The sequence below is a fragment of the Streptomyces sp. NPDC018031 genome (assembly GCF_044327625.1).
In the GTDB taxonomy this organism is placed as follows: domain Bacteria; phylum Actinomycetota; class Actinomycetes; order Streptomycetales; family Streptomycetaceae; genus Streptomyces.
This window is the reverse complement of the sequence record NZ_JBIRFT010000002.1, coordinates 449,555-560,956: the sequence shown is the minus strand read 5'-3', so window position 1 is coordinate 560,956 and position 111,402 is coordinate 449,555. Positions and strand designations below refer to the sequence as shown.

96 protein-coding genes and 1 tRNA gene (2 of these 97 only partly in view) are annotated in these 111,402 nt (G+C 74.3%); 48 read left to right on the top strand and 49 right to left on the bottom strand.

Features of this window, described 5'->3' with window-relative positions; all coding sequences use genetic code 11:
- The 3 genes in view from ACH4B3_RS08750 to acpS are tightly spaced (each overlapping or abutting the next) and all read right to left on the bottom strand, a layout consistent with a single transcriptional unit that may run on beyond the window.
- Positions 1-821, bottom strand: the 5' portion of a protein-coding gene (locus tag ACH4B3_RS08750) for a beta-ketoacyl-[acyl-carrier-protein] synthase family protein (protein ID WP_398462032.1). The gene continues 448 nt to the left of window position 1, outside the view; 821 of the gene's 1,269 nt are visible here — the first part of the coding sequence; the start codon lies at positions 819-821; its stop codon lies off the left edge, out of view.
- Positions 818-1,285 carry a hotdog domain-containing protein gene (locus tag ACH4B3_RS08745; protein ID WP_398462031.1) on the bottom strand — a complete coding sequence of 156 codons (468 nt, stop codon included), beginning with the start codon at positions 1,283-1,285 and terminating at the stop codon, positions 818-820. Before ACH4B3_RS08745 ends, ACH4B3_RS08750 begins: the two co-directional genes overlap by 4 nt.
- Positions 1,270-1,743 (bottom strand): holo-ACP synthase, encoded by a 474-nt coding sequence (gene acpS, locus ACH4B3_RS08740; protein ID WP_398462030.1) that lies wholly within the window; start codon positions 1,741-1,743, stop codon positions 1,270-1,272. The genes ACH4B3_RS08745 and acpS overlap by 16 nt, the downstream gene beginning before the upstream one ends.
- Positions 1,744-2,022: 279 nt before the next feature.
- Here acpS and ACH4B3_RS08735 point away from each other — a divergent pair, with 279 nt between their 5' ends.
- The 8 genes from ACH4B3_RS08735 (at position 2,023) to ACH4B3_RS08700 (ending at position 11,240) form a co-directional block, all read left to right on the top strand.
- Complete coding sequence (locus tag ACH4B3_RS08735) at positions 2,023-3,633, top strand: MFS transporter (protein ID WP_398462029.1); 1,611 nt, start codon at positions 2,023-2,025, stop codon at positions 3,631-3,633.
- 190 nt (positions 3,634-3,823) lie between these two features.
- Complete coding sequence (locus ACH4B3_RS08730; RefSeq protein ID WP_398462028.1) at positions 3,824-4,936, top strand: FAD-dependent oxidoreductase; 1,113 nt, start codon at positions 3,824-3,826, stop codon at positions 4,934-4,936.
- 13 nt (positions 4,937-4,949) lie between these two features.
- On the top strand, positions 4,950-5,504 hold the full coding sequence (locus ACH4B3_RS08725; protein WP_398462027.1) for an ester cyclase: 555 nt from the start codon (positions 4,950-4,952) through the stop codon (positions 5,502-5,504).
- Complete coding sequence (locus ACH4B3_RS08720; RefSeq protein WP_398462026.1) at positions 5,501-6,025, top strand: ester cyclase; 525 nt, start codon at positions 5,501-5,503, stop codon at positions 6,023-6,025. The genes ACH4B3_RS08725 and ACH4B3_RS08720 overlap by 4 nt, the downstream gene beginning before the upstream one ends.
- Positions 6,026-6,041: 16 nt before the next feature.
- Positions 6,042-6,581 (top strand): ester cyclase, encoded by a 540-nt coding sequence (locus tag ACH4B3_RS08715; protein ID WP_398462025.1) that lies wholly within the window; start codon positions 6,042-6,044, stop codon positions 6,579-6,581.
- 110 nt (positions 6,582-6,691) lie between these two features.
- A complete protein-coding gene (locus ACH4B3_RS08710) occupies positions 6,692-8,197 on the top strand; it encodes a phytoene desaturase family protein (RefSeq protein ID WP_398462024.1) in 1,506 nt (501 codons plus the stop codon).
- Entirely contained in the window at positions 8,194-9,606 is a 1,413-nt protein-coding gene (locus ACH4B3_RS08705; protein WP_398462023.1) for a cytochrome P450, read from the top strand. Before ACH4B3_RS08710 ends, ACH4B3_RS08705 begins: the two co-directional genes overlap by 4 nt.
- Entirely contained in the window at positions 9,603-11,240 is a 1,638-nt protein-coding gene (locus ACH4B3_RS08700; RefSeq protein ID WP_398462022.1) for a cytochrome P450, read from the top strand. Before ACH4B3_RS08705 ends, ACH4B3_RS08700 begins: the two co-directional genes overlap by 4 nt.
- A 22-nt stretch (positions 11,241-11,262) precedes the next feature.
- On the opposite strand, the gene ACH4B3_RS08695 is transcribed toward ACH4B3_RS08700, so the two are convergent.
- The 7 genes from ACH4B3_RS08695 to ACH4B3_RS08665 form a co-directional block, all read right to left on the bottom strand.
- Positions 11,263-12,831 (bottom strand): cytochrome P450, encoded by a 1,569-nt coding sequence (locus tag ACH4B3_RS08695; protein WP_398462021.1) that lies wholly within the window; start codon positions 12,829-12,831, stop codon positions 11,263-11,265.
- On the bottom strand, positions 12,828-13,715 hold the full coding sequence (locus ACH4B3_RS08690; protein WP_398462020.1) for an SDR family NAD(P)-dependent oxidoreductase: 888 nt from the start codon (positions 13,713-13,715) through the stop codon (positions 12,828-12,830). The genes ACH4B3_RS08695 and ACH4B3_RS08690 overlap by 4 nt, the downstream gene beginning before the upstream one ends.
- A gap of 140 nt (positions 13,716-13,855) precedes the next feature.
- On the bottom strand, positions 13,856-14,302 hold the full coding sequence (locus ACH4B3_RS08685; protein WP_398462019.1) for an ester cyclase: 447 nt from the start codon (positions 14,300-14,302) through the stop codon (positions 13,856-13,858).
- Between the two features lie 20 nt (positions 14,303-14,322).
- The gene (locus ACH4B3_RS08680) at positions 14,323-16,812 is read right to left on the bottom strand and encodes an SDR family NAD(P)-dependent oxidoreductase (RefSeq protein ID WP_398462018.1); all 2,490 of its coding nucleotides are present in this window, start codon (positions 16,810-16,812) and stop codon (positions 14,323-14,325) included.
- Between the two features lie 13 nt (positions 16,813-16,825).
- Positions 16,826-22,996, bottom strand: a complete 6,171-nt coding sequence (locus ACH4B3_RS08675; RefSeq protein ID WP_398462017.1) for an SDR family oxidoreductase — start codon at positions 22,994-22,996, stop codon at positions 16,826-16,828.
- Positions 22,997-23,036: 40 nt separating this feature from the next.
- Positions 23,037-24,575, bottom strand: coding sequence for an acyltransferase domain-containing protein (locus ACH4B3_RS08670; protein ID WP_398462016.1), 1,539 nt, complete (start codon positions 24,573-24,575; stop codon positions 23,037-23,039).
- An 81-nt stretch (positions 24,576-24,656) separates the two neighbouring features.
- Entirely contained in the window at positions 24,657-26,042 is a 1,386-nt protein-coding gene (locus ACH4B3_RS08665; RefSeq protein ID WP_398462015.1) for an NAD(P)/FAD-dependent oxidoreductase, read from the bottom strand.
- A 634-nt stretch (positions 26,043-26,676) separates the two neighbouring features.
- Here ACH4B3_RS08665 and ACH4B3_RS08660 point away from each other — a divergent pair.
- Positions 26,677-26,805, top strand: coding sequence for a hypothetical protein (locus ACH4B3_RS08660; protein WP_398462014.1), 129 nt, complete (start codon positions 26,677-26,679; stop codon positions 26,803-26,805).
- Between the two features lie 134 nt (positions 26,806-26,939).
- Here ACH4B3_RS08660 and ACH4B3_RS08655 read toward each other — a convergent pair whose 3' ends face one another.
- From ACH4B3_RS08655 to ACH4B3_RS08620, 8 genes are all read right to left on the bottom strand, one after another.
- Positions 26,940-27,200, bottom strand: a complete 261-nt coding sequence (locus ACH4B3_RS08655; RefSeq protein ID WP_398462013.1) for a response regulator transcription factor — start codon at positions 27,198-27,200, stop codon at positions 26,940-26,942.
- Positions 27,201-27,597: 397 nt separating this feature from the next.
- On the bottom strand, positions 27,598-28,404 hold the full coding sequence (locus ACH4B3_RS08650) for an ABC transporter ATP-binding protein (protein ID WP_398462012.1): 807 nt from the start codon (positions 28,402-28,404) through the stop codon (positions 27,598-27,600).
- The gene (locus ACH4B3_RS08645; RefSeq protein WP_398462011.1) at positions 28,397-29,332 is read right to left on the bottom strand and encodes an ABC transporter permease; all 936 of its coding nucleotides are present in this window, start codon (positions 29,330-29,332) and stop codon (positions 28,397-28,399) included. The genes ACH4B3_RS08650 and ACH4B3_RS08645 overlap by 8 nt, the downstream gene beginning before the upstream one ends.
- 80 nt (positions 29,333-29,412) lie before the next feature.
- The gene (locus ACH4B3_RS08640) at positions 29,413-30,267 is read right to left on the bottom strand and encodes a glycosyltransferase family 2 protein (protein ID WP_398462330.1); all 855 of its coding nucleotides are present in this window, start codon (positions 30,265-30,267) and stop codon (positions 29,413-29,415) included.
- Between the two features lie 38 nt (positions 30,268-30,305).
- Positions 30,306-31,097, bottom strand: a complete 792-nt coding sequence (locus ACH4B3_RS08635) for a CDP-alcohol phosphatidyltransferase family protein (protein WP_398462010.1) — start codon at positions 31,095-31,097, stop codon at positions 30,306-30,308.
- Complete coding sequence (locus ACH4B3_RS08630; RefSeq protein WP_398462009.1) at positions 31,063-32,136, bottom strand: iron-containing alcohol dehydrogenase family protein; 1,074 nt, start codon at positions 32,134-32,136, stop codon at positions 31,063-31,065. Before ACH4B3_RS08630 ends, ACH4B3_RS08635 begins: the two co-directional genes overlap by 35 nt.
- Positions 32,124-32,876 (bottom strand): sugar phosphate nucleotidyltransferase, encoded by a 753-nt coding sequence (locus ACH4B3_RS08625; RefSeq protein WP_398462008.1) that lies wholly within the window; start codon positions 32,874-32,876, stop codon positions 32,124-32,126. The genes ACH4B3_RS08630 and ACH4B3_RS08625 overlap by 13 nt, the downstream gene beginning before the upstream one ends.
- On the bottom strand, positions 32,873-34,813 hold the full coding sequence (locus ACH4B3_RS08620; protein ID WP_398462329.1) for a DUF5941 domain-containing protein: 1,941 nt from the start codon (positions 34,811-34,813) through the stop codon (positions 32,873-32,875). Before ACH4B3_RS08620 ends, ACH4B3_RS08625 begins: the two co-directional genes overlap by 4 nt.
- Before the next feature lie 257 nt (positions 34,814-35,070).
- Here ACH4B3_RS08620 and galE point away from each other — a divergent pair, with 257 nt between their 5' ends.
- The 3 genes from galE to idi all read left to right on the top strand — a co-directional run bounded on the left by galE (position 35,071) and on the right by idi (position 37,718).
- Positions 35,071-36,057, top strand: coding sequence for a UDP-glucose 4-epimerase GalE (gene galE / locus ACH4B3_RS08615; RefSeq protein WP_398462007.1), 987 nt, complete (start codon positions 35,071-35,073; stop codon positions 36,055-36,057).
- 56 nt (positions 36,058-36,113) lie between these two features.
- A complete protein-coding gene (locus ACH4B3_RS08610; RefSeq protein WP_398462006.1) occupies positions 36,114-37,025 on the top strand; it encodes a cation diffusion facilitator family transporter in 912 nt (303 codons plus the stop codon).
- Between the two features lie 75 nt (positions 37,026-37,100).
- The gene (gene idi, locus ACH4B3_RS08605) at positions 37,101-37,718 is read left to right on the top strand and encodes an isopentenyl-diphosphate Delta-isomerase (protein ID WP_398462005.1); all 618 of its coding nucleotides are present in this window, start codon (positions 37,101-37,103) and stop codon (positions 37,716-37,718) included.
- Here idi and ACH4B3_RS08600 read toward each other — a convergent pair.
- Positions 37,693-38,253, bottom strand: coding sequence for an ATP-binding protein (locus ACH4B3_RS08600; protein ID WP_398462004.1), 561 nt, complete (start codon positions 38,251-38,253; stop codon positions 37,693-37,695). The genes idi and ACH4B3_RS08600 overlap by 26 nt on opposite strands.
- Positions 38,254-38,532: 279 nt before the next feature.
- Here ACH4B3_RS08600 and ACH4B3_RS08595 point away from each other — a divergent pair, with 279 nt between their 5' ends.
- The 4 genes from ACH4B3_RS08595 to ACH4B3_RS08580 all read left to right on the top strand — a co-directional run bounded on the left by ACH4B3_RS08595 (position 38,533) and on the right by ACH4B3_RS08580 (position 43,120).
- The gene (locus tag ACH4B3_RS08595; protein ID WP_398462003.1) at positions 38,533-39,321 is read left to right on the top strand and encodes an enoyl-CoA hydratase/isomerase family protein; all 789 of its coding nucleotides are present in this window, start codon (positions 38,533-38,535) and stop codon (positions 39,319-39,321) included.
- 175 nt (positions 39,322-39,496) lie between these two features.
- A complete protein-coding gene (locus tag ACH4B3_RS08590) occupies positions 39,497-40,360 on the top strand; it encodes a hypothetical protein (protein ID WP_398462002.1) in 864 nt (287 codons plus the stop codon).
- A 119-nt stretch (positions 40,361-40,479) separates the two neighbouring features.
- Complete coding sequence (locus ACH4B3_RS08585; RefSeq protein ID WP_398462001.1) at positions 40,480-40,599, top strand: LPFR motif small protein; 120 nt, start codon at positions 40,480-40,482, stop codon at positions 40,597-40,599.
- 97 nt (positions 40,600-40,696) lie between these two features.
- The gene (locus ACH4B3_RS08580) at positions 40,697-43,120 is read left to right on the top strand and encodes a Tex family protein (protein ID WP_398462328.1); all 2,424 of its coding nucleotides are present in this window, start codon (positions 40,697-40,699) and stop codon (positions 43,118-43,120) included.
- A gap of 181 nt (positions 43,121-43,301) precedes the next feature.
- On the opposite strand, the gene ACH4B3_RS08575 is transcribed toward ACH4B3_RS08580, so the two are convergent.
- The 3 genes from ACH4B3_RS08575 to ACH4B3_RS08565 all read right to left on the bottom strand — a co-directional run bounded on the left by ACH4B3_RS08575 (position 43,302) and on the right by ACH4B3_RS08565 (position 44,293).
- Positions 43,302-43,538, bottom strand: coding sequence for a hypothetical protein (locus tag ACH4B3_RS08575; RefSeq protein WP_398462000.1), 237 nt, complete (start codon positions 43,536-43,538; stop codon positions 43,302-43,304).
- Positions 43,519-43,647, bottom strand: coding sequence for a hypothetical protein (locus ACH4B3_RS08570; protein ID WP_398461999.1), 129 nt, complete (start codon positions 43,645-43,647; stop codon positions 43,519-43,521). Before ACH4B3_RS08570 ends, ACH4B3_RS08575 begins: the two co-directional genes overlap by 20 nt.
- 196 nt (positions 43,648-43,843) lie before the next feature.
- Positions 43,844-44,293, bottom strand: a complete 450-nt coding sequence (locus tag ACH4B3_RS08565) for a hypothetical protein (protein ID WP_398461998.1) — start codon at positions 44,291-44,293, stop codon at positions 43,844-43,846.
- A 126-nt stretch (positions 44,294-44,419) separates the two neighbouring features.
- Here ACH4B3_RS08565 and ACH4B3_RS08560 point away from each other — a divergent pair, with 126 nt between their 5' ends.
- Positions 44,420-45,766 (top strand): hypothetical protein, encoded by a 1,347-nt coding sequence (locus ACH4B3_RS08560; protein WP_398461997.1) that lies wholly within the window; start codon positions 44,420-44,422, stop codon positions 45,764-45,766.
- A 129-nt stretch (positions 45,767-45,895) separates the two neighbouring features.
- On the opposite strand, the gene ACH4B3_RS08555 is transcribed toward ACH4B3_RS08560, so the two are convergent.
- Positions 45,896-47,533 carry an ABC-F family ATP-binding cassette domain-containing protein gene (locus ACH4B3_RS08555; RefSeq protein WP_398461996.1) on the bottom strand — a complete coding sequence of 546 codons (1,638 nt, stop codon included), beginning with the start codon at positions 47,531-47,533 and terminating at the stop codon, positions 45,896-45,898.
- 156 nt (positions 47,534-47,689) lie between these two features.
- On the opposite strand from ACH4B3_RS08555, the gene ACH4B3_RS08550 reads away from it, so the two are divergent.
- Complete coding sequence (locus tag ACH4B3_RS08550) at positions 47,690-48,724, top strand: FAD-dependent oxidoreductase (protein ID WP_398461995.1); 1,035 nt, start codon at positions 47,690-47,692, stop codon at positions 48,722-48,724.
- A 117-nt stretch (positions 48,725-48,841) separates the two neighbouring features.
- Here the strand turns inward: ACH4B3_RS08550 and ACH4B3_RS08545 are convergent, their stop codons facing one another.
- Entirely contained in the window at positions 48,842-50,515 is a 1,674-nt protein-coding gene (locus tag ACH4B3_RS08545; RefSeq protein WP_398462327.1) for a BCCT family transporter, read from the bottom strand.
- Between the two features lie 206 nt (positions 50,516-50,721).
- On the bottom strand, positions 50,722-52,053 hold the full coding sequence (locus ACH4B3_RS08540; protein WP_398461994.1) for a M14 family metallocarboxypeptidase: 1,332 nt from the start codon (positions 52,051-52,053) through the stop codon (positions 50,722-50,724).
- A gap of 250 nt (positions 52,054-52,303) precedes the next feature.
- On the opposite strand from ACH4B3_RS08540, the gene ACH4B3_RS08535 reads away from it, so the two are divergent.
- Positions 52,304-53,824, top strand: a complete 1,521-nt coding sequence (locus tag ACH4B3_RS08535) for a M1 family metallopeptidase (protein WP_398461993.1) — start codon at positions 52,304-52,306, stop codon at positions 53,822-53,824.
- A 386-nt stretch (positions 53,825-54,210) separates the two neighbouring features.
- Entirely contained in the window at positions 54,211-54,915 is a 705-nt protein-coding gene (locus ACH4B3_RS08530) for a MerR family transcriptional regulator (RefSeq protein ID WP_398461992.1), read from the top strand.
- Positions 54,916-55,041: 126 nt separating this feature from the next.
- Here ACH4B3_RS08530 and ACH4B3_RS08525 read toward each other — a convergent pair whose 3' ends face one another.
- The 7 genes from ACH4B3_RS08525 to ACH4B3_RS08495 all read right to left on the bottom strand — a co-directional run bounded on the left by ACH4B3_RS08525 (position 55,042) and on the right by ACH4B3_RS08495 (position 64,256).
- Positions 55,042-57,249 (bottom strand): 3-hydroxyacyl-CoA dehydrogenase NAD-binding domain-containing protein, encoded by a 2,208-nt coding sequence (locus tag ACH4B3_RS08525; RefSeq protein WP_398461991.1) that lies wholly within the window; start codon positions 57,247-57,249, stop codon positions 55,042-55,044.
- A gap of 29 nt (positions 57,250-57,278) precedes the next feature.
- Positions 57,279-58,493 carry an acetyl-CoA C-acetyltransferase gene (locus tag ACH4B3_RS08520; RefSeq protein ID WP_398461990.1) on the bottom strand — a complete coding sequence of 405 codons (1,215 nt, stop codon included), beginning with the start codon at positions 58,491-58,493 and terminating at the stop codon, positions 57,279-57,281.
- A 119-nt stretch (positions 58,494-58,612) separates the two neighbouring features.
- Entirely contained in the window at positions 58,613-59,755 is a 1,143-nt protein-coding gene (locus ACH4B3_RS08515) for an acyl-CoA dehydrogenase family protein (RefSeq protein WP_398461989.1), read from the bottom strand.
- Positions 59,752-60,921, bottom strand: a complete 1,170-nt coding sequence (locus tag ACH4B3_RS08510; RefSeq protein WP_398461988.1) for a CaiB/BaiF CoA transferase family protein — start codon at positions 60,919-60,921, stop codon at positions 59,752-59,754. Before ACH4B3_RS08510 ends, ACH4B3_RS08515 begins: the two co-directional genes overlap by 4 nt.
- 318 nt (positions 60,922-61,239) lie before the next feature.
- Complete coding sequence (locus ACH4B3_RS08505) at positions 61,240-61,617, bottom strand: MmcQ/YjbR family DNA-binding protein (RefSeq protein WP_398461987.1); 378 nt, start codon at positions 61,615-61,617, stop codon at positions 61,240-61,242.
- Between the two features lie 162 nt (positions 61,618-61,779).
- Positions 61,780-63,312, bottom strand: coding sequence for a sialate:H+ symport family MFS transporter (locus ACH4B3_RS08500; RefSeq protein WP_398461986.1), 1,533 nt, complete (start codon positions 63,310-63,312; stop codon positions 61,780-61,782).
- Complete coding sequence (locus tag ACH4B3_RS08495; protein ID WP_398461985.1) at positions 63,309-64,256, bottom strand: dihydrodipicolinate synthase family protein; 948 nt, start codon at positions 64,254-64,256, stop codon at positions 63,309-63,311. The genes ACH4B3_RS08500 and ACH4B3_RS08495 overlap by 4 nt, the downstream gene beginning before the upstream one ends.
- A gap of 251 nt (positions 64,257-64,507) precedes the next feature.
- Between ACH4B3_RS08495 and ACH4B3_RS08490 the strand changes: the two genes are divergently transcribed.
- Positions 64,508-65,701 (top strand): saccharopine dehydrogenase family protein, encoded by a 1,194-nt coding sequence (locus ACH4B3_RS08490; RefSeq protein WP_398461984.1) that lies wholly within the window; start codon positions 64,508-64,510, stop codon positions 65,699-65,701.
- Positions 65,702-65,874: 173 nt separating this feature from the next.
- Here the strand turns inward: ACH4B3_RS08490 and ACH4B3_RS08485 are convergent, their stop codons facing one another.
- Positions 65,875-66,570: an endonuclease V gene (locus tag ACH4B3_RS08485; RefSeq protein WP_398461983.1), complete on the bottom strand. Its 696-nt coding sequence runs from the start codon at positions 66,568-66,570 to the stop codon at positions 65,875-65,877.
- Positions 66,571-66,647: 77 nt separating this feature from the next.
- Between ACH4B3_RS08485 and ACH4B3_RS08480 the strand changes: the two genes are divergently transcribed.
- Positions 66,648-66,947 carry a YciI family protein gene (locus tag ACH4B3_RS08480; RefSeq protein WP_398461982.1) on the top strand — a complete coding sequence of 100 codons (300 nt, stop codon included), beginning with the start codon at positions 66,648-66,650 and terminating at the stop codon, positions 66,945-66,947.
- Here ACH4B3_RS08480 and ACH4B3_RS08475 read toward each other — a convergent pair.
- Positions 66,936-68,129 carry a WD40/YVTN/BNR-like repeat-containing protein gene (locus ACH4B3_RS08475; protein WP_398461981.1) on the bottom strand — a complete coding sequence of 398 codons (1,194 nt, stop codon included), beginning with the start codon at positions 68,127-68,129 and terminating at the stop codon, positions 66,936-66,938. The two genes, ACH4B3_RS08480 and ACH4B3_RS08475, sit on opposite strands and share 12 nt — an antisense overlap.
- Before the next feature lie 178 nt (positions 68,130-68,307).
- On the opposite strand from ACH4B3_RS08475, the gene ACH4B3_RS08470 reads away from it, so the two are divergent.
- Both ACH4B3_RS08470 and ACH4B3_RS08465 read left to right on the top strand, forming a co-directional pair.
- The gene (locus tag ACH4B3_RS08470; protein ID WP_398461980.1) at positions 68,308-68,610 is read left to right on the top strand and encodes a GNAT family N-acetyltransferase; all 303 of its coding nucleotides are present in this window, start codon (positions 68,308-68,310) and stop codon (positions 68,608-68,610) included.
- Positions 68,611-68,886: 276 nt separating this feature from the next.
- Positions 68,887-69,300, top strand: coding sequence for an SsgA family sporulation/cell division regulator (locus ACH4B3_RS08465; protein WP_398461979.1), 414 nt, complete (start codon positions 68,887-68,889; stop codon positions 69,298-69,300).
- Positions 69,301-69,464: 164 nt separating this feature from the next.
- Here the strand turns inward: ACH4B3_RS08465 and ACH4B3_RS08460 are convergent, their stop codons facing one another.
- Positions 69,465-70,112, bottom strand: coding sequence for a hypothetical protein (locus tag ACH4B3_RS08460; protein ID WP_398461978.1), 648 nt, complete (start codon positions 70,110-70,112; stop codon positions 69,465-69,467).
- Between the two features lie 226 nt (positions 70,113-70,338).
- Here ACH4B3_RS08460 and ACH4B3_RS08455 point away from each other — a divergent pair, with 226 nt between their 5' ends.
- The gene (locus ACH4B3_RS08455) at positions 70,339-72,465 is read left to right on the top strand and encodes a helix-turn-helix domain-containing protein (RefSeq protein ID WP_398461977.1); all 2,127 of its coding nucleotides are present in this window, start codon (positions 70,339-70,341) and stop codon (positions 72,463-72,465) included.
- 333 nt (positions 72,466-72,798) lie between these two features.
- Here ACH4B3_RS08455 and ACH4B3_RS08450 read toward each other — a convergent pair whose 3' ends face one another.
- On the bottom strand, positions 72,799-74,712 hold the full coding sequence (locus ACH4B3_RS08450; protein ID WP_398461976.1) for a protein-arginine deiminase domain-containing protein: 1,914 nt from the start codon (positions 74,710-74,712) through the stop codon (positions 72,799-72,801).
- Positions 74,713-75,150: 438 nt separating this feature from the next.
- Between ACH4B3_RS08450 and ACH4B3_RS08445 the strand changes: the two genes are divergently transcribed.
- From ACH4B3_RS08445 to ACH4B3_RS08435, 3 genes are all read left to right on the top strand, one after another.
- Positions 75,151-75,633, top strand: coding sequence for a hypothetical protein (locus tag ACH4B3_RS08445; RefSeq protein WP_398461975.1), 483 nt, complete (start codon positions 75,151-75,153; stop codon positions 75,631-75,633).
- Positions 75,634-75,824: 191 nt separating this feature from the next.
- The gene (locus ACH4B3_RS08440) at positions 75,825-76,055 is read left to right on the top strand and encodes a hypothetical protein (protein WP_398461974.1); all 231 of its coding nucleotides are present in this window, start codon (positions 75,825-75,827) and stop codon (positions 76,053-76,055) included.
- Positions 76,056-76,086: 31 nt separating this feature from the next.
- A complete protein-coding gene (locus ACH4B3_RS08435) occupies positions 76,087-76,899 on the top strand; it encodes a hypothetical protein (protein ID WP_398461973.1) in 813 nt (270 codons plus the stop codon).
- A 272-nt stretch (positions 76,900-77,171) separates the two neighbouring features.
- Here ACH4B3_RS08435 and ACH4B3_RS08430 read toward each other — a convergent pair.
- Positions 77,172-77,259: transfer RNA gene (locus ACH4B3_RS08430), tRNA-Leu, on the bottom strand.
- A gap of 340 nt (positions 77,260-77,599) precedes the next feature.
- Between ACH4B3_RS08430 and fdhD the strand changes: the two genes are divergently transcribed.
- Both fdhD and ACH4B3_RS08420 read left to right on the top strand, forming a co-directional pair.
- The gene (fdhD, locus tag ACH4B3_RS08425) at positions 77,600-78,529 is read left to right on the top strand and encodes a formate dehydrogenase accessory sulfurtransferase FdhD (protein ID WP_398461972.1); all 930 of its coding nucleotides are present in this window, start codon (positions 77,600-77,602) and stop codon (positions 78,527-78,529) included.
- Positions 78,530-78,601: 72 nt separating this feature from the next.
- Positions 78,602-78,964, top strand: a complete 363-nt coding sequence (locus ACH4B3_RS08420) for a MerR family transcriptional regulator (protein ID WP_398461971.1) — start codon at positions 78,602-78,604, stop codon at positions 78,962-78,964.
- Between the two features lie 167 nt (positions 78,965-79,131).
- Here the strand turns inward: ACH4B3_RS08420 and ACH4B3_RS08415 are convergent, their stop codons facing one another.
- Complete coding sequence (locus ACH4B3_RS08415; RefSeq protein WP_398461970.1) at positions 79,132-79,596, bottom strand: MarR family winged helix-turn-helix transcriptional regulator; 465 nt, start codon at positions 79,594-79,596, stop codon at positions 79,132-79,134.
- An 86-nt stretch (positions 79,597-79,682) separates the two neighbouring features.
- Between ACH4B3_RS08415 and ACH4B3_RS08410 the strand changes: the two genes are divergently transcribed.
- Entirely contained in the window at positions 79,683-80,612 is a 930-nt protein-coding gene (locus tag ACH4B3_RS08410) for a zinc-binding alcohol dehydrogenase family protein (RefSeq protein WP_398462326.1), read from the top strand.
- A 200-nt stretch (positions 80,613-80,812) separates the two neighbouring features.
- The gene (locus tag ACH4B3_RS08405; protein WP_398461969.1) at positions 80,813-82,753 is read left to right on the top strand and encodes an exo-alpha-sialidase; all 1,941 of its coding nucleotides are present in this window, start codon (positions 80,813-80,815) and stop codon (positions 82,751-82,753) included.
- On the opposite strand, the gene ACH4B3_RS08400 is transcribed toward ACH4B3_RS08405, so the two are convergent.
- Positions 82,735-83,886 carry a bile acid:sodium symporter family protein gene (locus ACH4B3_RS08400; protein WP_398461968.1) on the bottom strand — a complete coding sequence of 384 codons (1,152 nt, stop codon included), beginning with the start codon at positions 83,884-83,886 and terminating at the stop codon, positions 82,735-82,737. The two genes, ACH4B3_RS08405 and ACH4B3_RS08400, sit on opposite strands and share 19 nt — an antisense overlap.
- Before the next feature lie 104 nt (positions 83,887-83,990).
- On the opposite strand from ACH4B3_RS08400, the gene ACH4B3_RS08395 reads away from it, so the two are divergent.
- A complete protein-coding gene (locus ACH4B3_RS08395; RefSeq protein WP_398462325.1) occupies positions 83,991-84,872 on the top strand; it encodes a LysR family transcriptional regulator in 882 nt (293 codons plus the stop codon).
- A 269-nt stretch (positions 84,873-85,141) separates the two neighbouring features.
- Entirely contained in the window at positions 85,142-86,968 is a 1,827-nt protein-coding gene (locus tag ACH4B3_RS08390) for an AMP-dependent synthetase/ligase (protein ID WP_398461967.1), read from the top strand.
- A gap of 111 nt (positions 86,969-87,079) precedes the next feature.
- On the opposite strand, the gene ACH4B3_RS08385 is transcribed toward ACH4B3_RS08390, so the two are convergent.
- Positions 87,080-87,979, bottom strand: a complete 900-nt coding sequence (locus ACH4B3_RS08385; RefSeq protein WP_398461966.1) for a class I SAM-dependent methyltransferase — start codon at positions 87,977-87,979, stop codon at positions 87,080-87,082.
- A gap of 220 nt (positions 87,980-88,199) precedes the next feature.
- Between ACH4B3_RS08385 and ACH4B3_RS08380 the strand changes: the two genes are divergently transcribed.
- A complete protein-coding gene (locus ACH4B3_RS08380) occupies positions 88,200-89,027 on the top strand; it encodes a helix-turn-helix domain-containing protein (RefSeq protein WP_398461965.1) in 828 nt (275 codons plus the stop codon).
- Positions 89,028-89,122: 95 nt separating this feature from the next.
- Here ACH4B3_RS08380 and ACH4B3_RS08375 read toward each other — a convergent pair whose 3' ends face one another.
- The 3 genes from ACH4B3_RS08375 to ACH4B3_RS08365 form a co-directional block, all read right to left on the bottom strand.
- Positions 89,123-89,569, bottom strand: coding sequence for a hypothetical protein (locus ACH4B3_RS08375; RefSeq protein WP_398461964.1), 447 nt, complete (start codon positions 89,567-89,569; stop codon positions 89,123-89,125).
- Between the two features lie 120 nt (positions 89,570-89,689).
- Complete coding sequence (locus tag ACH4B3_RS08370) at positions 89,690-91,099, bottom strand: amino acid permease (RefSeq protein WP_398461963.1); 1,410 nt, start codon at positions 91,097-91,099, stop codon at positions 89,690-89,692.
- Between the two features lie 95 nt (positions 91,100-91,194).
- Positions 91,195-93,303 carry a phage holin family protein gene (locus ACH4B3_RS08365; RefSeq protein WP_398461962.1) on the bottom strand — a complete coding sequence of 703 codons (2,109 nt, stop codon included), beginning with the start codon at positions 93,301-93,303 and terminating at the stop codon, positions 91,195-91,197.
- 285 nt (positions 93,304-93,588) lie between these two features.
- On the opposite strand from ACH4B3_RS08365, the gene ACH4B3_RS08360 reads away from it, so the two are divergent.
- Positions 93,589-94,371: an MBL fold metallo-hydrolase gene (locus tag ACH4B3_RS08360; protein WP_398461961.1), complete on the top strand. Its 783-nt coding sequence runs from the start codon at positions 93,589-93,591 to the stop codon at positions 94,369-94,371.
- On the top strand, positions 94,368-95,006 hold the full coding sequence (locus ACH4B3_RS08355; protein ID WP_398461960.1) for a DedA family protein: 639 nt from the start codon (positions 94,368-94,370) through the stop codon (positions 95,004-95,006). Before ACH4B3_RS08360 ends, ACH4B3_RS08355 begins: the two co-directional genes overlap by 4 nt.
- 305 nt (positions 95,007-95,311) lie before the next feature.
- On the opposite strand, the gene ACH4B3_RS08350 is transcribed toward ACH4B3_RS08355, so the two are convergent.
- On the bottom strand, positions 95,312-96,952 hold the full coding sequence (locus ACH4B3_RS08350; protein ID WP_398461959.1) for an FAD-dependent oxidoreductase: 1,641 nt from the start codon (positions 96,950-96,952) through the stop codon (positions 95,312-95,314).
- Positions 96,953-97,130: 178 nt separating this feature from the next.
- Here ACH4B3_RS08350 and ACH4B3_RS08345 point away from each other — a divergent pair, with 178 nt between their 5' ends.
- From ACH4B3_RS08345 to ACH4B3_RS08305, 9 genes are all read left to right on the top strand, one after another.
- Entirely contained in the window at positions 97,131-98,264 is a 1,134-nt protein-coding gene (locus tag ACH4B3_RS08345; RefSeq protein ID WP_398461958.1) for a SchA/CurD-like domain-containing protein, read from the top strand.
- 142 nt (positions 98,265-98,406) lie between these two features.
- A complete protein-coding gene (locus ACH4B3_RS08340) occupies positions 98,407-98,865 on the top strand; it encodes a cupin domain-containing protein (protein WP_398461957.1) in 459 nt (152 codons plus the stop codon).
- Positions 98,862-100,127, top strand: a complete 1,266-nt coding sequence (locus ACH4B3_RS08335; RefSeq protein ID WP_398461956.1) for a beta-ketoacyl-[acyl-carrier-protein] synthase family protein — start codon at positions 98,862-98,864, stop codon at positions 100,125-100,127. Before ACH4B3_RS08340 ends, ACH4B3_RS08335 begins: the two co-directional genes overlap by 4 nt.
- Entirely contained in the window at positions 100,127-101,365 is a 1,239-nt protein-coding gene (locus ACH4B3_RS08330; RefSeq protein WP_398461955.1) for a ketosynthase chain-length factor, read from the top strand. The genes ACH4B3_RS08335 and ACH4B3_RS08330 overlap by 1 nt, the downstream gene beginning before the upstream one ends.
- Positions 101,365-101,622: an acyl carrier protein gene (locus ACH4B3_RS08325; RefSeq protein ID WP_398461954.1), complete on the top strand. Its 258-nt coding sequence runs from the start codon at positions 101,365-101,367 to the stop codon at positions 101,620-101,622. Before ACH4B3_RS08330 ends, ACH4B3_RS08325 begins: the two co-directional genes overlap by 1 nt.
- Before the next feature lies 1 nt (position 101,623).
- Positions 101,624-102,088: an SRPBCC family protein gene (locus tag ACH4B3_RS08320; RefSeq protein ID WP_398461953.1), complete on the top strand. Its 465-nt coding sequence runs from the start codon at positions 101,624-101,626 to the stop codon at positions 102,086-102,088.
- A 68-nt stretch (positions 102,089-102,156) separates the two neighbouring features.
- The gene (locus ACH4B3_RS08315) at positions 102,157-102,489 is read left to right on the top strand and encodes a TcmI family type II polyketide cyclase (protein WP_398462324.1); all 333 of its coding nucleotides are present in this window, start codon (positions 102,157-102,159) and stop codon (positions 102,487-102,489) included.
- 619 nt (positions 102,490-103,108) lie between these two features.
- Complete coding sequence (locus tag ACH4B3_RS08310; RefSeq protein ID WP_398461952.1) at positions 103,109-103,552, top strand: hypothetical protein; 444 nt, start codon at positions 103,109-103,111, stop codon at positions 103,550-103,552.
- A gap of 118 nt (positions 103,553-103,670) precedes the next feature.
- Complete coding sequence (locus tag ACH4B3_RS08305; RefSeq protein ID WP_398461951.1) at positions 103,671-104,390, top strand: class F sortase; 720 nt, start codon at positions 103,671-103,673, stop codon at positions 104,388-104,390.
- Between the two features lie 337 nt (positions 104,391-104,727).
- On the opposite strand, the gene ACH4B3_RS08300 is transcribed toward ACH4B3_RS08305, so the two are convergent.
- The 3 genes from ACH4B3_RS08300 to ACH4B3_RS08290 form a co-directional block, all read right to left on the bottom strand.
- Positions 104,728-105,753, bottom strand: a complete 1,026-nt coding sequence (locus tag ACH4B3_RS08300; RefSeq protein ID WP_398462323.1) for a methyltransferase — start codon at positions 105,751-105,753, stop codon at positions 104,728-104,730.
- A 52-nt stretch (positions 105,754-105,805) separates the two neighbouring features.
- Positions 105,806-107,047 carry a right-handed parallel beta-helix repeat-containing protein gene (locus ACH4B3_RS08295; protein WP_398461950.1) on the bottom strand — a complete coding sequence of 414 codons (1,242 nt, stop codon included), beginning with the start codon at positions 107,045-107,047 and terminating at the stop codon, positions 105,806-105,808.
- A 78-nt stretch (positions 107,048-107,125) separates the two neighbouring features.
- Positions 107,126-108,340, bottom strand: coding sequence for an aminotransferase class I/II-fold pyridoxal phosphate-dependent enzyme (locus tag ACH4B3_RS08290; protein ID WP_398461949.1), 1,215 nt, complete (start codon positions 108,338-108,340; stop codon positions 107,126-107,128).
- A 446-nt stretch (positions 108,341-108,786) separates the two neighbouring features.
- Here ACH4B3_RS08290 and ACH4B3_RS08285 point away from each other — a divergent pair, with 446 nt between their 5' ends.
- On the top strand, positions 108,787-109,347 hold the full coding sequence (locus tag ACH4B3_RS08285; protein WP_398461948.1) for a type 1 glutamine amidotransferase domain-containing protein: 561 nt from the start codon (positions 108,787-108,789) through the stop codon (positions 109,345-109,347).
- Positions 109,348-109,618: 271 nt separating this feature from the next.
- Here ACH4B3_RS08285 and ACH4B3_RS08280 read toward each other — a convergent pair whose 3' ends face one another.
- A complete protein-coding gene (locus tag ACH4B3_RS08280) occupies positions 109,619-110,203 on the bottom strand; it encodes a TIGR03086 family metal-binding protein (RefSeq protein ID WP_398461947.1) in 585 nt (194 codons plus the stop codon).
- Between the two features lie 442 nt (positions 110,204-110,645).
- Here ACH4B3_RS08280 and ACH4B3_RS08275 point away from each other — a divergent pair, with 442 nt between their 5' ends.
- Positions 110,646-111,023 carry a DUF2795 domain-containing protein gene (locus ACH4B3_RS08275; RefSeq protein ID WP_398461946.1) on the top strand — a complete coding sequence of 126 codons (378 nt, stop codon included), beginning with the start codon at positions 110,646-110,648 and terminating at the stop codon, positions 111,021-111,023.
- Positions 111,024-111,126: 103 nt separating this feature from the next.
- Here ACH4B3_RS08275 and ACH4B3_RS08270 read toward each other — a convergent pair whose 3' ends face one another.
- Positions 111,127-111,402, bottom strand: partial view of a sulfite oxidase gene (locus tag ACH4B3_RS08270; protein ID WP_398461945.1) — the 3' portion only. The gene runs 1,026 nt beyond the window's last position; only the last 276 of its 1,302 coding nucleotides appear in the window; its start codon lies off the right edge, out of view; its stop codon occupies positions 111,127-111,129.

Sequence of the window (111,402 nt, the reverse complement as noted above, 5' to 3'; positions counted from 1 at the left end):
CGGTAGGCGTTGAGGGTGGCTCCGTAGCCGAGGAGTTCGGCGTGGATGCGGGCGCCGCGGGCACGGGCGCTCTCCCAGTCCTCCAGCACCGCGATGACGGCGCCCTCCCCGAGCACGAACCCCGAACGCCGGGCGTCGAACGGGCGGGAGGCGCGCTCGGGTTCGTCGTTGTGCCGGTCGGTGACGGCGCCGAGCAGCGAGAAGCCGATGACGTCCATCCAGGTGGTGAGGGCGTCGAAGCCGCCGGCGAGCATGAACGTGCAGTCGCCCTCCTGGATGCTCCGGTACGCCTCGCCGATGGCGTGGGCCGACCCGGCGCACGCGGTGCTCACGCTGATCAGGGGTCCGGCGCAGCCGCCCTCCCGGGCCACCGCGACGGCCCCGACGTTCTGGTTGCGCAGCAGCACGTCGGCGGGGGCCTGCCGGGCGTGGACGCGTCCGCCGCCGGTCTCCATCAGGTGGGACATGTCGACGAGTTCCTGGAGGCCGGGGCGCCCCACCGTCCCGCCGACCGCGGCGCCGCGCCGGTAGGGGTCGATGTCCTGCCAGCCGTCGCCGGCGTCCCGCAGCGCCTCGCGCGCGGCGCCCAGGGCGAACAGCGCGGCGCGGGACAGGTGCCGGCGGCGGGCCGGGTCCGGGTGCGCGTCCTCCGGGGTGAACCCCTTGACCTGGCCCGCGATGCGGACCGGGAAGGTGTCGGCGGGAAAGGTCTCCAGCCGGCTCACCCCGCTGCGCCCGGAGGCGAGCGAGGCCCAGGTGGCGGGGGCGCTGGTGCCGACCGGGGTGATCGCCCCGAGGCCGGTGATCGCGACGCGCCTCACGCGGCCACCTCCGACGCCACCGGCACACCCCGGGTGAGCCGCTCGTACATCCGCCGGACCGCGGCCGGTTCCTCCAGGTCCTCGGTGGGGATCAGCGCGCACATGATGTCCGCGGCGGTGAGCACGGTGCGCCCGCCGACCGTGACGTCACCGCTGAGCACCGCCGTGTCGTCGCCCATGGACTCCACCCGGCCGGACATCACCAGCACGTCGCCGGGGCGTACCGGGCCGGCGAAGCGGACGGTGTCGACCGAGAGCAGCGCGGCGCGCCGGCGCAGCCCGGTGGAGCCCATCACCAGCCAGCTGCCCGCCTGGCACAGGGCCTCCAGCACCAGCGGCGCGGGCATCTCCGGGCCGCGCCCCTCGTCGCGCCAGTAGGTCTCCAGGTGGGAGGTGAGCTTCCGGCCGCGGACCGCGCGGCGCGGCTCCAGTTCGTCGATGCGGTCGATCAGGTGGAAGCGCATGCCGCTCCTTCGGGCGCCGGCCGGCGGGGGGCCGTCAGCGTCAGGACCGTCTGGGCGACGGCGTAGTCGTCGGTGTGGGAGAGCGAGATCTCGCCGGACCAGCCGCCGGGCCCGCCGGCCAGCTCGGCGGCGGTGCCGTGGAGGTGGATCCGGGGGCGGCCGAGCGGTTCGTTGCGGACCTCCACGTCGGTCCACCGCAGCCGGGGGCCGAGGCCGGTGCCGAGCGCCTTGAGGGTGGCCTCCTTGGCGGCGAACCGGGCCGCGAGATGGGCGTAGCGATTGCGCCGCCCGGCGCAGTAGGCGATCTCCCGGGGCGTGAAGAGCTCCGCTTCGGCGGCCGGGTTGTCCTCCAGCAGCCGGCGGACCCGCTCCACCTTCACCAGGTCCACGCCGATGGCGAGCCGGGGCGCCGTGTCCCGCTCCGGTGGCTCCGCCCGTTCCGCCACGTCCTCGTGCACGTGTCCGTCCCCCTTCGGGTGCCGTACGGCGGTGTTCCGCCCTTGCACCCCGACAGATCCCGCCGCCCGGTCGGCGGATACACCGGTGCCCGGCGGACCGGCGGCGGGTGCTCCGGTGCGCGGCCGGCCCCTGCCCGGTGCCGGACGGGGGCGGGCCGCGTGGTTTCCGGTCCGGGGCGGCGTATCGGTGGCCGGGTGTATCCGGGAGAGGGGCCGCCGGTTCTGTCAGGGCGACGGTTCCCGAGCACCGGCGAACGGCCCGTACGAAAGGACGTTGTGGTGAAACCCGCTCCCACGGCCGCGCATCCACACCGCTGGCAGATCCTGGCGGTGCTGTGCCTGAGCCTGGTCCTCATCGGCCTGGACAATCTGATCCTCAACCTCGCCCTGCCGATGATCCAGACCGATCTGCGCGCCACCGGAAGCGAGTTGCAGTGGGTGGTCGACTCCTACACGCTCGTCTTCGGCGGGCTGCTGCTCCTCGCGGGTGGCCTGGCGGACCGGTTCGGCCGCAGGCGGCTGCTGCTGCTGGGGCTGGCCGTCTTCGCGGTGTTCTCGCTGGCCGCGGCGTTCGCCGGGTCGCCGGAGGTGCTGATCGCGCTGCGCGCGGCGATGGGCGCCGGGGCGGCGATGATCATGCCCGCGACGCTCTCCGTCATCAAGGACGTCTTCCCGGCCGAGGAACAGGCGAAGGCGATCGGGATCTGGGCGGGTGCCGCGGCGCTGGGCGTGCCGCTCGGGCCGGTGGTGGGCGGTCTGCTGCTGGAGCACTTCTGGTGGGGCTCGGTCTTCCTGGTCAACCTGCCGGTGGTGGCCGTGGCGCTGGCCGCCGGCGCGCTGCTCGTGCCGGAGTCGCGGGACGAGCGGCACCCGGGACTGGACCTGGTCGGCGCCCTGCTGTCCTCGGCGGGGCTGGCCGCCTCGGTCTACGCGCTGGTGGAGGCGCCCCGGCACGGCTGGAGCGCCCCGGCGACGTGGGCCGCGCTGGGGGCGGGCGGCGCGCTGCTGCTCGGCTTCGCCCGGTGGGAGCGGCGCACCCCGCGACCGATGCTGCGGCCGGGTCTCTTCCGCGACCGCCGGTTCGGCGGCTCGGCGGTGGCGATCGCCGCGATCGCTTTCGGGATGTACGGCGCGCTGTTCGTGCTCACCCAGTACTTGCAGTTCGTACGGGGCCTGGAGCCGCTGGCGGCGGGGCTGCGGCTGTTGCCGGTCGCCGCCATGATCCCGGCCGCACCGCTCGGCACCAAGCTGGCCGGACGGGTCGGGCTCGGGCCGGTGGTGGCCGGTGGGCTGTCGCTGATCGCGGTGGCGCTGACGCTGACCTCAGGCGCCGGGACCGGCTCCGAAGGCCGCGTGATGCTGGCGCTGGCCTGTTTCGGGCTCGGAATGGGCCTGGCCATGCCCGCCGCCGCGGACGCCATGCTGGCCGCTGCCCCGTCCGGGCAGTCCGGTGCCGGATCCGCCGTGACGGATGCGGCGATGCAGGTGGGCGGCGCGCTGGGGATCGCGGTGGTCGGCAGCGTGCTCACCACCTCCTACCGGGACGCGCTGCCCGCCATGGACGGGCTGCCGCCGCATGCCGCCGAGGCGGCGGGTGACTCGGTGGGCGCGGCGGCCACCGCCGCCGAGCGGCTCGGGGGCGGGGACGGGCGGTCGCTGCTTGCGGCAGCCCGGCAGGCCTTCACCGACGGTCTGGGGGACGCGATGACCGTGGGCGCCGTGGTCTGCGCGGCCGGCGCGCTGACCGCCCTGGTGGTGCTGGGCCGACGGCCGAGCGCCCCGCCGGGTCCGGCGGCCGGTGGCCCCTCCGGGGGGAGGGGTCTACCGGTCGCCGGACCGCCGGGTGCCCGGGACGCCGCCGGGACGGCGGCGTCCCCGCCGGGCCGCTGAGCCCGGGTCCGTGCCGGGCCTCCCCCGCCCGGAGCACCGGCACGGCCCTCGCACCGCCCCGCCCGGCCGCAACGCGGACGGGCGCCGACCCGCCCCGCCGGCACGTCACCGGGCAGCCGCCCGGTACCCGTCGAACGGTCTCCGGTACCCACCGGGGCGCCGTCCCGTACCCACTGGAAGAGGAGAACTGATGACACGTCACCATGTGGTCATCATCGGCGCCGGAGTGGGCGGTCTCGCGCTCGCCGGCACCCTCACCCGGCACAGCGACTGCCGCGTCACCGTGCTGGAACGGGCACCCGAACTACGCGCTCGCGGACTGGGCCTGACCATCTGGCCGAACGCCACCGCCGCCATGCGCAAGGCCGGATTCCTGGAGTACGCGGAGAAGGTCTCCGAACCCATCTCGCGTACCACGGTGAGCACCAACAAAGGCCGGCTGCTGACCACCGTCGACATGGCCGGGTTCGCCGCGCGGGCCGGTTTCCCACTGCTCTGCGTCACCAGGCCCGAGCTGCTGCAGGCGCTCGCCGACGCCTCCGGGGTGGACGTCCGGTTCGGCGCCGAGGTGGTACGGGTCACCCCGGACGGCACCGTGGAACTGGTCGGCGGCGAGACGCTTCGGGGCGATGTGGTGGTGGGCGCCGACGGCGCCAACTCCACCGTGCGCGACTTCCTGCGCACCCCGCAGCCCGGCGACGACCTGACGTGGCGGACCATCGGCTGGCAGGGGGTCGTCCCGCGGGCGCTGCACGGCATCGAGATGCGGCTGATCTTCGGGCCGACCGGCGCCGCGGGCACCCTGGGGCTGCCGGGGAACCGTACTTACTGGTTCGTCCAGGCGCCGAACGGGCACACCGGGCGGGAGCCGCTGCCGGACACCGCCTCCTGGGCGCCGGTGATCCGGGAGGTGGTGGCCGAGACCGCGCCGGAGTTGGTGTGGCGTGACGGGTTCCAGGACCGTCCGCCGGTGGCCGGGTGGGGGCGCGGCCGGGTCACCCTGCTCGGTGACGCGGCGCACACCATGCTGCCCAGCCTCGGGCAGGGCGCCTGCATGGCGATCGAGGACGCGGTGCTCCTCGGCCTGAAGCTGTCGTCCGCCGAGGACCCCGTGGCGGCGCTGCGCGCCTACGAGGCGGCGCGCCACCCGCGGGTGCACAAGATGTACCTCACCGCGCGCCGGGCGGCCCGGATGCAGCGCACGAACCCGGCGATCCGCGACCGGGTGCTGGCCCTCGTCCCGCGGGCCTTCGGCCGCGTCATCACCGACCAGGGCCGCCCCATCCCCGAACTGGTGCCGTAGAAAGGATTCCCCGATGGCGGAGCACAGCCCGCACGACACGCACGACCGGCCGGACCGCACCGATCCCGCGGCGGTCGCCGCCCACATCTCGGACCGGGTGTGGAACCACGCCCGCCTGGAGGTGGTCGACACCTTCTTCGCCCCGCACTTCGTCGGCCATGCGTCGGCCCGTCCCGATCTGCACGGACCCGAGGAGTTCAAGCGGTTCGCGCGCGGACTCCGCGCGGCGCTGCCGGACCTCCGCGAGCGGATCGAGCTCAGTGTGCACGAGGGCGACCTGGTCTTCCTGCGGTCCGTCCTCACCGGCACCCACCGGGGCGAGCTGTTGGGGGTGCCGGCGACCGGGATGCCGGTGCGGATCAACCGGATGTCCATCTACCGGTTCGACCAGGACCGGGTGGTGGAGATGTGGCAGCAGATCGACTACCTCGGCGCCTTCGAGCAGCTCGGCATCACCCCGCCGAAGGACGCCGGGCCCCTGGGCCAGATCGCCCACACTTTCGCGCTGATGGGCCGGTTCGCCCTGCTCAAGGCGAAGTCGGCCCGCAAGGGGAGGACCGCGGCATGACCACTCAGCCGACGCACGTCGACGCCCGGGCGGCGACCAACGAGCTCTTCCAGCGCGCCTGGCGGCAACGGGACGCCAGTGTCCTGGACGACATGGCGGCCCCGGACTGCACGTACCACGTTCCGGGGCGTCCGCCGATGGACAACCGGGAGTTCCTGGCCCTGATGCAGCACATCTGGGAGGCCAAGCCGGATCTGTGGGTCGAGTTGTTCGACATGATCGTCGAGGGGAACTCCGTCGCCTGCCGCGCGCAGTTCATCGGCACCCAGACCGGTGAGCTGCTGGGCATCCCGCCCACCGGCCGCAAGGTCGACATGGAGGAGATCATCCTCGTCCGCTGGGACGAGCAGGGCCGGTTGGCCGCCATGTACCAGGAGGCCGACTACGTCCGGATGCTCGTGCAGCTCGGCGTGATGCCGCCGCCGGGGACCGGTCCGCTGGGCCAGCTCGCCCACACCTTCACCAGCGCCGCGCGCTTCACCTGGCTCAAGCGCAAGGCCCGTAAAGCCCGTACCGCCTGACAAGGAGACACCCGTCATGACGACCGAGAAGTCACTCCTCGCACCGGCCGACCGCGAGCCGGACACCGCCCTCTACCAGGAGATGGCCCGGCGCTACATCGAGGAGGTGTGGGACAAGAACAACGCTGCCACCGAGGCCGAGCTGCTCGCCGCCGACTGGGTGGACCACATGCCGCTGCCCGGCTGCGCGGCGGGCCCGCGCGGTCACCGGCAGGCGGTGCAGCTGATGCACGATGCCTTCCCGGACCTGCGGTTCACCCTCGACGACGTGGCGATCGTCGGAAACAAGGTGATCGACCGGTGGACGGCCACCGGCACCTTCCACGGCCGGCTGTACGGATTTCCGGGCACCGGCAAGCGGATGACGATGACCGGCCTCGACTTCCACCTGGTACGCGACGGCAAGTTCGCCGAGCTGTGGCACGAGGAGTCCACCGCGGCCATGGTCGAGCAGGTCGGCATGGCGCCGGAACCCGGCTCCGGGCTGGGGCGGATCCTCGGGCTCACCTTCGGGAACATCCTGCACGTCGCCCGGCACAAGATCACCAAACGCTGATCCGGCCACCGGTCCGGGCGACCACCGGCCACCGCGGCCGGTGAGCCGCCCGGCCTGGAGGACCGGCGGCTCACCGCAGCAGACCTGCAACACCGCAGAAGAGGAGAACAATGGCCGAGGACGACTACGACGTCATCGTCGTGGGCAGCGGCTTCGGCGGACTGACCGCCGCCGCGTATCTGACCAGGTTCGGGCGCCGGGTCCTGGTCGTGGAGCAAGGGCCGGGACCGGGCGGCTACGGGCACGCCTTCACCGTGCACGGCCGCTACTACGACCCGGCCGTGCACGTCGTCCCGGGGGCCGGGCCGGGCGGCACCGTGGACGTGCTGCTGAGGTTCCTCGGGGTCCGGGAGCAGTGCGACTTCGTGGAGTCGGACGCGCTGTACCGCGTCGTGATCGGCGAGGACCGGCTGGACGCGCCGTTCGGCGCCGAGGCGTTCATCGAGGCGCACGTGAGGCAGTTCCCGCACGAGGCGGACGGCATCCGCGGCTTCTTCCGGCTCTGTGAACGGTTCCTCGCCGAGGCGCACCAGGTACCGGTGCAGCTGTCGGTGCAGGAGCTGGCCCGGGCCACCGAGCGCTTCCCCACCCTGTTCGCCCATCGGATGTCGACGCTGGGCGAGGTGATCGACCGCTACCTCACGGACCCCCGGGCCAAGGCCGCCTGCACGGCCGGCTGGCCGTACATGGGGTTGCCGCCGTCCCAGCTCTCCTTCGAGCTGTACGCCCGTTTCCTCTTCACCCAGATGCACGGGCTCTACCACTGCCGGGGTGGGTTCCGGAACCTGGTGGACGCCTTCGTCACCGCCATCGAACGGGACGGCGGCCACTTCCGGTTCAACTCCCGGGTCACCCGCATCCTGGTCACCGAGGGGGAGGATTCGGGGCAGGTCGGCGGGGTGGTGCTGGACGACGGCACCGAGGTACGGGCGCCGGTCGTGGTGTCCAACGCCGACGCCCGGCAGACCTTCGAGGAACTGGTGGGCGTCGAGTGGCTGCCCCGGGCCTACGCCCGGCGGCTCGCGTCGCTGCGGCCCTCGATGTCGATGTTCGTGGTCTACTCCGCGACCACCCTGGACATCGCCGCGGCCGGCGGCGCGCACGAGACGTTCATCTACGACGGGCACGACCACGACGCCACCTTCCGCGCGTTCACCGAGGGCCGGGCGGGCGGCACCGTCGCGGTGGTGCCGACGCTGCTGGATCCCTCCCTCGGACCACCCGGCGAACACCTGGTGACCTCCACCGCGCTCGCACCGTACGACGCCCCCAAGCCGTGGCAGGAGCTCAAGCCGGTGCTGGAGGACGCCTATCTGGACCTGATCGAGCGTCTCTACCCGGGCTTCCGGGACGGACTGACCTTCGTCCAGAGCGCGACCCCGCTCACCCTGGAGCGCTACACGCTCAACCACAAGGGCGCGGCGTACGGCTGGGAGAACACCCCGGTGCAGGCGGGCAGCAAGCGGCTGACCTACCGGACGCCGGTGGCCGGGCTGTACCTGTCCGGCCACTGGGCGCAGGCCGCCAGCGCGCTCCGGGTGATCGTGTCGGGAAGCCACACCGCCCAGGAGATCCTGCGCGCGGCCGGAGAGACCGAGGTGGGTCCGGAACTATGAACACGCCAACCATCCAGGCCACCGGATCGCGACGGCTGCCGCCCGGGCCCCCCGGCTACCCCGTCGTCGGCTGCGGCCCCGATCTCGTCCGCGACCTGGTGGGCACCTTCACCCGGGCCTGGCGCGAGTACGGGGACGTGGTGCGCTTCCGGCTGCCCGGCAAGCGCGAGCTGTTCCTGATCGTGCACCCCGACCACATCAAGCACGTCCTGGACGACCGGCAGCCGAACTACCCCAAGGACCCGCTGTCGGTCGGCAAGTTCGAGCCGTGGTGCGGGCAGGGCCTGTTCACCAGCAACGGCGACTTCCACTTCCGGCAGCGGCGGCTGGCGCAGCCGGCGTTCAAGGGGTCGCGGATCTCCGGGTTCGGCCCGGCGATGGTGGACGCCACCACCGACCTGGTGCACCGGTGGCGCCCGCTCGCCGACGACCGGCGCACCTTCGACGTCACCCCGGAGCTGTTCCGGCTGGCGCTGACCATCGTGATGCGGACGCTGTTCAGCACCGACGTCAGCCACCGGGCCGGGGAACTGGCCCGCGCGGTGCGGATCTGCAACGCCTACACCAACTCCCGGCTGCAGCGGTTCGTGGAGCTGCCCGAGCGGCTGCCCAGCCGCGCCCGGACCCGGTTCCTGACCGCCCGCGCCACCCTGGACGACTTCGTCTACGGCCTGATCGAGAACCGGCGGCGGGCCACCGCGCCCCCCGACGACCTGCTGACCCGCTTCCTGACCGCCCGGGACCCCGAGACCGGTGGCCGGATGAGCGACAAGCAGCTGCGCGACGAGGTCGTGACGATGTTCCTCGGCGGCTACGAGACCACCGCGCTGTCCCTGGTGTGGGCGTTCTCGCTGCTGTCGCGGCACCCGGAGGCGGAACGCCGGGTGCGCGCCGAGGTGGCCGAGGTCTGCGGGGACCGGGAGCCGTCCGCCGACGACCTGCCGAAGATGCGGTACCTCAAGGCGTTCTACCAGGAGGTGCTGCGGCTGTACCCGTCGGTGTGGACGCTGTCCCGCAGCCCGCTGGAGGACGACGAGATCGGCGGCTACCACATCCCGGCGGGCTCGCAGGTCTTCATCAGCCCCTATCTGATGCACCGCCACCCGGAGTTCTGGGAGAACCCGGAGGGCTTCCGGCCGGAGCGGTTCCTGCGCAGCGCCACCGGCGGCGGCCCGCTGTACTCCTACATCCCGTTCTCCCGGGGGCCGCGGCTGTGCCCGGGCTCCTCGGTCGCGGTGCTGGAGGCGCCGCTGGTGATCGCCCGCATCCTCCAGGCGTACCGGCTGACCCTGGCCCCGGGCCACGTCTGCGAACCCACCTCGAACGTGTTCCTCTATCCGCGGGGCGGCATGCCGATGCGCATCGAGCACCTCGGCGCGGAGCACGAGGAGAAGAAGGGGAACCGATGAGCACCACCACTCCCGCCACCCGCCCGGGAACCGGGCGGCGGCCGCCGGGGCCGCGCGGGCTGCCGCTGCTCGGCTCGGCCCTGGACTTCCGCCGGGACCCGCTGGGCACGTTCGTCGCGGCCTGGCGCTCCCACGGCGACCTGGTGCAGTTCCGGGGGCCGGTGCCGGTGGTCCTGGTCACGCACCCGGACCACCTCAAGCACATCATGGTGGACAACTTCGACAACTATCCGCACCCGGACGACTTCAACCGCAAGGTGGGCGTCTCGGTGGGCGAGGGCCTGGTCACCACCGAGGGCCGGGTGTGGCAGGCCCAGCGCCGCACCGTCGCGCCGGCCTTCCGCAAGGACCCGCTGGAGCGCTTCGCCGGGGTGATGGCGGACAGTTCGGCCCGGATGCTGGACCGCTGGGAGGACGTCGCCCGGCGCGGGTCGTCGATCGACGCCCGTACCGAGATGCAGAGCCTGACGCTGGAGATCCTGGCCCGCTGCCTGTTCGACGCGGACTGGTCGGCGGACGCCCACGCGCTGGGCGAGGCGGTACGGGTGCAACTGGAGCACGTCAACCGCAAGCTGATCGCCGTGGTGGACCTGCCGGAACGCGTGCCCACACCGCGCAACCGGGCGTTCCTGGCGGCCCGCAGGGTGCTGGACGACACGGTGTACCGGCTGATCGCCGAGCGCCGGGCCCGGCCCGCGCCGGCCGGGGACGCCGACGAGGTCGACCTGCTGACCACCCTGATGCACACCCCCGACCCGGAGAGCGGGCGGGTGATGACCGACCGCCAGCTGCGGGACCAGGTGATGACGCTGTTCGTCGCCGGTCACGAGACGGTCGCCGCCACCCTGTCGTGGATCTGCCTGCTGCTGTCCACCCGGCCGGCGGAGACCGAGCGGGCCCGGGAGGAGGTGCGGGCGGTCCTCGGCGACCGGCCGCCGACCAAGGACGACCTTCCGCAGCTGAAGTACCTCAAGCTGTTCATCCAGGAGGCGCTGCGGCTGTACCCGCCGCTGTGGCAGGTGGCGCGGATGCCGCTGCGGGACGACGTGATCGGCGGCTACCACATCCCGGCCGGTTCGTTCCTGCTGCTCAGCACCTATCTCACGCACCGGCACCCGGACTTCTGGGAGAACCCGGAGGGCTTCGACCCGGAGCGCTTCACCCGGGAGCGCTCGGCCGGCCGGCCCCGCTACGCGTACGTGCCCTACGCCGGCGGGCCGCGCAACTGCGTCGGGCTGGCCTTCGCCACCATGGAGCTGACCATCGTGGTGGCCTCGCTGCTCCAGCGCTTCCGGCTGGACCTGGTGCCGGGCCACCCGGTGGTGATGCAGCCCGACATCTCGCTCCGCGCCAAGCACGGCATCCGGATGACGCTCCGCCCGGTGGCGGGAGCCGCCGCGGGCGGCGCGCCCGGGACGGCGGCCGCGGCGCGGCCGGGTGGCGCCGCGGAAGGCCCCCGGGCCGCGGCGGCCGGCTCCGCCGGGCCCGGCCTCGCGGGCCCGGCCGGCGGCGGAGCCGGAGCGGCGGACACCGAGGCGGCGGGGACCGGAACCGCGGACGCCACGGCGGCGGACGCCGGGACGGCGGAGGAGGCTCCCCCGCCCGGCTGCCCGTACCACCGGTCCGCCGACTGACGCCGGTCCGCCGGCCTTCCGCTCAGGGCTGGTGGAACGGGCAGGAGGGGGCGGGGCCGGCGGCGTCGCCGCCCTCCGTGGGATGCGACGCCGCCGCCGGCCCCTCCGCCCGCCCGGACTGCTCCGGCTGCGCGGCCTTCCCGGACTCCTCCGGCTGTGCGGCCGGCTCCGGGGCCGGTTGCGGCGCGGCCGCCTCGGCGGTCCGCGGCGCGGCGCTCCGCTCGCGCGGCCGGACGTTCACCATCACGTCCTGGATCGGCCGCAGCGAGATCACCGGGGAGCCGTACTGCAGGGAGGTGCCCGGCACCCGGCTGATCGTGAACCGCTGGTTGATCATCGCCACGATCACCCGCAGCTCCAGCAGCGCCATGAGGTTCCCCACGCACTGCCGGGGCCCGGAGCCGAACGGCAGATAGGCCATCCGGGGGCGCTCACGGATCGCCTCGGGGGTGAAGCGGTAGGGGTCGAAGGCGAGCGGGTTGTCCCAGTGCCGCGGGTTGTGGTGGGACACCAGCGGGGACAGCAGCACCGAGGAGCCGGGCTCGATGCCGTACGGGCCGAGGGTGTCGGCGCGGACCGCCGCCCGCGGGAAGATCCAGATCGGCGGGTGCATCCGCAGGCTCTCGTCCACGACCATCTTGGTGTAGGTCAGCTTCTCGGCGCTGACCGCGTCCGGCAGTCCGCCGCCGAGCACCGTCCCGATCTCGGCGTCGAGTTCCTCCTGCACCCCCGGGTGCCCGGCGACGGACAGCAGGGTCCAGCACAGCGCGACGGCGGTGGTCTCGTGACCGGCCAGGTAGACGGTGAGCAGTTCGTCCTTGATCTGCTGGTCGGTCCACGGCCGGCCGGTGGCGGGGTCGGTGGCCTGTTCCATCAGGGCGATCAGCGGGCCCTCGCCGGTCCGCGCGTAGCGCTCGCGGACGTCGGCGACCACCCGGTCGAAGACCCGGTGGATCCGGGCGATCTTGCGCTTCCGCTCGGTGGGGACCCAGGAGGGCAGCATCTCGGTGGGCACGCCGCGCCGGAACATCACCTCCACCACGTCGTCGACGATGGTCTTCAGCAGGGCGGAGTCGGGCCGGATGTCGTAGGCGAACAGCGAGCGGCTGAGCGTGACCAGGGTGAGCCGGAGCATGTCGGCCATCAGGTCGACCGGTTCGCCGGCGGCGGCCCTGCGCTCCCAGCCGTCCAGCATCTCCTCGGTGGCGCGGATGATGTTGGGGATGATGTCGGTGACGGCGTTCTTGAGGAACACCGGCTGCACCGCCCGGCGGTGGCCGCGCCAGAACTCGCCGTCGGTGGTGAGCAGGCCCTTGCCCATGACCACGCCGAACTGCTCGTACAGCGGGCCGCGGACGTAGTTGGCGTTGTTCTCCACCAGCACGTGCCGCACCACGTCCGGGTCGCTGACCTGGTGCACCGTGAACGGGCCCAGCTGCATACGGACGATCTCGCCGTAGTCGCGCTGGAGCCCGAGCAGGAATTCCGCGGTGTTCCGCTTCCACGGGCCGAGGCTGCCCAGTACCGGGACGCCCTTGGGCCCGGGGGCGGTGCGGCCGGGGTGTCGGGTGGCGGTCGTCGTCGAGGTCATCGGTGGTCTCCTTGCGTTCGGGGCCGCGGCCTGCGCGGGACCGGGAACAGGCGGCGGACGAAGAGGTTGTCGAAGACGACGTCCGGGGCGACGCGACGCAGGGCGAGGGTGCTGCGGGCGAGGAGTCCGACGGGGTAGCGGGCGCGCGGGCGTGCGCTCCGGACGATCTTCTCGACGCGTTTGGCCACGTCGTCGGAGTGGATCGCGAAGGTGCCCGCCAGGGTCCGGCGGCTGCCGGTGTAGATGGCGTCGAAGTAGTCGGCGGTCTCCCGGTTGAACTGCTCGTAGTCCGGGCCGGCCGCTCCCAGGTTCGCCACGTAGGTGGTGCCGAACTCGGTGGTGCGCACCGGGCCCGGCTCGACCAGCACCACCCGGACGCCGAACGCGGCGGTCTCCAGGCGCAGTGCGTCGCTGAGGGCCTCCACCGCGTGCTTGGTGGCGTTGTAGTAGCCGGAGCCGGGGACCGCGTAGCGGCCGAAGATCGAGGATATGTTGATCACGGTGCCGGAGCCGGCCGCCCGCATCCCGGGCAGCACCAGCTGGGTGAGCCGGACCAGACCGAAGACGTTGGTCTCGAACTGCCGCCGCACCTCCTCGGGTCCGGCGCCCTCCACGACGCCGGAGAGGGCGTAGCCGGCGCTGTTGACGAGCACGTCGAGGCTGCCGTGCTCGGCCTCGACGGCGCCGACCGCCGCGCGCATGCTCTCCTCGTCGGTCACGTCCAGCCGCAGCGTCCGGATGCCCGCGGCCTTCAGCCCGTCCAGCGTCTCCGGGCGGCGGGCGGTGGCGTAGACGGTGTGGCCGGCCCGGTTCAGGCGCAGTGCGGTGGCCCGGCCGATGCCCGAGGAGCAACCGGTGATCAGGACCGTGGAGGGGGTCGTCATGGAGGCTTCCTGTCTGCTGTTCACGGCGGGCACCGCCGGCCCGGGGCCTGCCCGGGGCGGCGGCGACGGCGACGGCCCGGACGGCGGGCCGGGGCCGGATGGCCCGGCCCGCCGCCGGGGCGTGCGGGACCGGGGCGGGTTCAGTCGGCGGCCGGGGGCGCGTCGAACGCGCCGAGCTGCTGGGCGAGGTCGAAGGAGTCCATGGAGAACCAGCTCTCCACGATCTTGCCGGTGTCGTCGAACTCGTCGATGACGATGCCGGGGATCACCAGCGTCCGGCCCCGGGCCGGGATCAGCCCGCCCGCGTAGTCCTCGCCGGTGTGCGTACCGCGCGCGGTGAACCGGCTGACGACCTTGTTGCCCTCCAGGATCCAGTCGTCGACGGTGACGTGCAGGTCGGGGAAGGAGGCGCGCTGCAGCCGCACCCACTCCTTGAGGTGCTCCACCCCCTCCTTGCCGTTCGGCGCGGTGCCGTGGCTGATGTGGTCGTCCCCGGCGCCCTCGTAGATGACGTCCAGGTTGCCCTTGTTGAGGCACTCCTCGTAGTAGCGCTCCAGAACGGCCTTGTTCTCTTCGGGCGTTGCCATGTCGGTCCCTCTCGTCGTGGTCATCGTGTTCCGTGGTGCGGTGGTCGTGCGGGGCCGGCCGCGGCGTCACCGAGGCCGAGCGGTCCGGAGAACCCCGATACGGTCAGCACGGGCTCTCCGGAGGATTCGCGGGTGACGCGCCAGACGCCGAGGGCCGGGTCGCCCTCCACCCGGGAGGGTCCGCGCTCCGGTGCGTGCGGGGTGACGCGCCCCATGATCAGCGGGTCGGGGGTGACCGACAGGCCGTCACCGCGCCGGGTGCAGCGGCTGATGATGTTCTCCAGCACGGCGACCGGCAGCGCGGGGTGCGGTACGTACGGGGTGGCCCACAGGTCGTTGGCGGCGCACGGCCGTACCCGGCCCACCGGCCGGTCGTCCGGGCCCTGCTCCCACACCGCGAGGGGGACGACCGCGCCGTGCCAGCGCAGGAACGGCGGCCCGGACCGCAGCGTGGTGGTCTGGGCCACCTCCGGGCGCGGGGGCGCGGCCGGCCGGGCCGGGGTGTCGTCGGTGCCCGCCGCGGTGTGCACGACGCGCACCCGGGCCCGCGGCCCGGCGGGGTCGCCGGGCCGGTGGTAGCCCACCTCCACCACCCAGTCCCGGCCCTCGTGGAAGCCGCGGGCGGTGCGCTCCAGCCGGGCCGTGCCGCCGTCCAGCCGCAGCAGCGACAGCGGCAGCACGATCTGCTCCAGGGCGCTGACCCGGAGGGTGGGGAAGTCCTCGGGGACGAGCCATTCGGCACCGCGCAGCGCGTTCTCCAGCAGCAGGCTGACCGGGACGGCCGCGGCGCCGTCGACGCTGAAGTCGCCGAGCGCCGGGACCCGTTCCCGGTCGAAGGTCACCAGGGCGTCCAGCCGGGCGTGCGGCCGGAAGACGCTCACCTCGCCCAGGTGGAGGATGCGCGGGTAGCTGCCGTGGAAGCCGGGGAGCGCGGGCACCACCGGGTAGCCGACGGCCTGTCCGGGGTCGATGGCCCGGCCCAGCGGGCCGACGAAGGTGATCTCCCCGGCGGAGCCGGCCAGCAGTTCGGCCTGCCAGCGGTCCAGCCCGTCGGTGACGTCGATCGCCGCCATGTAGCGCAGGGTGGCGGCGAAGTTGGCGATGAGGCCGATCCGGTCCCAGGTGGGCCAGGCGAGCGTCATCACCGGGAAGCCGGCCCGCCGGTCCGCCCACCGGCCCAGCCGGGCCAGGGCGTCGTTGGCGGCGGCGTACTCCAGCTGTCCGACCATGCCGCCCAGCCGGCCGGTGAGCGAGCCGACGTTGCAGAAGAACTTCAGCGGCCGGTCGGCCACCTCCTCGAAGAGATGGCGGAAGCCGTCGATCTTGACCTCGACGGTGCGCAGGATCTCCGCGTCGGTCTTCTTCGGCAGCCGGGCCGCGGTGTCCACCCCGGCGTTGTGCACCACCCCGGTCAGCCGGGGGCCCTCGCGCCGGACCAGTGCGCGGACCTGGTCCCGGTCGGTGACGTCGCAGCGGACGTACTCCACCCGCAGACCCTGCCGGCGGGCCTCGGTGACGTGGGTGGCCAGTTCCCACAGCCGGCGGTCCCGGTCCAGCCGGCGCCGGACGGCGGCGGGCGACCGTCCCGGCTCGCGGGTCGCCCACTGCCGCCGCTCGTACTCCTTCAGCCCGGCCTCGTCGGTGCCGAACCACGGTTCGTCGCCGGCGGGGAACGGCTCGCGGCCGGTGATCACCACCCGGGCGCCGTGCTTCCCGGCGAGGGTCCGGGCCAGTTCCCAGCCGATGCCGCGGCCACCGCCGGAGATCAGCACGGTGTCCTCGGGGCCGAGGGTGAGGGACGGGTCGGCCGGGGGCCGGGCGGCGGGGGTGAGGGTGTGGCGCCCGCCGTCGCGGTAGCCGACCTCGATCTCGCCGACCCGGCCCAGCTCGGCGGCGACGATGCCGGGCAGCCGGGCGGTGTCGTCCGGACCGATGTCCACGATCCGCGCGTTGCAGTTGGGGAACTCGCGGTGCAGGGTCTTGGCCAGGCCCGCCCAGAGCCCGCCCAGCGGCTGGTCCAGGGTGTCCTCGGGATGCTGGCCCATGCCGCCGCCCAGGCAGCTGACGGCGAGGTAGAACAGCCGGTCGGCGGCGGTCTCCGCGGCCCAGTCGTCGTACCGGTCGCGCAGTGCGGTGACCGTCCCGGTCAGCGCCTCCCGCCAGCCGTCCCCGGCGGGGAAGGGCCCGGCGGCGGAGAGGTCGACGATGGCGTCGGCGGCCGGGCCGAGCGGGCCCCGGTGCACCACGGCGCCGTGCCGGGTCAGCTCCGCCGCGACGGCGGAGGCGACCGGCTCCGCGCCGCCGACCACCCGCACCCGCAGCCCGCGGGGCACGGTGTGGCCGGTGGTGGCGGGGAGTTCGGTGAGTTCCCACACCATCCGGGTCACCGGCTGGACCGGGGCGTCGCCCGGCCCGCCGGGGTCGCCGGGCGGCCCCGCGGGGGCCGCCGGTGGCCCCGGGGGCGCGTGGGTCCCCGGGGTCGCGGGCACGGGCAGGTCTCCTGGGGTCATCGGTCCTGTCCTGTCATCGGTCCGCCGCCTCCCGCTCGAGGGCGACGGCCTCACCGGTCCGGGCGTCGACGTAGCCGATCTGGGTGGCCCGCAGGTCCTTCATCTGCAGCAGCATCCGGCCGTCCGGCCGGGCGGCCACGAAGCGGTTGCTGACCTGGTCGGCGGCGAGGTCGAAGCCGGGCGGGGTGGCGTACAGGTCGATCACGTCGCCGGCGGCGGCCAGGGCGTGGTCGCTGGTCTCCTCGTACAGCTCGATCCGGCGGATCGACAGCGGCGCGGCCACCGGGACCAGGTGCCCGTCGACCAGGTCCAGCACCCCTACCCGGGCGAGCCCGTCGAGCAGGATGCTCGGTACCGTGAACCGCTGCCACACCGGGTCCCCGGCCGGGATGTCCGGGGCGTACCGGGCCCGTTTGCCCTTGGGGTGGATACGGGTGTCGGTGGTGGAGACGAACGGTCCGGTGAGCTTCACCGGGGCGCCGGGCTGGTGGTACGGGTCGGGGACCGGGGTCTCGGCACCGCTCTCCCACGCCTCCCAGCGCGGCGCCTGCGGGAAGGCGTCGGCGAGCAGCACCCGGGCCAGGAAGTGCACCCGGTCCTTGATCAGCACCCGGCCGCCGGGCGCGACCACGTCCTCGGTGATCCGGACCTGCACGACGGTGGTGTCGCCCACCGGTTCGGCCAGTTCGGCGCGGATCCGCCGGGGCCCGGACGGCACGTCCCGGTAGACCCGCAGGAAGTGCTCGAAGCGCAGGTCCTCGAAGGCGACCACCTTCTTCCCCGGCACCAGGTACCGGGCGGCCTCGGCGGCCAGTTCGGTGACGAAGGTGCCGGGCAGGGTGGCCTCGCCGCGCACCGTGTGGTGGCTGAGGTAGCCGTCGGTGGTCAGGTCGAAGGGGCACTCGAAGAGCACCGACTCCGCGTCCTGTTCGACCAGGCGGCGCAGGTAGAAGCCGTGGCCGGGGGCGGCAGCGGCGGCACCGGCCAGGTAGCCGGGGTAGAAGCGCTCCACGGTGGCCTCTTCCGCCTCGCCCAGGTGCACCACGGAGGGGCGCCGGACCGGGGCGTGCAGCTCCTGCACGAAGTGGTGGACCCCCTCCGCGATGGCCATGTTGCTGTAGGAGCCGGCCCGCTCGTAGTACGCCTTGGTGAGTTCGTCGGCGCCCATGCCGACGCCTTCCCACAGCGTCCACCCGATGGTGAACTCCTCGGTGCCGGTGGTCGCCGACTGGTGGACCGCGGCGGCGGCCAGGAAGTCGTTGGCGGCGGCGTAGTCGGCCTCCCCGAGCTGGCCGAAGTAGCCCAGCAGCGAACCGAAGTTGCACCACAGCCGCGGCGGCGCGGCGCGCAGCGCGTGCTTGAGGTTCCGGTAGGCGTCCACCTTCAGGTCCCGGATGGAGGTGAACTCCGCGAAGCTCTTGTCCTTGATCAGCCCGGAGCGCTGCAGCCCGGCCGCGTTGACCAGCAGGTCGATGCGGCCCTGCTCGCGCAGGACGCGGCCGATCGCGGCGTCCACGGCGTCGCCGTCCCGCATGTCGCAGGCCAGGTAGGTGACCCGGTCCGGACCGCTGTGGGCGGCCATCTCCGCCAGGTTCCGCCGGGCCCACCGGGCGTTGACCAGGCGGTCGAAGGCGCGGTTGATGTCGGCGACGGTCCGGCCGTCCCGCTTGGCCAGCTCGCTCCTGATGAATCCGGAGCGGCGGGCGGCGAACTCCTCGTCGCTGCCGGTGAAGGTCTCCGGCGGGTGCTCGTCGAGGGTGTTGCTGCCGAAGACGTAGATCCGGGGCCGGAAGTGCTCGGCGACCGCCTTGACCACCTCGGCGGTGATGCCGCGGGCGCCGCCCGCCACCACCACCACGGAGTCCCGGCCGAGGACGGCCGGCGCGCCGGCGGACAGGTCGTTGGGTTCGTGGCCGAGCCGGTGGGTCCGCCGCTTCCCGTCCACGTCGAAGACCACCGGGAAGGTGCGTTCCGCGGCGCTCTCCTCCTCGGCCCGCGCGATCGCCCGCGCCGGGTCGGTGAGGGAGGTGAACAGCCCGTAGCCCAGGGCCTCGGCGCGCTCCAGGTGCGCGGTCTTCAGCAGTCCGGAGAACAGCCCGGTGTACGGGTGCGGGACGCCGCCGTCGACGGCGCCCAGCAGCAGCACCACGAACGAGGAGCCGGTGTCGCCGAGGTCGTCGTACGCCTGCTGGAGCACCAGGTAGGTGGCGTCGTGGAGGGCGGTGAGGGACGGCACCGGCGCGCTCGGGCCGGCCGCGGCCGGCGCGGACCGGCCGAGGTCGGCGAACACCCGCAGCTGCCGGACCGCGGGCCCGGCCTCGGCGAGCCGGGCGGCGACCGTCTCCGGGGTGACCTCCGGCAGGTGGTGCCAGCCGGGCCGGGGCCGGGCGGGTGCCGTGGTCGACAGCACGGTCAGCCCGGTGCGGTCCCCGACGGCCTCGGCGAGCAGTTCCGGGGCGTCGGTGAGGACCAGCGCGCCGTCCGGCAGGAACGGGGTGCGCGCCCGGACGTCCCGGGCCGGGGTGTCGGTGAGGACCGGCACCCGGCGGCGGACCCGCAGCGGCGTGCCGTCCTCCCGTACGCCGTCGGTGGCGAACCGGCCCGGCAGCGCGGCCGGTTCCGCCGCCGTGCCGGCGGTGTCCCGCCCGGGGCCGGGGATGGTCAGCCGCAGCCGGGCGCCCTCGGCGGTCTCGGTGACGTCGGTGGACACCACCACGGTCCCCGGGGCGCCGCGCAGCGCCTTCAGCACCGCCAGCCCGCCGGCCGCCCCGAGGTAGCGGGCGTTGTCCGGGTCGGGGGCGCCGCACAGCACGGTGCCGGCCGGGCCGGCCTCCTCCTGCCGGTCGCCGAGCGGTTCGTCGACGTACGCCAGCACCTCCAGACCGGCCCGCCGGGCGCGTTCCTCGGTGGTGAGGGCGAACAGGAAGGCCCCTTCGGCGAGTTCGGTCGCCTCCGGCGGCAGGAGGTCGCCGATGAGGGTGCGGTACTCCGGCAGGCTGTTGCCGTTGATGCCGCCGGCCAGGGCGAAGTCCAGCTCGCCGGTGCGCAGGTAGCGGCCGGCCGAGGTGATCGAGGACAGCGCCGAGGCGAACCCGGAGTCCATCGTCATGTTCGGGCCGTGCAGGTCGAAGTAGTTCGCCACCCGGGCCGAGATGATGTTGGGCATCTGACCGGGGAAGGAGTCCTCGTTGGACTCCGGGATCAGGCCGCGCACCCGCTCGCGCAGCCGGTCGAGCACCTGCGGTACGGCGTCCGAGCCGATCTCGGCGAGCGCCTGCCCGATGTCGTCGAGGTAGCAGCGGTTGGCGTACAGCATGGCCGCCCGGGTCGGGCCCATGTGGCCGACGAACACGCCGGTGGTCAGGGCCTGTTCGGCCCAGAAGCCGGGCATCTGGTCGCGCAGCTGGTGCGCGCACTCCAGGATCATCAGCTGGCAGCGGTCCAGGGCGCGGATCGTCTTCGGAGGCAGCCGCACCTTGTTGAACGGCGGGGCCGGATAGTCCTCGCCGAAGCTGTCCCGCGGCCGGGCGCCGCCGTCCAGCCAGCGCTCCACCGCCTCCCGGCCGTCCAGGCCGGGCAGGTGCGCCGCCCAGCCCACGACGGCGATCCGGTGCCCGGTGTCGGGGACCTTGGCGGGCCGCGGCGCGACGGCGGCCGGGGCGGCCGCGGGCCGGTGCTCGGCGACGATCAGGTGGGCGTTGGTACCGCCGAAACCGAAGCCGGAGACGGCGGCCAGCCGGGGATCGTGCTGCCGCGCCGACCAGGGCTGCGCCTCGGGGGTGATCCGCAGCCCGGTCTCCGACAGCCGGAAGTCCTCCCGGGGCTTGCTGAACCGGAACTGGCCGGGGATGGTGCTCTCCGACAGGCCCAGCAGGTTCTCGATGAGCGACACCACGCCGGCCGCCCAGCCGGTGTGTCCGATCAGCGACTTGTTGGAGGTGACGGTCGCCGGTCCCCCGGTGCCGTAGAACTCGCGCAGCGTGGTGAACTCCGCCAGGTCACCGGCCGGGGTGCCGGTCGCGTGGGCGTTGACCCACTGCACCGCGTCGGCCCCGACCGCGCCCGCCTCCAGGGCCCGCTGCACCGCCAGCGACTGGCCCGCGGCGTTCGGCGCGTAGATCGCCTTGCCCTTGCCGTCGGAGGAGGAGCCGAAGGCGCGCAGCACACCGAGCACCGTGTCGCCGTCCGCCCGGGCGCGGCTGAGCCGCTTCAGGACCACCAGCGCCGCGCCGTCGGCGAAGATCACGCCGTCCGCGTCCTCGTCCAGGGCGTGCACCCGGCCGCGCTTGGACAGCCCCTGGAGCTTGGAGAACAGCACGGTGCCGCGCGGGGCGAGGGCGAACGCGCCGCCGCAGACCGCGATGTCCTGCTTGCCCATCAGCAGGCCCTTGGCCGCGATGTCGATCGCGTAGAGCGAGGAGGAGCAGGCGGTGTCGACCATGTGCAGTTCGGTGGCGGGCGGCAGCAGCCCCCGCATCGCCAGCTCGCCGACCCGGTGCGGCAGGAACCGCGAGCCGCCGCGCGCGGCCCGCCAGTACCTGCGGGACAGCGCGCCGTCGATGTCGTCGCGCAGGTCCCGGCGCGCCTGCTCGGGCAGTGCCAGGGTGTCCACGATGTCGCCGGTCATCCGGGTCACGCTGTCCAGCACACCGGCTTCCTCCAGGTGCTGGCTACCGTCCGGGGTGTAGCCGACCACGAACGAGCAGCGGTCGGCGTCGGTGTGGCGGACCCCCTCCAGCGCCTGCACCAGGCTGTGCCGCAGCCACATCGTGGTCAGCTCGTGGTCCTCGGCGCCGTCCGCGGCGGTGCCCGGGCCCATGCTGTCCACCGAGCCGGGGACGGGCACGAAGTCGGTGATGAAGACGCAGTTCTCGGCGTACGCCTTGTCCTCGGCCGAGGTGTCGGCGGAGTGGAAGTTGCGGTGCGCCCAGCGGTCCGCGGGCACCTTCACGAACAGCTCGTCGCCGGTGGTGCGGAGCTTCCAGTACTCGTCGGGGCTGTTGGCCCCGGCGACGGCGAGGCCCATGCCGACCACGGCGATCGCGTCGTCCTCGGCGTCCACCGCGTCGTCGGCGGCCACGGGCGGTACGGACGCCGCCGGGCTCGCGGCGGCCGCGGGCGGTCGGGGCGGCACCGCGGTGGACCCGGCGGGCACGGGCCGGTCCGGGGCGGGAGCCGGCGGGGCCGGGGCCGGGGCGGGAGCCGGCTCGCTCGGCACGGCGGCGCGGGGCGGCGGCACCGGGCGCGCGTCCGGGGCGGATCCGGCGGCGGCCGGGAGCCCGGGCCGGTCCGCCGCGCCGGGGTGGGGCCGAGCAGGCCCGGCGGCCGGTTCCGCGGCCGGTTCCGCGGTCGGTTCCGCGGTCGGTTCCGGTTCCGCGGTCGGTTCCGGTTCCGCGGTCGGGAGGTCCGGCGGGGAGAGCAGCGCGGCACCCAGCGACAGGCCGCCGTCCGCGAGCACCACCTGCCCGGTGATCCACCCGGACTCCTCGGACGCCAGGAAGGCCACCACCCGGGCGAACTCCTCGGGCGTGCCGAGCCGCTTGAACGGGGTGGCCCGGGCGATCACCTCCTGCATCTCGCGGGCGCGCGGGAACTTGTCCGCGACCTCGCTGCTGAGCATGGCGGCGGAGGCGGTGTTGACCCGGATGCCCAGCGGCGCGAACTCCACCGCGAGGTAGCGGGTCGCCGCCTCGGCGGCGGCCTTCGCCGGTCCGCAGGCGGCGTAGTTGGCCATCACGAACTGCGAGCCGCCCAGTGCCGAGACGGTGACGATGGCGCCGCCGCCGTTCCGGGCCATCAGCGGTGCCGCGGCGCGGGCGCACCGCAGTCCGCCCTTGTAGTTGGTGTCGACGGCCTTGGCGATGTGCTCGTCGGTGACGTCGTCCAGCGGCAGCAGCGCGCCGTTGGCGGCGCTGTTGACCAGGATGTCCAGCCGGCCGTGCCGGTCGCCGATCTCGGCGAACATCCGGTCGACCTGGTCCTGCCGGGCCACCGAGGCCCGCGCCAGGTCGACCGTGGCCCCGGCCGCCACCAGCTCGTCCCGGGTCCGCTTCGCCTGTTCGTGGGAGTGGAAGTAGTTCAGGACGATGTGTGCGCCGCGTGCGGCCAGTTCGCCGGCGATCGCCTTGCCGATCCCCTTCGACCCACCGGTGACCAGCGCCACCTTCCCCGTGAGGTCACTCATGGAACGCCTACTCCTTCTGCAGCGAGGCTGGTTCGGTCCGTCAGCGGGCGGCGGTGACGGACCCGCGGGCGCTCGGGTCGTTCAGCTGGGCGAGCACGAAGTCGGTGATCCGGCCCATGGTGTTGTACTCGGCGAGCCGGAACCCGGAGTCGCGGGGCGGCAGTCCGTAGCGGCTGGACACCCGGGAGAGCAGCTCGACCTGCTTCACCGAGTCGACGCCCAGCTCGGCCTCGAGCTGCACCTCGTCCTCGAAGACGTCCTCGGGGTACTCCAGCGCCTCGGCGTACAGGGTGCGCAGTTCGGCGAAGAGCGTGCCGCGGTCGTGGTCCGGCGCATCGGACGCGGCGGGCGCGGGGCCCTGCCCGGCCGCGGCGGGCTCGGCAGCGGGCTCCGCGGCCGGCTCGGCGGCGGCCGGCTCGGCGGGGGCTTCCGGGGCTCCCGCGCTCTCCTTGCGGAAGGCGTCCAGTTCGGTGCGGATCGTCTCCAGCACCAGGTGGCCGCGCTCGCTCCAGTAGGCGGCGAAGACCTCGGCGGGGACGCTGGGGGCCAGCAGCTCGGCCAGGCTGCCGCGGCCGGCGTCGGCGAGACCCGCCTCGCGGAGCGCCTGGAGCGACCCGTCCAGGGCGAGCGAGCCGCCGAGGACCGCCAGGGTGGGCAGCGCCCGGACCGCGGACCCGGTGGTCAGCCGGCCGACGAGCTTGGAGAGCGCGCCGCGCCCGCCCGCCTCCACGAACACCGTGGCGCCGGCCTGGTGCAGGTGGCGTACCGCGGCGGCGAAGCGCACCGGGCGGGTGAAGTGCTCGGCGAGCAGGTCGGCGAGGACGTCGCCGGGCTCGTAGTAGCGCTGCAGGATCGGCGAGTACACCGGGCGCTGCAGGGGGTGCTGGTCCAGCTTGCGGACGTAGTCGGCGAACTCGGGCGCGGCGGGGGCGAGCGCCGGGGTGTGGAAGGGGAACGGGGTGTCGATCTCGATCGCGCTCAGCCCCAGTTGCCCGGCGATCGCCACCACCCGGTCCAGGACCCCGGCCGGGCCGCTGACCACGGTCTGCTCGTCGTGGTTCTCGGTGGCGACGGCCAGCAGCGGGTCGTCGACCAGGTCCAGCAGCTTGGCGGTGCGTTCGGCGGACGCGGTCAGCGCCACCATCCGTCCGTCGATGCCGCTCTGCCGCTCGATCACCGCGACGCGCTGGGCGACGACGCGCACCCCGTCCTCGACGGAGAAGGCACCGGCCGCCACCAGCGCGGTGATCTCACCGAGACTGTGGCCGGCGAGCACGTCGGGCCGCACCCCCTGCGCGGTGAGGATCTCGTACGCGGCCAGGCCGGCGCCGTAGATGGCGACCTGGGAGGCCCACGGGGCGGTGTCCAGCAGGTCGCGGAGGTCCGCCTCGCCGGGGCCGAAGATCAGGTCGCTGACGCGCCGCGAGTACAGCTCCTCGGTGATCGGATCGAGCCGGTCGAACACCCGCTGCACCTGCGGGTGGAGCCCGCGGGCCCGGCGCAGCGCGGCGCCGTCGAAGCCCCCCTGGCCGGGGAAGAGGAACGCGGTCTGGAAAGCGACGGCGGAGTTGCTGGACATGCCGATACCTCCGGGGAAGGGGTGTGGGAATCGGGCGGGTGGGTGCGGCGGTGCGCTGCGGACGCGGCGGCGGGTGCGGGGTCAGACCGCGCGCGGCGCGGGGCTGTCGAGGAGGTACTCGCCCATGCTGCCGAGGTTGGCGGCGATCAGCCGGTCGGCGATCCGGGTCACCGGGCGGATGCGGCGGGGGGCGCCGCGCACCATCCAGCGCACCATGCGGATCTTCCAGCCGGGCTCCAGCCCCGGGGACACGTGGTCGAACAGGGCGTGGATGTTGTCCGCGGAGTAGAACTCCGCGGGCGGGACGACGGTGGCGAACATGCCGACCATGCCGGTGCCGTGCGCCGGGCTCCGGGTCATGGCGCGGATGATCTCGATCTCCTCGCGGTTGTGGTTCGCGATCATCGCGTGGTCGCGGGTGTAGCGGTAGTGGCCGCGGACCAGTGCGTCGCGGGCCTTCGCGTAGCCGGCGAGCGCTTCGGGCAGGCCGGTCCGCCCGGACAGGGCGCGGTCGGCGGCCGCGGCGAGGAGTTCGGCGCCGCGCAGCGCGTCGGTGATGCCGGCGGCGGTGATCGGGTCCCGGGTGTAGCCGGCGTCGCCGACCAGCGCCCAGCCCGGACCGTGGGAGCGGCGCAGGAAGTTGGGCACCGCGCCGGTCATCCAGGAGTCCACCCGCCGGGTCTCCCGCAGCCGCTGCGCGAAGGCCGGGTCGACCTCCTCGAAGGCGGCGATGACGGTCCGGTCCCGCTCCTCGTCACCGGACGCCCTGAAGTCCTTCACCGGCAGCGCGACGCCGACGATGGTGAGCCCGTCGTGGGTGGGCCAGGTGAAGCAGTGCTTGTGGTTGTGGCGGTAGGTGCGGACCTTCCCGTCGTGCGGCAGACCGGACCAGTAGGACCAGTGGCTCTTGTTCAGCACCGGGCCGGTGTCGTACTTCTCCGCGCCGACGAGCCGGGCGACGGTGGAGTTGGAGCCGTCGGCGCCGACCACCAGCCGGGCGTGCTCGGTCACCGGCGTGCGGTTGCCGGTCTCCGCCCGGATGCCGGTGACGGTGCCCGTCTCGTCGGTGAGCAGTTCCCGTACCGCCACCTCCTCGCGGAGTTCGGCTCCCGCCTTCACCGCGCCCGCCAGCACGATCTCGTCGAGCTTGCGGCGCTCGGGCGAGTACGCCTCGGACACGCCGTCGGCGGCGGGTAGCCGGGCCATCAGTTCCACCGGTCCGCTCTGCAGGCCGTAGGAGTGGATGGGCGGGCAGCCGGTCTCCCGCACCGCGTCCAGAAGTCCCCAGCGTTGCAGCCGGGCAATTCCCGGCGGATGCACGAGGTTGGTCGCCGCCGCCTTTCCACCGGGGAACTTCGCCCGGTCCAGCAGCAGGACCCGGTATCCCTTCTCCGCCAGCACCAGCGCCGTCGCCGACCCGCTGATCCGTGCTCCCACAACAATGACGTCGTACATCGCAGCCCCCATGCCCGACAACCGCTTTCAGGCGGTCCGTCGGATCAGCAAATTCGCACCTGCTCGGAATGTCGTGCCGGTCTACGTCGTCGGGGTCTTCTCGTAGGAATCCTTCCTGGTGACGCCGGGTTTTCCGGCGGTCGTGGAAATCCGTGGGCCGCGGTCCGGTGCGGTGGTGCGGTGCGGCGCGGTGAGCACCGCCGGGCAGCCTGCGGCCGGGATGGCCGCGCCGGTCCGTGCGGCCGGCCGAGTCCGTCCGGGAAATCCCGGGGCGACGCGCGGCTCCCCGGAGTGGTGAGAATCGAGGTGAACACGGCGAACCCGAGTGCGCCGTCGAGTTCCCTGAGGGGGGCGTCCGCGCCGGACACGATTCCCCGGCCGCGCCGCGCGAGGGGGTTCATCGGCATTTCGGCGACCGGCGAGAGGAACGGGCCCGGCCCGGTGGCGCCGGAGGCCGGTCCCGGGAACCGGCCGGAGACCGGTGCGGACCCGGCCGCGAACCGCGGCGGACCGGCCGCGTCGACCGCGCCGAGCGCCCGGTCGCGGAACGGCCGCACGGGCGGCGCCGGGTGGGCCGTCCGCGGCGGCCGGCCGACGGAGGCGGTGAGCGCAGCCGTTCACCCTCCGCTCCGGACCGGAGAGGCTGGTGTCCGGGTCGATCGCCGGCGGGACGGAGTGGACGACGGGGTCGTCCGGGGCGGCCATGGAGACGGTGAACCCGGAGACGATCAAGGTCCGCGCCGTGCTGCCCGCGGGCACCGGCCAGGCACTTTGAGAAATCGTTCCTGCTAATCCGGGATCATCGTACGGACCATGGCCGTCCGTCATTGCCTACGCCCTTTCTCCGACCAGGCGAAATCAAGGGAACCGCAAAGAGAGGAAGCACATATGGGGGGCGTGACAGCAACGCTATCCAGCCTTGATCCCCGGGGACACTGTACCTTCGTACATATGCTGGTAGCTCAGTGCGACCAGCCCCGCCTGGAGACGCGACTCGACCTGCAACTTTTCCAGGATTCGAGCCACGTGAGCCTTGACGGTACGCTCGGTCACCTGGAGCCTGACCGAGATTTTACGATTGGACCAACCCGCGCCCAGCAGCACGAATGTCTGCGCCTCGCGCGCGGAGAGAAGGGGTACCCGGTCCAGTTGACTCGCCCAGGTGGGCATCTGAACATCCATTGTTGACAACGGCGTTAACACGTCACTTCCCCCTTGTGTCAATGTCGCCCGCCATACCAAAGAGGCTCGTTGCGGTCTCGATTATCAGACGGCCTCACCCTTGATGGTCAAGGATTTTACGAACGCTTCTCACGGAGCGGGCACAAATTTAAAGCCACTGGCCTGACGTGCGGTGTTGACGTGGTCAACGCGAATGTATTCCCCGAAGAAAGCCGGGCATCCGGTGGAGTGCATCACACCCCGCCGGGCGGGACCGGCGCCGCCCTTCGCCGGCCCGGCTCTCCGGGCACCGAAGACGGATCGGGCCCCGCCGGCAGCCGGCGGGGCCCGATCACATGAACCCGGCTCGCGCGGGGAGCGCGCGAGGTCGTGCGGAGTCGCGGCGCTACTTGCCGGTCTCCTTCTCGTAGGCCTTGATGACCTCGTCGGTCGGGCCGTCCATCAGCAGCTCGCCCTTCTCCAGCCACAGCACCCGGTCGCAGGTGTCCCGGATGGACTTGTTGTTGTGACTGACCAGGAAGACGGTGCCCGCCTCCTTGCGCAGCTCGCGGATCCGGGCCTCCGAGCGCTTCTGGAACTTCCGGTCACCGGTGGCCAGCGCCTCGTCGATCATCAGCACGTCGTGGTCCTTCGCCGCCGCGATCGAGAACCGCAGCCGCGCCGCCATACCGGAGGAGTACGTCCGCATCGGCAGCGTGATGAAGTCGCCCTTCTCGTTGATGCCGGAGAAGTCCACGATCTGCTCGTAGCGCTCCCGGATCTGCTCCCGGGACATCCCCATCGCCAGTCCGCCGAGCATCACGTTGCGCTCACCGGTCAGGTCGTTCATCAGCGCGGCGTTCACGCCCAGCAGCGACGGCTGGCCGTCGGTGTAGACCTGGCCGCGCTCCGTCGGGAGCAGCCCCGCCACCGCCTTCAACAGCGTCGACTTGCCGGAACCGTTGGACCCGATCAGCCCGATCGACTCCCCGCGGTACGCCACGAAGGTCACCCCGCGGACCGCGTGCACCTCGCGCATCCCCGGCGCGTTCTTCCGGCGGATGATCCGGTTCAGCGCCGCGGTGGCGCTGCCGCGGCCGCGGGCACCACCGTTGACCTTGTAGACGATGTGCACGTCATCGGCGATGACGGTGGGGATCCGGCCGCCGTGCGCGGCCTTCTCCCGGTTCTGTGCGACGTTCTGCTCAGCCACGGCCGTACTGCTCCTCTGCCTTCCAGAAGTAGACGAAGCCACCGATCCCGGCGGCCACGGCCCACCCGAGGGCGAGCATCCAGACGTGCGACGGCAGATTGGACGCCGGGTAGTCGTCCATGAGGGCGAAGCGCATCAGGTCGATGTAGACCGAGGCCGGGTTGGCGAGCAGCAGGTCGTCCAGCCAGGCCGGCGCGTTGTGCTTCTCCAGCATCTCTTTCATGCTGTACATCACGCCGGAGGCGTAGAGCCAGGTACGGGTGATGAACGGCATCAGCTGCGCCAGGTCCGGGGTCTTGCTGCCGAGCCGGGCCATGGCCAGGGACAGGCCGGTGTTGAACACGAACTGCAGCGCCAGCGCCGGGATGATCAGCAGCCAGGCGGCGTCGGGGTAGTGCCCGAAGCCCACCAGCACGACGACCAGCACGATCATCGAGAACAGCAGCTGCTGGAGCTGCTGGAGCGAGAAGGAGATGGGCAGCGCCGCCCGGGGGAAGTGCAGGGCGCGGACCAGCCCGAGGTTCCCGGAGATCGCCCGCACGCCGGCGAGCACCGAGCTCTGGGTGAAGGTGAACACGAACACACCCGTCACCAGGAACGGGATGTACTCGTCGTTCTTCATGCCGCCCCGGCCGCCCATGAGCAGACCGAAGATGAGGAAGTACACCAGGGCGTTCAGCAGCGGGGTCGCCACCTGCCACAGCTGGCCCAGCTTCGCCTGGCTGTACTGCGCGGTCAGCTTGGCCTGCGAGAAGGCCAGGATGAAGTGGCGCCTGCCCCACAGCTGCCGGACGTAGTCACCCAGCGCCACCCGGGCACCACTGACCTCCAGCCCGTACTTGCGCGCCAGCTCGGCAGGGGTCAGCCCGTCGTCCGGCGATGGCGGGGCACTCATGGCGACCGCACCGTCGTGCGTAGTCTCGCTCACAGTTGACACTTTCGTCCTCAGGATGCGCTGCCGGGGGCCGCAGCCCCGGATCGCGCCCGATGCTCTCAGACCCGAGCTTGTCAGATGACAGGAGGTCGGCCCAGTCGGGTCAGGCGCCATACCGTACGCCACTTCATGGGCCGCCGGGGACCGCACGGGGTCTTCCAGCCTTCCTTGAAGCCGCCGAACCAGGCGCGCAGCGCCGGACCGGAGGGTTTGCGCGCCAGGGTGAGCAGCATCCACACGCCGAGATAGACCGGGACCAGCACCGCCGGGAGGTTGCGGCGGGCCAGCCAGACCCGGTTCCGGGCGACCATGCGGTGGTAGACCGCGTGCCGGCTGGGCGCCGTGGCCGGGTGGTGCAGCACCATGTCCGACCGGTAGTCGATCATCCAGCCGGCGTCCAGCGCACGCCAGGCGAGGTCGGTCTCCTCGTGTGCGTAGAAGAAGTCGTCCGGCAACCCGCCCACCTGCTCGAAGACCGTGGTACGCACCGCGTTCGCACCCCCGAGGAAGGTGGTGACGCGGGAGGAGCGCATCGGGTCGGAAGCGCGCAGCCGGGGCACGTGGCGGCGCTGGGTGGTGCCGGTCTCCGGATCGGCGATCCGGAAGGTGACGATGCCCAGGCCCGGGTCCGCGGCGAACGCCTCCCGGCACAGCCGGGCGGTGTCGGTCCGCGGCAGCAGCCCGTCGTCGTCGAGGAAGAGCAGCACGTCGACGTCGCGGCCGCCGGGCCCGAACGCCTCGATGCCGACGTTCCGGCCGGCCGGGATGCCCACGTTCTCGGGCAGTTCCACGGTCCGCACGGTGATGCCGGGGACGTCGAAGCCGGGCAGCGGCGAGCCGTTGCCGACCACCACCACCTCGATGGAGTCGCCCTCCTGCCGGGCGACCGACTCCAGCAGTGCGCGCACCTCGTCGGGGCGGTTGCCCATGGTGAGGACGACCGCGCCGACCTTGATCGTGTCCGGGTTCACTTCAGCCTGCTCGACGCGAGGATGGACACCAGGTGCAGGAGCGTCTGGAGGACGGCGATGCCCGCCAGTACGGCCACTCCCAGCCGGGTGAAGAACAGATCGCCGCGGGCCGTGTCGATGATCGCGACGAGGAGGATGAACAGCGACGCCTCGACCCCGAGGATCAGCCGGTGGAACTTCAGGGCCGCGGCGGCCTTGCGGGCCAGGGCCATGCCGGAGGAGCGCGGCTCGGCCGCCGACTCCTGGACCGGCGGCAGGCCGCCCTGGTGCCGGGCGACACCGACCAGGTCGGTCTCGGCCTTGATCATGATGGCGCCGAGCGCGGCGAGGGTGCCGAGGAAGGCCCACAGCCAGTCGATCCGGCCGGAGCCCCACAGGTCGGCGGCGCGCAGGCCGAAGCCGACCAGGACCGCGGCGTCGCACAGGTAGGCGCCGACCCGGTCCAGGTAGACCCCGCCGAGCGAGAACTGCTTCTTCCAGCGGGCGATCTCGCCGTCGACGCAGTCGAGCAGCAGGTAGAGCTGCACCGCCACCACACCGAGCACGGCGCCCGGGATGCCCGGCACCAGCAGGGCCGGGGCGGCGAGGACGCCGGCGACGGTCATCAGGTAGGTCAGCTGGTTGGGCGTGACCCGGGTGTTCACCAGGTGCCGGTCGACGCGCAGCGAGATCTCGCGCATGTAGAGCCGGCCGGCCCAGTGTTCACCGCTCCGCCGGTCCTTCACACCCGGAGGGTGGACGACCGGGCGGAGTTCAGCCACTGATGGCTTGACTGACTGCTTTGGCATAGTCGGCGTACGCGTCCCTGATCTGGTCGGTGGACAGGTCCAGGTGCTCGAGGATCGTGTAGCGCCCGGGGCGGGTCTGCGGCGCGAACTCCACCGCCCGGACGAACTCGTCCGCGGTGAAGCCGATCTCCTCGGGCAGCACGGGCAGGCCGTGCCGGTGCAGCACCTCCGCCATCAGCGCGGAGTCCTCGTGCGCACCACGCAGGTGCATCGCGAAGGCGGCCCCCAGACCGCACTGCTCGCCGTGGCTGGCGGCGCGCTTGGGGTACAGCAGGTCGAAGGCGTGGTTGATCTCGTGGCAGGCGCCGGAGGCCGGGCGGCTGTCGCCCGCGACCGACATCGAGATCCCGGTGAGGACCAGGCCCTCGGCCAGCACGGTGAGGAAGCCGTCGTCGCCGACGCCGCCGGGGTGGCGGAGCACGGCCTCGCCCGCCTGGCGCGCGATCGCCGCGGCCAGGCCGTCGATCTGCTCGCCCTTCTCGCGGTGCGCCAGCTCCCAGTCGGCGACGGCGGAGATGTTGGACAGCGCGTCGCCGATGCCGGAGCGGACGAACCGGACCGGGGCCTCGCGGATCACGTCGAGGTCGATGACGACGGCGATCGGGTTCGGCACCCCGTAGGAGCCGCGGCCCGCGTCGTTGTCCAGGGTGGCGACCGGCGAGCACAGACCGTCGTGCGAGAGGTTCGTCGCCACGGCGACCAGCGGCAGGCCGATCCGGGCCGCGGCGAACTTCGCACAGTCGATGATCTTGCCGCCGCCCAGGCCGACGACCGCGTCGTAGTGCCCGGACTTCATGGCGTCGGCGAGCTTGATGGCGTCGTCCAGGGTGCCACCGCCGACCTCGTACCAGGAGGCGCCGGGCAGCGCCGGGGCGAGCCGCTCGCGCAGCACCGCCCCGGAGCCGCCGCTGATCGCGATGGCGAGCTTCCCCGAGGCGGAGATGCGCTGGTCGGCCAGCACTCCCGCCAGGTCATCCAGGGCCCCGGCCCGGATGTCGACGACAACCGGCGAGGGGATGAGCCGGGTCAGTACTGGCACGCGATCTCACGGCCCTTCGCCAGGTCCTCGTGGTTGTCGATCTCGACCCACCGGATATCGCCGATCGGCTCGACGTCGACCTTGAAGCCGCGGTTGACCAGCTCCTGGTAGCCGTCCTCGTAGTACAGGTCGGGGTCGCGCTCGAAGGTCACCTTCAGTGCGTCGGCCAGGTCCGCGGCGGCCTCGCCCTCGATGAGCGTGACGCCGATGTACTCACCGGTGGCCTCGGCCGGGTCCATCAGCTTGGTGATGCGCTGCACACCCTTCACCGGGTCGACGACGACCTTCATCTCCTCGTCGGCGAGCTGCTTGACGGTGTCGAGGGCGAGGATGATCTTCTTGCCCTCGCCGCGCGCGGCGAGCAGGGTCTTCTCCACCGAGACCGGGTGCACGGTGTCGCCGTTGGCCAGGATCACGCTGTGCCGGATGGCGTCCCGGGCGCACCACAGGGAGTAGGCGTTGTTCCACTCCTCGGCCTTGTCGTTGTCGATCAGGGTGAGCTTGAGGCCGTACTTCTGCTCCAGGGCCGCCTTGCGCTCGTAGACGGCCTCCTTGCGGTAGCCGACGACGATCGCGACCTCGGTCAGACCGACCTCCGCGAAGTTGCCGAGGGTGAGGTCGAGGACGGTGAGGCTGTCCTCCTGACCCTCGGGCCCGACCGGCACCAGGGCCTTGGGGAGGGTGTCGGTGTAGGGACGCAGACGCCGTCCGGCGCCGGCGGCCAGCACGAGGCCGATCATGCGGGTTCTCCTGTTTCGTCGTGTACTGCGGGTGCTCCGGAGGACACCCAGAAGCGGATGCTCTCGATGAGCACCGCCAGCGCCAGGGCCCCCGCGAGGGCCGTCAGCGCGATGGTGAAGCCTTGGTCGTGCCAGAGCGCGGCGGCGACCGTGACGGCCAGCGTCCGTCCCTCGTGCCCGCCGATCAGCCGCACCAGCCGGCGCGGCGGCGCGCCGGTGCCACCGCGGATGCGGTACACCGTGTCGTAGTGATGGTAGGCGACGGCCGCCACCAGCCCGAAAGCCGCGGGCAAGGCTCCGTTCACCTCGGAGCGGGCCGCGAGCACCAGCACGGTGGTGTACTCGGCGGCCCGGAACAGCGGCGGCACCAGCCAGTCCAGCGGGCCCTTCAGCGGCCGCGCCACGGCCAGGCCGGAGGTCGCCGCGTAGCCGAGGGCGGCGACCAGCGGCCAGGGCCCGCCGAAGGGTGTGAGGGCCGCCACCGCGACCACGGCCGCCCCGCCGAGCAGGGCCAGCGCCGGGACGGCGAGGCCGGGCAGGGCGCGGGCGGGCCTGCGGAACGCGGCGGCGAAGCCCTCGGCCAGCGGGCCGGAGTCGGCGAGGTCGGCCAGGGCCTGCGCGGCCCGGTCGGTGCGCCGCGCCTTGCGGGTCACCGAGCGCAGCACCCGGCCGGCGGTGGTGTAGCAGGCGGCGACCGCGCAGCCGGCGATCAGCACCACCAGGGTGATCCGGGGCGTGGTCAGCGCGGTGAGCACCGCGATCATCGCCCACCGCTCCCCGATCGGGAGCACGATCATGCGGCGCACCCAGACCGTCCAGCCGACGCTGTCCAGGCGGTCGGAGAGGGCGGCGGTGGGGCTGGTGTTGCCGGTGGCGTCGTGGTTGGCCTCGTTGAACGAGAAATCGACCACATGGCGGCAGGTCTGCAGGACCATGGCGCCCAGCGCCAGGGCCCATACGTCGTCCCCGGAGGCGTTGGCGGCGCCCAGTGCCAGGCCCGCGTAGTAGGCGTACTCCTTGGCCCGGTCGAAGGTGGCGTCCAGCCAGGCGCCCAGGGTGGAGTACTGCAGCGAGTAGCGGGCCAGCTGGCCGTCGGTGCAGTCCAGGACGAAGGAGGCGATCAGCAGCACGCCGGCGGCGACGAAGCCGGTGCGGGTGCCGGTGGCGGCGCAGCCCGCCGCGATCAGCGCGGTGAGCAGCGAGGCGGTGGTGACCTGGTTGGGGGTGAGGCCGCGGCGGGCGCACCAGCGGGCGAGGTACCGGGAGTAGGGGCTGATGCAGAAGGTGGTGAAGAACCCGTCCCGGGACTTCACCGCGCTGCGCAGCCGCACCTGCTCCTCGTCGACGGCGGCGATCGCGGCCCGGGCGGCGGCCCGCGACTCCGGGGCGGACGGGACGGCGGCCACCAGCGTGCCGAGCTCCGGCCGGTGCACGGCGACGCCGGTCGCGAGCAGATCGGCGGCGAGCGTGTCGGGCAGCGGCCGGTCGTCCGCGGGCGCCGCGCCGGACGCGCCCGGCGTCCCGGCGGAATCGTTGCTTCCGTCACCTGCCGGCCGGCTGCGGTCCGCCTCGGACGGCGCCGCACCGGCCGCTCCCGGGGCGCCGGCGGGGAGCCGGGCCGGGTCCGCCGCGGTCCGGCCGGCCCGGGTCGCGAGGGCCCGGGCGAGCTCGTCGCGGGCCTCCGGGGCGGCGGTGACCGCACCGTCCACGGCGGCGGCCGGGAAGCGGGGGTCGGTCAGCGCCAGGCGCAGCGCGTGGCGGTGCCCCAGGAACCGGGAGTCGACCAGCGCAACCCGTTCACCAGCGGGGACGCCGGCGAGCTCGGTGGCGGCAGCGGCGGCGTCGGCCGCGCTGCGCACGTCGAAACCCAGCGACCGGAGGTCGTCCGTCAGGGACGAGCCGACGACCGGCGGACCGGTGAGAATGGCGGTCGACAGACGAACTCACTCCTTGGCATCCGGCATGGGCGGCCACGCCCGTCCGGGCTCTCGGGGCAGCGGGCGGCGCGCGCTCTGCGCCCGCGAGGGGCGGCAGCACGTCGGCAGAGGCTATCGGATGCACGGAAGCGCCCGTTCACCGCACATTCACCGCACGATCGGGTGAGCGATGTTTCACGCCTGCCGCGATCATCATGGTGGATTCCGCCGCCGCCGACAAACGCCCGCCGTCCGGCGCGCTGGATAGGGTGCCTGTCATGACGTGGCTGATCACTGGTGGTGCCGGATATATCGGGGCGCATGTCGTGCGGGTCATGGCGGAGGCCGGGGAACGGGTCGCCGTGCTCGACGATCTGTCCACCGGCGTGCCCGGGCGGCTGCCGGCCGGGGTCCCGCTGGTGACCGGATCCACCCTGGACCGCGCGCTGCTCGACCGCACCCTCGCCGACCTGGGCGTGACCGGGGTGGTGCACCTGGCGGCCCGCAAGCAGGTGGCGGAGTCGGTCGAGCAGCCGCTGCGCTACTACCGGGAGAACGTGCACGGGCTGACCGTGCTGCTGGAGGCGGTGGCGGCGGCCGGAATCGGCCGTTTCCTCTTCTCCTCCTCGGCCGCCGTGTACGGCACGCCCGATGTGGACCTGGTCACCGAGGACCTGACCTGCGCGCCGGTGAACCCGTACGGGGAGACCAAACTGGCCGGCGAGTGGCTGGTCCGGGCGGCCGGCGCGGCGCACGGCATCTCCACCGCCTGCCTGCGCTACTTCAACGTGGCCGGGGCGGCCCGTCCGGAGCTCGCGGACACCGGGGTGTCCAACATCGTCCCGATGATGTTCGAGCGGGTGACCGGGGGCGAGCCGCCGCGGATCTTCGGCGACGACTACCCGACCCCCGACGGCACCTGTGTGCGCGACTACATCCACGTCGAGGACCTGGCCTCGGCGCACCTGGCGGTGGCCCGGCGGCTGGCCGAGCCGGCCGGCTCGGGCGACCTGACCGTGAACATCGGCACCGGCCAGGGCGTCTCGGTGCGCGAGATGGCCGGGCTGATCCTGGAGGTCACCGGCCGCACCGGCCTGGTGCCCCGGGTCGAGCCGCGCCGGGCGGGCGACCCGGCCCGGGTGGTCGGCTCCACCGAGCTGATCGGCAAGGAACTGGGCTGGAGCGCCCGGCACGGGGTGCGGGCGATGGTGGAGTCGGCGTGGGACGGGTGGTGCCTGCGCCACCCCGAGGCGCGGCGCGGCTGACCCGGCGCTCCGCCGTAGTTCACTGGGCCCACCGGTGACGTGCGGGAGGAGCATCCATGGGCGCTGGCCACGGCCACGGCACCGCGGCGGGCGCGCACCGGTGGCGGCTGGCGTGCGCGCTGGCGATCACGCTGGTGGTGACCGCGCTGGAAATCACCGGCGGTCTGCTGGCCGGCTCACTGGCGCTGCTGGCCGACGCCGGTCACATGGCGACGGACGCGGTGGGTCTGGCCATGGCGCTGCTGGCGATCCACTTCGCCAACCGGCCGCCGAGTCCGCAGCGCACCTACGGGCTGGCCCGGGCGGAGATCCTGGCCGCCCTGGGGAACTGCCTGCTGCTGTTCGGGGTGGGCGGTTACGTCCTCGTGGAGGCGGTGCGCCGGTTCGTCTCCCCCACCGGCACCGAGGGGGCGCTCACCGTGGTGTTCGGTGTGATCGGCCTGGCGGCGAACGCGGTGTCGCTGGCGCTGCTGATGCCCGGGCAGCGGGAGAGCCTCAACGTCCGGGGGGCCTTCCTGGAGGTGCTGGCGGACGCGCTGGGCTCGGTGGCGGTGATCGTCTCGGCGGTGGTGGTGCTCGCCACCGGCTGGGCGGGCGCCGACCCGCTGGCCTCGCTGGTGATCGCGCTGATGATCGTGCCGCGGGCCTGGCGGCTGCTGCGCGAGACGCTCGAGGTGCTGCTGGAGGCGGCACCGCGGGATGTGGACATCACCGAGGTACGGGCCCACATCCTGGCCGTCGAGGGCGTCCGGGACGTGCACGACCTGCACGTGTGGACCATCACCTCGGGGCTGCGGGTGCTCTCCGCCCATGTGGTGGTCGACGCGGCGGCGCTGGACGCGGTGGGACACGAGCGGATGCTGCACGAGTTGCAGGGCTGCCTCGGTGAACATTTCGCCGTCGGGCACAGCACATTCCAGCTGGAGCCCGGCGGACACGCCGAGCACGAGGCGCGACCCTGCCCGTGACGCAGCGTCGCCCCGTGGTCGCGCCGTGGAATGTGCGCAAGACTTGAGGGCCCCGGACCGACAACGAGGATGGTCATGCCGATCACACCTGCCGATGGCCGTACGGCCGACCCCGCCGCCGACACGGCCTCCGCGCCGATCGGGTCCCCGGACCCGATCATGCTCGAACTGGTCGACGAGGAAGGCAGGACGATCGGCACGGCGGAGAAGCTCTCCGCGCACCGGGCCCCGGGGCGGCTGCACCGGGCGTTCTCGGTCTTCCTCTTCGACGGCCGGGGCCGGCTGCTGCTGCAGCGCCGGGCGCTGGGCAAGTACCACTCCCCCGGTGTGTGGTCGAACACCTGCTGCGGCCACCCCTACCCGGGCGAGCCGCCGTTCGCGGCGGCCGCCCGGCGCACCGGGGAGGAGCTGGGGCTGGGCCCGGTGCTGCTGCGCGAGGCCGGCCGGGTCAGGTACAACCACCCCGATCCGGCGTCCGGCCTGGTGGAGCAGGAGTACAACCACCTCTTCGCCGGGCTGGTGGAGGCCGAGCCGCGGCCGGATCCGGCGGAGATCGCGGAGACGGCGTTCGTCACGCCGGCCGAGCTGGACGCGCTGCGCGGGTCGGCCCCGTTCTCGGCGTGGTTCATGACCGTGCTGGACGCGGCCCGGCCGGGGATCCGGGAGGTCACCGGGGCCGGCGCGGGCTGGTGACCGGGGCCGTCACCGGTCCGGCGGGCGGCGCCGCGCCGGTGCCGCCCGCCGGAGCGAGCGGCAGGACGGCCCAGACCGCCTTGCCGCCGCCGGCGACGTGGCTCACGTCGTGGGTGCCGCCCGCCTCCTCGGCGACGGCCTGCACCAGCAGCAGCCCGCGCCCGCCGGTGCGGCTCTGGTCGGCCTCCAGGGCCTTGGGCCGGTAGGGGTGGTCGTCCTCGACGGCCACCCGGATCCAGCCGCCGCCGACGGACAGCTCCACGGTGATCTCCGGGGAGAGCACGGCGGCGTGCCGCACCGCGTTGGTGACCAGCTCGGAGACGATCAGCAGCAGGCTCTGCACCAGGTCCTCGGTGACCGGAACCCGCCGGTGCGCCAGCAGCTGCCGCACCGTGTGCCGGGCCCGGGGCACGGAGGAGTCCAGCGCGGGGGCGGTGAAACGCCACACCCCCTCGTACCCGGGCCCCTCGTACCCGGGCGTCACGCGGGGCGCCGCCGGCCCGCGGTCCGGCGGGGTGCTCCCGAGGATCTCCATGTCCGATACCCGCCCTCCCCCAGCTACCGCTGGGCGGTGCCCCCAGCCGCTCGTCACTGACGACGAGTGTTGAGAATCACAGGGGCGCGCCCGAGGAACTGAACATAAGTCAGCTACTATCGATGACTTTTGACCATTTTTGCTGCCATCTGCCAGATGAATGACGGAAGTCGACCGCCTTCTCCGCGGTTCTCGGCCCGGGCACCGGCGCCCCGGTGACGTCGCGTGACCGGGCACGCCCCGCCGGACCGCGCCGGACCGCCGGATACGATCCGCGCCATGGAGCCCTTGGAGCCGGCCGCCGGGCCGCAGCCCGGTCTGGAGCACGACATCACCGGCGGCGTGGCGACCGTCGTCATCCGCAACCCGGCCAAGCGCAACGCGATGACCGCCGGGATGTGGCGCGAACTGCCCGTCCTGCTGGACCGCTGGGCCGCCGACCCCGCGGTCCGCGCGGTGGTCCTCACCGGCGCCGGGGACACCTTCTGCGCGGGCGCCGACATCGCCACCCTGACCGGGACCGACGAGGACTCCAAGGGGCTGGCGGTCGCCGCCGAGGACGCCCTCGCCGCCTTCCCCAAGCCGACCCTGGCCGCCATCCGCGGATACTGCGTGGGCGGCGGCTGCCAGTTGGCGGCCGCCTGCGACCTGCGGTTCGCCGAGGAAGGCAGCCGGTTCGGCGTCACCCCGGCCCGGCTCGGCGTCGTCTACTCGCCGTCCTCGACCCGCCGGCTGGTGGAACTGGTCGGCCCCGCCACCACCAAGTACCTCCTGTTCTCGGCCGAGTTGATCGACTCCGAGCGGGCACTGCGCACCGGCCTCGTCGACGAGGTGCTGCCGGCGGGCGCGCTGGACGGGCGGGTCGCCGAGTTCACCTCGGTGCTGGCCTCGCGGTCGGCGCTCACCCAGGCCGCGGCCAAGGAGTTCGCGGCCGGTCCGGCCGCCGCCGACCGGGTGGCCCACTGGGCCGAGCAGGCGCGCGGCAGCGATGACGAGGCGGAGGGCGTGGCCGCGTTCCTCCAGCGCCGCCCGCCGCGGTTCAGCTGGGCCCCGCCGGCGCCGCGCTGACCCGCTCGCGGGCCCGGCCGCCGGACCCGCGACGCCGCCCCGCACACCCCGGCCGCCCACCGTTCACCGGACCGCCGGTTCCCCGCGGCAGCCGGGCCATCCAGGCATACTCAGCGGTCGCTCAGCTGCCCGCCGGCCCTTCCCGGCCCCCTTACCTCCGAGTAGCGTGCGCGCCATGACGACACTGCCCGAACGTTCCGCACGCCACTGCCAGAGCGTCCTCAACCCGCTCCACTCGGCCATCTACTTCACCCCCGACTACCATCAGGAGGTGTCGAAGCTCGGCGTGGAGGACCGGATGGCCTCCTACTTCGTCAGCCGCTCCGCGGCCCTCGGCCGGGTCGGGGCGGGCACCGTGACCGCCACCTTCTTCAACTTCAAGTACGAGCAGGTGGCCCGGCACATACCCGCCGTGTGGGAAGTGATCACACCGCGCGAGGCGCTCGACGCCAGGCTGCGCGCTGCGGACTCGATGCTGCGGCGGCTGCTGGGCGAGGAGGCGATCGGCTCCCCCGCGATGGCCGAGGCGGCAAAGCTGGCGCTGCGCGCGACCGAGGCGTGTTCCAGGGCGGCCCGGCCGCTGTACGCGGCGCACGCCGACCTCCCGGTGCCCGACGCCCCGCACCTGGCGCTCTGGCACGCCGCCACGCTGCTGCGGGAGCACCGCGGCGACAGCCATCTGGCGGTCCTGCTGGACGCCGGCCTGGACCCGGTCGAGGCCCTCGCCAGCCACACCGCCAGCGGGCGCGGCATGTCGCCGAAGTGGGTGCTGGCGACCCGCGGCTGGTCGGCGGAGGAGTGGGCGGCGGCCCACGACCGGCTGCGCGACCGGGGACTGCTGGACGAGGCCGGCGAGCTGACCGAGGCGGGCACCGCGCTGCGCAAGGACCTGGAGGCCGCCACCGACCGGCTCGACCTGGCCCCCTACGCCCACCTGGGTGCGGACGGCGTGGCCCGGCTCACCGAGCTGGCCGGGGCGTTCACCGCCAAGGCGGCCGAGGGCGGCGCGTTCCCCGCGGACCTCCTCGGCAAGCGTTGACCGGCACCGCCGTCCGGGCGGCGGGCGCGGGACGGCACCGGGCGTCGGACCGGCCGGGTTTGCGGCCTCCGGGCGCGGTCACCCGAGGGAGGGAGACCCGTTCCGACCCAGGAGGCATCATGTTCCGCGCCATCGCCGACGTGCTGCGGCAGATCGGCAGCACCCTCGCGAGCGTCGTCACCCTCCCCTTCCGCGCCCTGGCCCGGCTCTTCGGCGGGGCCTCCCGGGCAGGCCGGTGACCCGGCGTCGGCACGTCCGACCCGGCACCGCCGTCCCGTCCGCGCCACCTGCCACAATGCAGACGCAACCGGACAGGACGACAGGAAGCCGAGCGTGATCGTGACGACGACGTCCATCGAAGGCAGGATCGCCGAGGAGATCGGCGTACGGGAGCGGCAGGTCAGGGCCGCCGTCGAGCTGCTCGACGGCGGCTCGACCGTGCCGTTCATCGCGCGCTACCGCAAGGAGGCGACCGAGACGCTCGACGACGCCCAGCTGCGCACGATCGAGGAGCGGCTGCGTTACCTGCGGGAGCTGGAGGAGCGCCGGACCGCGATCCTGGAGTCGGTCCGGTCGCAGGGCAAGCTGGACGACGCGCTGCGGGCCCAGATCCTCGCCGCCGACTCCAAGGCGCGGCTGGAGGACATCTACCTGCCCTTCAAGCCCAAGCGGCGCACCAAGGCGCAGATCGCACGGGAGGCCGGTCTGGAGCCGCTGGCCGACGGGCTGCTCGGCGACCCCTCGGTGGAACCCCTCGCGGCCGCCGCGGCCTTCGTCGACGCGGACCGGAACGTCCCGGACCCGGCGGCGGCCCTGGAAGGCGCCCGGGCCATCCTCACCGAGCGGTTCGGGGAGGACGCGGACCTCATCGGCGAGCTGCGCGAACGGATGTGGCAGCGCGGCCGCCTGGCCACCCGGGTGCGGGCGGGCAAGGAGGAGGCGGGCGCGAAGTTCGCCGACTACTTCGACTTCTCCGAACCGTTCACCGAGCTGCCCTCGCACCGGGTGCTGGCCATGCTCCGCGGCGAGAAGGAAGAGGTCCTGGACCTCACCCTGGAGCCGGAGCCGGCGCCCTCCGCGCCGGATCCGGGCGAGGCCGGAGCGTCCGGGCAGCCCGGCGGCCCGTCCTCCTACGAGCCGATCATCGCCCACCGCTTCGGCATCGCCGACCGCGGCCGGCCCGGCGACAAGTGGCTGGCCGACACCGTGCGCTGGGCCTGGCGCACCCGCATCCTGGTCCACCTCGGCATCGACCTGCGGCTGCGGCTGCGGACCGCCGCCGAGGACGAGGCGGTCCGCGTGTTCGCCGCCAACCTCCGCGATCTGCTGCTCGCCGCGCCCGCGGGCACCCGCGCCACGCTGGGGCTGGACCCGGGGTTCCGCACCGGGGTGAAGGTGGCCGTGGTGGACGGCACCGGCAAGGTCGTCGCCACCGACACGATCTATCCGCACGTCCCGCAGAACAAGTGGGACGAGTCGCTGGCGAAGCTGGCCCGGCTGGCCCGCGAGCACGCGGTGGAGCTGGTGGCCATCGGCAACGGCACGGCGTCCCGGGAGACCGACCGGCTCGCCGCCGAACTCTGCGCCCGGCACCCGGAGCTGAAGCTCACCAAGGTGGTGGTCTCCGAGGCCGGGGCGTCGGTGTACTCGGCGTCCGCCTTCGCCTCCCAGGAACTGCCCGGTCTGGACGTCTCGCTGCGCGGCGCGGTCTCCATCGCCCGCCGCCTCCAGGACCCGCTCGCCGAGCTGGTGAAGATCGACCCCAAGTCGATCGGCGTCGGCCAGTACCAGCACGACCTGTCCGAGGTGAAGCTGTCCCGCTCCCTCGACGCCGTGGTCGAGGACTGCGTCAACGGCGTGGGCGTGGACGTCAACACCGCGTCCGCACCGCTGCTGGCCCGGGTCTCCGGCATCGGCGCCGGGCTGGCCGAGAACATCGTGGCGCACCGCGACGCCAACGGGCCGTTCCGGTCGCGGAAGTCGCTCAAGGACGTCTCGCGGCTGGGCCCCAAGGCGTACGAGCAGTGCGCGGGCTTCCTCCGCATCCGCGGCGGCGACGACCCGCTGGACGCCTCCAGCGTGCACCCGGAGTCATACCCGGTGGTGCGGGCGATGGTGAAGTCGGTGGGCGGCGAGGTCGCCTCGCTGATCGGCAACAGCGGTGCGCTGCGCACCCTGCGCCCGGCCGACTTCGTCAACGACACCGTCGGCCTGCCGACCGTCACCGACATCCTGCGCGAACTGGAGAAGCCGGGCCGCGACCCGCGGCCGGCCTTCCGGACCGCCACCTTCAAGGAGGGCGTGGAGAAGCTCGGCGACCTGGAGCCGGGCATGGTGCTGGAAGGAGTGGTCACCAACGTGGCGGCGTTCGGCGCGTTCGTGGACGTCGGTGTCCACCAGGACGGCCTGGTGCACGTCTCGGCGATGTCCCGGACCTTCGTGAAGGACCCGCGCGACGTGGTGAAGCCGGGCGACATCGTCAAGGTGAAGGTCATGGAAGTGGACATCCCACGCAAGCGGATCTCCCTGACACTGCGGCTGGACGACGAGGCGCAGCCGGGCACGGGCGGCCGGGGCGGCGACCGCGCGGGCCGGGGCGAGCGCGGCGACCGGGCCGGGCAGGGCGGCGGCGCGCGGCGCGGCGCCCCGCAGCAGCGGCGCGGCAACGGCGCCGGCCGGGAGCAGCGCGGCGGCGGCCGGGACGCCGCACCGGCGAGCGGTGCGATGGCGGACGCGCTGCGCAGGGCCGGCCTGCTCTAGGCGCCGCCCGCGTCGGCTGCCCCACCACGGTCCTCGCCTCGCCCGGCCGGGCGAGGCGAGGATCCCCCGGAACCCGTCGCACCCGCTCGCCTCGCCCGGTCCGGTCCGGCGCCCGCCCCCGTCCAGGGGGCACACGCGGGTTCGACGGGCCGCTCCCGGGCGGGAGCGGGGGCCAGGCGGGTCAGCGGCGAGGGACCGGTGCCTGACGCTTGACGTCCACTCCGACGTAGTCGCCGATGGTGCATGACGTGCCGTCGGCGAAGACGAAGTGCTTGCCGCCGTTCGTGGTGAACATGTTCCGCAACTCCCGGAAACGGCCTCTCCATTTCAGCAGGTCGGTCCGCCGCACCTGCCGAGCGGCCACCGTTCGCACCTCGTACCCGGCACTGCCCAGCGGGTCACCGGTAGGGATCGGCATACCAGAACCCCCAGACGACCAGAACCGGCACCGCAACGCACAGCACCCAGAACACCCCGGCGCGCAGCACGCGGAACGCGAACAGGGCGCGGCTCCGTAAGAAGTCCATCTGGCTCTCTCCCGTCACCACCATCTGACCGGTGTCTTCCTTCCTCCATGGCATTCGGGGCACGGAACGGTGCGCTGCCCCTCGCACGCCTCGCAGCCCGCGAATCCGGCGCAGTCGGGGCACCACACACGGGTGTGACCCGCACACCAGCCGCAGTGGGCCACGGGCCGGTCCCGCGGTTCGCGGGGTGGTTCGCTCATCGCCTGCGGGTCACCAGCCGGACCTGGTGGCGGTTGGCCGCGATCCGGTATTCGAGGCGTTCACGTTCGGTGGAGTCCCGGTAGACCGTGGTGTCCCACGGTTCGCCGCCGTCGGCGGGCGCCAGCGTCAGTGAGCCTCTTTCGCTGTCCCAGCCGACCACCTTCCCGACCTGCATCGTGCGGGTGTCGGTCACCAGGACTCCGGGAGCGGGCACCGGACGGGGCCGATGTCCTTCCGACTCCAGCCCCTTGACGATCAGTTCGGCGAGCCGGCGCGTGTCCGCGACGGTCGCGCCGCCCAGTTCGATCCGGAACGCGGGGGACGGGTAGGCGATGCTGCGCGCGGACGCCAGATACGGCAGTTCGACACCCGCGGTGGCCACCGCGCGCCGTATCTGCGCCTCGGCTGCCCTGGCTTCGCACACAGCGTCTTCCCACGTGGCCATGGGCCCCTCCCTGAGTGGGTGATCCGTCCTCGCACTAGGCAACCGTGTGACTACGGGGAGCGGTACGGTGTCAGTGGGGGCGGTTTTAAAACGCGTAAAACGGTGATCGGCCGGGGAGTTGAGACCATGGCGCAGCGCGAACCGAACGCGGCGCTGGAGCGGCTGTACCGCGAGACCGGTTGGACGTTGCGGCAGTTCGCGCAGCAGGTGAACCGGATCGGGACGGAGTGCGGGACACCGACGAACTACAGTCCGCAGACCGCGCGAGCATGGCTCAAGGGGCACGTGCCGGGCGGGGACGCACGCCTGTTGATCGTGGAAGCCCTCTCCCGCAAGCTGCAACGCCCGATCACTCGCGCCGACGCCGGCCTACCCTCGTCTACTGATCAAGGCGAACAGCTCGCAGACTTGGTGACCCGGCTACTGGAACTCGGAGAGGCAGACATGCACCCGACTCGCAGAAGCATGCTGAACGCAGGGCTCTATTCAGCCGCCCTCGCAGTTCCTGCCTTCCGGGACTTCGTTTCCGACGGAGCCTCGGGACGTAAGGAAACGCAGAATGCGCATCGCATCGGTGTGGGCGACGTGGCAACAGTCCGTACGACCACCAGCCGGATCGCCGATCTCCTGGACGAGATGGGCGGCGGTATCGCGCGGCCGATGGCGGCGGCGTTCCTGGTCAACACCGTGGGCCCGTACCTCAGGGCGTCGGCCACCGAGAAAGTTCGCCAGGGCATGCTGTCCGCCGCTTCCGACCTTGTGTACCTCACGGGCTGGATGGCGATGTACGAGCGCGAGCACGGACTGGGACAGCGGTATTACCTCAAAGCGCTCGGCCTGGCAGGGGAAGCGAACGACAAAGTCACTTACTGCCGCACTCTCCGTGGCATGTCGCTGCAAGCATCCAATCTGCGATACGGCCGGAAATCCCTTGAATTAGCCGACTCCGCGGCGGAGGCAGCGCCGGCCGCGGGCCCTCGCCTCCTCGCGTTCCTGCGTGGGCAGCAGGCACACGCCGCATCTCTGGTCGGTGACCGTCACCAGGCATGGACACGACTTCGCGAAGCCGAATCGGCCCTGTCCAAGGCGGATTCACGCCGTGAGTCACTCGGCGGCTACGACGCCAGCGCGTACAAGTTCCACGTCTCTCACGTGCTCTATGAGTTCGGGGACTTGCCGGGCTCGATCAAGGCGATGCAGGACTGCTTGAAACTCCAGCCCACGCAGGAACGGCAGGGGCGCATACACTCACATGCGCTGCTCGCCCAACGGCAACTTGAGCTCGGCCATCTGGAAGAGTCCTGCAAGACATGGCACGCCTTCCTTGATGACTACTCGTCCGTCACCACCGCGCGCGGGGACGAGCACCTGGCGACTCTGCGTACGCGCATCGCCCCGTACCTCCGCAACCGGGAAGCCGGCGCCCTCGACGAGCGAGCCCGTGAAATCGGGTTGGCCAAGCGCGTGAGGTAGTCGGCGCCGCAACGCCCCCTGCACACACATACCGCACCGCCGGCGTCGCCCACGTACCGGGGTGAGGGGCGACGCCCCCCACGAGCAGTCGTGCGGGCGGCCGCGTCGTGAGTCGTCCGCGGCGGTGGGTCAGAGTTCGGTGACGCGGCCGGCCGCGACGGCGATCCGGCGGGTGGTGTGCACCGCCTCCAGCATCCGGCGGTCGTGGGTGACCAGCAGCAGCGTGCCCGGATAGGAGGCGAGCGCCGACTCCAGCTGCTCGATGGCGGGCAGGTCCAGGTGGTTGGTGGGCTCGTCCAGCACCAGCAGGTTGACCCCTCTGGCCTGGAGGAGCGCGAGCGCGGCGCGGGTGCGTTCCCCGGGGGAGAGGGTGGCGGCGGACCGCAGCACGTGGTCGGACTTCAGGCCGTACTTCGCGAGCAGTGTCCGCACCTCGGCGGGCTCCAGCTCGGGGGTCGCCGAGCCGAAGGCGTCCAGCAGCGACTCGCCGCCGAAGAACAGCGCCCTGGCCTGGTCGACCTCGCCGACCACCACGCCGGGGCCGAGCGAGGCGGCACCGGCGTCCAGCGGGAGGCGGCCGAGCAGCGCGGCCAGCAGGGTGGACTTTCCGGAGCCGTTGGCCCCGGTGATGGCGACCCGGTCCGCCCAGTCGATCTGGAGGTCCACCGGGCCGAAACGGAAGTCGCCGCGCCGCAGTTCGGCACCGCGCAGGGTGGCCACCACCGCGCCGGACCGCGGCGCCGCGGCGATCTCCATGCGCAGTTCCCACTCCTTGCGCGGTTCCTCGACCACCTCCAGGCGCTCGATGAGCCGATCGGTCTGCCGGGCCTTGGCGGCCTGCTTCTCGGTGGCCTCGACCCGCGCGTTGCGACCGATCTTGTCGTTGTCGGGCGCCTTGCGGCGCGCGTTCTTGACGCCCTTCTCCATCCAGGCGCGCTGGGTGCGGGCGCGGGCCTGGAGCGCCGACCGGGTCTCGGCGTACTCCTCGTAGCGTTCCCGGGCGTGGCGGCGGGCGGTCTCCCGCTCCTCCAGGTAGGCGGTGTACCCGCCGCCGAAGAGGGTCACCTGCTGCTGGGCGAGGTCGAGTTCGAGGACCTTGTGCACGGTGCGGGCGAGGAACTCGCGGTCGTGGCTGACCAGTACGGTGCCGGCCCGCAGCCCGGTGACGAAGTCCTCCAGGGTGCGCAGCCCGTCCAGGTCCAGGTCGTTGGTGGGCTCGTCCAGCAGGAACACGTCGTACCGGCTGAGCAGCAGGGAGGCGAGCGAGGCGCGCGCCGCCTGGCCGCCGGAGAGCGCGGTCATCGGCCGGTCCAGGCCGGTGTCCAGGCCGAGCGAGGCGGTCACCTCCTCCGCCCGCTCCTCCAGGTCGGCGGCGCCCAGCGACAGCCAGCGCTCCAGGGCGACGGCGTACGCGTCGTCGGCGCCGGGCCGCCCGTCGGCGAGCGCCTGGGTGGTGGCGTCCAGCTCGGCCTGGGCGGCGGCGACCCCGGTGCGGCGGGCCAGGAAGCCGCGCACGGTCTCCCCGGGCCTGCGCTCGGGCTCCTGCGGGAGGTGTCCGACGGTCGCGTGCGGCGGGCTGATGCCGATGGTGCCGCGCTCGGGGTCGGCGAGGCCCGCCAGCAGCCTCAGCAACGTGGACTTGCCGGCACCGTTGGCGCCGACCAGTCCGATGACCTCACCCGGGGCGATGACCAGGTCGAGCCCGGAGAACAGGGTGCGGTCGCCGTGGCCGGCGGCGAGGTCCTTGGCTACGAGTGTGGCAGTCATGAGACCGCCGATCCTAACGGCCCCGGCCCCGCCGCCGCCTTCCGATATCCCCCGGGCACGCGGCCGCCGGTGCTCCCCCGGTGGCCGGCCGGGCCGCCCGCTTCCCTGGGTCCCGCCCGCTTCCGCGGGGCCGGTGGTGCCGATTAGCCTCCGGCCATGGCGAGCGATGTGATCGTGGTCGGCGGCGGGGTGATCGGACTGACCACCGCCGTGGTGCTGGCGGAGGGCGGGTACGGCGCGCCGGGACGCGGTGGCGCCGGGCCGGCGCGGCGGCCCGGCCGGCGGGTCACCGTGTGGACCCGGGACGCGGCGGCGGACACCACGTCGGCGGTGGCCGGCGGGCTGTGGTGGCCGTACCGCATCGAACCCATGGCGCGGGTCGGCCGCTGGTCGCTGGAGACCCTGCGGGTGCTCACCGCGCTCGCCGGGCGGCAGGACGGCGGTGCCGGACCCGGCGCGGGCCCGGAGGACACCGGTCACCCCGGGGTGCGGCTGGCCACGGGCACCCAGTGCGGGATCCGGCGGGCGGATCTGGGGCCGTGGGCGGCCGAGGTGTCCGGGTTGCGCCCGGCCGGACCCGCCGAGCTGCCCGCGGGGGTGCGCCACGGTGTCCGGGCCCGGGTGCCGCTGGTGGACATGGTGACCCACCTGGACTATCTGCGGCGCCGCCTTAAGGCGTCCGGCGGGGAGGTCGTGGAGCGGCGGGCCGCCTCGCTGCGGGAGGCGGCGGACCATGCGCCGACCGTGGTGAACTGCACCGGCCTGGGGGCCCGGGAGCTGGTGCCCGACCCGCGGGTGCGGCCGGTGCAGGGGCAGTTGGTGATCGTGGAGAACCCGGGTGTCGAGGAGTGGACGGTGTCCGCCGACCACACCTCGGCGGACACCGCGTACCTCATCCCCCAGCCGTACGGGCTGGTGCTCGGCGGCACCGCGCGGGAGGACGTCTGGGAGACCGGCCCGGACCCGGCGACGGCCGAGGCGATCGTGGCCCGCTGCGCGCGGCTCCACCCCGCCGTGGCGAGCGCCCGGGTCCTCGGGCACCGGGTGGGGCTGCGCCCGGCCCGGCCGGCGGTGCGGCTGGCTGCGGAGCGGCTGGGCGGGGCACGGGTGGTGCACAACTACGGGCACGGCGGGGCCGGGGTGACGGTGGCCTGGGGCTGCGCCCGGGAGGCGGCCCGGCTCGCCGGCTGACTCCTCCGGGCTGCCGGGCGCGGCCCGCGGTCCGGTCCGACGGACCCGCCCAGCCGTCCGGTGTCCGGGGTGCGCGCGGCCGGCCCCGGGGCGGACTTCCCCCACGGCCCGCCGGGCTCAGCTCCCGGGCCCGGTGTCCGGCTGGTCGGTGTCCGGGGTGTCGCGGCTGGGGCCGATGCGGATCTCGAAGTCGCCGGCGTACTGGCGGGCGCCGGCGATGACCGCCATCTCCACGGCCTCCTCGCCCAGCTCGCCCCGCATGATCAGCGGGTCGTGCCGCAGGTCGCGCATGAGGGCCACGCACATCGCGACCATGACCAGGCTGAACGGGGCGGCCACCAGGATGGTCAGGTTCTGCAGGCCGGTGAGGGCGTCGCCCCCGCCGCCCCCGATGAGCAGCATCACCGCGGCGACCGCGCCGGTGACGGTGCCCCAGAAGATCACGACCGGGCGGTTGGGTTCGAACGAGCCGCGCTGGGAGAGCGTGCCCATCACGATGGACGCCGCGTCGGCGCCGGAGACGAAGAAGATCCCGACGAGGATCATGACGATGAGGCTCATCAGGGTGGCGGCCGGATACTCCTGGAGGACCCCGAACAGCTGCGCCTCCTGCGTGGTCGCGCCGCCCAGCCGGCCGTCGTCCTGGAGCTGCATGGCGGTGCCGCCGAAGATGGCGAACCACACCAGGCTCACCGTGCTGGGCACCAGGATGACGCCCCCGACGAACTGCCGGATGGTGCGTCCGCGGCTGATCCGGGCGATGAACATGCCGACGAACGGGGTCCAGGAGATCCACCACGCCCAGTAGAAGACCGTCCAGGCGCTCAGCCAGTCGGCCACCCCCTCCCCGCTGCTCGCCTCGGTGCGGGCCACCAGCTGCGGCAGATCGCCGAGGTAGGACCCGACGCTGGTGGGCAGCAGGTCCAGCACCAGGATGGTGGGGCCGACGATGAACAGGAAGAGCGCCAGGATCAGGGCGAGCACCATGTTGATGTTGGACAGCCACTGGATGCCCTTGGCGACGCCGGACACCGCGGAGGCGACGAACGCGGCGGTGAGCACCGCGATCACCGCCACCAGCAGGCCGGTGCCGACGTCGCTCATCCAGTCCAGTTCCTCGATGCCGCTGCCGATCTGCAGGGCGCCCAGCCCGAGGGAGGCGGCCGAGCCGAAGAGGGTGGCGAAGATGGCCAGGATGTCGATGACCCTGCCGCCCCACCCGTTCACGTGCTTCTGCCCCAGCAGCGGGGTGAAGACGGCGCTGATGGTCTGCCGCCGGCCGCGCCGGAAGGTGCTGTAGGCGATGGCCAGGCCCGCCACGGCGTAGATGGACCACGGGTGCAGGGTCCAGTGGAACAGCGTGGTGGCCATCGAGATCTCCATCGCCTCCGCCGGGTCCTGCGGGTCGGTGCCCGGCGGCGGGTCGACGAAGTGCGCCAGGGGCTCGCTGACGCCGAAGAACATCAGGCCGATCCCCATGCCGGCGCTGAACATCATGGCCACCCAGGACACCGTGCGGAACTCGGGCTCCTCGCTCGCCTTGCCGAGCGTGATCCTGCCGTACCGGCTGATGGCCAGCCACAGGGCGAAGATCACGAACCCGGAGGCGGCGAGGACGAAGGCCCAGCCGCCGTTGTGCATCAGCCCGTCCAGCATGGTGCTGGAGGCGTCCTCCAGGGAGTCGGTGGCGAGGGCGCCCCACAGCACGAAGGCGATGGTGAGACAGGCGGAGACGCCGAAGACCAGGTGGTCGGTGCGCGCGGTGTGGGGCCGGTGCGGGGCCCCGGCCATGTCGGCGATGATCGAATGGTGGTGCCGGGCGTCCCCGGGCCCGCCCTCCGCCGGCTGCTCGTCCCCGGGCCCGTCGCCCTCGGCGTCCTTCCCGTACTCCGGCATGCTTCGGCGCCTTTCGCTGGGTCCGCCGGGAACGCTTCGCCGGCTACCCAGTACCCCCTACCACGGCTTCGGCCCCTCCCCGGCGGAGGCGCGAGTGCGGGTCAGCAGGTGGCCGCGGGCTGCCCCGCGATCAGGTGATAAGCGGCTCGGCCGTCCAGCAGCAGCGGGACCAGCCTGCGCAGCGGCTGCCGCAGCGGCACCAGGACGCCGCCGTTCTCGTGCCGCACCGCGACACCGTGCAGCGCGAGTTCGTCGCGCACCCCGGCGTACCCGGCGGCGTCCAGGCGGTAGCCGCACGGCGGGTCGGTGAGCACCTCGTCCCCGGCCGGCGGATCGTTGTCCGCGCCGCCGAGGTACACCGGGCCGGTGCCGGCGCGGCCGGCCCGGCGGGCCCCGGTGGTGGCCGCCTCGATCCGGGCGCGGCGCTCGTCGGCGAAGTCGAACAGTCCGGCGAGCGCGGATTGCTGGGAGGCCACCCGGCGCCGCTGGTTCACGGCCGGGTCGGCGCGCTCGTCGTCGGTCATGGCGTCCACCCGGGTCTCGACCAGGAGTCCGACCGCGCCCTTGACGCCCGCGGTGTTGCGCAGGATGCGTTCCTGGCCGTCACCGGCCACCTGCTTGACGGGCTCCCCGGTGACCGGGTCGGTCCAGATGCCGTAGACGCCGGTGGTGTACCCGTCGGCCGCGGCGGCGGGCCGGACGTAGGACTCGGAGAGGGTGTGCGCCTCGTGGTGCACCCGGTCGTCGGTGTTGAGGTTGCGCGGCCACAGCGCCAGCAGGTCCTTGACGTAGTACGGGGCGGTGGCCCCGTACTCGTGGAGGTCGTACACGGTGTCGGGGCGGTGGTCGCGCAGCACCCGGGCGACGGCCCGTGCCTCGGGGGTGCGCAGGGCGAGGTGGTCGCGGTTGACGTCCACGCCGTCGGCGTTGCCGCGGGTGTCGGCGGCCCGCCCGTCGGGGTTGGCGGTGGGGATGACCAGCACCGTGGTGCGGGCCAGGAAGCGCCGGGTCTGCGGGTCGTCGGCGTAGGCCAGGTCGCGGACGGTGGTCAGGCACGCCTCCCGGCCGGACGGCTCGTCGCCGTGCTGGGAGCAGATCAGCAGCACCGAGTTGCCGCGGGCCACCCGGGCCGGGTCGCGTGGGGCGCCGGGGGCGCCGATGGTGACCAGCCGGACGGGGCGGCCCTGCCCGGTGGTGGCGACGCGCTCGACGGTCACCCGGTCGGTGGCGGCGTCGACGGCGCCGAGGAAGTCGGTCTCCTCGGCCTGGCTGGTCCAGCGGGCGCCGCCGCTGGTCTCGAAGCCGGTGCGGGGCGGCCCGGGGGCTTCGGCCCGGGCGGGCGCGGCGAGCGCGGAGGCGGCCAGCACCGCGCCGGTGACGCCGTACAGCGCGGTCCGGATCCGGGATCTGCGCGGTCTGCTGCCACGGGTCATGACGGGCCCTCCTCGGTCCGGTGTGCGCTGCCGCGGATGGCGGCACGCGGGACGGTAGCGCGCCGGAACTCCCCGTTTGAAGAGGGCGATTGCGGCCTTCCGGGGCGAGACCGGGACGGATGTGTCGCCCTGTGTCGACCGGGTGTCGAACGCATGACAGATGGGACCCGTGTTCGGGATGTTCCGGTATCCGGTGCGTGGAGTCCGCAATGATCGCCCTGACCGTTCCCCACTACGAGTTGGAGGACTCGTGCGTCACAGACTCCTCGTCCCGACCGCGGCCGCGGCCTGCCTGGTGCTGGCGATCCCGGCCTCGGCTGCCGAGCCCACGCCGGGCGCCCCCGGCATCGGGGACTCCTACTACCCGGCCTACGGCAACGGCGGGTACGACGTCTCCCACTACGACCTCCGGCTGAAGTACCAGCCCGACGACGACCGCCTGGAAGGCACCGCGACCATCGTCGCCAGTGCCAAGCAGGACCTGTCGCGCTTCAACCTCGACTTCGCGCTCGACGTCGACTCGGTGCTGGTGGGCGGGAAGAAGGCCGGGTTCAAGACGACCGGAGACCACGAGCTGGAGGTCACCCCGGCCGGCCGGCTGGCCTCCGGCAAGCCCTTCACGGTGGTCGTCCGCTACCACGGCACGCCGTCGGAGGTGCAGGTCGGCGGGTACACCGCCTGGCTGCGCACGCCGGACGGCGGAGTGGTGGCCGGCGAGCCGGAGGGCTCCTGGTGGTGGTACCCCAGCAATGACCACCCGCGCGACAAGGCGACCTTCGACGTGTCGGTGGCGGTGCCCGACGGCACCCAGGCGATCAGCAACGGCACGCTGCAGTCGACCACCTCCCGGCTGGGCTGGACGCGCTACAACTGGCGCTCCAACAAGCCGCAGGCCACCTACCTGGCCACGCTCGCCGTCGGCAGGTTCGACGTCACCACCGACACCACCCCCGGCGGACTGCCGGTGGTCAACGCCTACAGCAAGGACCTGGGCGACGACGCGGGCGCCGCGCGGGCCAGCGTGGAGCGGACCGTGGAGGTCGCCGACTGGCTGACCGAGCTGTACGGCCCGTACCCGTTCAACGCGCTGGGCGGCTACGTGCCCAACGTGCGGACCGGGTACGCGCTGGAGACCCAGACCCGCCCGTTCTACAGCCCCCGGCAGTTCGCCCGGGGCGCGAACGTCTCGGTGGTCGTGCACGAACTGGCGCACCAGTGGTACGGCGACAGCGTCTCGGTGAAGGACTGGCGCGACATCTGGGTCAACGAGGGCTTCGCCCGCTACTCCGAGTGGCTGTGGTCGGAGAAGGAGGGCGAGGGCACCGGGCAGGAGCTGGCGGACTACGTCTACGCCCAGTACCCGGCCGACGACCCGTTCTGGAAGGTGAAGCCGGGTGACCCGGGCGCCGACAACCAGTTCCACCGGGCGGTCTACGACCGGGGCGCGCTGGCCCTCCAGGCGCTGCGCAACGAGATAGGCGACGAGGACTTCTTCGCGGTCCTCAAGCAGTGGCCGAGCGAGTACCGCTACGGAAACGCCTCGGTCGCCGACTTCCGCCGGTTCGCCGAGAAGGTGTCCGGCAAGCCGCTCGCCGAGCTGTTCGACACCTGGCTGTACACCCCGGCCAAGCCCGCCGCCCCGGCGGCGCGGGCGGCGGCCATCGGTGCGCAGAAGGCCCCGGCCCAGCCCCGGTCGTGGAAGAAGATCCAGGCCACGAACACCGTGCACCAGCACGACCACGACGCCCACGGCGCCCGGCACGGCCACTGAGGCCCGCCGCCGGGACGCGGAGTCCCGGTACGGCCTGACCGTCGCCCGCACCGGGTGACCGGACGCCGCCACACGGCCGCCGGTGACCGGACCTCGTCCGGTCACCGGCGGCCGTCACGCGTTCCCGCCCGGGGCCGGCCGTCGCGCGTGCCACGCCCCGGGCCCGGCCGGGGCCGGGGAACCGCGGGTGCCCCCGGGGGCGCGGCCGATCCGCCGGCGGGTGCCGGTGCCGGCACGCGTGGCGGGGGCCCGCGGCCGTGTCCGGACGGACGGGACCGGACGCCGGGACCACGGGGAGCCGCCCCCGGGGGTTTCACACCGATGATGAGACAGCAATACTGTTGAACCCTGAGGGAGCGCAGAGCGGAGAGTGAGGGGCGCGGGCCATGACCACCGAGACCGGGGACACCACACTCACCGTCGACGAGCTCGCGGCACGCGCCGGGGTGACCGTCCGCACCGTGCGTTTCTACAGCACCCGCGGCCTGCTGCCACCCCCCGTGATCGGTCCCCGCCGGGTCGGCCACTACGGACCGGAACACCTGTCCCGGCTGGCCCTGATCGAGGAGCTGCAGCACCACGGCATGACGCTGGCCGCCATCGAACGGTACCTGGGGCAGCTGCCGGCCGACCTCAGCGCGAACGACCTGGCCATCCATCGCGCGCTGGTCGCCTCCTGGGCGCCGGACAGCCCCGAGGACGCCACCCGCGCCCAGCTGGCCCGGCGGGCCGGTCGGGAGCTGACCGACCAGGACATCGACCGGCTGGTGGCGATGAGCATGCTGGAGCGCACCGGGGACCCGGACGTCTTCCGCACCGACCCGGCCATCCTCCACCTCGGGCTGCGGCTGCTCGACGTGCCGATCGCACTGGAGACGATCCTGGCCGCCCACACGGTGGTGCTGGAGCACACCAGGTCGGCGGCGCGGGAGCTGAGCCGGCTCTTCCGCGACGAGGTGTGGGGCGAGGAGAAGGCGGCGATCAAGTCGCTCTCCGCCCATATGCAGCCGCTGGTGGTGCAGGCGCTGGTGATCGCCTTCCAGCGCTCCATGAAGGAGGAGCTGCGGGCCTGGTACGGCGAGAAGGACTGACCGCCGGGCACGGCGCGCGGGCCGGGGCGGCCGGCGGGCGGGCGTCCCGGGCCCGCGGGCCCGTGCGGCGCCGTGCGGCGTCCGTGCGCGTCCCGGCCGGGGCACGCACGGACGCGGGCGGGCACGTCAGCCGTCGCCGAAGGTCTCGCCCCGGGCGGCCTTGTCCAGCAGCAGCCGCGGCGGCGCGAACCGGTCCCCGTAGGCGGCCTGGAGCTCCTGGGCCCGGGCCACGAAACCGGGCAGGCCGGTGGGCTCCTCCCCGTCCTCGCCCCGGTATCCGTTGATGTACTGGAGCACGCCGCCGGTCCACCCCGGGAAGCCGATCCCGAGGATCGAGCCGATGTTGGCGTCGGCGACCGAGGTCAGCACCCCTTCCTCCAGCAGCCGGACGGTGTCGATCGCCTCGGCGAACAGCATCCGCTCCTGCATGTCCCGGAACGGGATCCCGGCGCCCTCGGTGGTGAAGTGCTCGCGCAGCCCCGGCCACAGCCGGGTGCGCTTGCCGGTGGCCTCGTCGTAGTCGTAGAAGCCGCCCCCGCCGCTGCGCCCGGTGCGGCCGAACTCGTCGACCATCCGGTCGATGACCGCGTCGGCCGGGTGCCCGGGCCAGCTGCCGCCCGCCTCCTCGATGGCGCGCCGGGTCTCGTCGCGGATCCTGCGCGGCAGGGTGAGGGTCAGTTCGTCCATCAGCGACAGCACCTTGGCCGGGTAGCCGGCCTGGGCCGCGGCCTGCTCGACCGAGGCCGGGTCGATGCCCTCGCCGACCATCGCCACGCCCTCGTTGATGAACTGGCCGATGACCCGGGAGGTGAAGAAGCCCCGGGAGTCGTTGACCACGATCGGGGTCTTGCGGATCTGGCGCACCAGGTCGAAGGCGCGCGCCAGCGCCTCGTCGCCGGTCCGCTCGCCCTTGATGATCTCCACCAGCGGCATCTTGTCGACCGGTGAGAAGAAGTGCAGCCCGATGAAGTCGGCGGTCCGCTGGACGCCTTCGGCGAGCACGCTGATGGGGAGGGTGGAGGTGTTGGAGCAGAGCAGCGCGTCCGGGGCGACGATGCCCTCGATCTCCTGGAACACCTTGTGCTTGAGCGCCGGGTCCTCGAAGACGGCCTCGATGACCGCGTCGCAGCCGGCCAGGTCCTGCGGGTCGGCGGTCGGGGTGATCCGGGCCAGCAGCTCGTCCCGCGCGGCCTCGGTGGTGCGGCCCTTGGCCACCGCCTTGGCCAGGAGTCCCTCGGAGTACGCCTTGCCCCTGGCCGCCGCCTCGGCGGACACGTCCTTCAGCACGACCTCGATACCTGCCCGGGCGCAGGAGTAGGCGATGCCGGCGCCCATCATGCCCGCGCCGAGCACGGCGACCCTGCGGACCTGGCGCGGCTCCACGCCCTCGGGGCGGCTCCGGCCCGCGTTGACCGCCTGCAGGTCGAAGAAGAACGCCTGGATCATGTTCTTCGCGGTCTGGCCGGTGACCAGCTCGGTGAAGTAGCGGGCCTCGATGGTCTGCGCGGTCTCGAAGTCGACCTGGGTGCTCTCCACCGCGGCGGCCATGATGTTGCGCGGCGCCGGATAAGGGGCTCCGGCCAGCTGCTTGCGCAGGTTGGCCGGGAACGCCGGGAGGTTGGCGGCGAACTTGGGGTGCGCGGGCGTGCCGCCGGGGATCTTGTACCCCGGCACGTCCCAGGGCTGCTGGGACTCGGGGTGCTCGTCGATGAAGGCCCGGGCCCGGGCCAGCATCTCCTCCCCGGTGGCGGCCACCTCGTGCACCAGCCCCTCGGCCTGCGCCCGCCTCGGGTTGTACTGCCGGCCCTGCAGGAGGACCTTGAGCAGCGCGTCGGTGATGCCGAGCAGCCGGACGGTGCGGACCACGCCGCCCCCGGCCGGCAGCAGGCCCAGGGTCACCTCGGGCAGTCCGATCTTGGAGCCGGGGGCGTCCAGCGCGATCCGGTGGTGGCAGGCGAGGGCGATCTCGTAACCGCCGCCGAGGGCCGCGCCGTTGATGGCGGCCACCACCGGCTTGCCCAGGGTCTCCAGGCGGCGCAGGTCGCGCTTGACGGCCATGCCCTTGTCGAAGGCGAGCTGGGCCTGGCCGGGGCCGATCCGGATCATGTCGCGCAGGTCGCCACCGGCGAAGAAGGTCTTCTTGGCGGAGGTGACGATGATGCCGCGGATGCTGTCCCGTTCGGCCTCCGCCCGGTCGGCGACGGCCTCCAGGGAGGACATGAAGGCGGCGTTCATGGTGTTGGCGGACTGCTCGGGGTCGTCCAGGACGAGGGTGACGATTCCGGTCTCGTCCTGTTCCCAGCGGATGGTCGACGCTGCGGGGGTCTCGCTCATGTTCTGCTGCTCCGTAAGGGAAGGGACGGTCAGAGACGTTCGATGACGGTGGCGGCGCCCATGCCACCGCCGACGCACAGGGTCACCAGGCCGTACCGCTTGTCCTGGCGCTCGAGTTCGTCGATGAGCGTGCCGAGGATCATCGCGCCGGTGGCGCCCAGCGGGTGGCCCATGGCGATGGCGCCGCCGTTCACGTTGATCTTGTCCAGGCTCAGGCCCATGTCGTCGGCGAAGCGCAGCACCACGGCGGCGAACGCCTCGTTGATCTCCACCAGGTCGATGTCGTCGATGGTCAGCCCGGCCTTGGCGAGCGCCTTGCGGGAGGCGGGGGCGGGGCCGGTGAGCATGATGGTGGGGTCCGCGCCGGAGACCGCGGCGGAGAGGATCCGGGCCCGAGGGGTCAGGCCGAAGCGCTCGCCGACCCCGGCGTTGCCGATGGCGACCAGCGCGGCGCCGTCCACCAGCCCGGAGGAGTTGCCGGCGTGGTGCACATGGTCGATGGCCTCCACCCAGTGGTACTTCTGCAGCGCCACGGCGTCGAAGCCGCCGGCGTCCCCGATGGTGGCGAACGAGGGCTTGAGGCCGGCCAGGGTCTCGGCGGTGGTGCCGGGGCGGACGTGCTCGTCCCGGTCGAGGACGACCAGGCCGTTGCGGTCGCGGACCGGGACGACGGAGCGGTCGAAGCGCCCGTCCTTCCACGCCTCGGCGGCGCGCTCCTGGGAGAGCGCGGCGAAGCTGTCGACGTCGGCCCGGGAGTAGCCGCCGATGGTGGCGATCAGGTCGGCGCCGATGCCCTGCGGTACGAACCCGGTCTCGTAGGCGGTCATCGGGTCGGCGAACCAGGCGCCGCCGTCGGAGCCCATCCGCACCCGCGACATCGATTCGACGCCGCCCGCCAGCACCAGGTCCTCCCAGCCGGAACGGACCTTGGCGGCGGCCAGGTTGACCGCTTCCAGGCCGGAGGCGCAGAAGCGGTTCTCCTGCACCCCGGCCACGGTGTCCGGGAGTCCGGCGGCGATCGCGGCGATCTTGGCGATGTCCGAGCCCTGGTCCCCGATGGGGCTGACGACGCCGAGCACGATGTCGTCGATGGCGGCCGGGTCCAGCGAGGGGAACCGGCGGCGCAGTTCGTCGATGAGGCCCACGACGAGGTCGATGGGCTTGGTGCCGTGCAGGGAGCCATTGGCCTTGCCGCGCCCGCGCGGGGTGCGGATGGCGTCGTAGACGTACGCTTCGGTGGTCACGGTGAGCCTTTCACGAACGGGGCAACGGGGTCGGCAGCGCGGCACGGGGCCGAGGGCCGCGCTTGAGGGTGGTGGTGGGCGACTGTCTGGGGCCGGCCCGGAGGGCCGCGGCGGGAGGGTCAGGCGAGCAGCGAGCGGCCGATGATCTCCTTCATGATCTCGGTGGTGCCGCCGTAGATGGTCTGGATACGGCCGTCGGTGAAGGCCTTGGCGATGGGGTACTCGGTCATGTAGCCGTAGCCGCCGTGCAGCTGGAGGCAGCGGTCGGTGACCCGCTTCTGCAGTTCGGTCGCCCACCACTTGGCCATCGAGGCGTGCACCGCGTCCAGGCCGCCCGACCCGTGCTCGGTGATGCAGCGGTCGACGAAGGTGCGGGTCACGGCGCACTCGGTGGCCATCTCGGCGATCTCGAACCGGATGTGCTGGAGCTTCGCCAGCGGCCGGCCGAACGCCTCGCGCTCCTTGACGTAGCCGGTGGTGATGTCCAGCAGGTGCTCGGCCACCGCGACCGCGAGGGTGGCGATGGACAGCCGCTCCTGGGCGAGGTTGTTCATCAGGTGGATGAAGCCGCCGTGCAGGTCGCCGAGGAGGTTCTCCTTGGGCACCCGGACGTCGTGGAAGAACAGCTCGGCGGTGTCCTGGGCCTTCATCCCGATCTTGTCCAGGTTCCGGCCGCGTTCGAAGCCGTCCATCCCGCGCTCGACGACGAGCAGGCTGGTGCCGTGCGCGCCGCCCTCGGGGGTGGTCTTGGCCACCACGATCACCAGGTCGGCGAGGATCCCGTTGGAGATGAAGGTCTTGGCGCCGTTGAGCAGCCAGTGGTCCCCCTGGTCCACGGCGTGGGTACGGATGCCCTGGAGGTCGGAGCCCGCGCCCGGCTCGGTCATGGCGATCGCGGTGATGATCTCGCCGGAACAGAACCCGGGCAGCCAGCGGCGCTTCTGCTCCTCGGTGGCGAGCGAGGTGAGGTAGGGGCCGATCACGTCGTTGTGCAGCGGGATGGCCAGGCCGGAGGCGCCCGCTTTGGCGAACTCCTCGGCTATCACCGCGTTGTACCGGAAGTCGTCGACCCCGCCGCCGCCGTACTCCTCGGGCACGCCGGGGCCGAGCAGGCCCTGGCGGCCCGCCGCGAGCCAGGCCGAGCGGTCCACCACCCCCTGGTCCTCCCACCGGTCGTGGTGCGGCAGCACCTCCTTGGCCAGGAAGGTGCGGACGGTCTCGCGGAACGCCTCGTGCTCGGCGGTGAAGAGGTCGCGCCTCATCGCTCGGTCTCCGTCTCGGTTGAGGGCTCGGGGTCGGTCTCGGTGGCGGTGGGCAGCCCCGGCACGTCCCAGTCGGCGGCCACCTCGGCGGCGTCCGCGCCGGGCCGGGCCGGGGACCGGCGCACCCCGGTGGGGGTGGCGCTGAAGCGGGGGGCCGGGGCGGGCTGGGTGATGCCGGCGTGCTCGACGAAGGTGCCGCGGGCGGCCAGGTGCGGGTGGCCGGGGGCCTCCCGCAGCGACAGCACCGGGGCCACGCAGGCGTCCGATCCCTGGAACACCTCGGTCCACTCGTCCCGGGTGCGCTCGGCGAAGCGGGCGGCGACGGCGGCGCGCAGTTCGTCCCAGCGGTCGAAGTCCTCGCGGCCGGGGACCCGGTCGGCCAGCCCCAGCAGCCGGATGAACTCGGCGTAGAACTTGCGTTCCAGTGCTCCGACGGCCATGTAACCGCCGTCGGCGGTCCGGTAGCTGCCGTAGAACGGGGCGCCCCCGTCCAGCAGGTTGGCGCCGCGCCGGTCCTGCCAGCCGCCGGCCGCCATCATTCCGTGGATCATGGACGTGAGATGGGCCGTGCCGTCGACGATCGCGGCGTCGACGACCTGGCCGGTGCCGGTGGCGCGGGCGTGGTGCAGGGCCGCGAGGACGCCGATGACCAGGTAGAGCGAGCCGCCCGCGTAGTCGCCGAGGAGGTTGGCGGGCAGCGCGGGCGGCTCGTCCGCGGAGGCGCCGATCATGGACAGCGCGCCGGTGATCGCGATGTAGCCGATGTCGTGCCCGGCGGTGTCGGCGAGCGGGCCGTCCTGGCCCCAGCCGGTCATCCGGGCGTAGACCAGGGCCGGATTGCGTTCCCGGCACTCCCGCGGGCCCACCCCGAGCCGCTCGGCGACCCCGGGCCGGTTCCCCTCGATCAGGACGTCGGCCCGTTCGACGAGGTCCAGTACGGCGGCCGGACCGGTGGGGGCCTTCAGATCGATCAGGACCGAGCGCTTGTTGCGGTTGGTGATGTCGCGGTCCGGGTCCATCCGCAGCCCGGGCCCGCCGGGCCGGTCGATCCGTACGACGTCGGCTCCGAGGTCGGCCAGGAGCATCGCGGCGAACGGGCCCGGGCCGATGCCCGCCAGCTCCACCACGCGCACCCCGGCCAGCGGGCCCTGCCCTGTCGCCGTCATCCAGCCCCCAAGCTTGTGACACTAACGCTGTAACACCGCTGATGCTAAGAACACGTTCCACTCAGCACAAGCCCCCGGAGGGGGTTGGCGAGGGCGCGGCGGGGCGGCGGCGCACCGCCGGCCGCTCCCCGTCGGCGGGCGGGCGGCGCCCGGGCGCCGCCGGGCAGGCGGCAGCGGCCGGGCGGCGTACCCGTACGGGCCCGGCGGTGGACGGGAGTGAAGGGGCCGAGGAGCACCCGAAAGGCCGGAGGGGCCTGGCGGGAGGCGACGGAGGGGAGAAGGGAAGAGGGGCGCGGGAGGGTGCGGCCCGCGGCGGCGTCAGTCCGCGTCGAGCCGGGCGGTCAGCCGCTTGGGGGCGATCACCCGGTAGCTCTCCTCGACCCAGTCGCACAGCAGGTCGGCGGGGGGCGCGCCGTCACCGAGCGGCACCGACACCCAGCCGGCCCGTCCCAGCCCGTATCCGGTGGGGCGGGCGCCCGGGGCGGCCATGGCGTGCGCGTGGGCCTCGGGGTGGGTCAGTTTCACCGTGATGCCGGGCGGCTCGGTCCCCTCCTCGGCGCCGAGGAAGACGAAGATCTTCTTGTTGACCTTGATCACGCTCTGGCCCCAGGGGAACTCCTCCACGGCGCCGGGCAGGCTCAGCGCGAAAGCGCGCACCCGCTCCCGCACGGCGAGCGGATCTGCTGTCGGGGCCATCGGTCCTCCGTGCGCGTTCGAAGCCGGGTGCACCGGTCGGGGCCGGGGCTCCCGGGCACCGGTCGGGCTCCACGCTATCCCCGCCCGCGGTCCGTCTCCAGCCCCGGCGTCAGCCGGGTGCACCGGGTCGGGCCGGGCTCCCGGCACCGGTCCGGCTCCTCGCTATCCCCCGCCCGCGGCCCGCCTCCAGCCCCGGCGGGAGCGCTCCCGGGCCACCGGCCCCGGCCCGTCCCGCGGCCGCTCGGGGGCCAGGTGGTCGGCCACCGCCGAGCCCTCCGCCAGCCGCGCCAGCCGCCGCGGCACGTCCGCCCCGACCAGCACGATCACCACCAGGGTGAGCGCGAAGGTGAGCACCGCGAGGGCCTGCCCCAGCGGCATGCCCTCGGCGAGTTCGGCACCGAGCACCGGCGCGACCGCGCCGCCCAGCGCCCCGGTGTTGTAGACGAAGCCGAGCGACGCGGCCCGGTTCGCCACCGGGAAGTGCCCGGCGATGTACCGGGGCAGGATGCCGGAGATGCCCTGGCTCAGGGCGAGCAGGAAGAACAGCAGCACACCGAGCCCGACCAGGGAGTCCTGCACCAGGAAGACGGGGAAGACGAACACCAGGGAGGCGGCCAGGGTCGCCGCGTAGGCGCGGCGGGTGCCGAACCGGTCGCCGGTGAATCCGGCCAGCCAGCAGCCGGCCATGGTGCCGAACCCGGCGTAGAACATCACGTCCGCGACCTGCGCGGGCGCGTAGCCCAGCTCGGTCTTCAGGTAGGTGGGCAGCAGCGCCTGGATCGGCCAGCTGTAGAGGAACGCGCAGAACACGGTGCACATCAGCGCCGCGTACAGCACCCAGCCGCGGCGGCCGCCGAGCCGGGCGGCGAAGACGAACAGGGCGCCGGCGGCGACCAGCGACAGCGGCCACCGCAGCCCCTCCCCCACCGGGGTGAACACACCGAACAGCGCGGCGCTCGCGGCCACCGCCAGCCCGGTGTCGGTCCAGGCGCGGGCCCGCCCGCCGGACGGCGGCCGCGCGGCCCCGGCGGCCGGGGCCCGGCGGCCGCCCGCCTCGGCGCTCCACTCCTCGGCCTCCGGCAGCGCGCGCCGCACCCAGAGCGCGACCAGCACCGGGGCGACGCCTATCCAGAACATCCAGCGCCAGCCCCAGTTCGGCACCACCCACTTGTAGAGTTCGGCCGCCAGGATCGTCCCGCCCGCGTAACCGGAGATCAGGAAACCGGAGGCGCGGTTGCGCAGCCGGGCCGGCCAGCTCTCCAGCACGTAGGTGGCGCTGGCGCTGTACTCCCCGGCCATCCCCATGCCGACCACCAGCCGGGCCGCGAAGAGGCTGGTGTGGTCCCACGCGAAGCCGCAGGCGAAGGTGCCGAGCGAGTACAGCAGGATGCTGGCGATCATCGCGGCCTTGCGCCCGTACCGGTCGCCCATGGCGCCCAGCAGCGCCCCGCCCAGCCAGCGGGTGACGAAGGCTCCGGAGACCAGGCTCGCCGCCGCGGCCGTACCGAGCCGGAACTCGTCGGCGATCTCGGTGAGCACCAGGGTGATGAGGACGAAGTCGAAGCCGTCCAGCAGGTAGCCCACCCAGGCGGCGAACATCGCCTTCCACTGCCGGCCGGACAGCTCGCGGTACCAGCGGACCGGCGCGTCCGGGCCGGGCGCCGCCGGTCCGGCGCCCCGTCGCGCCGAGGTCATGCCGGCAGCCCGGCCTCGCGCAGGAGTTCCCGCACCGCGGTCCGCGCGGCCTCGCCGAGCGGGACCTGGGGAGCCGCGGTGGCCGGGCAGTCGATGACCCCGAGCAGGTGGAGCGCGAGTTTGAAGCCGCCCAGCGCCGAGGAGCTGCCGCCCATCACGGCCGGGTCACCGGTCCCGGTGATGGCGAACAGGGCGGCGAGCCGGTCCTGCTCGGCGGCGGCCTCGCGCCAGCGTCCGGCCCGGGCGTGGCGGTACAGCCGCACATAGCCCTCCGGGTCGACGTTGCCCAGGCCCGGCACCACCCCGTGCACGCCCGCCAGCAGGGCTCCGTCGGCGGCGAGTTCGGAGCCGGTGAGCACGGTGAACGAGCCGTCCAGCCCGCGGCGGCGGAGGGCGACGAGCAGGCGGCGCAGCGCCCCGTCGTCGCCGCTGCTGTCCTTCAGTCCGGCCAGGGTGCCGTCCTGGGCCGCCGCGAGCAGCACCTCCGGGGTGAGCTTGGTGTGCACCGAGGCGGGCATGTCGTAGGCGAACAGGGGCAGGTCGACCGCCTCGCGGATGCGCCGGAAGTGGTCGGCGATCTCCGCCGGATGGGTGCGGGTGTAGAAGGGGGCGGTGGCCACCAGCGCGTCGGCGCCCGCCTCGGCGGCGGCGCGGGCGTGGTCCAGCACCCGGGCGGTGGTCATGTCGATGGCCCCGGCGAGCACCGGCACCCGGTCCCCGGCCGCCTGCCGGACCGTCGCCAGTACGGTGCGCCGCCGGGCGTCGTCGAGGTAGGCGGCCTCGCCGCTGGAGCCCAGGGCGAACACCCCGCCGGCGCCGGCGGCGATCACCCGTTCCACGAGCGCGGCCAGCGACCCGGTGTCGACGTCGCCGGCCGGGGTGAGCGGGGTGCACAGGGGCGGTACGACACCGGAGAGCGGAACCGGGAGGCGGGTCGGGGGCATCGGGGTCCAGCTTTCTGACGGGGTGCGGGGGACGGGCGGCCAGGGCTCCGTTCGGCGACGGCAGGGACGGGCGATCACGATCACACCAAATGGGACATAGGACATCCCATGTCTGGCGAAATGTCTCCCAGGGCGGACAGCGTGTCAAGAGGGCGGGGCGGCCCGGCCGGCGGCCCCGCCGCGCTCGCCGCGGCGCCCGCTGCCGTAGGGTGACGCGCACCCCGTCGGCGATCCCGCGAGAGGACCGGTCCATGCGGCGCAGTGACGACAGGACACAACGGACCCATGACGTCGTGCTGTTCGGCGCTACGGGCTTCGCGGGCACGCTGACCGCGGAGTACCTGGCCGAGCACGCCCCGGCCGAGGTGCGCTGGGCGCTGGCGGGCCGCGACCAGGAGAAACTGAAGCGGCTGCGGGACCGGCTGGCCCGGCGCCACCCCCGGCTGGCGGAACTCCCGCTGCTGCACGCGGACTCCACCGACCCGGCGTCGCTGCGGGCGGTCGCCGCCGACAGCCGGGTCGTCGCCACCACCGTGGGCCCGTACCTGCGGTACGGCGAGCCGCTGGTGGCCGCCTGCGCCGAGGCGGGGACCGACTACGTCGACCTGACCGGCGAGCCGGAGTTCGTGGACCTGATGTACCTGCGGCACCACGCGCTCGCCCGGGAGACCGGCGCCCGCATCGTGCACGCCTGCGGCTTCGACTCGGTACCGCACGACCTCGGGGTGCACTACACCGTCGGCCTGCTGCCGGAGGGGGTCCCGCTGCGCGTCCAGGGCTTCGTCCGCACCAACGGCACCTTCTCCGGCGGGACCTTCGCCTCCGTGCTGCACGCGATGTCCCGGCCGGTGAGCATGGTCCGCACCGCCAAGGCGCGCCGCCGCAGCGAGCCCTGGCCCGCCGACCGGACCGTGCGGGGCACCGCGGGCACCCTGCACCGGCGCCGCGACCTGGGCGCCTGGGCGGTGCCGCTGCCCACCGTCGACCCGCAGATCGTCGCCCGGTCCGCCGCCGCCGACGACCGGTACGGCCCCGACTTCCACTACGCCCACCACGCGGTGGTCAAACGACTGCCCGTGGTGGCGGGCGGGGCGGCGGGGCTCGGCGCGCTGTTCGCGCTCGCCCAGGTGCCCTGGGCCCGCAACTGGCTGTCCGGGCGGCTGATGCCCGGCGAGGGGCCGGACGAGGCGCGGCGCGCGGGCAGCTGGTTCGCGGTGCGGTTCTCCGGCGAGGGCGGCGGCCGGCGCGTGGTCACCGAGGTCTCCGGCGGGGACCCCGGCTACGACGAGACCGCGAAGATGCTCGCCGAGTCGGCGCTCTGCCTGGCCTTCGACGACCTGCCCGAGACCGCGGGACAGGTGACCACCGCCACCGCGATGGGCGACGCGCTGACCGGGCGCCTGGTGCGCGCCGGCATCACCTTCCGCACCGTGGCCGAGCGCTGACGCCGGACCGCCGCCGCACGCCGATGCGGGACCGACCGCCGGGCACTGACCCGGGACTGACCGCCGGGCGCCGAGGCGCGCCGGCGCGCCCACCGCGGACCGGGCCGCCGAGCCCCGGCCGGCGCCGGGCCGGGCACCGGGCCCGGCACGCTCCGGGCCGGACGCCCCTGGGGTCAGCTCGCCCGCAGGGCCTGGCGGCAGAGCGCGTCGGCCCGCCGGGTGGTCTCCGGCAGCCGGTAGTCCCGGGCCAGCCACAGGGTGTGCGCACAGGCGTCCGGCAGGCCCACCCGGTGGCCGACGGAGACGAAGACCGGTTTGACCCCGTCCCGGGTGCGCAGCGCCCGGCCCACCTCCTCGTCCCCGTCCAGCAGCGGGGCCCAGTCGCCGCGCCGGGGTCCGGGCGCGTCGAAGCGGAAGGTGAACGGGTTCTTCGCGACGCCGATGGTGGCCAGTCCGGTGAGCACCCCCAGGTGGCTGGCGAGCCCGAAGCGGCGCGGGTGGGCGATGCCGTACCCATCGCAGACGACCAGGTCGGGCGTGTGGCGCAGCCGTTCCAGCGCCTCCAGCACGGCGGGGATCTCACGGAACGCCAGCAGCCCGGGGACGTAGGGGAAGGCGACCCGGCCGACCGCGGTGGCGGTCTCGACGACCTCCAGGGTCCGGCCGTCCAGCGCGACCGCGGCGGCGGCGACCAGGTCCCGGTCGTCGTCGTAGGCCACGTCGACGCCGACCACGGTGCCGTCGGCCGGGACGGGGCCGCACCCGTCCCGCTCGACCAGGCCGCGCAGCCGGTCCTGGACGGCGACGGCCTCGGCCTCGGTGGCCGGCCAGTCCTCGGGCCGCCGGAGCGCGGCAGGGTGTTCGATCATGGTGCGGCCCACGGTACTCGCCCGGCACCCGAACGGCCCATCCGCGCCGGCCGTTCAGCGGGGCGTACTGTGCTCACATGTTCATCCTGGAATTGAGCTACACCGCCCCGCTGGAGCGGGTCGACGCCGCCCTCGAAGCCCATGTCGCCTGGCTCGACGAGCAGTACGCGGCCGGACACTTCATCGCGTCCGGCCGCAAGGAGCCCCGGGACGGCGGGGTGATCATCGCGGTGGCCGAGGACCGCGCCGCGATCGAGCGGATCACGGAGGCCGACCCGTTCGTCGTGGCGGGCGTCTGCGCGTACCGGATCGTGCAGTTCACGGCCACCAAGACCGCCCCCGACCTGGCCGCGTACCGCGAGACGCTACCGGTCTGAGGGCTCCAGCCGCGCCACCCGGCCCCGCTCGCCGGCGGCCCAGCAGCCCCGGTCCGGCGCACAGTCCACGGTGTCGTACGAGCCGTCGTCGAAGGGCCGCCAGCTCCGCCCGCCGTCGGTGGTCACATCGGTGCCGGTGGGGCCGACGGCCAGGGCGGTGCTCCGGCCGTACGGCAGCCAGCTGACGCCCGACCGGTAGGCCGGCGGCGACTGGGCGGCGGCCGTCCAGCGGGCCCCGGCGTCGGAGCTGACCGCCGCGGCGTCCGGCGAGGGCTGCCCGGCCCGGTAGTCGCCGCCCACCGCGATGCCGCGCCGGTGGTCGCGGAAGGCGAGCGCGAACACCCCTCGCGCCGGGTCGCCCGCCGGAATGGTGCTGGTGGCCACCGTCCAGGTGCGGCCCCGGTCGGCGGAGTGCAGCACCCGGGCGGTGGCGGCGCCGCCGGTGGCGATCCAGGCGTGCCGTCCGCCGGAGCTGACCAGGCACTGACCGCTGGCGGCGAAGGCCGCCTCCCCCGGCTGGGCGGCGGGCATCCCGTCCGAGGGCAGCACCCGCCAGCTGCGGCCGCCGTCCCGGGTGGACAGGATGCGGTACCGGCCGTCCACCGGGTCGCTCAGCGCGATGCCGCTGCGGCGGTCGAAGAAGGTCATGCAGTCGTAGAACGCCCGCGGGTCGGCGTTACGGAAGGTCTCCGTCCAGGTCGCGCCACCGTCGTCGGTGCGCAGCACCCGGGACGCCTCCCCCTCGCCGATGGCGAGGACCACGGCCCGCCGGGCGTCGAACGCCTCCACGTCCCGGAACTCCAGTTCCCCGGCGCCGGGCGGCGAGACGTCCCGCCAGCTGCGGCCGCCGTCCACGGTGCGCAGTACGGTGCCGCCCGAGCCGGCCAGCCAGGCGGTGGAGCGGCTGACCGCGGCCAGCCCCCGGAACCGCGCCTGGCTGCCGCTGGTCTTGGGCGCCCAGTCCAGACCGCCGACCGCGGCCGCCCGGTCCTCGCCCCGCGGCGCCTCCGGCCGGGTCTGCTGTCCGGGCCCGGGGGTGCCCGCACCGGCCGGGACCGCGAGGACCACGGTCAGCGCCGCTCCCAGCAGTGCGGCGGACCACCCCCGCACCGTCCCGGCCCGCGCCCCGGCCCCGGTCCCCCGCGGCTTACGCCCCGGCTGCGCCACGCCCCTCGTCCCCATCCCCTGGCCCCTTCTGCCCCTGTGGCCCCGGGGCCCTCGTCGGCCCCTTGCGGCTCATCGGCCTGGAAGCTAGCCCATCGGCCCGCCGCCGTCCATGGATCCGGCCGGGACCGGCCGCCGAATCGCGACGACGTTCCGGGGTTCCTATGGTGGGCAGGGGGAGCGAGGAGCCTGCCGCATGACACTCATGGTCAGCGATGCACCCAAGGCACAGCGTTTCGAGGCCCGCGTCGACGGGGTTCTCGCCGGGTTCGCCCGGTACATCCGCACCCCCGAACTGATCGCCTTCGTCCATACGGAGGTGGAGCCCGCCTTCGAAGGCCAGGGCATCGGTTCGGCCCTCGCCCGCTCCGCGCTGGACGACGCCCGGGCCCACCGGCTGGAGGTCCTGGCGGTCTGCCCGTTCATCTCCGGGTGGATGGCGCGCCACCCCGACTATCTGAGCCTCGCGTACAAGAACCGCAGCCGGGTCACGGACTGAGCACGACCGGGCACCGTGCGCACGGGAGCGGCGCGGCGACGGCCGTCGTCCTCGCCGGGCGGAGGCGCCCGGGGCGGCGGTGGGAGCGCCGGACCGGAGACGCAACCCGCGTAGCGGCGCCGGGCGGGCGGGATTTTACCGGCCCATATCCACCCCACCCGGGCGCAGTGACGTATGTCACGTCTCCTTCGGGTGCACGGCCGTGCCGACCGGGGCGTCTAACCGGGCGAAGAGAGGCAAGGATCCGCACCGATCAGATCGCAAAGGGAGCCGGCGATGTCCACCGTCATCGACCAAGCCGTCCAGGCCCGCCTCATCGCGTCCACCCCTCAGGCGCGTGCCATCCCGGCGAGCCTGCGCTACGCCCGGAGCGATCCGTTCGCCGTCCGTGTCTCCTTCCCCCCGGTGGCGTCCCTGGACGGTTCCGAGGTCGAGTGGACCTTCGGCAGGGAACTGCTCGCGGCGGGGCTGCGGGGCCCGGCCGGCCACGGCGACGTCCATGTGTGGCCGTGCGGCCGGGAGCGGACGGTCCTGGAGTTCCACGCCCCGGAGGGGGTGGCCATGGTGCAGTTCGACACCAGGGACCTGCGGCGCCTGCTGGAGCGCTCCTACGAACTGGTCGCCGAGGGCGACGAAGGCCGTCATCTCGATCTCGACGTGGACCTGGCGGCACTGCTCCGGGACGTATGAGCGGCGCCGGGCCGCGGCGGCACCGCGGCCCCGGGCCGGCGGCGGGGGCCCGGCACCACACCGCCGGGGGCGGGCACGCCCCCCGTACACGTGCCCGCCCCGCGGCCGGCGGCACCGGGCGGCGGCCCGCCGCCCGGCATCCGGCACCCGGCCGCCCCCCGTCATCACTGGTAGAGCTTGACCACCGCGGTCTTGGTGGTGTTCTTGAAGGCCGTCACCGGCGCGTGGCTGAAGTTGCCCATCTCGCCCCAGTTGACGATGGTGACGGTCCGGTCGTCCCGGCCGACCCCGAACAGGTGGATGCCGGGCTCCGACTCGGGATACGAGGTGTGCACCCCGTACACGTGGGCGCCGTCCTCGGCCTGCACCGTGCCGTAGTCGCGCCAGGAGGCGGTGCCGCCCGGGTACTGCTGCTGCCAGTCGGCGGCACACTCGCGGATCCTGCGTTCGGCGGTGGCGGCCAGCTTCCTGGCCGCGTCGGCGCTGCCGGTCCGGACCACGATCTGGGAGGCCCCGGTGTCGTACTCGGTCCAGTACAGGCGGTGCGAGGAGCCCGTGGTGGGCAGCGCGTTCTCCAGGCAGAACGGAGCCTCCGGCAGCCCCTTGAGGACGTCGCCGGTGTACCAGTCGGAACTGGCGTGCGGCGGCAGCTCCTTGGGCACCAGGAACGCCGGTGCGGTGGCGGCCCGGGCGGGCTTCGGCTGCTTGGCTCCGGCGTGCGCGGTGCCGGTCGTGGCGACGGCCGCTCCGGCGGCCAGGGCCAGGGTGACCGCGACGCCGGCGGCGCGGGCCGAGAACTCGGACATGTGCATGGGTGGTTCCCCGTCTCTCCGTCCGCCGCAGTGGTCGCGGCGGTACGACCACCAGCCTGGGCAGCCGGGTCGGGGCGCGGCAACAACAGCGCCGGCATACGGGACGCTGGAACGGCCGCACAGGCTCTGACGTGGGAAGACAACCAAACCCTGGAACGGTGGCGTGGGACGCGGGACGCTGTTGCGGGGGCAGGAATCGACGAGTTGGGGACGTGGGGGTGGCTCCGTGGGGAGCGGAGAGGTCGAGCGGTTCGCGGAGTGTCTGCGCGAACTGAAGGAGCGTTCGGGGCGCAGTTACGGCGTACTGGCCAAGCGGTTGCACATGTCGACGTCGACACTGCACCGCTACTGCAGCGGTGAGGCGGTACCCACCGAGTACGCCCGGGTGGAGCGGCTGGCCCGGCTGTGCGGGGCGGGCCCCGAGGAACTGGTCCGGCTGCACCGCTACTGGCTGCTGGCGGACGCCGTCCGCCGCACCGGGCCGGGCCGCACGGGCCCGCCGGCCGGACCGGCCACCGGCGGCACCCGCGGCACCGGCACACGGGGCCGCGGCGGCACGGCCGGACCGGGACCGGACGGCACAGACCCGGTCGGCACGAGCGCGAACGCCCTGGGTCCGGACGCCACGGGTCCGGACGACCCGGGCGCGGACCGCACGAGCCGGGACGGCACGGGCCCGGACGCCACGGGCCCGGGGCGGGAGGAAACGGACGACGGGGTCGCGGACGGCGGGGTCGCGGACGGCGAGCGCGACCGGACACTCCGGACGGGACGTCAGCGGGCCGGGAGGCACAGCCGCGACGGCGGAACCGGAGGCGGGAACGGCGGAACCGGGGACCGAAACGGCGGAACCGGAGGCGGGAACGGCGGAACCGGGGACCGAAACGGCCACACCGGAGGCCGGGACGGCGGCCCACCCCACCCCGGCACCGGTACGGCCCCGGACCACCGGGCCGGAGACCCCACGACCGCGGCCGGCACCGCCGGGGCCGGGGCGCCAGGGGACACCACCGCCGGGGCGGGGCGGGCCGGGCGGCCCGCCGGGGGCGACACTCCACACGGCACCGCCGGGGGCGACACTGCGCACGGCACCGCCGGCGGCCCGGCGGGAACCCGTGCCGAAGGCAGCGCTCCGGTGGCGTTACCCGGCGCGGAGCCGCCCGGCGCCGCGGCGGAGCGGCCGCGCCCCGGGGACTCCCCGGAGTCGGCGGACGCCCGGGAGTCGGCGGACGCACCGGAGTCCTCGGACGCGCCGGTCCGGGCCGCCCCTCGGTCCGGCCGCGCGCACCGGCCCGGAGCGGGTTCGGACCGTCCGGGCCCGGCCGGGAGCCGCCCCGGCCCGCTGGCCGCGGCGGTCTTCGCGGCCCGCGGGGCGGCCCGCCGGGGCAGGCTGCCGTGGGCGCTGATGGTGGGCGCGGCGGCCGCCCTCGTGCTCGCGGTCACCGCGGCCGAGGTGCGGCCGCACTCCGGGGACGGCCGGGCGGACACCGCGGCCGAGCCCGGGCCACCCCGACCCGCCGGGTCCGGCTCCCCGGCGCCCGGGCCGGACGATCGCGCCTCCGCCGGCCCCCGGTCCGGCGAGCGGGGTTCGACCGAGCGGCCGGAGCCGGAGGCGGAACCCCGGGCGAAGGGGCGGCGGGGCGGCGCCCCGACGCCGTCCGGCACCGGCGCCGGGCAGCAGTCCGGCGGTGCCTCCGGCGGCTCGCCGGGGTCCGGCCGGCCGGCGGGCACCGGCACCCCCCTCACCCTCACCACCCGCTCGCACGTCTGGGAGAACGGCTGCGACCACCGCTATCTGATCGACCGTCCGGCCGCCCGGGTGGCCCCGCCGCCGGTGGAGCAGGACGCCGCGCCCTGGGCGGCGGCGCACGGCGCGGTGCACGGCGGGACGACCAATGTGGAGGTGACGGTGAAGGGCCGCAGCTCCTCGGCGGTGGTCCTGCAGGACCTGCATGTGCGGGTGGTGGAGCGGCGCGCACCGCTGCCCTGGTCCTCGTTCGCGATGGAGAACGGCTGCGGCGGCGCGCTGACCCCGAGCGCGTTCGCGGTGAATCTGGACGCGGACCGGCCGCTGGCCCGGCCCACCGACGGCTTCGACGGCGAGCACACCGTGCCCGCCGTCCGGCTCCCGTACCGGGTCTCCGACTCCGATCCGGAGGTGCTGCTGGTCAACGCCCGGACCGCCGGCTGCGACTGCGACTGGTACCTGGAGCTCGACTGGACCAGCGGCGACCGCAGCGGCACGGTGCGGATCGACGACAACGGCCGGCCGTTCCGGACCAGCGGCATCGAGGGCCGTCCGGCGTACGGCTACGCGCTGGACCAGCGGACCTGGCTGGCCGAGACCCGCTGACACGGTGGGCGGGCGGCCCGCGACGAGGGCCGCCCCTCCGGCGCGCCTTCGCCGGGCCCGGCCGCACCGGCCGGTGCCGCGCCGGCTCCGTCACGACGTGGCCGGTGCCCCGCCGGCTCCGTCCCGACCGGCGGACGCCTGGCCGGGGGCGGGGCCGTCGGACGCCTGGCCGGGTCCGGCCGCACCGGCGGGTCCGGGACCCGGGCCCGGCACCGGGCCCCGGCCCCCTCGGTGGGCCGGCACCGGTCGCGCCCGCCGTTCCCGGGGCGCGGCCGGTCCGTTCAGCGGCGGGCGCCGCCGTTCACCGGCGGGCCCACCGGCCCGGGCGGCGGCTCACCGCTTCCACCAGGGCGCCGAGATGTCCCGCAGGGTGTTGGTGCCGCAGTGCACCTCGCCCATGCCGAGGTGGTACGTGGCGTAGTCGTCGATGTACGTCACCCGCATACCGGCCTTGCGGTAGGCCGCGGTCACCGCCTGGGTGAAGATGTCCTTGCCGTCGATCACCGGTCCCCACTGCCGGGGCGCGAGGTAGCGGTCCTTGCCCAGGAGCACCCCGTTGACCGCCCCGGGTATGTAGGCGCTGGTCATCGTGGTGTCGGCCGCGGTGCCGGGGCGGAGATGGCGCTGCTGCCCGTGCTCGGTGACCGCGTCCGGGACGGGCACCTCGCCGCCGAGCCGCTTCAGGCGCGGCATCCGCGCGCCGGCCTCCTCGGTCTCGGAGCCCCGGGTGAACAGCGCCGGGACGCGGACGACCTCGGCGTCGGTGATGCCGGTGGCCCGCTTCAGCGTCTCCAGGTTGGCGGCGATCCGCCGGGCGGCGAGGACGTTGTCGGCCCGGAGCACCCGGGAGGCGAGCGCCTGGTCGATGGTCTCCCGCGGCACCGGCACATCGTCCGAACCGGGCACCGAGAACACCCGCTTGGCACCGTGCCCGGCGGCCTGGGCGTCCTTCAGCAGCCGCATCCCGGCGTCGGGGTCGGCGATGCCGATCCGCCAGCCGCGCGGGGTGTCGGCGGGCAGGAACTGCACGAACTCGTCGACGTGGCCGACGTGCAGCCAGGAGGTGTCCAGCAGCAGCGGGTCCTGGAAGCCCTGCGAGGCCAGCAGGGTGCGCATCGCCTTGGCCGGCTTGGAGCCGCTGTCCTTGCGCTCGCCCATGATGATGCGCCCGGCCGGGTAGGAGCGGCCCTGGTGCTCGTACGGCGGGACGGTCTCCAGGTTCCCCATGGAGTTGAGGGTCCACTCCTCGGAGTCGCGGACGCCGGAGACCTGGACGACCCCCACGTCGCGGCCGCGCAGCTTCTCGAACAGCTCCCGGCCCGCGTCCCGGTCCGGCTGCGCCGAGCGGAGCATGATCCGCATGCCGTGTGGTGTGCCGTCCGGGCCGGTCATGGTGGCGTAGGCGGGTTCCACGAAGTCCTGGGCCCATACGTCGCCGTACGCGGTGAACTTGGTCAGCGGAGCGGTGAGGCCCGCCTGCCGCGCCTGGACGGCGAGGGTGGCCACGAACTTCCGCTGGGCCCGGCTGTAGGGGTCGTTGCCGCGCACCTCGGTGACCATCAGCTGCCGGGCCTGCTGCAGGTGGTGGTGGGTGAGCATCGGGGCGACGCGCAGGGTGACCCGGTCGCTGGTCGCCGGGGCGTCGCCGCCCGGTCGTACCGTGAGGTCGACCACGGCGGTACCGTCCCAGACCGCGCGGTCGCGCACCACGTCGGTGCCCTCGATGCCGAGTTCGACGCCCGCCCGGAGTTCGGCGGCGGTCAGCCGGGTCGACGCCCGGACCACCTGCCAGGTTCCCTCGCGCTTGACGAACAGCCGGGCGTGCCGGGACCCGGTACCGGTGATCTTGACGGTGCCGGTGGCCCGTCCGGAGAGCCCGGTCATCGGCACGGTCCGCAGCCGGGCCAGGTCGGCGGCGTCCGCGGCACCGTTCAGCCGGGTGTCGGCGGCGTCGTTGCAGCGGGCCAGCTCCGCGTCGCCGAGCGGCTTGCCGTCCGGGCCGGTGGTCCGGCAGCGTTTGGCGTCGTCGTCGATGTTGGGCAGGAACACCGCGCCGCGCCCGGTGCTCCAGCGGTCCTCGCCCGCGGTGTCGCTGTCGCCGGTGACGTCCACCCGGCCGTCGCGGTCGACGTCCGCGCGCAGATCGGCCCGCGGCGGGGTCCCGGCGGCCAGCGCGGGCACCGGGGCCAGCGCGGCGCCCGCGAGGGCGATGGCGAGGACGGTCCGTCCCGTGAGTCTGCTACGCACCAGTGGCTCCTTCATCGGTCATCGGTCCTGATCGGTCGGACACGGGTGTCCGGTGAGGAAGAGCCGTGGGCGGGGCCGGGCGTTGCCCGGCAGGGGGAATCACCGCCGCCAAAACCGGACACCGAGGGGTACCCGCCGGCAGAACCGGACAACGAAGGTCGTGTGGTGGGAGAACCGGACACCGAGGGTGTGCGGTGAGCGAGAGGTGCGTGGCGGGCGAGGGGGTGCGGGCGCCCGCCGTGGGTCCTCGCCACCGCCGGAAAACCGGTGGAGTCGCACCGCCGGGTGCCGTTACCGTGCTCCCGCCCGCTGTCACCCCGTCAAGGACGTGCCGTTGTACACCAAGTGAGACCTCCCGAGCGCTGATCCGTCGCGCGTCGCACCTGTGCGCCGCGCTCCCTTTCGCTGCGGTCTTCTCACTGGAACCGGTGTATCTGCATGTCCGAAATCCGGGTGGTCCTGCCCACCTGCCTGCCGATCGTCCTCCGCCGTTGCCACCGGTGCGCCTCCGGGCGCTTCCGGAGCGGCGGCACCTCCCGCGCCACCGCGAGCCACCGGCTCCTCGATGCCCGGCTGCTGGATGCCCGGCTCCTCGGTGCCGGGCTCCGCGCGCTGTGCACCGGTTGCGGGGAGGCCGCCGAACTCACCGTTCCGGAGCGCCGGTACCTGCGTTCCGCGCCACCCGGATTCCCCGACCTGCCGCACGGCGACGGCCCCGGCCCGGCAGCCGCACTGCTTCGGGCCCCGGAGTCGCGGAGTCCCGTCGTGGGCGGCCCGGACCGGACCGGGCGGCCGGCCTGGCAGTCGCCGTACGGCCCGCCACCGCGCCGGGCGCACCGCGGCCGGTGGGCGCGGGTGCCGGCGTTGGCCAGGTCCCGGTCCGCGCCGCGGCGCGGGCACCCGTCCGGCGGGGACGACTGATCACCCGGCCGCGGAGACCGCCGCGCCGGGGACGCCGTCCGCGGGGTGCCTGACAGCGGCGGGGCCGGCGCGGCCGGTGCCCCGGAGCGGTGGCGGCCCGCAGCGGTCGTGGCGGCCCGCCGGTCCGGGGTCCCGGCCCGGCGGGCGTCACCGCTCACGAAGACGTGCGTACGTGAGCGCCTGGCGGGCCGGTGCAACTCGTGGTGTTGCGGTCGCCCGCCGACGAGAGCGGGGCGCTCGCCTTCGCGGAGGCCGTCACCGCCGCCCTCCTCGACACCCCGGGGCCCGACGGCGCCGCACTCGTCACGACCAGCGCGCCCCGCGCCCCGGAGCCGCGCCGGACCCGCCGGCCGGACGTGGCGGCGGCCCGCGCCGCCCTCTTCCCCTGGAAGGGCCGGACGAGCGGGGATCCGAGGGACTGACCGGACAGCACCCCGCTCTACGATCATGCCCATGTCGATCTCCATTTCCTCCCTCCCGGTGCTCCGCGGCCGGGACGGGGCCGTCCTGTCCGCCGAGGACATCGGATTGGTCCTCGACCTCCCGCGCGAGCAGGTCACCTTCACCCCCGACGGGCTGGGCCGGATACGCGCCGAGGGCCGCTCGGTCCTGATCGAACTGCGGGCGAAGTCCGGGGTGACGCCGCGCGTCCACCGCATCGACGACGTGGACGAGACGGCGGCCACCGCCTTCGCCGACGGGGTCAACGCGATCCTGGCGAACCGGACGGACAGCGACGATGTCGACGGGGCTCCGTTCGCCGTGGTCCGCTCACTCGCCCCCACCTGGCGGACGAGGTTCCACCGCCGGATCCTGCGGGGCACGCTGTGGCACCTGCTGGCGCTCGTCGCCCTCTGCGTGGTGGCCGGCTCGCTCGGCAGGTGGGATCTGGTGCTCCTCACGGTTCCGGTCGGCGGCTTCGCCTGGCTGGGCCTGTGGCTGGGCCTGTACGGAGTGATCCGCGCGCGGCGGGAACGCTGGCTGTACCGGCACGGCATCATGGTGACCGCCACCCGGGCCACGATGACCCGCGGCGCGTACATCTACCCGGACGCGACCGGGACGTACCGCGGCTTCCTGCACGGCGAGGCCGGCCCCGCGATCACCGTGGCCCACCCCCCGGAGGACCCGGCGGACGTGCTGGTGCCGGAGTCGCCGTTCAAGCACCTGGTGAACACCTACGCGGGCGCCGTCCTGGTCTTCTGCTGCAGCGCCATGATCGTCCTCCACGCCGTGATGGCGGTCGGCTTCCTCCTCGACGGCTGACGAGCCCGTGCATGGTCATCGGGGTTCGACTCGTGGTCCTTGCCGAGACCGGCCTGGCCACCAGAGTGCCGGCCGGATCAGCCTCACGGATGCCCCCGTCCGGCTCACCGGGCGGCGGTCGGCCTGCGCGAGATCCCCGCACGGCCGGCCTCGTGGTCGGTCACGCCGCCTGTCGCGGGAGGTCCGAACCCTGTTGGTCAGGCGCTGGTCACGCCGACGCCCGATGCAGTACGGGAAAAACAGAAGAACCCCAGCTCAGCTGGGGTTCTCAGTGGTGTCCGAGGGGGGACTTGAACCCCCACGCCCGATAAAGGGCACTAGCACCTCAAGCTAGCGCGTCTGCCATTCCGCCACCCGGACCAGGTGTGCTCCGCGGCTGCTCCCCGCGGCGACATGGATAACGATACCAAGGTTTCGGAGTGCGTTTCACCTGCGTATGCGGCCGGGGCTGACCCATAAGGCGGCTTTATGGGTGCTGCCCGCCCGGCCGGGCGGGCAGCACGGAGCGGCGCGGCGGATCCGGAACGCGGCGCCGGGGCACCGGTCGGCTCCACCGGCGACCGGCGGCCGGCGGATGCCGGAGAATGGGGCGGTATCGGCCACCGCCCCGTACCGGACCGGTGGCCGCGGAATGTGCGCGCACAGGCGTCGGCCGAGGGCCGCCGCGGCCGGACCACACGAGAAACCGGGACTGATCGATATGGGACGGGTCACCGAGCGGCGACGGGTCATCCGGGTACGGGACGGCGCGGTCAGCAGCCGGCCCGACACCCTGGTCGCGGAGGAGCCGCTGGAAATCCGGCTGAACGGCAAGCCGCTGGCCATCACCATGCGGACCCCCGGCGACGACTTCGCGCTGGCGGCCGGGTTCCTGGTCAGCGAGGGGGTGCTGGGCCGGGCCGAGGAGCTGGCGAGCATCGTGTACTGCGCGGGGGCGACGGCCGGGGACGCCGGCCCGGACGGGGCCGGGGGCGGCGGCAACACCTACAACGTGGTGGACGTCCGGCTGGCGGCCGGGGTCCCGGTCCCGGATATCACCCTGGAACGGAACGTCTACACCACCTCATCGTGCGGGCTGTGCGGCAAGGCGAGCCTGGACGCGGTCCGCACCACGGCCCGCTGGCCGGTCGGCGACGACCTCCGGTCGCCGGTGCGGCTGACCACCGGGACGCTCGCGGCGCTGCCGGACCGGCTCCGCGCGGCGCAGCGGGTCTTCGACCGGACCGGCGGCCTGCACGCCGCGGCCCTCTTCACCGCGCAGGGCGATCTGCTGGACGTCCGGGAGGACGTGGGCCGGCACAACGCGGTCGACAAGCTGGTCGGGCGGGCACTGCGGGAGGGGCTGCTGCCGCTGTCCGGCGCGGTGCTGCTGGTCTCCGGCCGGGCGTCCTTCGAGCTGGCGCAGAAGGCGGTCATGGCGGGGATCCCGGTGCTGGCCGCGGTGTCCGCGCCCTCGTCGCTCGCGGTGGACCTGGCCGTGGAGACCGGCATGACACTGGTGGGGTTCCTCCGCGGCAGCTCGATGAACGTGTACGCGGGCGAGCACCGGCTGGCGCTGGACGGCGGCGGGGAGCCGGCGGGGGCGGGGCTCGCCCCGGCGCACGGGGCCGGCGGGCCGCCCGCCCGGTGAGCCGCCGCCCGGCCGGGCCCCGTCGGTAGGATCCGGCGGGAAGCCGGCACGGGACGTGGGAGGGAGAGCCGGATGCGGATCGGGGAACTGTCCCGGCGCACGGGGGTCAACGAGCGGCTGCTGCGCTACTACGAGAAGCAGGGGCTGCTCCGTCCCGAGCGGCTGCCCAGCGGCTACCGGGTCTACCACGAGTCGGACGTCGGCACCGTGCGGCGCATCCGCTCGCTGCTCGCCGCCGGGCTCTCCACGGCCACCATCGAGCAGGTACTGCCCTGCGTCCGGGACGACGGCGAGCGGCTGGCGCCCACCTGCCCCGATCTCGTCACGGCGCTGCTGGAGCAGCGCGCCCGGATGACCTCGGCCATCGAGGAGCTGGAGACCTCCCGCTCGCTGCTGGACACCGTCATCGACGCGGGGCGGCCGGGCACCGGCTGACCGGGCCGGCGGCCCCGCCGCGCCGGCCGGGCGCGAGGGCCGGGCCGGCGGCCGGGTGAGGCCCGCCGCGCCGATCGGGCCGGCTGTCCCACCGCGCCGATCGGGCGCGAGGGCCGGGCCGGCGGGTGAGCCCTGCCGGGCCGCAGGAGCCGGGCCCCGGAGGGCGTTCAGCCGGCGGGGCGGTCGCAGCCGGCCTCCGGGCCCGCGATCCGGGCCAGCAGGACCATCAGCTGCTCGCGCTCCTCCGGGGTGAGCCCCGCGGTCAGTTCGTCGTTCGCCTGGTCGCCCAGCTTCTCGGTGCGCCGCAGCCGGCGCTTCCCGGCGGCGGACACGGTGATGGCGTTCTTCCGCCGGTCGCCGGGGTCGGGGCTGCGGGTGACCAGTCCTTCCGCCGCCAGGTCGCCGATCACCCCGACCATGTCCTTGGGGTCGATCCGCAGTGCGCGTGCCAGGTCCGCCTGCGAGACCGGTCCGAGTTCGGCCGCGGCGCAGAGCACCGCGTGGTGCATCATCCGCATGCCCTCGCGGGCCAGCGCTTCCGCCACCAGGCGGTGGCCGCGGGCGGCCGCCCGACCGAGCAGCCAGCTGGGGAGGGTGCGGATCCGGGCGGGGACGAAGGGGGTCTCGACCATGGCCCCACCCTACCCAAAACCGTTGGACGTCCCAACGGTCTCCGGTTTACCGTTGGGCCTCCCAACGTTTTATGGAGGTGGCGCCGGTGCGCCGGGTGCGGTTTCACGAGTACGGCGGTCCCGAGGTGTTGCGCGTGGAGGAGGCGGCGGCGCCCGTGCCCGGGCCCGGCGAACTGCTGATCCGCACCGAGGCGATGGGGGTGACCCTGCCGATGGTGCGGAAGGTCCGGGACGGCGGTCTGCCGCTCCCGGGGTCACCCGGCGGGGAGGTGGCCGGGCGGATCGCCGCGCTCGGCCCCTCGGTGACCGGCTTCGCGGTGGGCGACCGGGTCACGGCGCTGTGCTTCCGGGACTCCTACGCCGAGCAGGCGGTCGTCTCCGCCGCGATGGCGTCCCCGGTGCCCGACGGCGCCGACGCCGTCGACGCCGTGGCCCTGGTCCGCGGCGGCCTGGTGGCGCTCGGCGCGTACACCGCCGCCCGGCCGGAGCCCGGCGAGTCCGTGCTGGTCACCGGCGCGGCCGGCGGGGTCGGTCATCTCGCCGTGCAGCTCGCCCGGATGCACGGGGCCTCCCGGGTGGTCGCCGCCGTGAGTTCCCCGGCCAAGGCCGGCTTCGTCCGGGCCCTGGGCGCCGACGAGGTGGTGGTCTACGACGACGCGTCCTGGGGCGATCCGGTGGACGTCGTCCTGGACGCGGTCGGCGGCGAGCTGCTCACCCCCGCCGTCGCCGCACTGGCCCCCGGCGGCAGGCTGGTCGCGTACAGCTCGGGCGGCGGCACCATCGCCGCGTACGACCTGCTGGTGGGCGGCCGGACGGTCACCGGGTTCCAGATGGCGCGCACCGCCGCCACCCGGCCGGACCTGATGGAGCGGTGGCGCCGGGAGCTGTGGGAGCTGCGGGCCGCCGGCCGGCTGCGGGCGGCGGTGCACGCGGTCCTGCCGCTGGCGGAGGCGGCCGCCGCGCACCGGATCATCGAGTCCCGCGCCAACCTGGGCAAGGTGGTCCTGGTCCCCTGACCGCACGGGCCGACCGGTCGGCGGGCCGCCGGGCGAGCCGGTACGGCCCGGCGGCGACCCGGTCACCCAACCGGCCCATTTCTATGGAAATGTGACGCACGGTCCTTGTCGGCCGATGCCCGGGACGGGACACTTCGGAACAGCGCACCAGGGACGTGGGATGTCTTGATGTCCATATGTCATCGAAGGGTCGGTCGGCCATGGCGCCAGATCAACGTGCTCGTTCCAGAAGACCACGGTGGCAGCGCGGACGGGTGATACTCGCCGCCGCGGTGCTCGCTCTCCTCCCCGTTCCGGTACGGGCCGTGGACGCCGGTGATCCGGCGGCCGCGGCCCGTACCGGTTTCGAGCAGCAGGTGCTCTTCAAGTCTTCCCAGGAGCAGGGGTATTCCTGCTTCCGTATTCCGGCGATCGTGAAGTCCACCCGGGGCACGCTGCTCGCCTTCGCGGAGGGCCGGGTCGACAACTGCGGCGACGCGGGCGACATCGACCTCGTCCTGAAGCGCTCCACCGACGGCGGCCGCACCTGGGGCCCGCTGGAGGTGGTCGACGAAGGGGTCGGTGACACGCACGGCAACCCGGCTCCGATGGTCGACGCCCGGACCGGCCGGATCCTGCTCGCCACCACCTACAACACCGGGCGCGACGACGCCCAGAACTGCGACGTCCCCTGCGACCGCTCGCCCCACCTGCAGTTCAGCGATGACGACGGCCGCACCTGGTCGCAGCCGCGCGACCTGAGCGACTCGGTCCTGCCGCCGCACTGGAACTCCTGGTACGCCACCGGCCCGGTGCACGGCATCCAGCTCACCCAGGGCAGGCACAAGGGCCGGCTGGTCTTCGGGGTGAACGCCGAGACCTACGACGGGACGCGGGTGACGCACAACCACGCGGCCCTGGTGATCAGCGACGACGGGGGTGACAGCTGGCGCGTCGGCGCGGTCGACAGCTGGCCGACCGCGGCCGACGGAACGTTCCGTCAGAAACCCTCCGAGCTGACCCTGGTGGAGCGGGCCGACGGCTCCGTCCACGTCAACGGCCGGGAGCAGGACGGTACCGACCTCGGCCACCGCACCTACGCGGTCAGCCGGGACGGCGGCGCCTCCTTCGCCGCGCCGTTCCGCGCCGTCCCGGACCTGTACACCCCGCAGGTGCAGGGATCCGTCCTGCGGCTGCGCAGCGAGGCCCGGGACGGCTACAGCCGGCTGCTGTTCTCCTCCCCCGGCGACCCGGACCGGCGCCGCACCATGATGATCCGGTCCTCCTGGGACGAGGGCAGGACGTGGGACGGCACGGACCGGGGGAAGGTGGTCACCACCGACTGGTCGGGCTACTCCGACCTGGTGGCGATCTCCGCCGACGAGGTCGGACTGCTCTACGAGGGCGGGGCGGTGGACGCCCGGGACGAGATCCGGTTCGCCCGCTTCACCGAGGAGTGGCTCGGCCCGCGCCGGGCCCCGGACCCCAGGACCCCGGACCGCGCGCCGGGCGCCCGGGCCGCGGCGGTGCTCGGCGGCGCCCGGGAGACCGACGGGCGGTTCGGGGCGGCGGTGGCCTTCGACGGCCGGGACGACGCGGTGCGGCTGCCGTACCGGTCGGCGCTGCCGCTGGGCGCGGGAGACTTCAGCGTCAGCCTGTGGTTCCGCTACTCGGCCGGCTCCGGGCAGCACCCCTTCCTGTGGATGGGCGGGGTCGGCAACCGGCAGCCGCAGGTGTGGCTGCGCGGCGAACCGTCCGCGGGCCGCGTCCGGGCGCTGATCACCACGCTGGACGGCCCCGCGCCGCCCGCTTCGGCGTCGGTGGGCACCGCGCGGGCGTACAACGACGGGCAGTGGCACCACGCGGCGCTGATCCGCTCGGGCGGCCGGCTCACCCTCACCGTGGACGACGCGCCGGCGGTCTCGGTGGCCGATGTGCCCGGCACCGTGAGCCGCACCTCGGTGTTCGGCGTCCATCTGGGGCAGGGCCTGGACAGCCGGTCGCAGCTGTCCGGCGCGCTCGACGACGTCCGGGTGTACGGCCGCGCGCTGACCGGCGCCGAGCTGCGGCTCATCCGGGAGGACAACGCGCCGCTGGACGGCAAGGACAGCCGAGTGGTGTTCCGGCTGCCGCTGGACCGGGTTCAGCGCACGGACGGCTGACCGGTCACCGGCGGCCGGGCCGGGTGTCCGCCGCCCGCCCGGCCGCCGGGCCCGGCCGCGGCGGGACCGGCCCCGCTCCCGTCCGGCGCGGCTCCGGCCGGCCGGCCCGCGGCCGCCCCGCCGCGGGGCACCGGCCGGCCGGCCGGGCCCGCCGCGCCGGCCGCGAACCGGCCGGCGAGCACCGCGCACACCATCAGCTGCATCTGGTGGAAGAGCATCAGCGGCAGCACCATCCAGCTCGCCTCCGCCCCGAACAGCACGCTGGCCATCGGCAGCCCCGCCGCCAGGCTCTTCTTGGATCCGGCGAAGACGACGGTGATCCGGTCCGCCCGGGGGAAGCCCAGCCGGCCCGAGCCGTACCAGGTCAGCGCGAGCATCCCGGTCAGCAGCACCGCCTCCACCCCGAGCAGGGCGGCCAGCCGGGGCACCGACACCTGGCCCCAGACACCGGCCGCCGTCCCCGCGCTGAACGCCACGTAGACCACCAGCAGGATGGAGCCGCGGTCGGCGAGGCCCACCGCCCTGCGGTGGCGGGAGACGACCGGCCCCACCCACCGGCGCAGCAGCTGCCCGGCGAGGAACGGCGCGAGCAGCTGCAGGGCGATGCCGGCGAGCGCGTCGGCGGAGAAGCCGCCGCCCGCGCCCCCGCCGCCGCTCAGCAACAGGGCGGCCAGCACGGGCGTGAGGACCACTCCCACCAGGCTGGAGAAGGAACCCGCGCAGACGGCGGCGGCCACGTTGCCACGGGCGAGGGAGGTGAAGGTGATCGACGACTGGATGGTCGACGGCACCAGGCACAGGAAGAGCAGCCCGGTGGCCAGCTCGTCGGTGAGCAGCCACGGGGCGAGCCCGCGGGCGGCCAGGCCGAGCAGCGGGAAGACCACGAAGGTGCAGACGAGCACCGCGGTGTGCAGCCGCCACTGGCGCGCCCCGGCGAGCGCCTCCCGGGTGGAGAGCCGGGCGCCGTAGAGGAAGAACAGGAAGGCCACGGCGGCGGTCGTGGCATGCTCGGCGGCGACCGCGACGCGGCCGCCGGCGGGCAGCGCGGCGGCCAGCACGACGGTGCCCAGCAGGGCGAGGACGTAGCCGTCCACCGGGAGCCGGGCGGGGAGGGCGAGGGCGCGGCGGTTCATGATCCCCAGCCTGCGGGGCCGCGGGCCCATCGGGAATCCCGCTCACCGCTCTGACTGCCATCGCGTTCCGTGATGGCCCCGCCTAGGCTGGGCGGGTGGAGAACCTGTTCGACCCGGTTCAATTGCGGACCTTCCTCACCGTGGCACAGACGCTGAGCTTCACCCAGGCCGCGCACCGGCTGGGGCTGCGGCAGTCCACGGTCAGCCAGCACATCCGGAAGCTGGAGGCGGCGACCGGCCGCCCGCTGTTCAGCCGGGACACCCACGGGGTGGACCTCACCGAGGACGGCGAGGCGATGCTCGGCTTCGCGCGGACCATCCTGGAGGCCAACGAACGGGCCGCGAGCTGGTTCACCGGGACCCGGCTCCGCGGCCGGCTGCGCTTCGGCGCCTCCGAGGACTTCGTGCTCACCCGGCTGCCGGAGATCCTGGAGGGGTTCCGCCGGGACCATCCGGAGGTGGACCTGGAGCTGACCGTGGAACTCTCCGGCACGCTGCACGAGCGGCTGCGGGCCGGGCGGCTGGACCTGGTACTGGCCAAGCGGTCGGAGGACCGGCCGCAGGGGCGGCTGGTCTGGCGGGACAGGCTGGTGTGGATCGGGAGCGAGCGGCTGCGGGTCGACCCGGATCGGCCGCTGCCGCTGATCGTCTTCCCGCCGCCGGGACTGACCCGGGCCCGGGCCCTGGAGGTGCTGGAGCGGCACGGCCGCGCCTGGCGCATCGTGTGCACCAGCGGCAGCCTCAACGGTCTGGTCGCGGCGGCCCGCGCCGGGCTGGGGGTGATGGCGCACACCCGTGGCCTGATTCCGCCGGGTCTGGTGCGGATCCCGGACCGGGCGGCGCTGCCCGACCTGGGCGCGGTGGACTTCGTCCTGCTGCACGGGGAGCGGGGCGGGCGGGGCGACGCGGCCCGTGCCGCCGCGGATGCGCTGGCCGCGGCGGTGCTCGCGGGCGGCGACCGGCTGCACCGCCCGCGGTCCGGCTAGCCCCGCCGGGCGCGGGTTCCGCGGCCCGGTAGGGCGCGGCTGGAATTCGACGGGGCATGTGCCGTGTCCGGAGAGATTCCGTGCAGAAATGGGCCGCGTGGAGTGCGGGCTCAGGTCACCAATCGTCCCGGCTTCCCCCGAAGTCACCCGGTTTTCCCCAGTGATCGGTGCATAGGCCCGTACGTTCCTCAGCGCGGACACCACTCCCCCTGCCGCTCGCCATCGGGTACGGTCGCGGCGCTGTGCGGAGCGCTTCGAGGAGCACGTCATTGCGCGAGATCACCGTCCCCCCGTTGGCGACGGCCCCGAAAGTCGGCGGACTGGCGGACGCCGTCTTCGACCATGCGGCCGACGATCCCGGCCGGGTCGTGCTCGCGCGCAAGACCGCCGACGGCGCGTGGCGGGACGTCACCTCGGCCGAGTTCCGGGACCAGGTGCTGGCGCTCGCCAAGGGGCTGCTCGCCTCCGGGGTGCGGTTCGGCGACCGTGTCGCGATCATGAGCCGGACCCGGTACGAGTGGACCCTGTTCGACTTCGCGATCTGGACGGTCGGCGCGCAGAGCGTGCCGCTGTACCCGACCTCCTCGGCCGAGCAGGTCTACTGGGCGCTGCACGACGCCGGGGTCGCGGCGTGCCTGGTCGAGCACGAGGACCACGCCATGACGGTCGGCTCGGTCATCGACCGGCTGCCGCAGCTGAAGAACCTGTGGCAGCTGGACGCCGACGCGCTCGGCGAGCTGGTCGCGGCCGGCGCGCGGATCGCCGACGAGGTGGTGGACCGGCACCGGCTGGCCATGACGCCCGACGCCCCCGCGACCATCATCTACACCTCGGGCACCACCGGCCGGCCCAAGGGCTGCGTCATCACGCACGCCAACCTGATGGCCGAGTGCGACAACATCGTGGCCCGCTACGAGCACGTCTTCCACCACAAGCCGGGCGACACCGCGGCCACCCTGCTCTTCCTGCCGCTGGCGCACGTCTTCGGCCGGATGGTGCAGGTGGCCGCGATCCGCGGCCGGGTGAAGCTCGCCCACCAGCCGAATCTCAGCGCCACCGCGCTCCTGCCGGACCTGCAGTCCTTCCGGCCGACGTTCATCCTCGCGGTGCCGTACATCTTCGAGAAGGTGTTCGCGGCGGCGCGGCGCAAGGCGGAGGCGGAGGGGAAGGCGGGCCCGTTCGACAAGGCGGTGGACATCGCGGTGCGGTACGCGGAGGCCCAGGAGGCCAAGGCGTTCGGCACCGGTCCGGGGCCCGGCGCCGGGCTGCGGGTCCAGCACCAGCTGTTCGACAAGCTGGTGTACGGCAAGGTGCGCGAGGCCCTGGGCGGCCGGGTCCGGCACGCGATGTCCGGCGGTTCGGCGATGGAGCGGCGGCTGGGCCTGTTCTTCGCGGGCGCCGGGGTCACCGTCTACGAGGGCTACGGCCTCACCGAGTCGACCGCGGCGGCCACCGCGAACCCGCCGGAGCAGACCCGCTTCGGCACCGTGGGCAAGCCGATACCCGGCACCACCGTGCACATCGCCGACGACGGCGAGGTGTGGCTGCGCGGCGGCCAGGTGTTCGCCGGCTACCTCGGCGACCCCAAGACGACCGACAGTGTGCTGCGGGACGGCTGGCTGGCGACCGGGGACCTCGGCGCGCTGGACGAGGACGGCTATCTGACCATCACCGGCCGGAAGAAGGAGGTGCTGGTCACCTCGGGCGGCAAGACCGTCTCGCCGATCGGGCTGGAGGAACGGGTCCGGGCGCATCCGCTGGTGTCCCAGTGCATCGTGGTCGGCAACGACCGGCCGTTCGTGGCCGCGCTGGTGACGCTGGACCCGGAGGCCGTCTCGCACTGGCTGCGGATGCGCGGCAAGGACCGGATGTCGCCGAACGAGCTGGTGCGCGACCCGGATCTGGAGATGGAGATCCGGCGGGCGGTGGTCGCGGCCAACACCCTCGTCTCGCAGGCCGAGTCGATCCGCACCTTCCGGATACTGGCGGCGCAGTTCAGCGAGGAGCACGGCCTGCTGACGCCGTCGCTGAAGCTGAAGCGGAAGGCGATCGAGCACGCCTACGCGTTCGAGGTCGACGCGCTCTACCACAGCTGACCCCCGTCCCGCCCGGCCGCGGCGTCCCGGCCGGACGGACGGGAGGGGGCGGCCCGCGGGGCGGCGGTGCGACCGGGGCCGGGCTCGCCGCCCCGCGGGTGCCGCGCCGGGTCAGGCCGCCGGCCGCACCCCGGTGTGGACGGTCTGCGCGCTCAGCAGGAACACGTCCGGCCGGCGCAGTACGCCCGCCTCGTCGTCCGGGTCGATCAGCCGGTCCAGGGTGGCGAGGTCCTCGGCGTCCAGCACGTCCTGCAGCCCCTCACGGGTCCGGGTCAGCTCGGCCCGGAGGTAGGAGCGGACGGACACGTCCAGCGGCGCGGGCAGATCCAGCAGGAAGGTGCGGCTGCGGACCTGCTCCAGCCCGGCCGCGGCGAGCAGCGCCGGCCAGTCCTCCACGGTCTCCTTCGCGCCGGGCACCTCGGCGCGCATCCGGCTGAACCAGTCCTCGGTCGCGGCGTCCAGGCGCGCCTCCAGCCCGGGCCGCCCGATGCCGATGTCCCGGGGCAGCCGGCGGGCCGGCAGCCCGCCCTCGACGACGGCCAGCAGTCCGGCGGGCCGCAGCCGCTCCGCCAGGGTCGCCACCGCGCCCCGCTGGTCGCCCACGTGGTGAAGCGTCCTGCTGGTCCAGATGAGGTCGGCCTGCCCGGCGGGGAGGCCGTCGGGCAGGTCCGCCCGCAGGGTGCCGAGCCGGTCGGCGACACCGGTGCGGGCGGCCCGCTCCCGGGTCCGCCGCAGCAGGGCGTCCTCGCCGTCCACGGCCAGGACCCGTGCGGCCGGGAGCGCCTGGGCGAACAGGCAGGCGGCGACGCCTGGCCCGCTGCCCACGTCCCACACCTCGCCGACCGTCCCGGCACCCGGCGCGGTCAGGCCCCGCAGCCAGCCGATGGCCTGCTCCAGGAGCGGTGTGCTGATCTCCGCGTGGCTCTCCAGAAGCGGCCCGAGGACCTCCCAGTCCAGGTGCGTGCCGCCGCGGTCGTGATCGTGGTGGTGGTGAGGGTGGTGCCCGGCCATGCGTGCCTCCGCGGTCTCGGTCCGTCGTGGTACCCGACCGGTGCCCGGGGCCCGCCCCGGCCGCCGGTCGGCCGCGCCGAGCGTCCCCGACCACCGGGGACCACGGCAACTCCCGTTGCCGTTCCGGCAACCACTCCCCGGCGGCGCCGGCCGCCCCCCGGGAAGTGCCCGGGAGGGCCGGGCCCGCCGCGGCCGGCGAACGGTCGGTTACGGTTCGGGCATGACGACTGTCGCGGTTGCCCCGGGTGTGGGCGCGCTCCTTCGCGAATGGCGGGACCGGCGCCGGATCAGCCAGCTGGAACTGGCGCTGCGGGCCGACTCCTCCGCCCGCCACATCAGCTTCATCGAGACCGGCCGGTCCCGGCCGAGCGAGGAGATGGTGCTCCGTCTCGCGGACCACCTGGAGGTCCCGATGCGCGAGCGCAACGCGCTGCTGGTCTCGGCCGGTTACGCCCCTCGGTTCACCGAGACCGCCCTGGACGCGCCCGCGATGAGCACCCTGCGGACGGCCGTGGAGCGGCTGCTGCGGGCCTACGAGCCGTATCCGGCACTGGTCGTGGACGGCCGGTACGACATCGTGGGGGCCAACGACAGCATCGCGGCGCTGCTGGGCGGGGTCGCGCCCGAACTGCTGCGCCCGCCGATGAACGCCATGCGGATCACCCTGCACCCGCAGGGTCTGGCACCGAGGATCCGGAACCTGCGGGAGTGGCGCGGCCATCTGCTGGACCAGATGGAACGGCAGTTGGCGCTGCTGCGGTCCTCGTCGCTGCGTGAACTGTACGAGGAGGTCAGCGCGTATCCCGTGCCGGACCCCGGCCGGGGGGAGTCCTGGCCGGGGTCCGGGGCCGAGCGGATGGCGGCGGGGCCGGAGCACATCCCGTTCGCCCTGCCGATGGTGGTCGAGCACGACGGGCGGGTGCTGTCCTTCATCTCGACCATCGCCACCTTCAACACCCCCATGGACATCACCGTCTCCGAGCTGGCCATCGAGACGCTGCTGCCGGCGGACCCGGAGACGGCGGCCTACCTCCAGCGGGCCGGGTGACCCTGGAGGCGGGGGCCTTTCCCCGGCGGGCCAGGTGACCCGGGGGCGGGGGCCTGTCTCCGGCGGGCCGGGTGACCCGGGGCCGGGGGCCGGGCTCAGGCCCTGGACGCGGCGCGCAGCGCGCCGTACTGCAGGACCGCGAAACCGGCCACGGTGACGGCCTGCATCGGGATCCACACGGCCCCCGCGGTCGTCGGCGACAGCCACAGCACCTGCGCGGCGACGCTGAGCGCCGCCCACAGCAGGTTGGCCTCGACGACGAACCGGACGCCGAGCGCCGGCGGCTGCGGGCGGACGGCGAGGAGGCCGACGGCCGCGGCGAAGACGGTGAGGAAGGCGCCGAGGCCGAGCAGCAGGCCGCGGTCGACGCCGAGCAGGTCGCCCAGCGGACCGGACAGGGTGAGGTAGCCGAGCCCGTTGGCGCCCGTGACCACCGCGTCCAGGGCCAGGAAGCGGCGCAGCCAGGTGCGGGGAGCGGTGCCGGCGGGAGCGGTGCCGGCGGAGGCGGTGGCGGGGGCGGTGGTCAGCTGCGTGGCGGACATGGCGGTCAACCTCCGGCGTCGATGGGGGCGGTTCGGGGCGGGTCCCCGGCCGGAGTGCGCCGGCCGGGGAACCCGATGCCCTGAACTCTGCCGCCCCGGCGTCCGCGGGTCGATTACCGCTCAGGTAATGGAGCTGGTCAGCGCCTGTCGCCGGGTCCGCGCGGCCATCCACGCGTAGACGATGACCCCGGCGAAGAGGAACAGCACGCCCTGGTAGACCGCGGCGTACCCGGCGCCGGCCACCAGCCAGAAGGAGAAGCCGAAGCCGGTGACCGCGAGCGCGGTGTCCAGTGCGAACCGGCCGGTGCGGACCCGGTCGGACTCCCCGGAGAGCAGGAAGTACAGCTGGGCGCCGCTGGCCAGCAGGTAGGGCACGGTCGCGGAGAAGGTGGTGATCAGCACCAGGGTCTCGAAGACCCGGCCGGAGGAGCTGGTGTGGTTGACCAGGGTGAGCAGCGAGGCGAGCACGGTGCCGACGATCACTCCGGCGGTGGGGACGCCGCGCCGCTTGACGGCGAAGACCGCGGGGAACAGGCCGTCGCGGGCGGCGGCGTACGGAGCCTGGGCGCTCATCAGGGTCCAGCCGTTGAGGGCGCCGAGGATCGACACCACCGCGGCGGCCGCGATCAGGGTGCCGCCCCAGTCACCGCCGAACATGGCGTCGACGGCGTCGGAGAACGGCGCGGCGGAGGAGACCAGGTCCTCATGGGCGACGGTGCCGAAGACCGCGAGGGTGCCCAGCAGATAGACCACGGCGGCGGCGAGGGTGCCCAGCACGGTGGCCCGGCCGACGTTGCGCTCCGGGTCGCGGACCTCCCCGGCGCTCATGGCGGCCGACTCCACGCCGACGTAGGAGTAGAGCAGGATGGCGGCCGCCGCGGACATCCCGCCCAGCGCGCTGCCGCCGCCGTCGGTGAACGGGCCGAGGTTGTCGGCGTCGAAGAAGAACAGCCCGGCGACCGCGATGAAGAGCAGCGGCAGGAACTTCAGGACCGCCGAGACCAGTTGCACCGCGCCGACCCACCGGGTGCCGGCCAGGTTGGCCAGGGTGGGCAGCCAGAGCGCCAGCAGGGCCAGCGTCAGATCGGTGGCGCCGCCGGACCGGCCGGGGAAGAGGACGTGCGCGTAGCCGACGACGGCGACCGCGAGCGCGGCGTTGCTGACCCAGGTCATGGTCCAGTAGGACCAGGCGGAGAGGAAGCCGGCGAAGTCGCCGAACGCCTCCCGGGCGTAGACGTAGGGGCCGCCGGTGCGCGGGTCGCGGCGGGCCAGCTTGCCGAAGACCAGGGCGAGCGCGACGGCGCCCACGGTGAGCACCGCGAACGCGAGCAGGCTCACGGTGCCGTACGGGGCGACCGAGGCGGGCAGCAGGAAGATCCCGCCGCCGATGATGTTGCCGGTCACCAGCGCGGTGGCGGTGGGCAGCCCGAAGCGGCGGCCGGTGGCGACGGGAGCGGGGGGCGGTTCGGGGGCCCGGGGGGTCTCCGCCACGGGGGGTGCGGGCGGACGACGGGTGGGGCTGTGGTGCATGGGGTGGTGCGCCTCTCCTGGTGCTGCCGCCCGGCGGTGGTTCGTGGGGTGCCGAGCGCCCCGTCATGGTCATGGATGGAGTGCGGCGCGCCAAATCACCGGGTTTTGTCCTGCATCCCCGGGGTGACGACCGGAAAAGGTACGGCGATATCGCTGATCGGCGGTGATTCGTCCGCGGGGACCTGGGGTCCGTGCGCCTCCCGCAGCCAGCGCCGCAGGACGCGGTGCACCTGCTCCGCGCCGACCAGCGGCGGCCCGTCGGGCGACGGCGGGGTGAGGTCGCGGGGCCACAGCAGGAAGGGGTGCCCCTGGGCCCCGCCCAGGCCGCCGTGCGAGCCGATCTGGCTCTCGAAGGCGTGCACCTCGCCGGTCCGCGGGTGGTACGCCGAGTTGACCATGATGTCGGCGGCGTTCCGGAACCCGTCGGTGCGCCGGACCGCCGCCACCGCCCCCTCGCCGAAGGGTGCCAGCGGGCTCCGGCCGATGACCCGGCCGCTGTCGAGGTGGTGCTCGGCACCGCCGGCCCCGAGCACCACCGGCCCGTGCTCGGCCGACCGTACGAGCACAAAGCCCACCCCCGGATGGTCGGCGAGGACGCGCAGCAGGGAGGGGTGGCGGGCGTCGATCTGCTCCCGGGTCATCCGGCCGGGCACGTCGGGGAAGGACACCAGGCCCAGGTTGCCGGAGGCGAGCACCACCGGCTCGCCGCCGCCGTGGCCGGTGCCGTCCCGCTCCGGGCGGCGCAGGGCGGTACGGGCCGCCTCGCGCGCCTCGGCGCCGGAGGCGGTGCTTCCGGCGCGGCGCGGGACCGGCAGTCCGCAGCCGGCCCGGACCAGGTCCTCCAGGGTGAGGCCGAAGCGGCCGGCGAAGCTCTCCCCCGGGCTCTGCCCGTGGTCGGACAGCAGCACGATGCGGTAGTCGCGCGGGGCGTGCTCGGTGACCTTGCCGATCAGCGCGACGGCGCGGTCCAGCCGGCGCAGCACCTGGTGGGTGTCGCGGCTGTGCGGCCCCGAGTGGTGGGCCACCTCGTCGTAGGCGACCAGATCGGCGTAGACGACGGTGCGCCCGGACAGGATGTCGCCGACGACCGCGGCCACCACCACGTCCCGTTCGACGACGGTGGCGAAGGCGCGGATGAACGGGTAGAGCCCGCCGCGCCGCATCCGCGGGGTCTCCCGGCGCAGCAGGGCCCGGGTGGACTGCCCGATCTCCCGGAACACCTCGGCGACGAAGGAGCCCGCGGTGCGGGTGGCGTTGGCCGGGTCGGAGAAGTAGGCGAAGTAGCCGGAGCGGGAGCGGTTGTACCGGCCGCGCCGGGCGGCGACGGAGAGCACCAGGGCGAGCTGCTCGGCGCCGCCGGTGAACAGGTTGCCGCGGCTGGCGCCGTCGACGGTGAGCAGCCCTCCGTCGCCGGTCCGGGCGATGGCGCGGCGTTGCAGCTCGGCGGCGCTGGTGGGCCGGTTGCTGACCATCACCTGGCCGGTCTCCTTCTCGTACCAGCGGAAGGCGGGGACGTCCTCGGTGGAGCCGTGCAGGATGCCCAGCTGGCTGGCGCCGGTCTGGCTGGACCAGTCGGTGCGCCAGGGCGTGAGGGTGTGGGTGCCGGCGTGCCAGCCGGCGACGGTCGGCATCAGCGGCCGCCGGCCGCGCAGGGCGGCGAGCAGGACGTCGTGGCCCACCCCGTCGAGCTGGAGGAAGACGGTGCCTGGGGGCAGCCGGTGTCCGGCCCGCTCGCCGAGCCGGCGCCGTCTGCGGTCGGCCATCCGGGCCAGCCGGCGGCGGTACGCCCCGTCGTCGCGGACGGTGAGGAAGGTGCTGGTCGCGGAGGAGGCGGCGGACATCACCGCGGCGACCACCACGGCGGTCTCCGGTTCCGCGGTACCCCGGCCGTCGGGGATCAGGCTGAGCGCGATGAGCAGCAGCGACCCGTTGAGGACGAACACCAGCAGGCCGAGCACGAAGGCCGGGACCAGCAGCAGCGCGCGGACCAGCAGCGGCCACACCAGGGCGCCCAGCAGGCCGAAGGCGCCGGCCCCGGAGGCGGCGGTGACGCCGATCCGGGTGGCGCTGTCGCCGTCGGCGGACTGCAGCCGGAAGTCGGGCAGGGCGGCGGCCAGGACGAGCATCGTCAGGGTGCTGACCGCCCACACGGCCACCACCCGCAGACCGGCCCCGCCCACGGTTCTCCAGCTGGGCATCCGCATTCCCATCCCATCTCGTTCCGCCGTGCTCGCTCCCCAGCGTGTCACAGCCGGTGGGCGGGGCTGTGCGGCGGACGGGGGGCCGGCGGCGCGGGCGCGGGCGGCTGTGCGCGGGCGCGGGCAGGCGGCCGTCGGGGCGTGTCCGGGGCCCCTCGCACCCCTGGCGCGGCTCCGGCGGGCGGCCTCCGGTGCGGCCCGCGGCAGGAGCCCCGCGCGGTACCGGCCCGCGGCGCGACCGGGCTGAACTACGCTCGGGTGCGTGCTCCGTCGAGCGACAGGAGGTTCCGGGTGCCGGTGGAAGTCACCTGGTGGGGTCACGCCACCGCGACGGTGCGGGACTCGGGCGTGACGGTGCTGACCGATCCGCTCTTCGCGCGGCGGCTGGCGCATCTGCGGCGCCGCCGGGGCGCGCTGCCGCCGCCGGCCGCCGCGGTCGCCGACGTCGCGCTGGTGTCGCACCTGCACGCCGACCATCTCCACCTGGGGTCGCTGGCCAGGCTGGCCGTGGGCACCCGGCTGGTGGTGCCCGCGGGGGCGGGCGCCGCGGTGCCGGGGCTGCGGCGGGTGGCCGCGACGCGCCGGCTGCGGGTCGTCGAGGTGCGTCCGGGGGACGAGGTCGCGGTCGGCCAGGTGCGGATACGCGCGGTGCCCGCCGCGCACGACGGCCGCCGGCTGCCGTACGGGCCGCGCCGGGTGCCGGCGCTCGGCTACGTGGTGCGCGGTGAGGCCACCACGTACTTCGCCGGTGACACCGGGCTCTTCGACGGGATGGCGGAGGCCGTCGGCCCCTGCGACGTGGCGCTGCTGCCGGTGGGCGGCTGGGGCCCCTATCTGGGGCACGGGCACCTGGACGCGCGGCGCGCGGCGCAGGCACTGGCCCGGCTGGAGGCGCGCAGCGCGGTTCCGGTGCACTACGGCACGTACTGGCCGATCGGGCTGGACGCGGTGCGGCCGCACGAGTTCCACTCGCCGGGCGAGGAGTTCGTGCGGCACGCCGGCGGGCTCGCCCCCGCCGCGGCGGTCCACCGGCTGGGGCACGGGGAGAGTGTGCTGCTGGAGGCCGCCAGGTGATCGACGAGCTGGTCGAGCTGGCACGCAGTGTGCCACCGGAGTCCACACAGCAGGCGGTCGGGTATCCCTCGCTGTTCCTGCTGGTGGTGGTGGGTGCGCTGGTGCCGGTGGTGCCGACCGGCGCGGTGGTCAGCTCGGCGGCGGTGGTGGCACTCCACCAGACGGCGCCGTTCTCGCTGCTGATCGTCTTCCTGGTGGCCGCCCTCGCGGCGTTCCTCGGGGACCTGGCCCTGTACTGGCTGGGCCGGCGCGGGGTGCGGTCGCGGAACGGCTCGCGCTGGCTGGGCCGGATCCGCGACCGGGCGGCGCCGGAGCGGCTGGCGCAGGCCCAGGCACGGCTGGACGAGCACGGGGTGACGGTGCTGGTGCTGTCCCGGCTGGTCCCGGCCGGGCGGATCCCGGTGATGCTCGCCTGTCTGCTGGCCGGGATGCCGGTGCGGCGGTTCGCGCGCGGGGCGCTGCCGGCGGCGCTGGCGTGGGCGGCCACGTACCAGGTGATCGGGATCCTGGGCGGTTCGCTGTTCGCCGAGCCGTGGGAGGGCGTGGCGGCGGCGGTGGCGCTGACCGTGGTGGTCGGCTCGGTTCCGGCGCTGTGGCGCCGGGTGCGCCGGGCGCACCGGGAGCCCGCGGGCTGACCGGGCCGCGGGACCGCCGGGCCGCGGCCCGCACCCGGCAGCATGCGGTTCCGGTGGGGGCGGCAGCGGGCGGTTCCGGTGCACGGCGGACGCGGGCGCTTCCGGAGGACGGGGCCACGGACGGCGCCGATGCGCGCCGGACGCGGACGGCCCCGGAGAGCAGCGACCACGGACGCTTCCGGTGCACGGCGACCACGGACGCTTCCGGAGGACGGGGGCCACGGACGCCTCCGGGGCGCGGTGCGCGGCCGGCCGACCGGTCAAGCGTTCGCCGCCCGCGCACCGCTTGACCGGTCGGCCGGCCGTCAGGGGGTCAGGCTCAGGACCGAGGTCAGCACCGAGGTCAGGACCCGGTCCGGGTCCGGGTCCGGGCCGTCCGCGCGCCAGGCCACGAAGCCGTCGGGGCGTACCAGCACCGCGCCGTCCTCCGCGGTGCCGTGCGTGCGGGCCCAGTCGCCGCCGGGGGCGGGCGCCAGGTCCAGGTCCGGGCCGCTTCCGACGCGGTAGCTGTCCAGCGGCACCGAGAGCCGGGCGGCGACCCGCCGCGCGGCGGTGTGCCATGCCGCTCCGGCGGCGCCGGTGAGCAGCACGCAGCGGCGTTCGTACAGGTCGAGCGTGGAGAGCCGGACGCCCGCGCGCAGCAGCCACATGTGCGGCGCCCGGCTGCCCGGCGCCCCGGTGGCCTCGAACCGCTCGGGCACCGGCGGCTGGTCCGGGTCGGTGCCCAGCACCGCGCCGCGCGGGTAGCGGTAGCCCATCGCGACCGCCAGCACGTCGCTCTGCCGGGCGGCCGCCGGGGGTGCGGCGTAGCCGGGGTGGCTGTGCTCGGCGGAGCGGGCCGCGGCGCGGGCGCTGGTGGCGACGGCGACCGGCTGCCGCTCGGCGCCGTAGGTCGCCAGCAGTCCGGGGCCGGCCCAGCCGCCGAGTACCGCGGCGAGTTTCCAGGCCAGGTTGTGCGCGTCCTGGATGCCGGTGTTGGAGCCGAACGCGCCGGTCGGCGACATCTCGTGGGCCGAGTCCCCGGCGAGGAAGACCCGGCCGTCCCGGTAGCGTTCGGCGACCCGCTCGGCGGCGTGCCAGGGCGCCTTGCCGGTGATCTCGACCTCCAGGCCGGGGACGCCGGTGGCGGCCCGGATGTGGGCGACGCACCGTTCGTCGGTGAAGTCCTCCAGCGCCTCGCCGGTCTCCGGGTGCCAGGGGGCGTGGAAGACCCAGTGCTCGACGTTGTCGACCGGCAGCAGCGCGCCGTCCGCGCCGGGGGTGGTCAGGTAGCAGGCGATGAACCGGTCCTCGCCCACCACGTCGGCGAGCCGCTTGGCGCGGAAGGTGATGCTGACGTTGTGGAACAGGTCGCCGCGTCCGGACTGGCCGATGCCCAGCCGCTCCCGGACCGGGCTGCGCGGCCCGTCGGCCGCGACCAGGTACGCGGCGCGGACGGTGCGGCACTCGCCGGTGGCCCGGTCGGTGAGCCGCGCCGTCACCCCGTCGGCGTCCTGCTCGAAGGAGCTGAGCTCGGTGTTGAACCGCAGCTCTCCGCCGAGCTCGCCGGCCGCCCGCAGCAGCACCGGCTCCAGGTCGTTCTGACTGCACAGGCACCAACCGGCCGGGCTGAGGCGGGACAGTGCCCCGCCGGGGTCGATCTCCTTGAACAGCCAGCTCCGGTCGGTGCCGGTGAGGGAGCCGGCCTGCAGGATGCCGTGGTTGTCCGCGAGAACGGAGGCGGCCTCCCGGACGGCGTCCGCCACCCCCGCCGTGCGCAGCAGCTCCATGGTGCGCACGTTGTTGCCGCGGCCCCTGGGGTGGATGGAGGTGCCGGGGTGCTTCTCCACCAGCAGATGGCGGATGCCCAGGCGGCCCAGGAAGAGCGAGGTGGACAGGCCCACCAGGGAGCCGCCCACGATCAGGACCGGTACCGAGGCATCGGCGTGCGGAACATGTGGCGTCATTTTCTGGCTATGCCCGCCATTTCAGGGGTCACCGGGCAGGCAGGCCGCCCGTTCCCCCGGATGGATCACACATCTCGCGCCATCCGTGGGAGCGCTCCACGATCGGGAAGCGGGTGGCGCACCCTCCGGCGGCGCACCCCCCGACGGAGCGGCGCACCTCTCGAAGGAGACGTGGAACATGAGCACCCTGTCCGAGACTCCCCGGTCCCCGCGCACCGCGCGACCCGCCTCCCGAACCGACTCGCGGCTGCGGGTCATCCTGCTGCTGGAGGTCCGCCACGGCGCCCAGCAGCGCTTCCTGGACGCCTATGACCAGTTGTGCCACCAGGTGGCGGAGGTGCCCGGCCACATCAGCGACCAGTTGTGCCAGTCGATCGAGAACCCGTCCCAGTGGCTGATCACCAGCGAGTGGGAGAGCGCCCCGCCGTTCCTGGCCTGGGTGGACAGCGAGGAGCACCGCGAGATGGTCAAGCCGCTGCACGGGTGTGTCAACGACACCCGGTCGCTGCGGTTCACCGTCATGCGGGAGACCAGCCACGGCCCGCTCGGACCGGTGACCACCGACGGCCTGCTGGCCGAACCCAGGGTGGGCGACGGGGTGGTGCGGCATGCGCTGACCTTCACGGTGCGGCCCGGCAGCGAGCGGACCGTGGCCGAGATCCTGGCCGCGTACGAGTCGCCCGAGGCCCGGGTCGACGACTCCACCCGGCTGCTGCGCACCTCGCTGTTCATGCGCGGCAACCGGGTCGTCCGGGCCGTGGAGGTCAAGGGCGACCTGGTCGCGGCGCTGCGGCACGTGGCACGGCAGCCGGAGGTGCGGGCGGTGGAGGAGGCCATCAACCCGTACCTGGAGGTGGACCGGGACCTGGACGACCCGGAGTCGGCCCGGGAGTTCTTCATGCGCGCGGCGCTGCCCATGTCGCACCACCGCACGGTCTCCGGGCTGCGGCCCTCCGGGGTGCGCCGGCACGCGCTGCTCTACCCGGTGCGCACCGGGTGCGGGGCCGCCGTCGCCACGCTGCTGGCACGCCAGGACGAACTGGCCGCGGCGGACCCGTCGAACCCGGTGGTGGGCGCCACGATCTTCCAGCGGGACGACACGGTGATGCGGATGGTCGACGCGACCGCCCCGCTGGAGCGGCACGCGGCGCTGGCGCTGGGCGTCGGCGGCAAGCGGGCCGGAGCGGTGCTGAGCCGCCTGGTGGACCTGGGCCCGGACGGCGGCCTGTCGGACGAGGCCGGGCGCCGCCGGTTCCTCGCGCGCTGTGTGATGACCCCGGTCACCGACCGCCGGTCGGCCGACGACGGGTGATCCCGCCGCCACCCCGTCCCCGCCGCCATCGGTGACATCCCGTCCCGCCGAGGCGCCCCGGGCCGCCGCCGGGCCACGTCCCCCGCGGCGGTCCGCGACGCCGCCCCGCTGTCCGTTCCCATCCCGTCCGGGAGGTATCCCCATGACCGACCAGCCGACCCCGACCCCCACCCCGTCCTCTCCGCGTGTCGTGAGCCTCGACGACGTCCCGCCCAACCGGCGCCGCGGCGGTGATCTGCGCGCCCTGCTCACCCCGACGGCGGTGGGTGCCACCAGCGGCTTCATGGGGCTGGCGCTGATCGGCCCGGGTGAGCGGATCGCCGAGCACTACCACCCGTACTCGGAGGAGTTCGTGTACGTGGTGTGCGGCGAACTCGAAGTGGACCTGGACGGCACGGCGCACCCGCTCCGCGCCGACCACGGCCTGCTGATCCCGGCGTTCATGCGGCACCGGTTCCGCAACGTCGGCGACACCGAGGCCCGGATGGTCTTCCACCTCGGTCCGCTGGCGCCCCGCCCCGACCTCGGCCACGTGGACACCGAGGACGCGACGGGGGCCCGCATCGCCGAGGACCCCGGCACGGCCCGGGTGGCGTCATGACCCGGCGGGTGGCGGTCACCGGGGTGGGGGTGGTCGCGCCGGGCGGGGTGGGCACCGGCGCGTTCTGGGACATGCTCACCGCGGGCCGTACCGCGACGCGGACCATCACGCTGTTCGACCCGGCCGGCTTCCGCTCCCGGATAGCCGCCGAGTGCGACTTCGACGCGGCGGCGTGCGGGCTCACCCCGGACGAGGTGGCGGCCGCCGACCGGTACGTGCAGTTCGCGATGGTGGCGGCCGACGAGGCGGTCCGCGACGCCGGCCTGGACATGGACGCCGAGGACCCCTGGCGGGTCGGCGTGTCGCTGGGCACGGCGGTCGGCGGCACCACCCGGCTGGAGCACGACTACGTCCTGGTCAGCGGGGAGGGGGCGCGCTGGGACGTGGACCACCGGCCGGCCGGGCCGTTCCTGCACCGGGCGTTCTCGCCCAGTGCGCTGGCCTCCGGGGTGGCGGAGCGGCTGGGCGCGCACGGTCCGGTGCAGACGGTGTCCACCGGCTGCACCTCGGGCCTGGACGCCGTCGGCTACGCCTTCCAGGCCATCGAGGAGGGCGCCGCCGACGTGTGCGTGGCCGGCGCCTCGGACTCGCCGATCTCACCGATCACGGTGGCCTGCTTCGACGCGATCAAGGCGACGTCGGCGAACAACGACGACCCGGAGCACGCGTCCCGGCCGTTCGACGCCCGGCGGGACGGCTTCGTGATGGGCGAGGGCGCCGCGGTCCTGGTGCTGGAGGAACTGGAACACGCCCGCCGGCGGGGCGCGGAGGTGTACTGCGAGGTCAACGGCTTCGCCACGTTCGGCAACGCGTACCACATGACGGGCCTGACCACGGAGGGCCTGGAGATGTCCCGGGCGATCGACACCGCGCTGGACCACTCCCGGATCGACGGCTCCGAGATCGACTACGTCAACGCGCACGGCTCGGGCACCAAGCAGAACGACCGCCATGAGACGGCGGCGGTGAAGCGGTCGCTGGGCGAGCACGCCTACGCCACGCCGATGAGCTCCATCAAGTCGATGGTCGGGCACTCGCTGGGCGCGATAGGCGCCATAGAGCTGGCCGCGTGCACCCTGGCGCTGGCCCACGGGGTGATCCCCCCGACGGCCAACTACGAGGAACCGGACCCGGAGTGCGATCTGGACTACGTGCCGAAGACGGCGCGTACGGCGCCGCTGCGCCGGGTGCTGTCGGTGGGCAGCGGCTTCGGCGGCTTCCAGTCCGCGGTGGTCCTCGGTCACGACGGCGGGAGGGTGTGATGGGCGGTACGGCACGGCACACGGTCATCACCGGGCTCGGCATCGTCGCCCCCAACGGCATCGGCACCGACGCGTTCTGGAAGGCGACCCGGGAAGGCGTCCTGGTCCTGGACCGCCTCTCCCGGGAGGGCTGCGCGGACTATCCGCTGCGGGTCGCCGGCCAGGTGCGGGCGTTCGACGCCGGAGCCGCGGTGGAGGACCGCTTCCTGGTGCAGACCGACCGGTTCAGCCATTTCGCGATGGGCGCCGCCGACCTGGCGCTGGGCCACGCCCAGCTGAACACCGACGGGCTGCCGCCCTACTCGGTGGGGGTGGTGACCGCGGCCGGCTCCGGCGGCGGCGAGTTCGGCCAGCGGGAGCTGCAACGGCTGTGGGGGAAGGGGCCGAAGTACGTCGGCCCGTACCAGTCCATCGCCTGGTTCTACGCGGCCAGTACCGGCCAGATCTCCATCCGGGGCGGGTTCAAGGGCCCGTGCGGGGTGGTGGCCGCCGACGAGGCGGGGGGTCTGGACGCCTTCGCGCACGCCTGCCGGTCGGTCCGCAACGGGGCGGACGCGGTCCTGGTGGGCGCCACCGAGGCCCCGCTGGCGCCCTACTCGGTCGTGTGCCAGCTGGGCTACCGGGAGCTGAGCCGCTCGGCCGACCCGGAGCGCGCGTACCTGCCGTTCACCGCGGAGGCGAGCGGGTTCGTCCCCGCCGAGGGCGGCGCCATGCTGGTGGTGGAGGAGGAGACCGCCGCGCTGGAGCGGGGCGCCCCGGTCCGGGCCCGGCTGCTGGGCCACGGCGCCACCTTCACCCGGCCGTCGGGCTGGGAGGAGTCGCGGGAGGGGCTGGCGCGGGCGATCGGGATCGCGCTGGAGCGGGCGGGGTGCGCTCCGGACGAGGTCGACGTGGTGTTCGCGGACGCGCTGGGCACGCCGGAGGCGGACCGGGCGGAGGCGCTGGCGGTGGCGGACGCGCTGGGCGCGCACGCCGCGCGGGTGCCGGTGACCGCGCCGAAGGCCGGTTACGGCCGGGCCTACTGCGGTGGCCCGCCGCTGGACGTGGCTGCCGCGGTGCTCGCCCTGGAGCACGGCACGGTGCCGCCGACCCCGCAGGTCACCGAGGTCTGCCACGACCTGGACCTGGTGACCTGCCGCGCCCGCAGCGCCGAGCTGCGCACGGCGCTGGTACTGAGCCGGGGGCTGATGGGATCCAACGCGGCGCTGCTGCTGCGCCGCGCGGAAGGAGAAAACTGATGTCGAGTCAACTGACGCACGAGGAACTGGCTGCCCTGATGAAGAGCTGCGCCGGGATCGCCGTCGACCCCGAGCGACTGCGCGGCGGACAGGACGCCCCACTGGCCGAGTTCGGTCTCGATTCGCTCGGACTGCTGGCCATCGTCAGCGAGTTGGAGCAGCGCTACGGCGTGCAGATCGACTCGCGGGCCGAGGCGTGCAAGACCCCCGGCGACTTCGTCGAGGTCGTCAACGAGTCCCTCACCGTAGGAGCATGACATGGCCGGACACACCGACAACGAGATCCTGATCAACGCTCCCCTGGACTTCGTCTGGGAGGTCACCAACGACCTGGAGGGCTGGCCGCAGCTGTTCAGCGAGTACGCCTCCGTGGAGGTGCTCGAACGGGACGGCGACACCACCGTCTTCCGGCTGACCATGCACCCGGACGAGAACGGCACGGTGTGGAGCTGGGTTTCGGAGCGCGAGGCGGACCGGGAGGCGCTCACCGTGTGGGCGCGGCGGGTGGAGACCGGCCCGTTCTCCTACATGAACATCCGCTGGGAGTACGAGGAGACGCCGCGCGGCACCCTGATGCGGTGGACCCAGGACTTCGAGATGAAGCCGGAGGCTCCGGTCGACGACGCCGGCATGACCGAGCGGATCAACCGGAACTCCAAGATCCAGATGGAGCTCATCCGGGACCGGGTGGAGCAGCGCGCCCGCGCCAGGGTGGGGGCATGAGCACCGACGCCGAGGCGGGCCCGGGCGCGGCGGCCGGGCCCGGCCGGGACCGGGGCGGCGGGGAGCGGGTGCACCGCAGCCTCATCGTGGCCCGGATGCGGCCCGGTTCGGCCGACGACATCGCCGCGGTGTTCGCCGAGTCCGACCGGCGCGGCGAACTGCCGGAGCTGATCGGGGTGACCGGCCGCAGCCTGTTCCAGTTCGGCGAGGTGTACCTGCACCTCATCGAGGCGGAACGGCCGCCCGCGGCGCGGGTGGCCGACCACACCGGCCATCCGGAGTTCCAGGACATCAGCGCGCGGCTCGCCCCGTTCGTCGCCGCCTACGACCCCGCGACCTGGCGCGGCCCCCAGGACGCCATGGCGCGGGAGTTCTACCGCTGGGACCGCGGTCCGGGCTGACCCCGTTCCCTCCGATGTGCCCGCCGGGCCCGCGCGCCCCGGCCGACGGCCGCCGGATCCGCACCACCCCCGCGGTGGTCCGGGTCCGGCGGCCGTCTTCGTGTGCCGCGCGGGCCGCGGCCGGCCGACGCACGCGGCCGACGCGCGCGGGGGACGGCCGGCCGGGCCCGGCCGCGGGGCCCGGGCGCCGCAGGGGGGCGGCCGGTCGGCCGGGCCGCCGGGAGCCGGGCCGCCGGGAGCCGGGCCGCCGGGAGCCGGGGCGCCGGCCGGGGGGCGTCCGAAGGCCGCGGAGGGGCCGTCCGGGCGTTCCCGCGCCCACCGGCGGGTCCGGCGTGCGCGGAGGCGGCGGTCGGCGTACACGTGCGCGCGGGCGGGGGCGCGGGTGGGCGGCGGGTTCCGGATCGCCGCCACGGGGGTCTCCGGCCGCTCGGGAGCCCCTGCTTCCTTCGGGTGACGACACGCCGTGGGGACCACCCGTAGGGCGCACACCGCCACCCGAATGCGCTGGTGTCCGGTGGCGGGGCCCCGGGATCTGGCTGACGGTGAGGAAGGCGGCTCCGCGATTCCCTTCAGCTGACAGATGGTCAGTAATCGTCAGGAGCGCCGGAAGGAAATAACCATGCGTTCCACTCGCACGCTTATCGCCGGTGCGGTGCTCGGCGCCGCGCTGACCGTGGGTGCCCCGGCGGCCGCGTACGCCACCGACCCGGGCAGCGAAAACCGCTACTCCACCACCCAGGACGCCCAGAGCAGCCCGCAGAGCGACGGACAGGACTCCACCACGTCCGACTCCCGCCACGACCAGCACGGCTCGTGGCAGGGCAAGGACGGCCACCACGAGTGGCAGGGCAAGCACGGCGACCACAAGCAGTGGGAAGGCAAGGACAAGGAGGGTGGCTGGAACGGCCATCACAAGCCGAAGGGCGGTGTGCACACCGGCGGTGGCGGCATGGCCCTCGACAGCGGCAGCGGTCTGGCCGCCGGGGCGGTGCTGCTCGTCGGCGGCCTCGGCGCCGGCGCGTACGTCCTGCGCCGCCGTACCCCGGCCGGCAAGGCGGTCTGAGCCGAGGCTTCTTGACCGGCCCGTGCCGTTGCCGTGGTCACCGCCGCTCCCCCGGCGGTGACCACGGCACTGTCGCGGCCGGACCCCGGCCGGACTGCCCGAAGAAAGGCGACGCTCCATGGTCGAATACCCCCCGCAGGGGGACGTCGGACAAGCCCCGAAGGGGCCCGCGGCCGCGCAGCCGGCGCGCCGCGACAACAGTGCGCGCATCCTCCGCTGGGCCGCCGCGGCCTGCCTGGTCGGCGCGTTCCTCGTCTACAACTCCGTCGACGCGTCGCCGGACTCCTCCAGCAAGGAGCCGGCGGCCTCCGCCTCGTCCGAGGCCGGCGACGTCTCGGCGGACCGGCCGCGGTCCACCCGGGGCCCGGCGCTGCCGCGCTCGGCCCCCACCCGGCTGGCGATCTCCTCGCTCGGTGTGGACGCCCCGTTCACCGAGCTCACGCTGAACTCCGAGGGACAGCTCAACGCGCCCCCGGACGATGACAACAACCTGGTCGGCTGGTTCCGGGAGGGCGCCTCACCCGGTGAGCGGGGCAACGCCATCGTCGCCGGACACGTGGACACCAAGACCGGCCCGGCGGTGTTCTGGTCGCTCGCCACGCTCAAGGCCAAGGAGAAGGTGACGATCACCCGCGCCGACGGCATCGTCGCCACCTTCGTGGTCGACGACGTGGCGACGTTCGACAAGGACGAGTTCCCCGACGAGCGGGTCTACGGCGACACCCCCGACGCCCAGCTGCGGCTGATCACCTGCGGCGGGACCTACGACCGGCAGACCCAGGACTACACCGCGAACGTGGTGGTGTTCGCGCACCTCGACTCGTTCGCCTGGGCCTGACGCGGGCTCGTCGCCCCGCCTCCCCCGCCTCCCCCGTCTCCCTTCCCCCTCCCGCCGCTTCCTTCCCGGTCCGGCCTCGGCACTCATCCGCCGAGGCCGGCGGACGGTGGCGAGGGGCGGGGAGCGAGCGGCGAGGGGCGAGGGGCGAGGGGAGGATCGGCGGCGGTCGGTCGGTCGCCCGACAGGCCCCGCACGCCGGCGTCGCCCACCGACCCCCGCACCCCGGCAAGGCGCGGCGGTTCCGGGCCCGTTGCCGCGGCCGCACAGGCACGGAAAGGGCCGGGGCCCCGGGAGTCACCCGGGGCCCCGGCCCTCTGCGGGCCGGCTCGCGCCGCGGTCAGCCGGTGGTCGTCCCGGCGACCGGCCGCGGGGCCGCGACGGTGCCGTGGAAGGCGTGCAGGTACGCGTTGACCGGCTGGACGTCCGCCACCTCCAGTCCGGCCTCGGCCATCCGTGCCACCAGGCTCTCCCTGGTGTGCTTGCGCCCTCCGACGTTGAGGAGCAGCAGCAGGTCCATGGCCGTGGTGAACCGCATCGAGGGGCTGTCGTCGACGAGGTTCTCGACGACCACCACCCGGGCCCCGGGCCGCGCGGCCGCGACCACGTTGCGGAGCGTCCGGCGGGTGCTGTCGTCGTCCCATTCCAGGATGTTCTTGATGAGGTACAGGTCGGCGTCGACGGGGATGCCGCGCCGGACGTCACCGGGCACCAGCGCGGCCCGGTCGGCGAGCGCGCCGCCGGGCCGCAGCCGGGGGTCGGCACCCGCCACGACCTTGGGCAGGTCGAGGAGGGTGCCGCGCAGCCCGGGGTGCCGCTCCAGCAGGGCGGCCAGCACCTGGCCCTGGCCGCCCCCGACGTCCGCGACGTGGCCGATTCCGGTGAGGTCCAGCAGGTCCGCCACATCCGCCGCGGACTGCCGGCTGGAGGCGGTCATGGCCTTGTCGAAGACCTCGGCGGACTCCTCGGCGTCGTCGTGGAGGTAGCTGAAGAAGTCCTTGCCGTAGAGGCTGTCGAAGACATGGCTGCCGGAGCGCACCGCCTGGTCCAGCAGGGGCCAGGCCTGCCAGGTCCAGGGCTCGGTGCACCACAGGGCGATGTAGCGCAGGCTGCCCGGTGCGTCCTCGCGGAGCAGCCGGGACATCTCGGTGTGGGCGAAACACCCGTCCGCCGTCTCGCTGAACACCCCGTCGCAGGCGAGCGCGCGCAACAGCCGGCGCAGCGGCTGCGGTTCGGTGCCCAGGGCGGTGGCCAGTTCCTCGGCGGTGGCGGGTGTCTCGCCCAGCGCGTCGGCCACACCCAGCCTGGCCGCGGCACGTACCGCGGCGGCCCGTGCCGCGCCGAAAACGATCTCACGCAACCGCATCGCGGTCTGCGGCGGGGCCGCGTGCGCGGCCCGGATGGGTGTGGCGGTCACTTCAGCACCGTCCCTCCGGTACGGACCGGTCGCAGCGGTTGCCGGTGAAGGCGTTCCCCGGTCCCCGGTCCTGGTCGTCGAGGTCGGCCGGGCTGTTGCCGCGGACCTCGTTGTCACTGATGGTGTTGCGGGAGTTGGCCGTGCCCACCACGCTCTTGAAGAGCACCACGCCGCCGGACATCGGCGACTTGCCGGTGTGGCCGCGCACCTGGTTGGCGGTCACCCGGGTCTCCTCCACTCCGGTGAGCAGGATGCCGGTGCCCTGGATGAAGGGGAGGCGGGCGGTCGCCGCGCAGTAGCGGTTGTTGTGGTGGACGTTGTTGCGGGTGACGGTCAGCGCGCCGCCCCGCGGAATGGACTCGTCGCCGACGACGAAGACGCCGCCGCAGTTGCCGGTCACGGTGTTCTGCTCGACGGTGAGGTTCCGGACGCGCCGGAGCACCACGCCGATGCGGTTGTCGGCGAGTTCGTTGTCCCGCACGACGGTGCCCCGGGTGTCGATGGCCGCGGCCTCCTCGGCGGTGGTGTTGGCGATCAGGATGCCGGCCTGGCCGTTGCGGTGGGCGTCGTTGCGCCGCAGGTCGGTGCGGGTGGACCATTCCTGGCTGATGCCGTAGGCGCCGTTGTCCTCGGCCGTCACGCCGTGCACGCTCATCCGGTCGGTCCGGTTGCCCCAGACGCCGTTCTTGGCGAAGCCTCGGACGGTCAGGTTGCGGATGGCCACGCCCTGGACCGGGCGCTGCTTGGTCCCGAGGACGCAGATGCCGTGGTCGGTGGCGCAGGGCGCGGCCTCGGCGGCGGCCGCGGCGTCCGCCGGGGTCGCGGACGGGGCGGTGGGCGCGGAGCCGGGCTTCGTCGCCGGATCGGTTTTCCCGGCGGGGCCGGGTTTGGTGGCGGCCGGGGGCTTCTTCGCCGCCGGGTCGGGCTTCGTGGCCGCGGGGGGCTTCGCGGCCGGGGGCTTCGCGGCGGAGGCGGCGGGCGCGGCGATCACGGTACGGCCGCCCACTCCGCGCAGGGTCAGCCCGGGGACCGTGATGGTCACGCGCTGCCGGTAGGTACCGGGCAGCACCAGCACGGTGTCGCCGGGCCGGGCGGCGTCGACGGCCGCCTGGATGGACTGCCCGGGCCGGACGATGTGCCGGGCCGGGTGGTCGGGGGTGGCGCTCGCGGCGGCCGGGATGGCGGCTTCGAGAACGGCGAGGGTGGCGAGAGGCGCTACGAGGCGCAGCTGTCGTATGTACATGACTGGAAGCTATGAGTAGTCAGCGCAACCTGCCACTTATGCCGGGAATGCCGCCATTGGTGGTGACGGCCCGTCGGTTCAGCTCCCAGGCGGCCGGGACAGCTCGCCGACGCCCTCCGCAAGCCCCGTCAAAGCCTCCGCCACCCGGGTGAGTTCGAGCGGGGCCGGGGATTCCACCGCGGCCAGTCGCTGTACCTCGTCCGCGCCCAGCAGCGGAGCCAGCGGCAGCCGGGCCCGCAGCGCGTACGGGGCGTCGCCGAACAGGTGACCGCCGGCCACCGGCATGTCCAGCCGCCGGGTGAGATGTTCGGCCAGTTCCACCGAATCGGTGATGCCCCGGGCGTCGAGGGCGGCGCGCAGCTCGGAGAAGTCGGCGTACAGGTGGCGGCCGGCCAGCGGCGGCAGCCCGAGCACCCCGGCCTCGGTCAGCAGGCGGTGCGCCTCCTCGCCGACCGCCCGGTAGGCCCGCGCGGTCGCGGCCACCCGCGCCCGGACCGGCTCCGGCTCGTCCAGGGCGTGCGCCGCGGCGGCCGCGACCGGCGCGGACAGGGTGCCGCGGACCGCGGCGAGCATGGCGAGGGTACGGGCGTGCAGATCCGCGCAGACCTGGGTGTCCGGGAACCGGGCCACGGCCACCGGCCAGCCGGACGGCAGCAGGGCACCCGCCAGGTCGCTGAGGACGAGCACCCGTTCCGGCACCATCTCGGCGGGGCTGAGCAGCACCGTGCCGTGCGGCTCGTGCCGGGTGTCGCGCCAGGTCTCGTCGCTGACGACGAACATCCCCTCCTCCACCGCTGCCTCGCACACCTCGTGCAGCAGTTCCGGCGGCGCCGCCGTCCCGGTGGGGTCGTCGGCCACCGACAGCACCAGCGCCCGGGGCGCGCCGCCCTCGGTACGCACCCGGCGCACCGTCTCCAGCAGCGCGAAGGGGTCCGGCACCCCGCCGCACTCGGCGGGGACCGGCGCGTGGTAGGCGGGGCGGCCGGCCAGCCGCGCCAGCGGCTCGTACCAGCCGGCGCAGGGGCGGCTCAGCAGGACGTCGCCGCCGATCGCGGCGAGCAGCGCGAGCAGCAGCGGCTGGGCCCCCGGGGCCGCGGCGATCTGGTCCGGCCGGGCCGGCAGTCCGCGCCGGGACCAGTAGCCGCACGCCGCCCGGTGCAGCTCCGGTGCGCCGCCGACCGGCTCCGGACCGGTCCGGGCCACGGCCCCGGCGAACCGGGCGGCGAGTTCCGGGAGCACCGGCAGACCGCCGTCGGGCTCCGCCGGGGCGGGGATCGGTGGCTGCGGCTGCATGCGGTGCCCCTTCGTCCCTGTCGACCACGGATGCGGGTCCGTCCACCTTCGCAGATCGGGCCGGCCGGCGGGGCGGCCGACACGTGGCCCGGCTCCCCGGGACGCCCGGGGCCCGGGGCGGTCCCGCCCGGCACACCGGGTCGGCCGCCCGGCCTGGCCCGGCGGGCAGGGCGGGGCGCGCGGCCGCGCGGCGTGGCCCGGGACGCCGCCGACCGGGAGGCGCGACGGCGGCGTGGCCCGGGACGCGGCCGACCGGGGGCGCCGCCGGGGCTGCGGCCCGGCGGTGTTGTTTCGGAGCGGGCCGGCAGGCAACCCGCAACGCAGGGTGGCTGCCCGGGGCCGGACTGGCGTGCGCGCGTCACGGCGGCGCGGGCCGGTGCGGCACGTCCGCCGCCGCGGCCGCCCGCCTGGCCGTCGTTCCGCTGCTCCGAGAGGACGTGAGTTCCATGAAGGTCGCCTTTCTCGTCGCCCCCGAGGGGGTCGAACAGGTCGAGCTGACCGACCCCTGGGAGGCCGTGCACGCCGGGGCCGGCGACCCGGTGCTCGTCTCCACCGCGCCCGGCCGGATCCAGGCGTTCAACCACCTCGACAAGGCCGACACCTTCCCGGTCGACGCCGTGGTCGGCGACACCTCGGCCGGCGAGTTCGACGCGCTGGTGCTGCCCGGCGGCGTCGCCAACCCGGACGCGCTGCGGATGGACGCGGGCGCGGTCCGCTTCGTGCAGGACTTCTTCGAGGCGGGGAAGCCGGTCGCGGCGATCTGCCACGCGCCGTGGACGCTGGTCGAGGCCGACGTGGTCCGGGGCCGCACCCTGACCTCCTGGCCCAGCCTGCGCACCGACATCACCAACGCCGGCGGCACCTGGGTCGACGAACAGGTCAAGATCTGCGAGGCGGGCCCGAACACCCTGGTGACCAGCCGCAAGCCGGGTGATCTGCGGGCGTTCCACGAGGCGTTCATCCCGGTGTTCGACAAGGCGGTGCAGTCCGCGCAGTCCGCCCTGTGAGCCCCTCCGGCGCGCGGATGCCCCCGGCCGGCCCGGCCCGGCGGGGGCACCCGTGCGCACATGCCGGTGGCTTCGCGGCGGCGGGTCGCGGTCTCCGGGCACGCGGCGCACGGATGCCCCCGCCGGCACGGGCGCCGTCTCGGGACGGCCGACGCACGAGAGCGCCGTCACGGGCGTCGTCGTCTCGGGACGCACGACACACGGACGCGTCGTGCCGCGAAACGCGGGGGCCGGACGCCGAGCCGGCGGGGCGGGGACGGAGCGGGCCCGGTCAGGCCCGGCGGCCCAGCAGGGCGAGGAGTGCGGTCTGGGCGTCCGCGCCGGGCGGCGGCTCCACCGGCGCGGCGAACAGTCCGGTCTGCGCCAGGTCCCCGGCGTACGGGGTGACCTCACGGGCCGTGAAGGCCAGCAGCTCGTCGGGGATCCGCTCGTCGGCACCGACGGCCCGTGCCAGGTCCCAGCCGTGCACCACCGCGTCCGCGGTCATCTGCGAGCAGTAGTCCTCCGCCGAGGTGTCCCCGTACGACAGCCCCACGGTCCGGTCCAGGGCGCCCGGGGCGGCGAACGCCTCCCGGGCCGCCGCGGCGGCCCGGTCCCAGGCGGCCACCGGGTCCTCGCCGAGCACGTCCCCGTCGAAGGCGTCGCCCAGGTCCTCGGTGGTCCGGCCGTCCTGGACGAGCGGCGGCACCCAGAGCTGTTCGACGGTCAGGTGGTTCACCAGGTCCCGGACGGACCACTCGGTGCACGGGGTCGGCGCGTCCCACTGATCCGGACGGGCGGCGTGCACGCGGTCGGAGAAGAGGTCCAGGGCCTGGCCGTACCGGGTCAGCGTCTCCTGCGCGGTGCGGTCAGCCATGTCCCCATTGTCCCCGCGCCGGCGGAGCGGTGCGACACGACGGCCGCCCCGGGGCCGGCCGCCCGGCCGGCCCGAGCCACCCGCCTTCCGCGCGGCGTCGCCACGCGACCAGGGACGACTGCACCCCAGGGCCGCGGGCGACGGCCCGCCGGGACCGCGGCGCCCCCGCGGCGGGGCCGGGCCGGCGCCCGGGGTACGGCGGGGCGGCGGCACGCGGCCGGGGCGGGGACGCCGGGGCGGCCGCGGGGCCTGGGCGGGGACGCCGTGCGTCCCGGTCCGGCCGGGTTCGTGTGGCCGCGTGCCGAGCGGGTACCCGGCCCCCACGCAGAGGCCACCCGCGAACCCGCGTACCCCGCGAACCCCCGCGAACGGCGCCGTTCGCGGAGGAGGCGGGGACGCCGGCCGCGGCACGGAGTCTTCGAAGAGGTACCAGGAGGACGGTATGCAGCGAGGCAGTGACCGGCTGAGCCCACGCCGGGACGAGGAGATGAAGCACGAACTGGACGGTCTGCTGCGGTCCGGGCACCCCACCCGGGCGGAGGAGTGGCACGACCCGGAGCCCTCGGCGGACGACGACCCGCGGCCGGGAGTCGGTCCGGCCACCCGGCCGGGCACCAGCGGCGGCTACGAGGCGATGCGCTTCGAACTCGCCCGCCATCTGGGGCGCACCCCGTTCCCGGCCAAGCGGGCGGCGCTGCTGCGCACCCTCCACGACCGGCACGCGCCGGACCCGGTGATCGAGATGGTGGCGGCGCTGTCGTCCGACCACACGTACCGCACCGTCGAGGACGTGGCCTCCGAGATCGGCGGACGCCGCTGAGCGGACCACGGGCCCACCGCCCGGCCCCGGGGCCCGTCAGGGCGGCTCCCGGGGGATGGTGCGGGGCCCGCCGGTCCGGCGTCCGGCGGGCCCCGCACCGCCCTCAGACCACTTCGACCGGGTGGCGCACCACCGCGTCGAAGAGGTAGCCCTGGGTGTTGTACACCGAGCGCTCCGGCTGGGTGTTGCCCGCCTCGTCGGTCGCGCGGGCCAGCAGTGTGGCGGCTCCGGTGCGGTACGGCCGCCAGTCGGCCGTCCAGCGGACCCAGTCGCCGGCGCGGGGCCGGTCCGCCAACCGTGCGGGCCGCCAGTGCGCGCCGTCGTCGAAGCTGACCTCGACCCGCCGGACCGGGCCGGCACCGGACCAGGCACGGCCGGA

What these genes read in the sequence shown, in the direction of transcription:
- ACH4B3_RS08295 (WP_398461950.1), bottom strand. Translation starts at nt 107,047, where the DNA reads ATGTACATACGACAGCTGCGCCTCGTAGCGCCTCTCGCCACCCTCGCC.
- ACH4B3_RS08730 (WP_398462028.1), top strand. Translation starts at nt 3,824, where the DNA reads ATGACACGTCACCATGTGGTCATCATCGGCGCCGGAGTGGGCGGTCTC.
- ACH4B3_RS08500 (WP_398461986.1), bottom strand. Translation starts at nt 63,312, where the DNA reads ATGACCTCGGCGCGACGGGGCGCCGGACCGGCGGCGCCCGGCCCGGAC.
- ACH4B3_RS08385 (WP_398461966.1), bottom strand. Translation starts at nt 87,979, where the DNA reads ATGGCCGGGCACCACCCTCACCACCACCACGATCACGACCGCGGCGGC.
- ACH4B3_RS08560 (WP_398461997.1), top strand. Translation starts at nt 44,420, where the DNA reads ATGGCGCAGCGCGAACCGAACGCGGCGCTGGAGCGGCTGTACCGCGAG.
- ACH4B3_RS08475 (WP_398461981.1), bottom strand. Translation starts at nt 68,129, where the DNA reads ATGGGGACGAGGGGCGTGGCGCAGCCGGGGCGTAAGCCGCGGGGGACC.
- ACH4B3_RS08745 (WP_398462031.1), bottom strand. Translation starts at nt 1,285, where the DNA reads ATGCGCTTCCACCTGATCGACCGCATCGACGAACTGGAGCCGCGCCGC.
- ACH4B3_RS08505 (WP_398461987.1), bottom strand. Translation starts at nt 61,617, where the DNA reads ATGGCCCCGACAGCAGATCCGCTCGCCGTGCGGGAGCGGGTGCGCGCT.
- ACH4B3_RS08685 (WP_398462019.1), bottom strand. Translation starts at nt 14,302, where the DNA reads ATGGCAACGCCCGAAGAGAACAAGGCCGTTCTGGAGCGCTACTACGAG.
- ACH4B3_RS08665 (WP_398462015.1), bottom strand. Translation starts at nt 26,042, where the DNA reads ATGGGGGCTGCGATGTACGACGTCATTGTTGTGGGAGCACGGATCAGC.
- ACH4B3_RS08705 (WP_398462023.1), top strand. Translation starts at nt 8,194, where the DNA reads ATGAACACGCCAACCATCCAGGCCACCGGATCGCGACGGCTGCCGCCC.
- ACH4B3_RS08570 (WP_398461999.1), bottom strand. Translation starts at nt 43,647, where the DNA reads ATGGACTTCTTACGGAGCCGCGCCCTGTTCGCGTTCCGCGTGCTGCGC.
- ACH4B3_RS08330 (WP_398461955.1), top strand. Translation starts at nt 100,127, where the DNA reads ATGGGCGGTACGGCACGGCACACGGTCATCACCGGGCTCGGCATCGTC.
- idi (WP_398462005.1), top strand. Translation starts at nt 37,101, where the DNA reads ATGCCGATCACACCTGCCGATGGCCGTACGGCCGACCCCGCCGCCGAC.
- galE (WP_398462007.1), top strand. Translation starts at nt 35,071, where the DNA reads ATGACGTGGCTGATCACTGGTGGTGCCGGATATATCGGGGCGCATGTC.
- ACH4B3_RS08640 (WP_398462330.1), bottom strand. Translation starts at nt 30,267, where the DNA reads ATGGGCAACCGCCCCGACGAGGTGCGCGCACTGCTGGAGTCGGTCGCC.
- ACH4B3_RS08300 (WP_398462323.1), bottom strand. Translation starts at nt 105,753, where the DNA reads ATGCGGTTGCGTGAGATCGTTTTCGGCGCGGCACGGGCCGCCGCGGTA.
- ACH4B3_RS08350 (WP_398461959.1), bottom strand. Translation starts at nt 96,952, where the DNA reads ATGACGCCACATGTTCCGCACGCCGATGCCTCGGTACCGGTCCTGATC.
- ACH4B3_RS08280 (WP_398461947.1), bottom strand. Translation starts at nt 110,203, where the DNA reads ATGGCTGACCGCACCGCGCAGGAGACGCTGACCCGGTACGGCCAGGCC.
- ACH4B3_RS08285 (WP_398461948.1), top strand. Translation starts at nt 108,787, where the DNA reads ATGAAGGTCGCCTTTCTCGTCGCCCCCGAGGGGGTCGAACAGGTCGAG.
- ACH4B3_RS08525 (WP_398461991.1), bottom strand. Translation starts at nt 57,249, where the DNA reads ATGAGCGAGACCCCCGCAGCGTCGACCATCCGCTGGGAACAGGACGAG.
- ACH4B3_RS08415 (WP_398461970.1), bottom strand. Translation starts at nt 79,596, where the DNA reads ATGGTCGAGACCCCCTTCGTCCCCGCCCGGATCCGCACCCTCCCCAGC.
- ACH4B3_RS08715 (WP_398462025.1), top strand. Translation starts at nt 6,042, where the DNA reads ATGACGACCGAGAAGTCACTCCTCGCACCGGCCGACCGCGAGCCGGAC.
- ACH4B3_RS08405 (WP_398461969.1), top strand. Translation starts at nt 80,813, where the DNA reads ATGGCGCCAGATCAACGTGCTCGTTCCAGAAGACCACGGTGGCAGCGC.
- ACH4B3_RS08590 (WP_398462002.1), top strand. Translation starts at nt 39,497, where the DNA reads ATGACGACACTGCCCGAACGTTCCGCACGCCACTGCCAGAGCGTCCTC.
- ACH4B3_RS08600 (WP_398462004.1), bottom strand. Translation starts at nt 38,253, where the DNA reads ATGGAGATCCTCGGGAGCACCCCGCCGGACCGCGGGCCGGCGGCGCCC.
- ACH4B3_RS08675 (WP_398462017.1), bottom strand. Translation starts at nt 22,996, where the DNA reads ATGAGTGACCTCACGGGGAAGGTGGCGCTGGTCACCGGTGGGTCGAAG.
- ACH4B3_RS08725 (WP_398462027.1), top strand. Translation starts at nt 4,950, where the DNA reads ATGGCGGAGCACAGCCCGCACGACACGCACGACCGGCCGGACCGCACC.
- ACH4B3_RS08680 (WP_398462018.1), bottom strand. Translation starts at nt 16,812, where the DNA reads ATGACCCCAGGAGACCTGCCCGTGCCCGCGACCCCGGGGACCCACGCG.
- ACH4B3_RS08420 (WP_398461971.1), top strand. Translation starts at nt 78,602, where the DNA reads ATGCGGATCGGGGAACTGTCCCGGCGCACGGGGGTCAACGAGCGGCTG.
- ACH4B3_RS08545 (WP_398462327.1), bottom strand. Translation starts at nt 50,515, where the DNA reads ATGGCCGGGGCCCCGCACCGGCCCCACACCGCGCGCACCGACCACCTG.
- ACH4B3_RS08335 (WP_398461956.1), top strand. Translation starts at nt 98,862, where the DNA reads ATGACCCGGCGGGTGGCGGTCACCGGGGTGGGGGTGGTCGCGCCGGGC.
- ACH4B3_RS08345 (WP_398461958.1), top strand. Translation starts at nt 97,131, where the DNA reads ATGAGCACCCTGTCCGAGACTCCCCGGTCCCCGCGCACCGCGCGACCC.
- ACH4B3_RS08480 (WP_398461982.1), top strand. Translation starts at nt 66,648, where the DNA reads ATGTTCATCCTGGAATTGAGCTACACCGCCCCGCTGGAGCGGGTCGAC.
- fdhD (WP_398461972.1), top strand. Translation starts at nt 77,600, where the DNA reads ATGGGACGGGTCACCGAGCGGCGACGGGTCATCCGGGTACGGGACGGC.
- ACH4B3_RS08275 (WP_398461946.1), top strand. Translation starts at nt 110,646, where the DNA reads ATGCAGCGAGGCAGTGACCGGCTGAGCCCACGCCGGGACGAGGAGATG.
- ACH4B3_RS08370 (WP_398461963.1), bottom strand. Translation starts at nt 91,099, where the DNA reads ATGCACCACAGCCCCACCCGTCGTCCGCCCGCACCCCCCGTGGCGGAG.
- ACH4B3_RS08490 (WP_398461984.1), top strand. Translation starts at nt 64,508, where the DNA reads ATGCGGCGCAGTGACGACAGGACACAACGGACCCATGACGTCGTGCTG.
- ACH4B3_RS08470 (WP_398461980.1), top strand. Translation starts at nt 68,308, where the DNA reads ATGACACTCATGGTCAGCGATGCACCCAAGGCACAGCGTTTCGAGGCC.
- ACH4B3_RS08550 (WP_398461995.1), top strand. Translation starts at nt 47,690, where the DNA reads ATGGCGAGCGATGTGATCGTGGTCGGCGGCGGGGTGATCGGACTGACC.
- ACH4B3_RS08460 (WP_398461978.1), bottom strand. Translation starts at nt 70,112, where the DNA reads ATGCACATGTCCGAGTTCTCGGCCCGCGCCGCCGGCGTCGCGGTCACC.
- ACH4B3_RS08690 (WP_398462020.1), bottom strand. Translation starts at nt 13,715, where the DNA reads ATGACGACCCCCTCCACGGTCCTGATCACCGGTTGCTCCTCGGGCATC.
- ACH4B3_RS08485 (WP_398461983.1), bottom strand. Translation starts at nt 66,570, where the DNA reads ATGATCGAACACCCTGCCGCGCTCCGGCGGCCCGAGGACTGGCCGGCC.
- ACH4B3_RS08565 (WP_398461998.1), bottom strand. Translation starts at nt 44,293, where the DNA reads ATGGCCACGTGGGAAGACGCTGTGTGCGAAGCCAGGGCAGCCGAGGCG.
- ACH4B3_RS08365 (WP_398461962.1), bottom strand. Translation starts at nt 93,303, where the DNA reads ATGCGGATGCCCAGCTGGAGAACCGTGGGCGGGGCCGGTCTGCGGGTG.
- ACH4B3_RS08495 (WP_398461985.1), bottom strand. Translation starts at nt 64,256, where the DNA reads ATGCCCCCGACCCGCCTCCCGGTTCCGCTCTCCGGTGTCGTACCGCCC.
- ACH4B3_RS08555 (WP_398461996.1), bottom strand. Translation starts at nt 47,533, where the DNA reads ATGACTGCCACACTCGTAGCCAAGGACCTCGCCGCCGGCCACGGCGAC.
- ACH4B3_RS08340 (WP_398461957.1), top strand. Translation starts at nt 98,407, where the DNA reads ATGACCGACCAGCCGACCCCGACCCCCACCCCGTCCTCTCCGCGTGTC.
- ACH4B3_RS08465 (WP_398461979.1), top strand. Translation starts at nt 68,887, where the DNA reads ATGTCCACCGTCATCGACCAAGCCGTCCAGGCCCGCCTCATCGCGTCC.
- ACH4B3_RS08375 (WP_398461964.1), bottom strand. Translation starts at nt 89,569, where the DNA reads ATGTCCGCCACGCAGCTGACCACCGCCCCCGCCACCGCCTCCGCCGGC.
- ACH4B3_RS08585 (WP_398462001.1), top strand. Translation starts at nt 40,480, where the DNA reads ATGTTCCGCGCCATCGCCGACGTGCTGCGGCAGATCGGCAGCACCCTC.
- ACH4B3_RS08625 (WP_398462008.1), bottom strand. Translation starts at nt 32,876, where the DNA reads ATGATCGGCCTCGTGCTGGCCGCCGGCGCCGGACGGCGTCTGCGTCCC.
- ACH4B3_RS08575 (WP_398462000.1), bottom strand. Translation starts at nt 43,538, where the DNA reads ATGCCGATCCCTACCGGTGACCCGCTGGGCAGTGCCGGGTACGAGGTG.
- ACH4B3_RS08445 (WP_398461975.1), top strand. Translation starts at nt 75,151, where the DNA reads ATGTCCGAAATCCGGGTGGTCCTGCCCACCTGCCTGCCGATCGTCCTC.
- ACH4B3_RS08610 (WP_398462006.1), top strand. Translation starts at nt 36,114, where the DNA reads ATGGGCGCTGGCCACGGCCACGGCACCGCGGCGGGCGCGCACCGGTGG.
- ACH4B3_RS08695 (WP_398462021.1), bottom strand. Translation starts at nt 12,831, where the DNA reads ATGACCTCGACGACGACCGCCACCCGACACCCCGGCCGCACCGCCCCC.
- ACH4B3_RS08515 (WP_398461989.1), bottom strand. Translation starts at nt 59,755, where the DNA reads ATGAGGCGCGACCTCTTCACCGCCGAGCACGAGGCGTTCCGCGAGACC.
- ACH4B3_RS08670 (WP_398462016.1), bottom strand. Translation starts at nt 24,575, where the DNA reads ATGTCCAGCAACTCCGCCGTCGCTTTCCAGACCGCGTTCCTCTTCCCC.
- ACH4B3_RS08595 (WP_398462003.1), top strand. Translation starts at nt 38,533, where the DNA reads ATGGAGCCCTTGGAGCCGGCCGCCGGGCCGCAGCCCGGTCTGGAGCAC.
- ACH4B3_RS08435 (WP_398461973.1), top strand. Translation starts at nt 76,087, where the DNA reads ATGTCGATCTCCATTTCCTCCCTCCCGGTGCTCCGCGGCCGGGACGGG.
- ACH4B3_RS08530 (WP_398461992.1), top strand. Translation starts at nt 54,211, where the DNA reads ATGACCACCGAGACCGGGGACACCACACTCACCGTCGACGAGCTCGCG.
- ACH4B3_RS08325 (WP_398461954.1), top strand. Translation starts at nt 101,365, where the DNA reads ATGTCGAGTCAACTGACGCACGAGGAACTGGCTGCCCTGATGAAGAGC.
- ACH4B3_RS08310 (WP_398461952.1), top strand. Translation starts at nt 103,109, where the DNA reads ATGCGTTCCACTCGCACGCTTATCGCCGGTGCGGTGCTCGGCGCCGCG.
- ACH4B3_RS08290 (WP_398461949.1), bottom strand. Translation starts at nt 108,340, where the DNA reads ATGCAGCCGCAGCCACCGATCCCCGCCCCGGCGGAGCCCGACGGCGGT.
- ACH4B3_RS08540 (WP_398461994.1), bottom strand. Translation starts at nt 52,053, where the DNA reads ATGACCCGTGGCAGCAGACCGCGCAGATCCCGGATCCGGACCGCGCTG.
- ACH4B3_RS08510 (WP_398461988.1), bottom strand. Translation starts at nt 60,921, where the DNA reads ATGACGGCGACAGGGCAGGGCCCGCTGGCCGGGGTGCGCGTGGTGGAG.
- ACH4B3_RS08710 (WP_398462024.1), top strand. Translation starts at nt 6,692, where the DNA reads ATGGCCGAGGACGACTACGACGTCATCGTCGTGGGCAGCGGCTTCGGC.
- ACH4B3_RS08400 (WP_398461968.1), bottom strand. Translation starts at nt 83,886, where the DNA reads ATGAACCGCCGCGCCCTCGCCCTCCCCGCCCGGCTCCCGGTGGACGGC.
- ACH4B3_RS08655 (WP_398462013.1), bottom strand. Translation starts at nt 27,200, where the DNA reads ATGCCCACCTGGGCGAGTCAACTGGACCGGGTACCCCTTCTCTCCGCG.
- ACH4B3_RS08320 (WP_398461953.1), top strand. Translation starts at nt 101,624, where the DNA reads ATGGCCGGACACACCGACAACGAGATCCTGATCAACGCTCCCCTGGAC.
- ACH4B3_RS08635 (WP_398462010.1), bottom strand. Translation starts at nt 31,097, where the DNA reads ATGCCAAAGCAGTCAGTCAAGCCATCAGTGGCTGAACTCCGCCCGGTC.
- ACH4B3_RS08305 (WP_398461951.1), top strand. Translation starts at nt 103,671, where the DNA reads ATGGTCGAATACCCCCCGCAGGGGGACGTCGGACAAGCCCCGAAGGGG.
- ACH4B3_RS08700 (WP_398462022.1), top strand. Translation starts at nt 9,603, where the DNA reads ATGAGCACCACCACTCCCGCCACCCGCCCGGGAACCGGGCGGCGGCCG.
- ACH4B3_RS08380 (WP_398461965.1), top strand. Translation starts at nt 88,200, where the DNA reads ATGACGACTGTCGCGGTTGCCCCGGGTGTGGGCGCGCTCCTTCGCGAA.
- ACH4B3_RS08720 (WP_398462026.1), top strand. Translation starts at nt 5,501, where the DNA reads ATGACCACTCAGCCGACGCACGTCGACGCCCGGGCGGCGACCAACGAG.